This window comes from Pseudomonas sp. FIP_A4 (assembly GCF_036701605.1).
GTDB lineage: Bacteria > Pseudomonadota > Gammaproteobacteria > Pseudomonadales > Pseudomonadaceae > Stutzerimonas > Stutzerimonas phenolilytica.
This window is the reverse complement of sequence record NZ_JAYDXP010000127.1, coordinates 733,165-835,960: the sequence shown is the minus strand read 5'-3', so window position 1 is coordinate 835,960 and position 102,796 is coordinate 733,165. Positions and strand designations below refer to the sequence as shown.

Below are 102,796 nucleotides of genomic sequence, written 5' to 3'. Positions count from 1 at the left end.
GCTGAGGCCGGCGATGTCCTGCAGCAGGCTCAGCAGCTCCCGGGATTTCTCGCCGTCATCGAGGGACGCGACGATCTCGAAGGGCTGGGTGACCTTCTCCAGGTAGGCTTTCAACTGGGTCTTGAGATTGGTGTCCAACATTCGGTTTACCCCGCTACAGAATTCGCAAAAGGAAGGTGAATGAACTTGATGGCCTCACCTTACGGGGCGCGTGCATGGTTTAGAAATTGATTAAACATCTCTCATCGATAAATGTTGACTATATAAGGGGACAGAAAAAACCCGGCGTTGCGCCGGGTTCTTCTTGTTGCTGAGATACAGCAGCAGCGATCAGAAATCGAGATTAGATACGGCCAGCGCATTGGTCTCGATAAACTCGCGACGAGGCTCTACCGCATCGCCCATGAGCGTGTTGAATATCTGATCGGCAGCGATGGCATCTTCGATGGTCACCTTCAGCATGCGGCGCACGGCAGGGTCCATGGTGGTTTCCCAAAGCTGGTCGGGGTTCATCTCGCCCAGTCCCTTGTAGCGCTGCACGCTATGCCGACGGGTGCCTTCAGTCATCAGCCAGTCGAGAGCATCCTTGAACGAGGCCACAGCCTTCTTGCGCTCGCCACGCTGCACGTAGGCACCTTCCTCGAGCAGGCTGCTGAGCTTCTCGCCGAGTGCGGTGACGGTGCGATAGTCGTTACTGGCGAAGAAATCGCGATTGAAGGTGATGTAGCTGACCAGGCCGTGGGAGGTGATCGCCACTTCCGGCAACCATAGGTGACGTTCCTTGTCCTCGCGCAGGCTGGCGCTGTAGCTCAGCCCCGAGCGCTCGACGCCCTTGAGCTTGTCTGCGTACAGCTCCAGCCAGGCCTGCATAGCCGACTCGTCGGCGAGCTGTTCGGCAGTGATGCGCGGCAGGTAGATGAAGTGTTCGGTCAGCTCCTGCGGATACAGGCGCGACAGACGCTGCAGCGTCTTCATCACCGAGCGGTACTCGTTGACCAGCCGCTCGAGGGCCTCGCCGGAAAGGCCCGGCGCGCTCTCATTGACATGCAGGCTGGCGTCTTCCAGGGCGGACTGAGTCAGGTATTCCTCCATCGCCTCGTCGTCCTTGATGTACTGCTCCTGCTTGCCGCGCTTGACCTTGTACAGCGGCGGCTGGGCGATGTACACGTAGCCGCGCTCGATCAGTTCCGGCAGTTGGCGGAAGAAGAAGGTCAACAGCAGGGTGCGGATGTGCGAGCCGTCAACGTCAGCATCGGTCATGATGATGATGTTGTGGTAGCGCAGTTTGTCGATGTTGTATTCCTCGCGGCCAATACCGCAGCCCAGCGCGGTGATCAGCGTGCCGACTTCCTGCGAGGAAAGCATCTTGTCGAAGCGCGCTTTCTCGACGTTGAGGATCTTGCCCTTGAGCGGGAGGATCGCCTGGGTCTTGCGGTTACGGCCTTGTTTGGCCGAACCGCCCGCGGAATCACCCTCCACGATGTAGAGTTCGGAGAGGGCGGGGTCCTTCTCCTGGCAGTCGGCCAGCTTGCCCGGCAGGCCGGCAATATCCAGCGCGCCCTTGCGACGGGTCATTTCCCTGGCCTTGCGGGCTGCCTCGCGCGCGCGCGCGGCGTCGATCATCTTACCGACCACCGCCTTGGCTTCGTTGGGGTGCTCGAGCAGGAAGTCGCCGAAGTACTTGCCCATCTCCTGTTCCACCGCGGTTTTCACCTCGGAAGAAACCAGCTTGTCCTTGGTCTGCGAGCTGAATTTCGGGTCAGGCACCTTCACCGAAATTATCGCAGTGAGTCCTTCACGTGCATCGTCGCCCGTGGTTGAAATCTTGTGCTTCTTCGCCAGCCCTTCCTGCTCGATGTAGTTGTTCAGGTTACGGGTGAGCGCCGAACGGAAACCGGCGAGGTGGGTACCACCATCACGCTGCGGGATGTTGTTGGTGAAGCAAAGGATGTTCTCGTTGAAACTGTCGTTCCACTGCAGCGCCACTTCGACACCGACGCCATCGTCGCGCTGCACGTTGAAGTGGAATACCTGGTTGACCGGGGTCTTGTTAGTGTTCAGATAGGCGACGAATGCGCTCAGACCGCCTTCATACTTGAACAGCTCTTCCTTGGCGCTGCGTTCGTCACGCAGAACGATGCCGACGCCGGAGTTGAGGAACGACAGTTCGCGCAGGCGCTTGGCCAGGATGTCCCAGCTGAAATGGATGTTCTGGAAGGTCTCGGGTGAGGGACGGAAATGAATCTCCGTGCCGGAACCCTCGGTAACACCGACCGCGGTCAACGGCGCCTGCGGAACGCCGTGGCGATAGAGCTGCTCCCAGACCTTGCCTTCACGGCGAATCGTCAGCAGCAGCTCCTCGGACAGCGCATTGACCACCGATACGCCTACGCCATGCAGGCCGCCGGACACCTTGTAGGAGTTGTCGTCGAACTTACCGCCCGCGTGCAGCACGGTCATGATCACCTCTGCCGCGGAAACGCCTTCTTCCTTGTGGATATCCACCGGAATACCGCGGCCATTGTCGCGAACGGTGATCGATTCATCGGTATGGATGGTGATGGAAATATCGCTGCAGTGGCCGGCCAGCGCTTCGTCGATGGAGTTGTCGACGACCTCGAAGACCATGTGGTGCAAGCCAGTACCGTCATCGGTGTCGCCGATGTACATGCCTGGGCGCTTACGTACGGCGTCGAGCCCCTTCAGCACCTTGATGCTGGACGAATCGTACGCGTGATTTTCGCTCATACTTTCACTCCGAAAGGGCCGTGGTCTGGGTAATGCGCCCATGTTCCACGTGAAACATTGAGACTGGCGTTTCTGCGTTCCAGCCTGCTTGCAAAACAGTCGAGTCGACGCAGGTGATGAAAACCTGGCAGTCGAGTTGTTCCAACAATCCACACAACGCCTGGCGGTGCTGGTCGTCCAGCTCCGATGGCAGGTCGTCCACCAGATAGATGCACTGGCCGCGTTTCGTTTCGCTGACGAGGTGCCCTTGGGCGATCTTCAGCGCGCAAACCACCAGCTTCTGCTGACCGCGCGACAACACGTCGGCTGCGTTGTGACCACCGATACGTAACCGCAGATCGGCGCGTTGCGGCCCTGCCTGGGTATGGCCTAACGCACGATCACGATCGACGGCCGCATCGAGTACTTCTTCGAGCGAGCGCTCCTTGTCCCAACCGCGGTAGTAGCTGAGCTGCAGCTCTTCCAGCTGCAGCAGGGCCGCTAGCGTACGCTCGAAAACCGGTTTGAAAATCTGGATATACGTGCGCCGGTAGCTGTCGATCTCGTCGCTCGCCAGCACCAATTCGCGTGTCCAGGCGGCCTGTGAAACGGTGTCAAGTGTACCATGCCGCAGCCACGAGTTCCGTTGCCTCAGGGCCTGTTGGACGCGCTGCCAGGCACCGAGAAAGCGGTGTTCCACGTGGAACACACCCCAGTCGAGAAACTGCCGCCGCAGCTTCGGTGCACCTTCGAGCAGACGGAAACTATCCGGATTGATGAGCTGCAACGGCAACGTATCGGCAAGCTCCGACATGCTGCGCGCATTCTGCCCATTGATGCGGATGCGCAAGTCGCCGCCACGCTCGCGTGCCACACCCAGCGTGCAGAGCTGCCCACTGGCAAGCTGAGCTTCGCCGAAGACCGTGCAGCTGGGATGCTCATACGCGATGACCGGACCGAGTCGGGAGCTGCGAAACGACCTGGCCAGCCCGAGCAGGTGAATGGCTTCGAGCAAACTGGTCTTGCCGCTGCCGTTATCGCCATGAAGGATATTGATGCGAGGGGAGGGTGCGAGCGCCACCGGTTGCAGATTACGCACCCCGGTGACGCTCAGGCGGGTCAGGGACATCGAACTGAGGTTACAGACGCATCGGCATCACGACGTAAGCGGAATCGTCGTTATCGAACTCCTGCAACAGCGCGCTGCTATTGGCGTCGGACAGGATGAGACGAATCCGCTCGGTCGTCATCACGCCTAGCACATCGAGCAGATAGCTGACGTTGAAGCCGATCTCCAGCGAACCACCGCTATAGTCGACCGCAACCTCTTCCTCGGCCTCCTCCTGCTCCGGGTTGTTAGCCTGGATCTTCAGCAGGCCGCTCTCCAGCTGCAGACGGATGCCTCGATACTTCTCGTTAGACAGAATGGCCGTACGGCTGAAGGCCTCGCGCAGCTGTTGACGGTCACCGATGACCAGCTTGTCGCCGCCACGCGGCAGAACGCGCTCGTAATCCGGAAACTTGCCGTCAACCAGCTTCGAAGTGAACGTGAACTCGCCTGTCGTGGCACGCACATGATGCTGGCCGAGCATGATATTGACTTCCGCGTCCTGCTCAGTGAGCAGGCGCGCCAACTCGAGAATTCCCTTGCGCGGGACAATGACCTGGTGACGGTCAGCCTGCTCGATACCGGCCTGCATGGAACACATGGCCAGACGATGACCGTCGGTGGCGACCGTGCGCAGCATGCCGTTGGAAACCTCAAGCAACATACCGTTGAGGTAATAGCGCACATCCTGCTGCGCCATGGCAAAACTGCTGCGCTCGATGAGGCGACGCAGCTTGCCCTGCTCGACACTGAATCCGAGCGAGCCAGGGCCTTCTTCCACGGTGGGAAAATCGTTCGCCGGCAGGGTAGAGAGCGTGAAGCGACTGCGTCCCGACTTGATCAGCACCTTGTGCTCGTCGAGGCGGATATCAATCAGCGCATCGCTGGGCAAGCTCTTGCAGATGTCCATCAGCTTGCGCGCCGGAACGGTGATCTCTCCGGGTTCAGCCGCGTCGTCGAGGGTAACGCGACCGACCAGTTCGACTTCCAGATCGGTACCGGTCAGCGACAGTTGCTGCCCCTGTACGACCAGCAGAACGTTGGAAAGCACTGGCAAGGTCTGCCGCCGTTCGACAACGCCGGCAACCAGTTGCAGGGGTTTCAACAGGGCTTCGCGCTGAATGGTGAAATGCATGGTCTGGTCCCTTGCCTTATTGGGTGGATCGCATTCAGGTTGTCAGAGTTCGCAGCAAATTCTTGTAATCTTCACGAATATCGGCGTCTATTTCGCGCAATTCGGCGATCTTACGGCAAGCGTGAAGCACCGTGGTGTGATCGCGCCCACCGAACGCATCGCCGATCTCCGGCAGACTGTGATTGGTGAGCTCTTTGGACAACGCCATCGCCACCTGACGCGGACGGGCGACGGAACGCGACCGTCGCTTCGACAACAGATCGGCAACCTTGATCTTGTAGTACTCGGCCACGGTGCGCTGGATATTGTCCACGCTGACCAGTTTGTCCTGCAATGCCAGCAAATCCTTGAGCGACTCGCGGATCAACTCGATGGTGATCTCCCGCCCCATGAAATGCGCATGAGCGATTACCCGCTTGAGCGCGCCCTCGAGCTCGCGCACGTTGGAGCGGATGCGCTGGGCAATGAAGAATGCCGCATCATGCGGCAGATCGACCTTGGCCTGATCGGCCTTCTTCATCAGGATCGCCACCCGGGTTTCCAACTCCGGCGGTTCCACGGCAACGGTCAGGCCCCAGCCGAAGCGCGACTTAAGGCGCTCTTCAAGGCCGTCGATTTCCTTCGGGTAGCGGTCGCTGGTGAGGATGACCTGCTGGCCTCCTTCGAGCAGCGCATTGAAGGTATGAAAGAACTCCTCCTGCGAGCGTTCCTTCTTGGCGAAGAACTGAATATCGTCGATCAGCAGCGCATCGACGGAGCGGTAGAAACGCTTGAATTCATTGATCGCGTTGAGCTGCAGCGCCTTGACCATATCCGCGACGAAGCGCTCCGAATGCAGGTACACCACCTTGGCATTGGGATTCTTCTTCAGCAGGTGATTGCCCACCGCATGCATCAGGTGGGTCTTGCCGAGCCCGACACCGCCGTAGAGAAAGAGCGGGTTGTAGCCATGCTTGGGATTGTCTGCCACCTGCCAGGCCGCCGCGCGAGCGAGCTGGTTGGACTTGCCTTCGACGAAATTTTCGAAGGTAAAGGTACGATTCAGATAACTGGTGTGCTTGAGTCCGCCTTCGACCTGCACGTTGCGCGCAGGGCGAGCCGCTTCCGGCTCCGGCTCTGCGACAACTGTCGCTGCCTGCCCCATCGGAGTGACAGATGTAACGTCGGTGATGTTGACGGCAGCCACAGCCACCTGCTGCCGTGCCGCCGCCGCGGAAGGCAGCGCAGCAGGTGCCGTGCGCTTGCTGCCAATCAGCAGCGACAGCGCCGGTGCCATGCCATCGGCACGCTCGGTCAATAGCTCAAGCAGGCGCGAAAGGTACTTTTCGTTGACCCAATCGAGGACGAAACGGTTGGGAGCATAGACGCGCAGCTCGCCGCCTTCGCTCTCCACCTGCAGTGGACGAATCCATGTGTTGAATTGCTGAGTAGGCAGCTCGTCGCGCAACAGGTCTACGCATTGCTGCCAAAGTTCCACGGACACGGAAACTCCTATCAACCTTCGCCGAGTTCAGAAGGCCGCCATTGTAGCCGCCGCTACCCAGGTTATCCACAACTCCCTCCGCAACACCTCCTCTATCTAGAGGGACCCGGCTATCGGCAGCGGCAAAATCACACCTGTTGATAACCCCGCCTGAGATCAGTTGAAAAGACTGTGATCAAGCTGAGCTGGAGTAGGCTTGTGGATATCTTTCCATGTTATCCTCAGCTCGCTAACGCCATAACCACCGGAAATACATGCTCGCTCCACTGGGTTCCGTCTTGCCATACTCCTTCTACGGCGGCGCTTCCGCAATGTTATCCACAGATAAGGCAAGCAACATACATAAGCTTTATATCTGGAAAAGCTCTCTAATTCTTTTCTTTCTATTTCTTCTGGCACGTAGCTGGCTGGAAATTGACCTGACCCGGTTGCTTCTCTACAATCGCCGGTCTCTTGAAAGGGGGCCATTCCGGCCCACAATGGATCACCAGGTAAACGCACCATGAAACGCACTTTCCAACCCAGCACTATCAAGCGCGCTCGTACCCACGGTTTCCGTGCCCGCATGGCCACCAAGAACGGCCGCCAAGTCCTGTCGCGTCGTCGCGCCAAAGGCCGCAAGCGTCTAACCGTCTGACATCGGCGCAGGGGGTGAGTCGAGACTTCGGCCGGGAAAAGCGTCTGCTGACACCGCGCCAGTTCAAGTGTGTGTTCGACTCCCCGGCCGGCAAGGTGCCTGGCAGGAATGTCCTGCTACTGGCACGCGAGAACGGTCTGCAACATCCACGCCTCGGTCTGGTGATCGGCAAAAAGAGCGTCAAGCTCTCGGTCGAGCGCAATCGCATCAAGCGGCAGATACGTGAGACGTTTCGCCAGCACCAGCTCGAGCTGGCTGGATGGGATGTGGTGATCGTTGCGCGCAAGGGGTTGGCCGACCTGGACAATCCCGAGCTGGCCCGGCAGTTCACCAAACTGTGGAAACGCTTGTCCCGCCAGCAGCCCGCGCTATCGGGCGATCCTGGAGCAGCCAACCCTACCCATGCGTAACTTGGCCATTGCTTCCATCAAGCTGTACCGGTACGCCATCAGTCCAATGATGGCCAGCCATTGCCGTTTCTATCCCAGCTGCTCGTGCTATGCGCTAGAAGCCATCGAAACACATGGCTTGCTACATGGCGGCTGGCTGAGTCTGCGTCGACTCGGCCGATGCCATCCGTGGCATCCCGGCGGCTACGATCCCGTGCCTTCTCCTAAAACCTCCAATTCATCATCGATGGCCGAGTAACCATGGATATCAAACGCTCGATCCTGCTCGTGGCATTGGCAGTCGTTGCCTACCTGATGGTTCTGCAGTGGAACCAGGATTATGGCCAGGCCGCACTTCCGGCCGAGACCGCCCAAACCCAGCCGCCCGTGGCCGCATTGCCGGAGACAACCCCGGCGAATGCCGCAGCCAACGAAGATGTTCCCAGTCTGACAGGCCAGCCGCAGGCCAACGCCATTCCGGCCAGCGAGCCGAGCAAGCAGCTGATCCGCGTACGCACCGACGTGCTGGACGTAGCGATCGATCCGCATGGCGGCGATATCGTCGACCTGCGTCTGCCGCAGTATCCACGTCGGCAGGATCGTCCGGACGTGCCGTTCCAACTGTTCGAACGCAGCAGCGAGAGAACTTACGAGGCCCAGAGCGGCCTGATTGGCGACGGACCCGACAAGGCCAGCAGCCGTCCGCAATACAGCAGCGAGAAGAACGACTATCAGCTTGGCGAAGGCCAGGATCAGTTGGTGGTCGATCTGAAATACAGTGCCGACGGCGTCAACTACACCAAGCGCTTCGTCTTCGAACGCGGCCAGTACGATCTTGCTGTGCGCTACCTGATCGACAACCAGAGCGGCAAGCCCTGGACCGGTCATCTGTTCGGCCAGCTCAAGCGCGACGCCAGTGCCGATCCGTCCTCGAGCACCGCGACCGGAACCGCTACCTACCTGGGCGCCGCGCTGTGGACCAAGGACGAGCCCTACACCAAGGTGTCGATGGGCGACATGGATGACAAGAGCCTGCGCGAGACGGTGCAGGGCGGTTGGATCGCCTGGCTGCAGCACTACTTCGTCACCGCCTGGATTCCCCAAGCCGGCGACACCAACCTGGTGCAGACTCGCAAGGACAGCCAAGGCAACTACATCATCGGCTTCACCGGTCCGGCAGTCAGCGTCGCCGCGGGTGCGCAAGGCGAAACCGGCGCAACGCTGTACGCAGGGCCGAAGAGCCAGGAGCAGCTGGAGGAGCTGTCACCCGGCCTGCGCCTGACCGTCGACTACGGCATTCTCTGGTTCATCGCCCAACCGATCTTCTGGCTGCTGGAGAACATCCACGCGCTGCTGGGTAACTGGGGCTGGTCGATCATCGTCCTGACCATCATCATCAAGCTGGCGTTTTTCCCACTGTCGGCCGCCAGCTACAAGTCGATGGCGCGCATGCGTGCGGTGTCGCCTAAGATGCAGGCGCTCAAGGACCAGTACGGTGACGATCGCCAGAAGCTGTCGCAGGCGATGATGGAGCTGTACAAGAAGGAGAAGATCAATCCGCTCGGCGGCTGCCTGCCGATCATCGTGCAGATGCCGGTCTTCCTCGCTCTGTACTGGGTGCTGCTGGAAAGCGTGGAAATGCGCCAGGCGCCTTGGATGTTCTGGATCACCGACCTGTCGATCAAGGATCCGTTCTTCATCCTGCCGATCATCATGGGCGTCACCATGTTCATCCAGCAGCAGCTAAACCCGACGCCGCCGGACCCGATGCAGGCCAAGGTGATGAAGCTGTTGCCGATCATCTTCACCTTCTTCTTCCTCTGGTTCCCGGCTGGCCTGGTGCTGTACTGGGTGGTCAACAACGTCCTGTCGATCGCTCAGCAGTGGTACATTACCCGGCAGATCGAGCAGGCCAAGAGCGCCTGACCGCCTTCAGTCATCGACACCGAGAACGCCCCTTGAATGGGGCGTTCTGCTATTTGCCCGGCCAATATCGGAGAGCTGCCATGAGCACCGTTCGCGACACCATCGCCGCCGTCGCCACCGCGCCTGGTCGCGGTGGGGTGGGTATCGTTCGGGTTTCCGGGCCACGCGCACGCGCGCTGGCGATCACCCTCAGCGGTCGCGAACCCACGCCGCGCCACGCCCACTACGGGCCGTTCCATGCCAACGACGGCGAGGTGATCGACGAAGGCCTGCTGCTGTTCTTCCCAGGCCCCCACTCGTTCACCGGCGAGGACGTGCTGGAGCTGCAGGGGCACGGCGGCCCGGTGGTGCTCGATCAGCTGCTGCGGCGCTGCGTGGAGCTCGGTGCGCGGCTGGCGCGTCCCGGCGAGTTCAGCGAGCGGGCTTTTCTCAACGACAAGATCGATCTAGCCCAGGCTGAAGCGATCGCCGACCTTATCGAAGCAAGTTCGACGCAGGCGGCGCGCAATGCGGTGCGCTCCCTGCAGGGCGATTTTTCCCGGCGCGTGCACCAGCTCACCGAACGACTGATACAGCTGCGTATCTACGTCGAAGCGGCGATCGACTTTCCCGAGGAGGAAATCGACTTCCTCGCCGACGGCCATGTGCTCCAGCTGCTGGACGGCGTACGCAACGAGTTATCCGCAGTACTGCGCGAAGCCGGGCAGGGGGCCTTGCTACGGGATGGCATGACGGTGGTCATCGCCGGGCGGCCGAACGCTGGCAAGTCTAGCCTGCTCAATGCACTGGCCGGCCGTGAAGCAGCAATCGTCACCGATATCGCCGGTACCACCCGGGATGTGCTGCGCGAGCACATCCACATCGACGGCATGCCGCTGCACGTGCTCGACACCGCCGGTCTGCGCAACACCGACGATCAGGTCGAGCGCATCGGTGTGCAACGCGCGCTCGATGCCATCGGCAGCGCGGACCGCGTGCTGTTGGTGGTCGACGCCAGCTCACCCGAGGCAAGCGATCCAATGGCGTTGTGGCCCGAATTCCTTGCCAGCCGCCCGCAACCGGACAAGGTCACGCTGATTCGCAACAAGGCCGATCTTACCGGCGAGGCCGTCGTGCTGAACCAGTCCGTTGACGGTCACGTCACCCTCAGTCTTTCCGCCAAGGCAGGCGAGGGCATCGATTTGCTGCGCGAACATCTCAAGCAGTGCATGGGCTACGAACAAACCGCCGAAAGCAGTTTCAGCGCACGCCGCCGGCACCTCGATGCGTTGCGCCTGGCCGAGCAGTATCTGCAGCACGGCCATGCCCAGCTGACTCAGGCCGGCGCGGGCGAGCTGCTGGCCGAGGACCTGCGCCTGGCGCAACAGGCGCTTGGCGAAATCACCGGAGCGTTCAGCTCAGACGATCTGCTCGGACGCATTTTCTCGAGCTTCTGCATCGGCAAGTGAGCGCGTTGCGCAAACGCGCCATTGCGCTTTGAACCCCAACGAAGGCACGCCCAACGGCGTGCCTTTTTTGTTTCCGCAGCCCTGTGCACAACCTGCCCTGAGGTCCGTCGATAAGTGATCAGGGAAAGGGTGGATAATCCGACCTGTGCATAACCCTACGTTATATCCACAGGTTAGTGACCGGCGTCGCACCGGCACGCCCCAGCTAGCGCACAGACTTATTTTTTCCCGTAAGCCAGGTAGATCAGGGGTTACCAGAGGTTATCCACAGAAAAGCGGGGGCTACATACATAAACATATAAACAATCTCTTTATAAATTTCTTCTTTTTTTATTCTTTGACCGTCTGGCCCCTTTTGATCATTTTTTGTCCAGGGCCCTTCTTATGCGTGGGCTAACTGCCTATACTTCGCGGCTCCCCGAAATTTCCCCATCTGAACAGGCACGAGGTGCGTGGTGGACTTCCCTTCCCGTTTTGACGTGATCGTGATCGGCGGCGGTCATGCCGGCACCGAAGCTGCCCTGGCAGCAGCACGCATGGGCGTGAAGACTCTGTTGCTCAGCCACAACGTGGAAACCCTCGGCCAGATGAGCTGCAACCCAGCCATCGGCGGTATCGGGAAAAGCCACCTGGTCAAGGAAATCGATGCGCTGGGCGGAGCGATGGCGGTTGCCACCGACCTCGGCGGTATCCAGTTCCGTGTGCTCAACAGCCGCAAGGGACCGGCGGTTCGCGCCACCCGCGCGCAGGCCGACCGCGTGCTGTACAAGGCGGCGATCCGCGAAATACTCGAGAACCAGCCGAACCTGTGGATATTCCAGCAGGCAGCCGACGACCTGATCGTCGAACAGGATGTGGTCAAGGGTGTGGTCACCCAGATGGGGCTGCGCTTCTTCGCCACCTCGGTGGTGCTGACCACCGGTACCTTCCTCGGTGGGTTGATCCACATCGGGCTACAAAACTACTCCGGTGGCCGCGCTGGCGATCCGCCGTCGATTGCGCTTGCGCAACGCCTGCGTGAGCTGCCGCTGCGCGTCGGTCGACTGAAGACTGGCACACCGCCGCGCATCGACGGTCGTTCGGTCGACTTCAGCCAGATGACCGAGCAGCCGGGCGACACCCCGCTGCCGGTGATGTCGTTCCTCGGCAAGCGCGAGCAGCATCCGCGTCAGGTCAGCTGCTGGATCACGCATACCAATGCGCGCACCCACGAGATCATCGCCGCCAACCTCGACCGCTCGCCGATGTATTCGGGGGTGATCGAAGGCGTCGGGCCACGCTATTGCCCGTCCATCGAGGACAAAATCCACCGCTTCGCCGACAAGGACAGCCACCAGGTTTTCCTCGAACCCGAAGGTCTGACCACCCACGAGCTGTATCCCAACGGCATTTCCACCTCGCTGCCGTTCGACGTGCAACTGCAGATCGTGCAAAGCATCCGCGGCATGGAGCACGCGCACATCGTGCGTCCGGGCTACGCCATCGAGTACGACTACTTCGATCCGCGCGACCTCAAGTACAGCCTGGAGACCAAGGTCATCGGCGGGCTGTTCTTCGCCGGGCAGATCAACGGCACCACCGGCTACGAGGAGGCCGGTGCCCAGGGCCTGCTTGCCGGCGCTAACGCGGCACTGCGTGCCCAGGGACGCGAGAGCTGGTGTCCGCGCCGTGACGAGGCCTACCTTGGCGTGCTGGTCGACGACCTGATCACCCTCGGCACGCAGGAGCCGTATCGCATGTTCACCTCGCGCGCCGAGTACCGGCTGATCCTGCGCGAGGACAATGCCGACCTGCGCCTGACCGAGAAGGGCCGTGAGCTGGGCCTGGTGGACGATGTCCGCTGGGCCGCGTTCTGCGCCAAGCGAGAAGGCATCGAGCGCGAAGAACAGCGCTTGAAGAACAGCTGGGTGCATCCGGGCAGCGCCGAGAACGCGGCGATCAGCGCGCGCTTCGGCAGCCCGCTGGTGCGCGAATACAACCTGCTCAATCTGCTGGCGCGCCCGGAAATCGATTACCAGAGCCTGGTCGAGCTGACCGGCAACGGCGCAGCGGATCCGCAAGTCGCCGAACAGGTGGAGATTCGTACCAAGTACGCCGGCTACATCGAACGCCAGCAGGAAGAGATCGAGCGGCTGCGTGCCAGCGAGAATCTGCGGCTGCCGGCAGACATTGACTACGCGAGCATTTCCGGTCTGTCCAAGGAGATCCAGCACAAGCTGGCCCAGGCGCGTCCGGAAACCCTTGGTCAGGCCTCGCGCATCCCCGGCGTCACGCCGGCGGCGGTATCGCTGCTGATGATTCACCTGAAGAAGCGCAGCGCCGGCCAGCAGCTGGAGCATAGCGCCTGATGGTCAGTGATGCGCATGCCGCCGAGCTGCTGCGCGGTGCCCATGAGCTCGGCATCGAGCTGAGCGAGCGGCAACAGCAGCAGCTGCTCGCCTACCTGGCGCTGCTGATCAAGTGGAACAAGGCCTACAACCTGACCGCCGTGCGTGACCCTGATGAGATGGTCTCGCGCCACCTGCTCGACAGCTTGAGTGTGGTGCCTTTTGTCGCCGAAGGCGGCACGCGCTGGCTGGACGTGGGCAGCGGCGGCGGCATGCCGGGCATTCCGCTGGCGATCATGTTTCCCGAGCGCGCGTTCACCCTGCTGGACTCCAACGGCAAGAAGACCCGCTTCCTCACTCAGGTGAAGCTGGAACTCGGCCTGGCCAACCTCGAGGTTATCCACAGCCGTGTCGAGCAGTACCGCCCGGACGTACCATTCGATGGCATCAGTTCGCGTGCCTTCAGCGCGCTGCAGGATTTCGCTGCCTGGACCCGTCACCTCGGCTGTGCCGAGACGCGCTGGCTGGCGATGAAGGGCGTGCAGCCGGACGACGAGCTGCAGGCACTGCCCGCGGACTTCCAACTGGAGGCCTGTCATGTGCTCAAGGTTCCCGGTTGCCAAGGCCAGCGCCATCTGCTGATACTGCGCCGCACTTCGTGACCCACGATTCATGACCGGGGACAGAGACTGATCATGGCCAGAGTAATCGCCATCGCCAACCAGAAGGGCGGTGTCGCCAAGACCACCACCTGCATCAACCTGGCGGCATCGCTGGTGGCGACGCGGCGTCGGGTCCTGCTGATCGATCTGGATCCGCAGGGCAACGCCACCACCGGCAGCGGCGTGGACAAGCTCAATCTGGAGTACTCGATCTACGACGTGCTGATCGGCGAATGCAGCCTGGTCGATGCCATGCAGTTCTCCGAGCATGGCGGCTACCAGTTGCTGCCGGCCAATCGCGATCTCACCGCCGCCGAAGTGGCGTTGCTCAACCTGCCGGCCAAGGAAAACCGCCTGCGCGAGGCGCTGGCGCCGGTACGCGAGAATTACGACTACATCCTGATCGACTGTCCGCCGTCGCTGTCGATGTTGACCATCAACGCGCTGACCGCCGCCGACGGCGTGATCATCCCCATGCAGTGCGAGTATTACGCACTGGAGGGCCTGAGCGATCTGGTCAACTCGATCCAGCGCATCGCCCAGCTGCTCAATCCCAGCCTTACCATCGAAGGCCTGCTGCGCACTATGTACGACCCGCGCAGCAGCCTGACCAGCGATGTGTCCGCGCAGCTCAAGGCGCACTTCGGCGACAAGCTCTACGACACCGTCATTCCGCGCAACGTGCGCCTGGCCGAGGCGCCGAGCCACGGCATGCCGGCGCTGGCTTATGACAAGCAATCCAAGGGCGCGATCGCCTACCTGGCACTGGCGGGCGAGCTGTCGCGGCGCCAGCGCAAGGCCGCTCGCAGCGCTCTCGCATAAGGAATCTTCATGGCTACCAAGAAACGAGGCCTCGGACGCGGGCTGGATGCCCTGCTCGGCGGCACCACGGTCGCGGCGATGCAGGAAGAGGCCGTACGCATCGACGACCGAGAGTTGCAGCACCTGCCGCTGGATCTCGTGCAACGCGGCAAGTACCAGCCACGCCGGGACATGGATCCGACGGCACTCGAGGAGCTGGCGCAATCGATCCGCAGCCAGGGCGTGATGCAGCCGATCGTAGTACGTCCGATCACCGGCGGCCGCTATGAGATCATCGCCGGCGAACGCCGCTGGCGTGCCAGTCAGCAGGCCGGCAAGGACAGTATCCCGGCACTGGTACGCGATATTCCCGATGAAGCGGCCATCGCGATGGCGCTGATCGAGAACATTCAGCGCGAGGACCTCAATCCCATCGAGGAAGCGGTGGCCTTGCAGCGCCTGCAGCAGGAATTCCAACTGACCCAGCAGCAGCTTGCCGATGCGGTGGGCAAGTCGCGGGTCTCGATCAGCAATCTGCTGCGCCTGATCGCCTTGCCGGAAGAGATCAAGACGTTGCTGTCGCATGGTGACCTGGAGATGGGTCACGCCCGCGCCCTGCTCGGCCTGCCGGCCGAACAGCAGATCGACGGTGCGCGGCATGTTGTCGCACGCGGATTGACGGTACGACAGACCGAGGCGCTGGTTCGCCAGTGGCTGAGCGGCAAGCCGGCTGAGAAAAGCGCCGTCAAGGCGGACCCGGACATCAGCCGTCTGGAACAGCGCCTGGCCGAGCGGCTGGGCTCTCCGGTACAGATCAAGCATGGCCAGAAGGGCAAGGGGCAGCTGGTGATCCGCTACAACTCGCTGGATGAGCTGCAGGGCGTACTGGCGCACATCCGCTGATACAAAGAATTTGTAGTGCCGGTCGGAAATTACTACCCGATGGTTGAACGAGGTGGGTCCTCCTCCTATACTCGCCGCGCTTTTTTGGACTGCGCAAACGCGCCCGGCGCGGCCTCGCCGCCAGCGATGGTTTTTTGGTGAACATACGCAACAAGACGCCTTTGCACCGTTTGCCGGCCGTTCGCGTGTTGCAGATACAGGTATTGGCAGCCCTGGCGGCCGCGGTCCTTTGTGGAATGGTTTTCGGCATCGTCGCCGGTTATTCGGCGTTGCTCGGCGGGCTGATCGCCTGGTTGGCGAACCTGTACTTCGCCTACAAGGCGTTCCGTTATTTTGGCGCACGTTCGACCAGGGCGATCATCCAGTCCTTCTGGTCAGGCGAGATGGGTAAACAGATTCTGGCAGCAGCGCTTTTTGCGCTGGTGTTTGTGGGGGTGAGACCGCTCGAACCGGTTGCCCTGTTCACCGGCTACCTGCTGGTGTTGGGTGTCGGCGCGAGTGCACTCCTGCTGATGAAAAACAATCCGAAGCATTGAGCATTTGAGGCGTTTATGGCGAGCACACCGGCTGAATATATCCAGCATCACCTGCAAAACCTGACTTACGGCAAGCTGCCGGCCGGTTACGAGCGTGCTGATGGCAGCGTCCTCGATCAGGCGACCTGGACCATTGCCCAGACCGGCCTCGAAGCGCGCGACATGGGCTTCATGGCCGTGCACCTGGATACCCTGGGCTGGTCGCTGTTGATGGGGGCGCTGTTCATCCTGCTATTCCGCAGCGCCGCCAAGGCCGCTACCGCCGGCGTACCGGGCAAGCTGCAGAATTTCGTCGAGATGTGCGTGGAATTCGTCGAAGGCGTGGTCAAGGACACCTTTCACGGCCGCAATACGCTGATTGCTCCGCTGGCGCTGACCATTTTCGTCTGGGTGTTCCTGATGAACAGCCTGAAGTGGATTCCGGTCGACTACATCCCGGGCATCGCTGGTCTGCTCGGCCTGCCGGCGTTCAAGATCGTGCCGACCGCCGATCCTAACGGCACCTTCGGCCTGTCGCTCGGCGTGTTCATCCTGATTCTGTTCTACAGCGTCAAGGTCAAGGGGTTCGGTGGTTTCAGCAAGGAGCTGGCATTCACCCCGTTCAACCACTGGTCGCTGGTGCCGTTCAACCTGTTCCTCGAAATCCTCGGTCTGCTGACCAAGCCGCTCAGCCTCGCACTGCGTCTGTTCGGCAACATGTATGCCGGTGAGGTGGTGTTCATCCTCATCGCGCTGCTGCCGTTCTACGTGCAGTGGACCCTGAATGTGCCTTGGGCGATCTTCCACATCCTGGTGATCCCGCTTCAGGCCTTCATCTTCATGGTACTGACGGTGGTGTACCTGAGCTCTGCCCATGAAGAACATCACTGAAAACGCAACGCTTTAACCGAAAAACCTTAAACCCCCCTAGCTTCAGGAGCTTTACATGGAACTCGTCTACATCGCCGCCTCCATCATGATCGGTCTGGGTGCCCTGGGCACTGGCATCGGCTTCGCCCTGCTGGGCGGCAAGCTGCTGGAATCCACCGCGCGTCAGCCTGAGCTGGCCCCGCAGCTGCAGACCAAGACCTTCCTGATGGCCGGTCTGCTCGACGCCGTGCCGATGATCGGCGTTGGTATCGCGATGTACCTCATCTTCGTTGTCGCCGGTTAATCATTTTTCCGGTTTGAGATGGGGTTCGCCGGGCGAACCCCGTCGCCGTGGAATGACTCCCGCGTTGAACGAGATAGCACGAGGTATATCGCTGTGAACATTAACTTGACGCTGTTCGGTCAAACGCTCGCCTTCGCTATCTTCGTCTGGTTCTGCATGAAGTTCGTCTGGCCGCCGATCACGGCTGCCATGAGCGCACGCCAGAAGAAGATCGCCGAAGGGCTGGATGCGGCAGGCCGTGCGCAGCAAGACCTGAAGCTGGCTCAGGACAAGGTGTCCAACACCCTGCGTGAGACCAAGGAGCAGGCTGCCCAGATTCTCGAGCAGGCGAACAAGCACGCCAACTCGATCATCGAGGAAGCCAAGCAGCAGGCACGTGTCGAAGGCGAGCGTCTGGTCGCCGGTGCACGCGCCGAGATCGAACAGGAAGTGAACCGTGCCAGGGACCAACTGCGCAGTCAGGTAGCGGCTCTGGCCGTCGCCGGTGCGGAGAAGATCCTGGAGTCCCAGGTGGACGCCAAGGTGCACAACGAGCTGGTCGAAAAACTGGCCTCCCAACTCTAAGCGAGGCAAGCGATGATCAATACCCAGACGCTTGCTCGGCCTTACGCGAAAGCCGCTTTCGAGTTCGCCAGCGCGGCCGGACAGACCGATTCCTGGTCGAAGATGCTGAACCTGGCCGCCATCGCTGTTGAAGTCCCTGAAGTCGCGGCGTTGCTGAACGACCCCCGCCTGACCAGCGCAAGCAAGGTTCAGGAATTGGTGCGTCTGCTTGGCAACGATGCCGACGAAGCGTTCCGCAACTACGTCCAGACCCTCGGCGAAAATGATCGCCTGACGGTCCTGCCGACCGTGTGGGAACTGTACGAGGACATCAAGGCGCAAGCCGAGAAAACGCTCGAGGCAGAGGTTGAAACCGCCTTCGAGCTCAGCAATGCGCAACTCCAAACTTTGGCTGCCGCCCTGTCGAAGCGGCTAGATCGTACCGTCAACCTCCAGCAGGTCGTGAACCCTGCGCTGATCGGCGGCGTGTTGATTCGCGCCGGTGACGTGGTTGTCGACGGTTCGGTCCGCGGCAAACTGAGCCAGTTGGCCGAATCGTTGAAATCCTGATTTGAGGGTCATGGCATGCAGCAACTGAATCCTTCCGAGATTAGTGAAATCATCAAGCAGCGCATCGAGAAATCCGATGTCGCCGCCCAAGCCCGTAACGAGGGCACCGTCGTCAGCGTTTCTGACGGTATCGTACGCATCTACGGTCTGGCCGACGTCATGTACGGCGAGATGATCGAGTTCCCTGGCGGCATCTTCGGCATGGCACTGAACCTGGAGCAGGACTCCGTAGGTGCCGTGGTTCTGGGTAACTACCTGGGCCTGACCGAAGGCATGAGCGCCAAGTGCACCGGCCGCATCCTCGAAGTTCCGGTAGGTCCGGAGCTGCTGGGTCGCGTGGTCGATGCCCTGGGCAACCCGATCGACGGCAAGGGCCCGATCAATGCCCAGCTGACCGATGCGGTCGAGAAAGTGGCACCGGGCGTGATCTGGCGTAAGTCGGTCGACCAGCCGGTACAGACCGGCTACAAATCGGTCGACGCCATGATCCCGGTCGGCCGCGGCCAGCGCGAGCTGATCATCGGTGACCGCCAGATCGGCAAGACCGCGATGGCCATCGACGCCATCATCAACCAGCGCAACAGCGGCATCCGCTGCGTCTACGTGGCCATCGGTCAGAAGCAGTCGACCATCGCCAACGTGGTGCGCAAGCTGGAAGAGCACGGCGCGCTGCAGAACACCATCATTGTAGCCGCGTCGGCGTCCGAGTCCGCTGCCCTGCAGTACCTGGCTCCGTACTCCGGCTGCACCATGGGTGAATACTTCCGCGACCGCGGCGAAGACGCCCTGATCGTCTACGACGACCTGTCCAAGCAGGCCGTGGCCTACCGCCAGATCTCCCTGCTGCTGCGCCGTCCGCCAGGACGCGAAGCCTATCCGGGCGACGTGTTCTATCTCCACAGCCGTCTGCTGGAGCGTGCTTCGCGCGTTTCCGAGGAGTACGTGGAGCAGTTCACCAAGGGCGCCGTGACCGGCAAGACCGGTTCGCTGACCGCACTGCCGATCATCGAAACCCAGGCGGGCGACGTTTCCGCGTTCGTTCCGACCAACGTGATTTCGATCACCGACGGTCAGATCTTCCTGGAGTCGGCCATGTTCAACGCGGGTATCCGTCCGGCGGTCAACGCCGGTATCTCGGTATCGCGTGTGGGTGGTGCGGCGCAGACCAAGATCGTCAAGAAGCTGTCCGGCGGCATCCGTACCGCTCTGGCCCAGTATCGTGAACTGGCGGCATTCGCGCAGTTCGCTTCCGACCTCGACGAAGCGACCCGCAAGCAGCTGGAGCATGGTCAGCGCGTCACCGAGCTGATGAAGCAGAAGCAGTACGCGCCGATGTCCATCGCCGACATGTCCCTGTCCCTGTATGCCGCCGAGCGTGGCTACCTGGCGGACGTGGATGTGGCCAAGGTTGGCGCCTTCGAGCAGGCCCTGATCGCCTTCTTCAACCGCGAGTTCGCCGATCTGATGGCGAAGATCAACGTGAAGGGCGACTTCAACGACGAGATCGACGCCGGCCTGAAGGCGGGTATCGAGAAGTTCAAGGCCACGCAGAGCTGGTAAGCCGCAGCGGGAGCCGCAAGGCTCCCGCCTGCTAACCCGATAGGTGTCAAATGGCAGGCGCAAAAGAGATTCGCAGCAAGATTGCGAGCATCAAAAGCACGCAGAAGATCACCAGCGCCATGGAGAAGGTGGCGGTCAGCAAGATGCGCAAGGCTCAGCAGCGCATGGCGGCCAGCCGTCCCTACGCGGAGCGGATCCGGCAGGTGATTGGCCATCTGGCCAATGCCAACCCGGAATACCGTCATCCGTTCATGGTGGAGCGTCCGGTCAAGCGTGTCGGCTATATCGTCGTGTCGACCGATCGTGGTCTGTGCGGTGGCCTGAACATCAACCTGTTCAAGGCCCTGATCAAGAGCATGAAGGAATGGCACGACCAGCGGGTCGAGGTCGACCTGTGCGTGATCGGCAACAAGGGCGCAAGCTTCTTCCGCAGCTTCGGCGGTAACGTCGTCGCGGCGATCGGCAACCTCGGCGAAGCACCGTCGATCAACGATCTGATCGGTAGCGTCAAGGTCATGCTGGACGGCTTCAACGAAGGCCGTATCGATCGCTTGTACCTAGCATCCAACAAGTTCATCAACACCATGACCCAGAAGCCGACGGTCGACCAGCTGCTGCCCCTGGCGGCAGACGCGAGCGCCGAGCCAGTGAAGAAAGGTCAGTGGGACTACCTCTACGAGCCGGATGCCCAGCAGCTGCTGGATGCCCTGCTGGTGCGCTTCATCGAGTCCCAGGTCTACCAGGCGGTGGTTGAGAACGGCGCAGCCGAACAGGCGGCGCGGATGATTGCCATGAAGAACGCAACCGACAACGCCGGGGAGCTGATCGGCGACCTGCAACTGGTCTACAACAAGGCCCGTCAGGCTGCGATCACTCAGGAAATTTCGGAAATCGTCGGCGGCGCTGCCGCGGTTTAAGAACGGTTCAAATATTCAGAGGAACCAAACATGAGTAGCGGACGTATCGTTCAAATCATCGGCGCCGTCATCGACGTGGAATTCCCGCGCGATCAGGTGCCGAACGTCTATGACGCGCTGAAAGTACAAGGCGCCGAGACCACCCTGGAAGTCCAGCAGCAGCTGGGCGACGGCGTTGTGCGTACCATCGCGATGGGTTCGACCGAAGGCCTCAAGCGCGGCCTGGACGTTAACAACACCGGCAACGCGATCCAGGTTCCGGTCGGTGCCGGCACCCTGGGTCGCATCATGAACGTCCTTGGCGAGCCGATCGACGAGGCCGGTCCGGTTGCCTGCGACGAGCAGTGGGGCATCCACCGCGCTGCGCCGAGCTACGCCGATCAGGCGGGCGGCAACGACCTGCTGGAAACCGGCATCAAGGTCATCGACCTGGTTTGCCCGTTCGCTAAGGGCGGCAAGGTTGGTCTGTTCGGTGGTGCCGGTGTCGGCAAGACCGTGAACATGATGGAGCTGATCAATAACATCGCCAAGGCGCACAGCGGTCTGTCCGTGTTCGCCGGCGTGGGTGAGCGTACTCGTGAGGGTAACGACTTCTACCACGAGATGAAGGACTCCAACGTTCTCGACAAAGTGGCGATGGTGTACGGCCAGATGAACGAGCCGCCGGGAAACCGTCTGCGCGTTGCCCTGACCGGCCTGACCATGGCCGAGAAGTTCCGTGAGGAAGGTCGCGACGTTCTGCTGTTCATCGACAATATCTACCGCTACACCCTGGCCGGTACCGAAGTGTCGGCACTGCTGGGTCGTATGCCGTCGGCGGTGGGTTATCAGCCGACTCTGGCCGAGGAAATGGGCGTTCTGCAGGAGCGCATCACCTCCACCAAGACCGGTTCGATCACCTCGATCCAGGCCGTATACGTTCCCGCGGACGACCTGACCGACCCGAGCCCGGCGACCACCTTCGCCCACCTCGATGCTACCGTCGTTCTGTCGCGTGACATCGCTTCCCTGGGTATCTACCCGGCCGTGGACCCGCTGGACTCCACCAGTCGTTCGCTGGACCCGCTGGTGGTTGGCCAGGAGCACTACGAAGTGACTCGCGGCGTGCAGTACGTGCTGCAGCGTTACAAGGAACTGAAGGACATCATCGCCATCCTGGGCATGGACGAACTGTCCGAGCAGGACAAGCAACTCGTTGCTCGTGCGCGTAAGATCCAGCGCTTCCTGTCGCAGCCGTTCCACGTGGCCGAGGTCTTCACCGGCGCTCCGGGCAAGTACGTGTCGCTCAAGGAAACCATCCGAGGCTTCCAGGGCATTCTCAATGGTGACTACGACCACCTGCCGGAGCAGGCGTTCTACATGGTCGGCACCATCGACGAAGCCATCGAGAAGGCCAAGAAACTGTAACTGGCGCGCCCGTTCGCGGGCGCCGATCCAGCCTGACCGGCCTCGGCCGGGCAGGCCGATTACCGAGGCATATGTATGGCTATGACAGTCCACTGCGACATCGTCAGCGCGGAAGAAGAGCTGTTCTCGGGGCTGGTGGAAATGGTCGTCGCTCACGGTAACCTGGGTGACATCGGGATTCTGCCGGGCCACGCGCCGCTGCTGACCGATCTCAAGCCGGGTCCGGTGCGGGTGATCAAACAGGGTGGCGACGAAGAGATCTTCTACATCTCCGGCGGCTTCATCGAAGTGCAGCCGAACATGGTGAAGGTGCTTGCCGATACCGCCACGCGCGCCAAGGACCTCGACGAGGCCGCCGCGCAGGCTGCGGTCAAGGCCGCGGAAAAGGCGCTGAACGAGAAGGGCGCGGAATTCGATTACGGTTCCGCCGCCGCTCGTCTCGCCGAGGCCGCTGCCCAGCTGCGGACCATCGAGGCATTGCGCAAGAAGTACGGTCGGCACTGATCGATCCGCGACTTCATCGCATACGTGTAAAAGGGTAGCCTTGGCTACCCTTTTTCTTTTTCCGTCATTCTGTCCGTACCGGCGACCGACCTGTCCGGTCAGCGGACGGCGCCAAACCGTTCAGGATCACCGTCATGTCTCTTGATATCGTCATTCTCGCCGCTGGTCAGGGCACCCGCATGCGTTCCGCCCTGCCGAAGGTCCTGCATCCGGTGGCCGGGCAGTCCATGCTTGGCCACGTCATCGACACAGCCCGCGCGCTGCTGCCCAAGAGTATCCAGGTAGTGATCGGTCATGGCGCTGAACAGGTACGTCAGCGCCTGGCGGGTGACGATCTGAGCTACGTTGTGCAGGCCGAGCAGCTCGGTACCGGGCATGCGGTGGCGCAGGCGCTGCCGAACCTGACCGCCGAACGGGTGCTGATCCTCTATGGCGACGTGCCGCTGATCGAAACCGATACCCTGCAGCGACTGCTGCACAAGGTCGGCCCCGACCAGCTCGCCCTGCTTACCGTGGAGCTTGCCGATCCGACCGGTTACGGCCGCATCGTGCGCGACGCGCAGGGCGAGGTGCAGGCCATCGTCGAGCACAAGGATGCCAGCGCCGCGCAGCGGGCGATCCGCGAAGGCAATACCGGCATCCTCGCCGTACCGGGCGCGCGGATCGGCGAATGGTTGGGGCGCTTGTCCAACAGCAATGCACAGGGCGAGTACTACCTGACCGACGTGATCGCGATGGCCGTGGCGGACGGCCTGCGCGTCGCCACCGAGCAACCGCTGGATGCTATGGAGGTGCAGGGCGCCAACGACCGCATCCAGCTGGCGGAACTGGAACGTCATTACCAGCAGCGCGCCGCGCGGCGGCTGATGGCACAGGGCGTCACCCTGCGCGACCCGGCGCGGTTCGACCTGCGCGGTGAGGTGTCGGTCGGTCGCGACGTGCTGATCGACGTCAACGTGCTGCTCGAAGGCCGCGTGGTGATCGAGGACGATGTGCAGATCGGCCCCAATTGCGTGATCAAGGACAGCGTCCTGCGCAAAGGCGCGATCATCAAGGCCAATTCGCACCTGGAAGGCGCCGAGGTGGGCGAGGGTGCCGACTGCGGGCCGTTCGCGCGGCTGCGTCCCGGCGCGGTGCTCGGCCGCAAGGCGCACGTCGGCAATTTCGTCGAACTGAAGAACGCGGTGCTTGGCGAGGGCGCCAAGGCCGGCCATCTGAGCTACCTGGGCGACGCCGAGATCGGTGCGCGGACCAACATCGGCGCCGGCACCATCACCTGCAACTACGACGGCGCCAACAAGTTCCGTACGGTGATGGGTGAGGACGTGTTCATCGGCTCCAACAGCTCGCTGGTGGCGCCGCTCACGCTCGGTGACGGTGCTACCACCGGCGCCGGTTCGGTGATCACCGAGGACGTGCCCGCACATACCCTCGGCCTCGGCCGCGGTCGCCAGCGCAACATCGACGGCTGGCAGAGGCCGGTGAAGAAGAAGTCCTGAACACTCTGCTTGCAGCCTCCAAACGCTTTATGTTTTGATTCGCGCCTGTAACTTTCGGATCGAAACATAGCTGATGTCGAAGCGCAACACACCGCAACGCCGCCACGCCATCCTTGCACTGCTCGCCCAGCAGGGCGAGGTGAGCGTCGATCAGCTGTCGCAGCGCTTCGAAACCTCCGAAGTCACCATTCGCAAGGACCTCGCCGCGCTTGAGAAGAATGGTCTGCTGCTGCGCCGTTACGGCGGCGCGGTGTCGCTGCCGCAGGAGCTGATCGGCGACGGCGTGCAGCCGGTCTCGCCGGCCAAGCAGGCCATCGCCCGCGCCGCGGTTGGCTGCATCCGCGAGCATGCGCGGATCATCATCGACAGCGGTACCACCACCGCCGCGATGATTCCCCAGCTCGGCCACACGCACGGGCTGGTGGTGATGACCAACTCGCTGAACGTGGCCAACGCGCTGCGCGAGCTGGAGCACGAGCCGGTGCTGCTGATGACCGGAGGCACCTGGGACCCGCATTCCGAGTCCTTCCAGGGCCAGGTGGCCGAACAGGTGCTGCGCTCCTATGATTTCGACCAGCTGTTCATCGGTGCCGACGGCATCGATCTGGAGCGTGGCACCACCACCTTCAACGAACTGCTGGGGTTGTCGCGGGTGATGGCCGAGGTTGCCCGCGAAGTCATCGTGCTGGCCGAGTCCGACAAGATCGGCCGGCGCATCCCTAATCTGGAACTGCCCTGGGGCAGAATCCACACCCTGATCACCGACGAGCGCCTCTCAGACGCGGCGCGCGCATCCATTCAGGCCCGTGGCGTCAGACTGATCTGCGCGGCCATCGAACCCAATCTGGAGACCTGACCCATGTGTGGCATCGTTGGCGCCGTCGCCGAACGCAACATCACCGCGATCCTGCTCGAAGGCCTCAAGCGCCTGGAATACCGCGGCTACGACAGTGCCGGCGTCGCCGTGCTGGATGGCGCCGGAACGCTGCAGCGCCTGCGCCGCACCGGCAAGGTTGCCGAGCTGGAGCAGGCGCAGACCGAGGCCCAGCTGGCCGGCCGTCTGGGCATCGCGCACACCCGCTGGGCCACCCACGGCGCGCCCTGCGAGCGCAACGCCCACCCGCATTTCTCCGGCCACGACCTGGCCGTGGTGCACAACGGCATCATCGAGAACCACGAGGCGCTGCGCAGTCGCCTCAAGGCGCTGGGCTACGAATTCCAGTCCGACACCGATACCGAAGTCATCGTCCACTTGCTGCACCACAAGCTCGACGAGTTCGGCGATCTAACCGTGGCGCTCAAGGCGGCGGTCAAGGAGTTGCACGGCGCCTACGGCCTGGCGGTGATCTCGGCGCGCCAGCCGGATCGTCTGCTTGCCGCGCGCAGCGGCAGTCCGCTGGTGATCGGTCTCGGCCTGGGCGAGAACTTCCTCGCGTCCGACCAGCTGGCGCTGCGTCAGGTCACCGACCGCTTCATGTACCTGGAAGAGGGCGACATCGCCGAGATTCGCCGCGACAGCGTGCAAATATGGGATGCCGCCGGGCAGCCGGTACAGCGCGAAGCGGTGCAATACCACGAAGGCGCCGAGGCGGCGGACAAGGGTGAGTACCGGCACTTCATGCTCAAGGAAATCCACGAGCAGCCCAAGGTTGTGCAGCGCACCCTCGAAGGTCGCCTGGGTGACAACCAGGTGCTGGTGCAGGCCTTCGGCCCGCAGGCCGCCGAGCTGTTCGCCAAGGTGCGCAACGTGCAGATCGTCGCCTGCGGTACCAGCTACCACGCCGGCATGGTTGCGCGTTACTGGCTCGAAGAGCTGGCCGGGATTCCCTGCCAGGTCGAGGTCGCCAGCGAGTTCCGCTACCGCAAGGTGGTGGTGCAGCCTGACAGCCTGTTCGTCACCATCTCCCAGTCCGGCGAGACCGCCGACACCCTGGCCGCGCTGCGCAATGCCAAGGACGCCGGTTATCTGGCCAGCCTGGCGATCTGCAACGTCGGCATCAGCTCGCTGGTGCGCGAATCCGACCTCTGCCTGCTGACCCAGGCCGGGCCGGAAATCGGCGTCGCCTCGACCAAGGCCTTCACCACCCAGCTGACCGGGCTGATGCTGCTGACCCTGGCCCTCGGCCAGGTGCGCGGCAGCCTGACGGCGGCCAGGGAAGCCGAGCTGGTGGCCGAATTGCGCCGCCTGCCGACGCGCCTGGGCGAAGCGCTGGCGATGGACACCACGGTAGAGAAGGTCGCTGAACACTTCGCCGAGAAGCACCACACGCTCTTCCTCGGCCGTGGGGCGCAGTATCCGGTGGCGATGGAAGGGGCACTCAAGCTCAAGGAAATCTCCTACATCCACGCCGAAGCCTACCCGGCCGGCGAGCTCAAGCACGGCCCGCTGGCGCTGGTGGATGCCGATATGCCGGTGGTCACCGTGGCGCCGAACAACGAGCTGCTGGAGAAGCTCAAGTCCAACCTGCAGGAAGTGCGCGCACGCGGCGGCGAGCTGATCGTCTTCGCCGATGGTGCCGCCGGGCTGGAGAATGGCGAGGGCACCTTCGTGGTGAACATGCCGCACATCCACGACGCGCTGGCACCGATCCTCTACACCGTGCCGCTGCAGCTGTTGTCCTACTACGTCGCCGTGCTGCGCGGCACCGACGTCGACCAGCCGCGCAACCTGGCCAAGTCCGTCACGGTGGAATAACCGCTAGCCACCGCCGTTAGGTGGTGGTGGCCGACGGTACCGTCCAGCCGATGAAGGCCCAGCGCATCGGCGCGCCGCCCTGGCGGGCGCGCTCCGGGTCGGCGTGGTACCAGCCGGCCAGGCTTTCGCGCTGCACGTCGTCGAGCGGACCGAGCGACCAGGCGACGCGCTCGGCGAATTCCTCGAAGGTGGCGCAGCCGGCCAGGCGGCTGGGCAGCTCGATATAGTCCAGGCGTGGATGAATGCCGCGTTGGTGCAGCAGGTTGAGCGTGTAGATGTAGTCCGGCACGCCGGCCTGCTCGCGCCCGAGCAGGCGGGCGATGGCCGGATCGATGAAGTGTCCGCCGGCCAGCTGGGTCATGTAGGCCCGCAGCCGGGTATGCCGGTGGATCTTCTCCAGCGCGGCATCCAGATCCTCGACCAGACCCGAGCGCGAGGCGATCAGGATGTCGCACACCGGAACCGCGCTCCAGTCGTCCTCCCAGGCGCGTTGCAGCGGCTGCACGTTGTCCACGCCCGATTCGTCGAGGCGCGCCTGCAGGCAGGCCAGCATGCCGGGGCTGTAGTCCAGCGCGTAGATCCGTTCGAACTGCGCGGCCAGCGGCAGGCACAGGGTGCCGGGACCGCAGCCGATATCCAGCAGGCTGCGCGCGCCGCTGAGGTCCATGCGCCTTATGAAGGCGTCGGTATAGGCGCCGCCCAGCGGTTTGCCTGCCAGTTCGGCGGCGCGCTTGTCCCAGGCGCTGGGCGGCTTGGAGGGACGGGCGCTGCGGCGCAGGTGCTGGCGATAGCGTTCGGCGAAGTCGATGTCATCGAGGCTCATGCGGGTTCCCGGTCTTGCAGTTCGCGCAAGAGTACTCGCGACGTGTGCTGCGGCGCGATGCGGCGCTGCGCAGCAGACGCCTGTCCGGCAAACCGTTAACTCCTCGCCGGGCGCTCTGCGCTGCGGCGCTGACGATACGAGCGCACCACCTCGAGGAATGCGGCGAGGATCGGCGAGCGGTCGTCGGGGCGGTAGATGCACGACAGATCGATCCGCGTATTGCCCGGAATGCCGTCCAGCGGCCGGTAGGTCAGGCCCGGCAGCGACAGCGCCGCGGTGGACTGCGACACCAGGCAGGCGCCGAAGCCCTTGGAGACCAGCGAAACGGCGGTCACCGCGTCGCCGACTTCCTGAGCGATGGTCGGCACGAAGCCGGCCTGCTGGCAGAGGCCGAGCACCTTGTCGAGAAAACTCGGCCGCCCGCCGGTGGGGAACAGTACCAGCGGCTGGTCGGCCAGCGCGCGGAAATCCACCCGCTGCTGGCGCGCCAGCGGATCGTCCTCGTGCAGCGCCAGCAGCAGCGGCTCGGTATCCACCAGCTCGGCGGCGAAATCCGGCGAGGGCGTGAGGATCCGGTTGAAGCCGACGCTGATCCGTCGCTGGCGCAGCGCTTCGAGCTGCTCGTCCTTGTGCATGCTGTGCAGCACCACCTTGACGTCCGGATAGGCACTGCGGAAATCCGCCAGCAGCCGCGGGATGGTGTCGAGGATCGCCGAGCCGAAGATCGCCACGTCCAGCCGGCCGAACTTGCCCTGGCCGGCGCGTTGCGTGCGTTCGGTGGCCTGCTCGATCACCGCGTTGATGTTCTTCGCCTCGTCCAGCAGCAGCTCGCCGGCCGGCGTCAGCTCCATGCCGCGCGGCGTGCGGTTGAACAGCTGCACGCCAAGCTGCTCTTCGAGCTGCTGGATCTGCCGCGTCAACGGTGGCTGCGAGATGTGCAGGCGGGCGGCGGCGCGACCGATGTTGCGTTCCTCGGCGACGGCGATGAAGTAGCGCAGGTGGCGAAGTTCCATGAAGCATTCTCAGTCGGTGGATGGCGTCGGCGTTGCGACTTTTTCCATACCCTGAAGGTATCGGTCAGCGGTTTTTTTAGTATTGGACGGTAATTCCGACGGCGCTTAGCTTTGGCCTCGCGAACACCGCCGGTCAAGGGTGGGTTGCGCTACTTCTAACAACAATAATTCAGGAGTACGACATGGTGCCTAGTACCTGTCTGCCGACGGCTCGTTTGAAGACTCTGTTCATTGCTGTGACCGGTGCTCTCGCCGGCGCCGCGGCGACAGTGCCCGTACAGGCCATGCCGATCGATCTCGGCAATCCCGATCTGCGCATGTCGTGGGACAACACCATCAAGTACAGCGCCGCCTGGCGCGTGCGCGGTGCCGATTCCGAAGTCGCCGACAGCTCCGTCGGCGTGCAGGCCAACACCAACGACGGCGACCTCAACTTCGACAAGGGGCTGATCTCCAACCGCCTCGACCTGCTCTCCGAATTCGATCTGCGCTACAAGCGCAACTACGGCCTGCGCCTGAGCGGCGCGGCGTGGTACGACGACGTCTACAACAAAGACAACGACAACCCCGGTGCCCTGGGCGGCGCGCTGGTCAACTCGCGCAGCGCCGACTTCGACGAGTTCACCAACGACACCGAGAAGCTCCACGGGCGCAAGGCCGAGCTGCTCGACGCCTTCGTCTACGGCAGCTTCGCCCCGGCCGGCATGAGCCTCAACGCCAAGGCTGGCCGCTTCACCCAGCTGTACGGCGAGAGCCTGTTCTTCGGCTCCAACGGCATCGCCGCGGCGCAGACCTCGCTGGACCTGATCAAGGCGCTGTCGGTGCCCAACTCGCAGTTCAAGGAAATCCTGCGTCCCATCGGCCAGGTCTCCGGCCAGCTGCAGATCAACTCCAACGTGTCCATCGGCGCCTACTACCAGCTGGAATGGCGCAAGAGCCGTCTGCCGGGCGCCGGCAGCTACTTCAGCTTCGCCGACTTCGTCGACGAGGGCGGCGAGGCCATCTTCGCGCCGGTGCCCGGTGGTGTCGCCTACCGCGCCGGCGACATCGAGGCGCGCGATTCCGGGCAGGGCGGCGTGCAGCTGAAGATCAGCTCCGGCGACTACGAGTTCGGCATCTACGCCGCGCAGTTCCACGACAAGATGCCGCAGTTCTACCTGTACCCGGACACCAGCCGCTACGAGATGGTGTACGCCGAGGACATCCGCACCATCGGCTTCAGCGTCAGCACGCTGGTCGGCGAGACCAACGTCGCCGCCGAGCTGTCGTTCCGTGACGACATGCCGCTGGTGGCCAGCGGCAACACCGTGATCGTGCCGGCCTTCGTCGGTGCCGATGGCGGTGACGATGCGGCGTTTCCCAAGGGTCGCACCATGCACCTGAACCTCTCGGCGATCAGCGTGCTGTCCGCGTCGCCGCTGTGGGATGGCGCCTCGTTCATCGGCGAGTTCGCCTTCAACCGCCGCCTGAGCGTCACCGACAACAAGGACCAGCTCGACCCGCTGGCCACCCGCGATGCCGGCGCGCTGCAGTTCGTCTTCACCCCCGAGTACTTCCAGGTGGCCCCGGGCCTCGACCTGCAGCTGCCGATCGGCGTGAGCTACGGCCTGTTCGGCCGCTCCTCGGTCAACGGCGCGCTGTTCCCGGCCAACAACGGCGGCAACGTCAGCATCGGCCTCAAGGCCGAGTACCAGAAGACCTGGCAGGCCAGCGTCGGCTACACGCACTACTACGGCTCGGATGGCTCGATCATCCGCTACGACACCGCCGCGCCCGAGCTTTCCTACAACAACTTCCACGGCGACCGCGACTTCGTGTCGTTCTCCGTGCAACGCACCTTCTGAGCGAGCCGCCGCTGTCCAGGCGGTTGCGATCCCCGAGTCGAGGAGAACGACAATGCATAAGAAAACGGCTTTGTGGGCGGCACTGGCTGCCGTACTGATGGGCGCCCAGGGCGCGCAGGCCGCGGTGAGCGCCGATGAGGCCGCCGCGCTGGGCAAGACGCTCAACCCGCTGGGTGGCGAGATGGCCGGCAACGCCGACGGCAGCATCCCGGCCTGGACCGGCACACAGGGCGTCGACGGTAGCGGCGCCAAGGTCGGCGACATCCCGGCCAAACCCTTCGCCAACGAGAAACCGCTGGTGCAGATCACCGCGCAGAACATGGCGCAGTACGCCGACAAGCTCTCCGAGGGCACCCAGGCGCTGCTGAAGAAGTACCCCGACAGCTTCCGCGTGGACGTCTACCCGACCCACCGCACCGGCGTGGCGCCGCAGTACGTCTACGACAACACCGCGAAGAATGCCACCAGCTGCCAGACCAAGGATAACGGCATGTCGATGGTTGGCTGTTACGGCGGCATTCCGTTCCCGATCCCCAAGACCGGCGTCGAGGTGGCCTGGAACCATCTGCTGCGCGTCGAGAACGAGTCGACCGAACTGGCCAGCTTCAAGAACATCGTGCTCACCGCCGACGGCTCGCGCACCCTGGCCACCATGAACGACCAGTCCAACCAGTACCCGTACTATTACAAGGACGGTTCGGTGGACAACTGGAGCGGCGAGTACTGGCTGCAGCGTTTCTCCACCATCGCGCCGCCGTTCAAGGCCGGCGAGTCGCTGGTGTTTCGCGACAGCATCGACGTCAAGCAATCGCGTCAGGCCTGGCAGTACCTGGTCGGGCAGCGCCGCGTGCGCCGCGCTCCGACCGTCGCCTACGACACCCCGGACTTCGTCGCTTCCGGCGCCAACTACTTCGACGAAGTGCAGGGGCTGATCGGCCATATCGACCGCTTCGACTGGAAGCTGGTCGGCAAGAAGGAAATGTACGTGCCGTACAACGCCAACGAGGTGGTGACCGCCTCGCTGGACGAGGCCTACGGCAAGCATCACCTCAATCCGGACAAGGTGCGCTGGGAGCTGCACCGCGTCTGGGAAGTGGAAGCGACCGTCGCCAGCGGCAAGCGCCACGCCGTGGCCAAGCGTAAGTACTACTTCGACGAGGACTCCTGGATGATCCTGCTGCTGGACGGCTATGACAGCGAGGGCAAGCTGTGGCGCACCACCCAGGTCACCCCCTTCGTGCTGCCGTCCACCCCGATGCTGGGCTTGAAGCCGGCGCATATCTTCAACCTGCAGGCCAACACCATGAGCACCACGCAGTCGCTCAACGAGGCCACCTACCGGGTCGTCGAGCGCAAGCCGGAAATGCACTGGACGGGTGACGCGGTCGCCGCCGACGGCGTGCGCTGAACCGCGAAACCCAGGCTGTAGTCCCGGTTCCCCTGCCGCCGGCAGGGGCCGGAGTTCCCTCTCATGACTTTCCCGCCCGCAGGCGCCCCGCTTGGCGGCGCAGCGGAGGCGGGAGTCGGATGCGAGTACGTACCATGCACGCGCTGATTCCGCTCCACCGGCGCACGGCCCTGGCCGCTGCCCTGTTCTCCCTGACCTGCCTGGCAGGCCTCTCCCACGCGGCCGGCGGGCAGACCGTTCCCGACCTGCTCGACCTCCCGGCGCGGGAAAGCGCGCGTGCCCAGCACAGCCTGCAACTGGCGGTCAGCCGTGCCGGCGAACGCCTGGTGGCGGTGGGCGAACGCGGCATCGTGCTGCTCTCCGACGATGCCGGACGCAGCTGGCGCCAGGCGCGCAGCGTGCCGGTAAGCGTGGCGCTGACCGACGTGCATTTCGCCTCCGCCAGTCACGGCTGGGCGGTCGGCCACAGCGGCGTGGTGCTGCACAGCAGCGACGGCGGCGAAAGCTGGACGCGCCAGCTCGACGGCAAGCAGGCGGCGCTGATCATCCGCGACGACGCCAAGCGGCGTGCCGACGCCGGCGAGGAGGGCGCCGCGGCGGCGCTGCGCAGTGCGGAATTTCTCGTGACCGATGGCCCGGACAAACCCTTCCTCGGCGTGCGCTTTGCCGACGAACAGCGCGGCTACGCGGTCGGCGCCTACGGCATCGCGCTGTACACCACCGACGGCGGACAGCACTGGCAGTCGCTGGTCGGGCAGATTCCCAACCCGCGCGGTAAGCACCTGTATCAGGTGCAGATTGCCGGTGACGCGCTGCTGATCGCCGGCGAGCAGGGCGCACTGTTCCGCTCGGTGGATGCCGGCGCGCACTTTGCCGCGGTGCAGACGCCCTACGCCGGCACCTTCTTCGGCGCGCTCGAACTGGGCGGCGATGCCCTGCTGGCCTACGGCCTGCGCGGCAACGCCTGGCGCAGCGCCGACGGCGGCGCCAGCTGGCAACGCGTCGAGCTGGGCCAGGAGAACACCGTGAATGCCGCGCTGAGCCTGGGCGACGGTGCGCTGCTGCTGGCCGACGAAAGCGGCCGCCTGCTGCACAGCGTCGACGGCGGACAGAGCTTCACCACCCTGCCGGCCGCCGCCGCAACCAGCATCACCAGCCTGCTGCAGACCCACGATGGCGCGCTGGTGCTGGCCGGCACGCGCGGGCTGGTCCGCGTCGAACCCGCCGCGCTGGCCGAACCCACTGCACTTGCAGAGAGAGTCCAATGATGAGCCACATGCCGTCCGTACCCACCGACCTGGTCATCGGTGACATCAAGGACTTCGACCGCCAGTCCGGCACCCTCGCCGAGCGCGTGCTGTTCAACAACCGTCTGGTCATCGTCTGCCTGTGCCTGTTCGTCACCCTGGTGCTCGGCTATCAGGCGCTCGGCCTGTCGCTCAACGCGGCGTTCGAGAAGATGATTCCAACCAGCCATCCGTACATCGCCAACTTCCTGGAGAACCGCAAGCAGCTGGCCGGCATGGGCAACACGCTGCGCATCGCGGTGGAGGCGAAAGACGGCAGCATCTTCGATGACGAGTACCTGGACACCGTGCGCAAGCTCAGCGACGAAGTGTTTCTGCTGCCTGGCGTCGACCGCCCGTACATGAAATCGCTGTGGGCGCCGGCGGTGCGCTGGACCGGCGTCACCGAGGACGGCCTCGACGGCGGCCCGGTGATTCCCGACGATTACGACGGCTCGCCGGGAAGCCTCGAACAGGTGCGCATCAACGTTGAGCGTTCCGGCGAGATCGGCCAGCTGGTGGCGGCCAACTACCAGTCCAGCATCATCCTGGTGCCGCTGCAGGAGCGCATCGCCGAGACCGGCGAGCGCATCGATTACCACGCGCTGTCGCAGCGCATCGAGGAACTGCGCAACAAGTATCAGTCGGAGCAGATCGCCATCCACGTCACCGGCTTCGCCAAGGTGGTCGGCGACCTGATCGACGGCCTGCGCCAGGTGCTGGTGTTCTTCGCCGCCGCTATCGTCATCTGCACCGCGGTGCTCTACTGGTACACCCGTTGCCTGCGCAGCACCCTGCTGGTGGTGGCCTGCTCGCTGGTGGCGGTGGTCTGGCTGCTCGGCCTGTTGCCGACTCTCGGCTACGAGCTGGACCCGTACTCGGTGCTGGTGCCGTTCCTGGTGTTCGCCATCGGCATGAGCCACGGCGCGCAGAAGATGAACGGCATCATGCAGGACGTCGGCCGCGGCACCCACAAGCTGGTGGCGGCGCGCTACACCTTCCGCCGCCTGTTCCTCGCCGGCCTCACCGCGCTGCTGGCCGACGCGGTGGGTTTCGCCGTGCTGATGGTGATCGACATCCAGGTCATCCAGGATCTGGCCATCACCGCCAGCATCGGCGTCGCCGTGCTGATCTTCACCAACCTGGTGCTGCTGCCGATCCTGCTGTCCTACACCGGCGTCAGCCCGGTCGCCGCCCAGCGCAGCCTCAAGGCCGAGCTGACGGAGGCCAACGATCCGCAGCATCGCAAGCACCCGTTCTGGGCCTTCCTCGACCTGTTCACCCGCATGCCCTGGGCCGGTGCGGCGGTGGCGCTGGGTGTGGTGTTCGGTGCGGTCGGCCTGGCGTTCAGCTTCCAGCTGAAGATCGGCGACACCGATCCCGGCGCGCCGGAGCTACGTGCCGATTCGCGCTACAACCAGGACAACGCCTTCATGGTCGCCAACTACGCGGCGAGCAGCGACGTCTACATCGTCATGGTCAAGACCCCGCAATACGCCTGCGCCCACTACAGCACCCTGAGTGCGGTGGATGCGCTGGAGCGCGAGCTGCAGCAGCTGCCGGGCGTGGAGACCACCAGCTCGCTGGCCGGGCTGGCCAAGGTGGCCAACGCCGGGATGAACGAAGGCAGCATGAAATGGTTCGAGATGCCGCGCTCGCAGGACATGCTCAACGCCATCATCACCCGCGCCCCGCGTGAGATGTTCAACCAGAACTGCGACCTGCTGACGGTCTATGCCTACCTCAAGGACCACAAGGCCGACACCCTGACCAGCGTGGTCAACACCGTCGAAGCCTTTGCCGCCCGTTACGGCAGCGACGAGATCCGCTTCCTCAACGCCGCCGGCAACGCCGGCATCGAGGCGGCCACCAACATCGTGGTGAAGAAGGCCAACGTGCAGATGCTGTTCCTGGTCTACGCGGCGGTGATCGTGCTGGCCTTCATTACCTTCCGCTCGTGGCGTGCGGTGGTCTGCGCGGTGGTGCCGCTGATGATCACCTCGGTGCTCTGCGAGGCGCTGATGGTCTGGCTGAACATCGGCGTCAAGGTCGCCACCCTGCCGGTGATCGCCCTCGGCGTGGGTATTGGTGTGGACTATGCGCTGTACGTGATGACCGTGACCCTGGCGCAGCTGCGTGCCGGCCGCTCGCTGTCCGAGGCCTACTACAAGGCGCTGACCTTCACCGGCAAGGTGGTGGTGCTGACCGGCATCACCCTCGGCATCGCCGTGGCCACCTGGGTCTGGTCGCCGATCAAGTTCCAGGCCGACATGGGCATCCTGCTCGCCTTCATGTTCATCTGGAACATGCTCGGCGCGCTGATCCTGCTGCCGGCGCTGGCGCACTTCCTGTTCCGTCCAATGGCCGCACCGGTGCTGCGCAGCCAGCCCCAGCCAGCCGGCGTGACGCCCTGAACCGACCCGGCCAGGAGACCCGCATGAATCGATATCCCCAGGACTGGATCGCGATGCTGGCGCTGGCCGGCGTTGCCTGCCTCGGCGGGCTCGATGCCCTGCAGCTGCGCGGGTTGTGGCTGGCGCTGCTGGTGCCGTTCGGGCTGCTACTGCTGACTGGTGTGGCGCGTCGCGAACGGGCACTCACCGCGCGCATCGACGGCATCCGCGCGCTGCTCGACGATCCGCAGGATGCCGGCGGGGACGCCCGGCGTTCGCTCGATCTGCTGCAGCAGGTACTGCAGGGTAAGGTCGAGGCGGTCAAGCACATGAGCAAACTGGCCTGCGACCTGACCGTCGCCACCGGTACGCTGGTGTCCGGCTTCACCGAGGCGGTGGCCACTGCCGACAAGCAGTCGGCACTGGCGCGCGATTCGCGCGGGCGCGTCGAGGACATGGCCGACCAGGCGCGTGCCACCCTGCAGCAGGCGCTGGGTCTGGCCGAAGCCAGTACCAGCGCGCGCGAGCAGGTGTCCGGCGGCGGCGCGCAGGTGCGCCAGGTGGCCGGCGCCATGCTCGACCTGTCGGCCAACGTCACCGCCGTCGGCGAGGAATTCGACGGCGTGCGCAAGCAGGTCGGGCGCATCGGCGAGATCGTCGCGATCATCCAGGGCATCGCCGGGCAGACCAACCTGCTGGCGCTCAATGCCGCCATCGAGGCGGCGCGCGCCGGCGAGCAGGGCCGCGGCTTCAGCGTGGTTGCCGACGAAGTGCGCAAGCTGGCCGAAAGCACCGGCAATGCCACGCTCAGCGTCGGCGAGATCATCTCGTTGATCGTCCAGGGTATCGACAGCCTCGACCAGCGCCTGGCCGGCGCGCGACGCGGCACGGACGAGGGGGTGGCGCGCTCCACCGCCGCGGCCGAGGTGCTCGGCGGCATTGCCGCCACCGCGCAGGACACCGTCAGTGCGGTGCAGGTCATCGCCGACAACGCCGACAGCCAGGCACGTAGCGCCGGCCAGCTGCTTGACGATTCCAGCGAGGTGGCGCAGCTCGCCGGCACGCTGGACAGCAAGGTCAACGACTGCAACAAGGGGCTGCGCGAGCTGATGCTCGGGCTGGTGGAACTCAAGAGCCTGGCCAACCGTATCGACGTCAACCGTGACGCCTACGCCAGCCTGCTCGAAGCCGTCGAGGAAACCCGCGCGCACACCATCATGGTGATCAACGCGCGCAATCGTGAGCAGATGCTGCCGCACGTGCAGCGCATCCAGCGGCTCGACGCCGAGGTCGACGGACTGCTCGCCCAGCTGCCGGCCAGTGTGCGTCGCGAAGCGCTGGCGCAACTGCGCCAGGCGCTGCTCGACTACCGTGCGCAGCGCGATCCGTTGCTGGCGGCCGCGCAGAACGGTGCGCTGGAACAGCAGCGCGAACGCAGCGTGCCGCTGGTGCGCGCCGCCTATGCCAGTGTCAAGCAGGCCTGTACGGCGCTGGGCGCCTAGACTAAAGCCCATGTGACAATCCAGGGCGGTGCGCTTACAAACGAAGGATTGGCGGTACCAGAAGCAGCATCAAACAGGAATAACAATAATCATGGGCCGATACCCGGGATGCCTTGAAAAGACCATGGCCGAGCAACCCCTGATCGAGCGCTTCAACCTAAGGTCGCGATTGCGCTTCGACATCCAGAGCGGACAGATCTGGCTCGACGAGAACCGCATGCTGCTGCTGCACGCCAAGGCGTTCGGCGCGCTGCGCCAGGAGCTGTTTGAGTCGCTCGGTCCCAAGCGCGCCCAGGGTCTGCTGTTTCGCATGGGGTTTGCCGCCGGGCAGAACGACGCCGACCTGGCGCACAAGCTCTACGGCCAGGGCGACGCCTACGACGTGTTCAAAATCGGCCCGGAGCTGCACGCCTTCGAGGGGCTGGTGCGCTCGACCATCACCGACGCCAGGATCGACTGGGAAGAAGGCACCTTCTTCGGCGATGTCAGCTGCGCCAACTCGTGGGAAGCCGAATCGCACCTGCAACTGTTCGGCGTCGGCGAGCACATGGCCTGCTGGACCATGGCCGGCTATGCGTCGGGCTACGTGTCGCGCTTCTTCAAGCGGCTGATCGTGTTCCGTGAGACCCATTGCACCTGCTGTGGCGACCCCATCTGCACCATGGTCGGCAAGCCGGCCGAAGCCTGGGGCGACGACGTCGACCTGGACTACTGTCAGGTCGACACACCCACGGCCTTCGAGGATCTCCAGCAGAACCTCTGGCAGCTGCGCAGCCGGCAGGTCGAATTGCGCGCGCCGGGCAATCTGGTCGGCAGTTCGCCGGCCTTCAGTCGCGCCTTCGAGCTGCTCAGCAAGGCCGCCAACAGCCCGATCACCGTGCTGCTGTTGGGCGAGACCGGGGTCGGCAAGGAAGTCTTCGCCCAGTGGCTGCACGAGAACAGCGCGCGCGCGGACAAACCCTTCGTCGCGGTCAACTGCGCGGCGATTCCCAACGACCTGATCGAGGCCGAACTTTTCGGCGTGCAGAAGGGCGCCTATACCGGCGCGCAGGCCTCGCGCGCCGGGCGTTTCGAGCGCGCCGACGGCGGCACGCTGTTCCTCGACGAACTCGGCGAGCTGTCACCCTCGGCGCAGGTCAAGCTGCTGCGCGTGCTGCAGACCGGCGAAGTCGAGCGGCTGGGCGACGACAAGCCGCGCAAGGTCAACGTGCGGCTGGTGGCGGCGACCAACGTCGATCTGCAGCAGGCCATCGCCGAAGGACGTTTTCGCGCCGACCTGTATTACCGCCTGGCCACCTATCCGCTGGTGATCCCGCCGCTGCGCGAGCGCAAGGCGGACATCCCGGTGCTGGTCTCGGTGCTGCTGGAAAAATACTCGCCGACCTATCACAAGACCCTGCAGGGCGTCAGCGACCTGGCCATGCAGGCGCTGATGGACTACGACTGGCCGGGCAACGTGCGCGAGCTGGAGAACATCATCGAGCGCGCCGTGCTGCTGACCCCGGCGGGCGAGCAGGTCGAGGTCAAGTACCTGTTCCCGGGCATGGCGCCTGCGCCCGCGCCGGGCGCGGCGGTCGATCCCCAGGGGCATGTCGGCAACGCCCGCCAGGCCCGGCTCGACAGCCTCTACGACGACTTGCTGCAGGACGGCTTCGACCTGCAGGCGCACGAGGCGCAACTGCTGCAACTGGCGGTGCGCCGCGCCAACGGCAACCTCACCCACGCTGCGCGCCTGCTCGGCATCACCCGTCGGCAGCTGGCCTACCGAGTCAAGCAGACGCTGGGCTGAGGCCCGCGTACCTGACCAAAACGAACACCTCCCGCGGTTCTCCCTGCCGATGCGGCCAGCCAGCGGACATTTTCGTCCGCCGGCTGGCCTGCGGCATTTCAGCGCAGGCTTTTTCCTCACGCAAACCGCCGTGCGACGGCCTATTGCCGGTGATTTCCGGCGCATTGCCGCGCGCCGTCGACCATGAACGGCCAGCAGGCTTTACGTTTTTGTAAGGCGGCGAGGGCGGTTGGACATAAACGTAAGTCCAGCGCCGCTTCGAGATGCACCTTGTTTAGCTTAAAAGTCATGTAAATCAATGAATTAAACGAGTTGGCACCGTCCCTGCACTACCTCTGCTGCAACAACAGAAAGGTCTACGGTGTGCCGCCAGGCAGACCGCAACCAAGCCTCATTAGCCAATAACGGAGACAAGAAATGGCGATGACAGGTGTGTTGAGGCCGGGCCATGCCCAGGTCCGTGTGCTCAATCTGGAAGAAGCGGTACGGTTCTACCGCGACGTCCTCGGTCTGGTGGAAACCGGCCGCGACGCGCAGGGTCGCGTCTACTTCAAATGCTGGGATGAACGCGACCACAACTCCTACGTGATCCGCGAGGCCGACAGCGCCGGTCTCGACTTCTTCGGCTTCAAGGTGCTCGACCGCGCCACCCTGGAAAAACTCGACGCCGACCTGCGCGCCTATGGCCTGCAAACCACCCGCATCCCCGCCGGCGAGATGCTGGAAACCGGCGAGCGCGTGCGCTTCGAACTGCCTTCCGGGCACCTGATGGAGCTGTATGCCGAGAAGACCATCGTCGGCAACGGCGCCGGCCTGGTGAACCCGGCACCCTGGACCCAGGCCCGCGAGCACGGCATCGGTCCGGTACGTCTTGACCACGCGCTGATGTACGGGCCGAACGTCGCCGACGTGAAGAAGATCTTCACCGAAGTGCTGGGCTTCTATCTGGTCGAACGCGTGCTCGCCCCGGATGGCGAAGGCGAAGCGGCGATCTGGCTGTCCTGCTCGCACAAGGTCCACGACATCGCCTTCGCCGAATACCCCGAGCCGGGCAAGCTGCACCACTGCTCGTTCCTGATGGAGAGCTGGGAGCAGGTGTTGCGCGCCGGCGACATCATGTCGATGAACGCCGTCGAGGTGGACATCGGCCCGACCCGCCACGGCGTCACCCGCGGCTGCACCATCTATGCCTGGGACCCGTCCGGCAACCGCTTCGAGACCTTCATGGGCGGCTATCAGCCGTACCCCGACTACGAGCCGATCACCTGGACGTTCGACAACTTCGGCCAGGGGCTGGACTACCCGCAACGCAAGCTGCACGAAACCTTCCTGACCGTCGTGACGTGAGGAGCCGGCCATGAGCACGCCCGAACACGCGCTGGACATGACGCCGGCCGAGCTGGATACGCGCAAGCGCTACGTGCGCATCACCGGCAGCCGGGGCGGTGAATTCGTCGAGTTCGACTTCGCCATCGGCGAGCCGGACCTGTTCGTCGAAATGATCCTGACCTACGAGGCCTTCATCGAGTTCTGCACCGCCAACGCGGTGGAAGTCCTGCCGCCGGAAGCCGGCGTGCTCGACGACGGCTCCGATGCCGCGCAGTGGAACTGGCGGCTCGCCGATGCCACCCGGATTCGTTTCAAGCACTAAGACACCAGCGTCTCGCCAGCGGCGGGGCGCGGAGGGAGACAACACATGCAAATCGATCTTCGTACGGTCAGCATCCAGCCCCTGCGGCAGACCTTCGACCATCTGGCCCGGCGCTTCGGCGACAAGCCCGCCTCGCGCTACCAGGAAGGCAGCTACGACATCCAGGCCGCGGAAAACCTGCATTACCGGCCGACCTGGGACCCGGACCAGGAACTCTACGACCCGGCCATCAGCAAGATCGTCATGCGCGACTGGTACGCGCTGAAAGACCCGCGTCAGTTCTACTACAGCACCTACACCCTGACGCGCGCGCGCCAGCAGGAAACCACCGAGGCCAACTTCACCTTCGTCGAGTCGCGCGGGCTGGTCGAGCTGCTGCCCGAGGCGGTGCGCACCGCCGCGCTGGAGCTGCTGGTGCCGCTGCGCCACGCCGCCTGGGGCGCCAACCTGAACAACACCTTCATCTGCGGCTACGGCTACAGCGCGATCTTCACCCAGCCGTGCATCTACCACGCGATGGACAACCTGGGCACCGCCCAGTACCTGTCGCGCATCGGTCTGCTGCTGGGCGGCACCGAGGCGCTGGACGCCGGCAAAGCGGCCTGGATGCAAGGTGCGGCCTGGCAGGAACTGCGCCGCTATGTCGAAGACACTCTGGTGCTGCGCGACCCGTTCGAGTCGTTCGTGGCGCAGAACCTGGTGCTCGACGGCCTGCTTTATCCGCTGGTCTACGCGCGCATCGTCGATGAGCACTTCGCCGCCAACGGCGGTTCGGCAGTGGCCATGCTCACCCAGTTCATGAGCGACTGGTTCGAGGAGACCCGCAAGTGGGTCGATGCGGTGATCAAGACCGCTGCCGGCGAATCCGAGGCCAACCGCGAGCAGCTGCAGGCCTGGGTCGGCGTCTGGCGCGAACGCGCGGTGCCGGCGCTGCTGCCGCTGGTGCGCCAGATCTTCGCCGAACGAGCCGAGGACATCGTCAGCGAACAACTGGACGCCTTCAAGGCGCGTCTCGACAAGACCGGCGTGGTCATCTGAGGAGCTACGACATGTCCACCGTATTCATCGCATTGCAAGCCAACGAAGAAACCCGCCCGATCATCGAGGCCATCGAACTCGACAACCCCGAGGCGGTGGTCAACCGCGAACCGTCGATGGTCAAGATCGACGCTCCCGGCCAGCTGGTGATCAACCGCGAAACCATCGAGGAGCAGATCGGCCGCAGCTTCGACATGCAGGAGCTGAACGTCAACCTGATCACCCTGTCGGGCAACGTCTGCGAAGACGAAGACTCGCTGACCCTGACCTGGCGCTCCTGAGCGAGGACTTTCCCATGGATATGAAGACCCAGAACAAGAAACTGACCCAGAAGGAAAAATACCGTCTGCTGACCCGCGACCTGGCCTGGGAGCCGAGCTATCGCAGCAGCGCCGAAATCTTTCCGTACATCGACTACGAAGGCATCAAGATCACCGACTGGGACAAGTGGGAAGACCCGTTCCGCCTGACCATGGACGCCTACTGGAAGTACCAGGCGGAGAAGGAGCGCAAGTTCTACGCGATCATCGACGCCCATGCGCAGAACAACGGCCACCTGAACATCACCGACGCGCGCTACCTGTCGGCACTGAAGATTTTCCTGCAGGCCATCAGCCCCGCCGAATATTCGGCGCACAAGGGCTTCGCCCGTGTCGGCCGCGAGTTCCGTGGCGTTGGCACCCAGGTCGCCTGCCAGATGCAGGCCATCGACGAGATCCGCCACGCGCAGACGCAGATCCACGCGCTGTCGAACTACAACAAGTTCTACAACGGCTTCCATGCCTTCGCCGAACAGCGCGACCGCATCTGGTACACCTCGGTGGCGCGCTCGTTCTTCGACGACGCCATGTCCGCCGGGCCGTTCGAATTCATGATGGCGATCGGCTTCAGCTTCGAATATGTGCTGACCAACCTGCTGTTCGTACCGTTCATGTCCGGCGCCGCCTACAACGGCGACATGGCCACCGTCACCTTCGGCTTCTCGGCGCAGTCCGACGAGGCGCGGCACATGACGCTGGGGCTGGAGTGCATCAAGTTCATGCTCGAACAGCACCCGGACAACCTGCCGATCGTCCAGGCCTGGATCGACAAGTGGTTCTGGCGCGGCGTGCGCGTGCTGAGCCTGGTCAGCACGATGATGGACTACATGCTGCCCAAGCGCGTGATGAGCTGGCGCGAGGCGTGGAACATCTACGGCGTGGAGAACGGCGGCGCGCTGTTCAAGGACCTGGCGCGCTACGGCATCCGTCCGCCCAAGCACTGGGACCAGGCCGAGGAGGCCATCGACCACATGTCGCACCAGCTGATGCTGGCGCTGTACCAGTGGAAGTTCGGCACCGCGTTCCACGTCTGGGTGCCGTCCGAGGAGGACATGGACTGGCTGTCGAAGAAGTACCCGACCACCTTCGACAAGTACTACCGCCCGCGCTGGGAGCACATCAAGAAGCACGAAGCCGCGACCGGCGCGCCGTTCAACAACTTCGGCCTGCCCAAGCTGTGTCAGTGCTGCCAGCTGCCGACCCTGTTCACCGAGCCGGGCGACCCGACGCTGACCTGCCACCGCGAGACGGTCTACAAGGGCGACACCTACCACTTCTGCTCCGACGGCTGTAAGGACATCTTCGACAACGAGCCGGAGAAGTACATCCAGGCCTGGCTGCCGATGCCGGGGCTGATGCAGGCGCCGCTGCATGGCGATCTGGGTGCCTGGATGGACTGGGCGTTCCTCACCGACGGCCAGGACAACGGCGACTTCGCCACCTCGCAGGATCGTGAGAATTTCGAGCGCTGGCGCGCGCAGTCCACCTCCAACCAGTGACCGACGATCCCTGCGCCTGCGGGCGCAGGAGTCAGGCGAGGCCGGTCACGCCGGCTTCGTGAACAGAACAACAAGAAGGAACATCACCATGTCCGTAGTTGCCCGCAAAGAGTATGTCGGCGTCGCCCGCGACCGAATCGAGAATTTCAACGGCAAGCAGCTGGTCTTCATCAGCTGGGACCATCACCTGCTGTTCGCCGCGCCGATGATGTTCTGCGTGACGCCGCAGACCCGCCTCGGCGAACTGCTCGACCGCCACCTGCAGCCGCTGCTGCAGGCCGACCCGGACAGCGCCGCCATCGACTGGAGCAAGGCCGAATGGCTCAAGGGCAACCAGCCCTGGGTGCCGGACTTCGAGGGCAGCCTGGCCGACAACGGTATTGGCCACAAACAGCAGCTGCGCCTGCGTACACCGGGCCTGAACAGCGTCTGCGCCGTGCAGTGAACGAGGAGGGTTGAGCATGAGCTACGAACTGACCATCGAGCCGCTGGGCCAGACCATCGAGATCGAGGAAGGCCAGACCATCCTCGACGCCGCGCTGCGTGCCGGTATCTACCTGCCGCATGCCTGCGGCCACGGGCTGTGCGCCACCTGCAAGGTGCAGGTGGTGGACGGCGAGATCGACCACGGCGAGGCCTCCACCTTCGCCTTGATGGACTTCGAGCGCGAGGAGCAGAAGTGCCTGGCCTGCTGCGCCACCGTCGAGAGCGACGTGGTCATCGAGGCGGAAGTCGAGGAAGACCCGGATTCGCTGAACCTGCCGGTGCGCGACTACTACGGCACCGTCAGCCGCATCGAGTCGCTGACGCCGACCATCAAGGGCGTCTGGATCAAGCTCGACGATGCCGAGGGCGTGCAGTTCCAGGCCGGTCAGTACATCAACCTGATGCTGCCGGACGAGATCGGCAGCCGCGCCTTCTCCATCGCCAGCGTGCCGGGCGCCGACGAGCTGGAGCTGAATATCCGCATCGTCCCCGGCGGGCGCGGCACGATGTACGTGCACGAGCAGCTGCAGGTCGGCGAGCGCGTGCACCTGACCGGGCCGTACGGGCGCTTCTTCGTGAAGAAGTCCGCCGACCTGCCGGTGATCTTCATGGCCGGCGGCTCGGGGCTGTCCAGCCCGCGTTCGATGATCCTCGACCTGCTGGCCGAAGGCTTCACCAAGCCGATCACGCTGATCTACGGCCAGCGCAACCGCGAGGAGCTGTACTACCACGAGGAATTCCTCGCTCTGGCCATCCGTCACCCCAACTTCCACTACGTCCCGGCGCTCTCCCACGAGCCCGAAGGCAGCGCCTGGCAGGGGTTCCGCGGTTTCGTACATGACGCGGCGAAGGCGCATTTCGACAACGACTTCCGCGACCACAAGGCCTACCTCTGCGGCCCGCCGCTGATGATCGAGTCGTGCATCAGCACGCTGATGCAGGGCCGGCTGTTCGAGCGTGACATCTACACCGAGAAGTTCATTTCGGCGGCCGACGCCCAGCAGGTGCGCAGCCCGCTGTTCAAGGCGATCTGAGCGAGGAGAGGCACATGAATGAGATCAGACTCGCCGGAGGTTGCGCTTGCGGCGCGGTGCGCTACGACTGTGCGGCCGCGCCGGTCATCGTCGCCCACTGCCATTGCCGCGATTGCCAGCGCGCCAGCGGCGCCGCCATGTCCACGGTGTTCGCCGTGCCGCGCGCGGCGCTGCACAGCCGCGGGCAGACGCGCAGCTACGCCACCCGCGGCGACAGCGGCAACCCGGTGCTGCGGCACTTCTGCGGCGAGTGCGGCTCGCCGCTGTATTCCGAGGTGACGGTGCTGCCGGACCTGCAGTTCGTCCGTGCCGCCAGCCTGGATAACCCGGCGTCGGTCAGCCCGACCATGCACATCTACTGCGACAGCGCGCAGCCGTGGGGCCGCCCGCTGGACGACCTGCCGCACTTCGCCAAGATGCCCGGCTGAGGACGCCCGGTCGCTCGCCAGACGTCCTGGCGAGCGGTCGCCGGCTGACCATTGCCATACCTGCCAGGTATCAATTAGCAAGTAACAAAGTATTAGCCGGTATAGAAAGCCGTCCCTAGACTCAATCGCAAAGGCCAGCCCGATCGCACCGGCTGGCCGGTCCAAGAACAACGATGCGGAGTGATCATGCGCCAGATTGAAAACTTCATTGCCGGTGAATACCGCGCGGCGGCCAGTGGCCGACGCTTCGACAAGCGCTCGCCGCTGGACAACCGCGTCATCGCCTCGATCAGCGAGGCTGGCCGCGACGAGGTCGACGCCGCCGTGCAGGCCGCGCGTGCCGCGTTGCACGGCGAATGGGGCGCGATGAGCACCGAGCGCCGCGTCGAGCTGCTGTACGCGGTGGCCAACGAGATCACCCGCCGTTTCGATGACTTCGTCGCCGCGGAAATGGCCGACACCGGCCAGCCCGAGCACGTCATGAAGCACGTGTTCATCCCGCGCGGCGCGGCCAACTTCAAGGTCTTCGCCGACACCATCAAGAACGTCGCCAGCGAATCCTTCCGCATGGACACGCCGGATGGCCGTGGCGCGCTGAACTACTCGATCCGCAAGCCCAAGGGCGTGATCGGTGTGGTCTGCCCGTGGAACGCGCCGTTCATGCTGATGACCTGGAAGGTCGGCCCGGCGCTGGCCTGCGGCAACACCGTGGTGGTCAAGCCCTCCGAGGAGTCGCCGCAGACCGCCGCACTGCTCGGCGAGGTGATGAACGCCGTGGGTATTCCCAAGGGCGTGTACAACGTGGTGCACGGTTTCGGCCCGGATTCGGCCGGCGAGTTCGTCACCCGCCATCCGGGCGTGGATGCCATCACCTTCACCGGCGAGACGCGCACCGGCACGGCGATCATGAAAGCCGCCGCCGAGGGCATGCGCGACGTGTCCTTCGAGCTGGGCGGCAAGAACGCCGGCATCGTCTTCGCCGATGCCGATTTCGATGCCGCGGTGGAAGGCTTCTCGCGTTCGGTGTTCCTCAACACCGGGCAGGTCTGCCTGGGTACCGAGCGCGTCTACGTCGAGCGGCCGATCTTCGAGCGCTTCGTGCAGGCACTCAAGGCCAAGGCCGAGGCGGTCAGGTACGGCCGTCCCGAGGTGCACGGCAGCAACTTCGGCCCGCTGATCAGCCTGGAGCACCAGCACAAGGTGTTGTCCTACTACCGCAAGGCCCTCGAGGAGGGCGCGACCCTGGTCACCGGCGGCGGCGTGCCGGACATGCCCGGCGAGCTGGCCGAGGGTGCCTGGGTGCAGCCGACCATCTGGACCGGGCTGCCGGAGACCGCCGCCGTGGTGCGCGAGGAAATCTTCGGGCCGTGCTGCCACATCGCGCCGTTCGACAGCGAGGACGAGGTGGTGGCCAAGGCCAATGCCACCGAGTACGGCCTGTCGACCACCATCTGGACCAGCAACCTGGCGCGCGCGCATCGCGTCGCCGAGCGCGTCGATGTCGGCATCACCTGGATCAACAGCTGGTTCCTGCGCGACCTGCGCACGCCCTTCGGTGGCTCCAAGCAGTCCGGCATCGGCCGCGAGGGTGGCGTGCATTCGCTCGAGTTCTACACCGAGACCCGCAATATCTGCGTGAAGCTCTGAGAACGGCTGCGCCTTGCCCTGCGCCTGGGGGAAGGCTGTGCCTATCCGCCGCAAACCTGTGAGAACGACATGGATAACAACAAGATCGAACAATACGGCGACGAGCTTTACCAAGCCTTCGTCGCGCGCCGCCCGGTGCCACCGCTGCTGGCGCGCGAGCCGGACATCAGCATCGAAGATGCCTACCGCATCCAGCAGCGCTTCGTCGCCCGCCGCCTCGCCGCCGGTGAGCGGGTGGTCGGCAAGAAGATCGGCGCCACCAGCAAGCCGGTGCAGGAATTCCTCGGCGTCTACCAGCCGGACTTCGGCATCCTCACCAGCGGCATGGTGTTTCAGGAGGGCGACACCATCGACCTCGGTCAGATGATCCAGCCCAAGGCCGAGGCCGAACTGGCCTTCGTCCTCAAGCACGACCTGCAGGGCCCCGGCATCACCGCGATGGACGTGATCCGCGCCACCGACTACGTGCTGCCGTGCTTCGAGATCGTCGATTCACGCATCGAGAACTGGCAGATCAAGATCCAGGACACCGTGGCGGACAACGCCTCCTGCGGCGTGTACGTGCTGGGCAAGACTCAGGGCGACCCGCGCAAGCTCGACATCACCCTGGCCGGCATGGTGCTGGAGAAGAACGGCGAGCTGTTCTCCACCGGCGTCGGCGCCGCCGTGCAGGGTTCGCCGGCCAACGCCGTGGCCTGGCTGGCCAACACCCTCGGCGAGCTGGGCATTCCGTTCAAGGCCGGCGAGGTGATCCTCTCCGGTTCGCAGTCGGCGCTGGTGCCGGTGGTCGATGGCGACGAGCTGGTATGCACCGTGGGTGGCCTGGGCAGTTGCCGGGTGAAGTTTTCCGGGAGGAGCGCGGCATGAGCATGAACCTGACACTTTCGCGGGAAGACGTGGTGCGCCTGTGCGAGCGCGTCGAGGGCGCGCAGACCCGCGCCTATGCGATCCCCAAGCTGACCAACGAATACCCGGACATGACCATCGCCGATGGTTACGCCGTGCAGAACGAGCTGCGCAAGCGCTTCATCGCCCAGGGTCACAAGCTGATCGGCTGGAAGGCCGGGCTGACGTCCAAGGCCAAGATGCAGCAGATGGGCGTCGACGTGCCGTCGGTCGGCTTTCTCACCGACCGCATGGCGCGCCCGGAGAACTCCGCCATCTCCACCGCCGACCTGGTGCATCCGCGCGTCGAGTGCGAAGTCGCCTTCGTTATGAAGGACGAGCTGCGTGGCCCGGGCTGCACCGCCAGTGACGTGCTGGCCGCCACCGACTACGTGCTGCCGGCGGTGGAGATCATCGATTCGCGCTTCTCCGGCTTCAAGTTCGACCTCGCCAGCGTGGTCGCCGACAACGCTTCGTCGGCGCGCTTCGTCGGCGGCGGCCGCCCGCGTTACGTCGAGGATCTGGACCTGCGCACCCTCGGCGTGGTGATCGAGATCAACGGCGAAATCGTCGCCACCGGCGCGTCGGCGGCGGTCATGGGGCATCCGGCCGAGGCCATCGCGATGGTCGTCAACATCCTCGCCGAACTGGACGAGAGCCTGCCGGCCGGCAGCTTCGTGATGAGCGGCGGAATCACCGAAGCCGTGGCGGTGAAGCCCGGCGACAACGTGGTCGCGCGCTTCCAGGACCTGGGCAGCGTCTCGATGCGCTTCGTCGACTAACCGGAGAACCACTCATGCCAATCATCGAAATGCACATGGTCGAAGGGCGCACCCACGAGCAGAAGAGCCGCGTCGCCGCCGCCGTCACCGCGGCGGTCGCCGAGAGTCTCGACTGCGCGCCGGAAACGGTACGGATCCTCATCACCGAACACAGCAGCGGGGAGTTCTATGTCGGCGGTATGACGCTCGCCCAGCGCGCCGCGAAACGGGAGCAGGCACAATGAAGAAGATCAAATGCGCACTCATCGGCTCGGGCAACATCGGCACCGACCTGATCTACAAGATCATGCGCAGCCCGGTGCTCGAACCGGTGTGGATGGTGGGGATCGACGCCGAATCCGAAGGCCTCAAGCGTGCCCGCGAAATGGGCCTGAAAACCACCCATGAGGGCGTCGACGGCCTGCTGCCGCACGTGCTCGAAGATGGCATCCAGATCGCCTTCGACGCCACCAGCGCCTACGTGCACGCCGAGAACAGCCGCAAGCTCAACGCGCTCGGCGTGCTGATGGTCGACCTCACCCCGGCGGCCATCGGCCCGCTGTGCGTGCCGCCGGTGAACCTCAAGGCGCACGCCGAGAAACTGGAGATGAACGTCAACATGATCTCCTGCGCCGGCCAGGCGACCATCCCGGTGGTCTATGCGGTGTCGCGCATCCAGAGCGTGGATTACGCGGAAATCATCGGCAGCCTGGCGTCGAAATCCATCGGCCCGGGCACCCGCGCCAACCTCGACGAATTCACCACCACCACCTCCGGCGCAATCTGCAAGGTCGGCGGTTCGCGGCGTGGCAAGGCGCTGTGCATCATCAACCCGGCCGAACCGCCGATGATGATGCGCAACACCGTCTACTGCCTGACCGACGAGGAGCCGGACCGCGACCGCATCACCGCCTCGATCCTCGAGATGATCGGCGAGGTGCAGAAGTACGTGCCGGGCTATCGCCTGGTCAACGGGCCGATCTTCGACGGCAACAAGGTTTCGGTATTCCTCGAAGTGGCCGGGTTGGGCGACTACCTGCCGACCTACGCCGGCAACCTCGACATCATGACCGCCGCCGCCACCCGTACCGCCGAGATGTTCGCCGAGGAAATCCTGGCCGGAAAAATCCAGCTGCCTGCCGTGGAGGTTGCGTGATGAGTCAGTCCAACAGTCTGAAAGGCCGCAAGGTCATCCTGCATGACATGTGCCTGCGCGACGGCATGCACGCCAAGCGCGAACAGATCAGCGTTGCGCAGATGGTCAAGGTCGCCACCGCGCTGGACGATGCCGGCGTGCCCTATATCCAGGTCACCCACGGCGCCGGCCTGGGCGGCAACTCGCTGCAGCACGGCTTCGCGCCGCACAGCAACGAGGAATACATCAGCGCCGTCGCGGCACAGATGAAGCAGGCCAAGGTCTCGGTGCTGCTGATCCCCGGCCTCGGCACCATGAAGGAGCTGCAGTCGGCCTACGACTGCGGTGCGCGCAGCGTGCACGTCGCCACCCATTGCACCGAGGCCGACACCTCGCCGCAGCACATCGCCTATGCGCGCAAGCTGGGCATGGACACCTCGGGCTTTCTGATGATGGCGCACCTCAACGACGCCGAAGGCATCGCCCAGCAGGGCAAGCTGATGGAGTCCTACGGCGCGCAGACCGTCTACGTTACCGATTCGGCCGGCTACATGCTGCCCGAGGACGTCAAGGCGCGGGTCGGTGCGCTGCGTGCGGTGCTCAAGCCCGAGACCGAGATCGGCTTCCACGGCCACCACAACCTGGGTATGGGCATCGCCAACTCCATCGCCGCCATCGAGGCCGGTGCCACGCGCATTGACGGCTCTGTGGCCGGCCTCGGCGCCGGTGCCGGCAACACGCCGCTGGAAGTCTTCGCCGCCGTGTGCGAGCGCATGGGCATGGAAACCGGTGCCGATCTGTTCAAGCTGATGGACGTCGCCGAAGAGATCATCGTGCCGATGATGGAGCACGTGGTGCGCGTCGACCGCGAGTCGCTGACCCTCGGCTATGCCGGCGTCTACTCGACCTTCCTGCTGCACGCCAAGCGGGCCGCCGAGCGCTTCGGCGTGCCGGCGCGGGACATCCTCGTCGAGCTGGGCCGCAAGAAGATGATCGGCGGCCAGGAAGACATGATCCCGGACACCGCGATGACCATGGCCAAGGCGCGCGGCATCGCCGTCCGGGCCTGATGGCACGCAGCGCAGGAGGGCAGACAGTGGCCAACGAACTGGCGGTGGTGGTCGGCGCCTCGGGCGCTTTCGGTTGCCGGATCGTCGCGCGGCTGATCGACAGCGGTCTCGACGTGCTCGCGGTGGCGCGCAGCGCAGCGCCGTTGCAGGCGTTGCGCGCGGAGTGTCCGCGGGTGATTCCCTGCGTCGCCGATCTCGCGGCCGATGCATCGGTCGCGGCCATTGGCGCGGCGCTCGACCGGCCGGTGCGCATGGTGGTGCACGGGCCGGGCGTGGCGGTCGCCGGTGGCGTGCTGGATGCGCCGGTCGCCGCGCTAGTGGATGCGGTGAATATCAAAGTCGGTGGTTTGCTGCGGCTGGTGCGTGCGGTCGATCCGCACCTGCGCGCCGGCTCACGGCTGGTCGCCATCGGCGGGCACTACGGCTTCGAGCCGACCGCCTATGCCGCATCGGCCGGCATCGCCAACGCGGCACTGGTCAACGCGGTGCGTCAGCTGAGCCTGGCCTATGGCGCGCGCGGCATCACCGCACATCTGGTCGCCCCGGGCCCGGCCGACACCGAACGGCTGCACAGGGTCGCCGCCGATCGCGCCGGCCAGCGTGGCATCGATACCGAGGCGGTGTTGGCCGAGATGCGTGCGGAATCTTCGCTCGGTGCCTTCACCACGCCGGAGCAGGTCGCCTGGGCGGTGGCGCTGCTGCTGGCGCCGGAAGCCGACGCGATGACCGGCTCGACGCTGATGCTCGACTCGGGGCGACGACGCGGATTGCCCTGAGCCGACCTGACGAAACGAAGCGGACGAACTATTACAACTACGCCGTGGAGACAACCCGATGCCCATCGTGAACTTTCATCTGGTGCAAGGCTGCGCCAGCGCCGAGCAGCAGATCGAGTTGCTTGGCGAAGCCTCGCGGCTGTACAGCCAGGTGCTTGCCTCGCCGATCGACCGCGTGCGGGCGATGATCAGCCTGTACCCGCGCGAGTGTTTCGCCGTCGCCGGCGAAGTCGGGCGGCAGGCGCCGTACTTTGAATTCCGTGTGCTCGACGGCCGTCCGCTGGAGGAGCGGCGGCGGCTGATGGCTGGCTTCACCGAACTGCTGGTGCGCATTCTCGATGTGCAGCCGCAGCTGGTGCGCGGGCTGTGCATTCGTGTGCAACCCGAGGACTGGTCGATCGGCGGCATACCGGCCGACCTGCTGCGCGCGGCGGAGATCGCGGCGCGCGATCAGGCAGGGGAGGCCGCATCATGACCCATCGCGATTTCCTCCGATCCCAGGGGCCGCGCCTCGACTGGCGCGGCGCCGCGGTCGCCGCGCAGGCAGCGCTGGACTGCGCCGAGCGCCTGGGCATCCGCGTGCATGTCGCGCTGGTCGACCGCAGCGGCAACACGCTGGCCTACCTGCGCATGGCCGAGGCGTTCCTGCACTCGGAAAGCATCGCCGTCGACAAGGCCTACACCGCCGCCAGCTTCGGCTTCCCCACCGGCCGGTGGCTGGAGGTGATCGGCGACAACCCGCGCCTGTACACCGGACTGACCACGCGACCGCGGCTGGTGGTACTCGGCGGCGGTTTGCCGATTCTGGTCGAGGGGCGCTGCATCGGTGGCGTCGGCGTCTCTGGCGGCAGTGAGGAGCAGGACGAAGCCTGCGCCCGTGCCGCGCTCGCAGCGCTTGGGCTCAATTCGGCAGAGTGAGGGCGATGATGAAGCATCAGATCACCATCGAAGACACCGCCGAGCACTATCCCTGCGACGAGCACGAATCGGTGCTGCACGGCATGGCCCGCCTAGGCCGGCGCGGCATTCCGCTGGGCTGCCGCGGCGGCGGCTGCGGCGTGTGCAAGGTGCAGGTCACCCAAGGCAGCTATGAGGCGAAGGTCATGAGCCAGGCCCACGTCAGCGCCGAGGAACAGGCGCAGGGCACGGTGCTGGCCTGCAGGATCATGCCGCACAGCGACCTCTGCCTGCAGGTGGTCGGCAAGATGAAGAAGAGCGTCTGCGGCCGCGCGACCCCGTCTACCGAGGAGGGCGACAGCGAGGCCGCGCCGGCGCGTCACTGACTGCGCGCGGCGCGGCTGCCGATTAGCCGGCCAGCACCGAGTCCACCAGCGCCTTGGCTTCGGTCTGGATGCGTGCCAGGTGTGCCTCGCCGTCGAAGCTCTCGGCGTAGATCTTGTAGACGTCCTCGGTGCCGGACGGCCGCGCGGCGAACCAGCCGTTTTCCGTCTCCACCTTCAGCCCGCCGATGGCCGCGCCGTTGCCCGGTGCCTCGGTGAGGATGCGGGTGATCGGCTGGCCGGCCAGCTCCTTCGCCGTGACCTGCGAGGCCGACAGCTTGCCCAGGCGCGCCTTCTGCTCGCGGTTGGCGGCCGCGTCGATGCGCTGGTACACCGGCGCGCCGAAGCGCTCGGTCAGCGCCTGGTAGCGCTGGCTCGGGTCCTTGCCGGTCACCGCGGTGATCTCCGCGGCGAGCAGGCCGAGGATCAGCCCGTCCTTGTCGGTGGACCAGGCGTTGCCGTTCAAATCGAGGAACGACGCACCGGCCGATTCCTCGCCACCGAAGCCCAGGCTGCCGTCCATCAGGCCGTCGACGAACCACTTGAAGCCCACCGGCACTTCCACCAGCCGCCGACCGATGCCGGCGGCGACGCGGTCGATCATCGACGAGGACACCAGCGTCTTGCCGATGCCGGCCTCGGCGCTCCAGCCCGGGCGGTGGGTGAACAGGTATTCGATGGCCACCGCCAGGTAATGGTTGGGGTTCATCAGGCCGCCGGAGCGGGTGACGATGCCGTGGCGGTCGTGGTCGGTGTCGCAGGCGAAGGCGACGTCGAAGCGGTCCTTGTTCTCGATCAGCCCGGCCATGGCGTGCGGCGAGCTGCAGTCCATGCGGATCTTGCCGTCCCAGTCCAGGCGCATGAAGCGGAAGGTCGGATCGACCACCGTGGACAGCACCTCCAGCGGCAGGCCGAAGCGCTCGGCGATACGCGGCCAGTAGTGCACGCCGGCGCCGCCCAGCGGGTCGACCGCGAACGTCAGGCCCGAATCGCGGATCGCCGCGAGGTCGATCACCCGCTCCAGCCCGCCGACATAGGCGTCGATGAAATCGAAGCGCTGGGTGGTGGCGGCCTTGAGCGCCTGGCGGTAATCCATGCGCTTGACGCCGTCGAGCCCGGCGACCAGCAGCGCATTGGCGCGCTCCTGAATCCACTTGGTCACGCCGGTGTCGGCCGGGCCGCCATTGGTGGGGTTGTACTTGAAGCCGCCATCGCCCGGCGGGTTGTGCGACGGCGTGATGACGATGCCATCGGCCAGCCCGCTGGTGCGGCCGCGGTTGTAAGTGAGGATCGCGTTGGAAATCGCCGGCGTCGGCGTATAGCCCGGCTCGCCGTTGGTCTCCGTACACCCGGCGTCGATGCGCGTCTCGATGCCGTTGGCTGCCAGCACTTCCAGCGCCGAGACGAACGCCGGCTCGGACAGCGCATGGGTATCCATGCCCATGAACAGCGGGCCGTCGATGCCTTCCTGGCGGCGGTAATCGCAGATCGCCTGGGTGGTGGCGAGGATGTGCCACTCGTTGAAGCTGCCCTTGAGTGAGGAACCGCGATGCCCGGAGGTGCCGAACGCCACCTGCTGCGCCGGGTCGGACGGGTCCGGGCGGTCGCTGTAGTAGCGCGCCACCAGGCGCGGCAGGTGGGTGAGGGTATGCGGGTCGGGCAGGCGTCCAGCGTTGGGGGCGAGGCTCATCGGTCGGTCCTGTGGCGAAGTAAGGCGATGCGCCGGCCCACCCGGGCGCGGCGCGAAGCGAATGAAACGCCACTATGCGGCGTTTATCCAGAGCTAAGACCGCTGAAGCGGTGGCGGTTCCCCTGGCCCCGAATCGGCGCTCGCGGAACCACGTGATGGGTGCTGGCTCAGCCGTGCCCTTGATGGGCGCCCAGGCGCTCGCTGAGGTAATCGAGAAAACAGGTGATGCGCGAGGCCAGCGCGCTGTTGCGGTAGTACACCGCGTTGATCGGCTGGCGCACGTCGACCCGCTGCGCCGCCAGCACCTCCACCAGCTCGCCACGCTGGCGATCCTTGTCGGTCATGAAATCGGACAGGCACGCCAGCCCCTCGCCGGCCAGCGCCAGCTCGCGCACCGTGTCGCCGCTGGAGGCCCGCAATGCCGGGGTGATCCGCCAGCTTTCCCCCAGCGCATGGCGCAGTGGCCAGTCGTTGAGGCGATCCGGCTCGGTAAAGCCGATCAGGCTGTGCTCCGCCAGATCCTCGACCTGCTGCGGCACGCCATGCCGCGCCAGATAGGCCGGGCTCGCCAGCACCCGGCGCAGGGTGTGGCACAGCGGCCGCGCATGCAGGCTGGAATCGGGCAGCGGGCCGATGCGGATGGCCAGATCGATGCGCCGCTCCAGCAAATCGACGATGCGGTCGTCACTGTGCAGCTCCAGCTCGATCAGCGGATAGCGCGCGCGGAAATCGCCGATCAGCGGCACGATTACATGCAGCATGAACGGCGACGCGGTATTGACCCGCAAGCGCCCGGCCGGCGCCTGCCGCCGCAGCGCCATCTGCTCCTCGGCCTCCTCCACGCTGGCCAGAATCCGCCGCGCCTGCGCCAGGAACGCCTCGCCTTCCTCGGTCAGCTCGAGGCGCCGCGTGGTGCGGCGCAACAGCGTCACCGCCAGCTTGTCCTCCAGCCGACTCAACGCCCGGCTGACACCCGAGGCGGTCTGTTCCAGCTGCTCGGCCGCGGCGCTGATCGAGCCACTGTCGACCACGCTGACAAAGGCGAGCATTTCGTCGAGATTGGTTTTCATGGGGATCGTCTGAGAGGACGGAGAGGTGAGTCTGGCGCCAGTGCTGAGTGGCTTCAACCGGCGCGATTTCCGGCTGGCTATGGTCGAGGCCGCCGACTGGTTGACCGCGATCAGAAAACCGCACCAAAAGCGGGCATTAATCCATCGTCTGCTTTACCCCATGCGTAAGCAGTGACTAATGTGCCATCACGCGCAGCAATTGCGTACTTGATCACGGTTCCGCTGCGACGTACATAACGTCGCATCTGCCGGTCATCAAGGAAGGTAAGTCCTCGGGGGAGCCGAACACATGAAAGACGTGATTGATGCAGTTAGCTCCAGAATAAAAACACCGTATTTCGGTTACGCAATACTCGCCTTCTTTGCATTGAATTGGCGTGGAATATTTCTGCTGGCTGTAACGCCTGGCTCACCTCAGGAACGACTAGAAGCTTTTGACAGTGTAACCAATCAATACACACTATTAGCCCTGCCGTTACTCGTGGGAGCAGTAGTGGCTGCTTCAACAACTTGGGTTCAGTATGTTTTTGGGCTCATTTCTAGAAAACCGGCTGGATTAATCGACAATCTTTACCTAGAAGCAGAGCACAAAAAGACAATTCGACAAGCTGAACTTGAGCAATCACGCTCACACCTATTTGCCGTCAAAGAGAAGGAGCTCATTGACAGAGCAAAGCGTGATGAGGAGGTGGCAGGTATTGAAGATGATGCTGCTAAAGAGAAGCTGGTCGTTCAACTTGAAAAACTGCGACGGGAACGCGATCAGCTTTCTGCACAACTTAAAGATCAATCAACTGCAGGAAAGTCTTCCGCGTACAATCTCTCAAAAGAGGCGATAGAGATTATTAAAGCGGCCGCAAAATCTAAGAACGGAACAATCATCAAACCTAGGTCTATTGGAGAGCGGTCCATTCAAGCAGGAGAGAAATCGTTTGGATCAGAAAACTCCCGAGAATTTGCCAGGTATGATGCTGCACTTGATGATTTAATCAAGCAAAGCTTGGTTAAATCACTTGGTGCGAAAGGCGAGGTATTCGTATTGACGAGTAACGGATGGCAGGTGGCAGATGCCCTCTCATAACTGGCTAGTCGCTCAGCTTCGATGCAAGGGGCAAGCTACAGCCTGCCCCGGCCGGAAAGGGGGCAGATTTATCAGGTTTGTGCAGATTTCAAAATAGATCGGTCTCCTGTTTCTTTCTAGTTAAGTTAACTGCTGGGAATCTATGAAAGATATCTTGATCTTAATTGGCGGATGGATACTCGGCACCATTTCATCCTGGGTATTCGCAAGAAAAAGTTCTAGAGATATCGCTGACGCAAAAGATCAGATCAACACTCACACTCAAGATCAGTTGCGCGAGCTGGCCGTTCAGGTATCAGCTCTTGGAAAGCTAACGCAGTATTCCTTGGCTCAGATAAAAGAAGCAGACTTGGGTACAGCTGCAGAGCTCGAAAAATGGACTTTGGAGGAGTTTGGCAGAACCAAAAAAGTTCTCGATGCCTTACCAGAAAATGCCAAGCATGGTATCGATATATCTATGTTTGATCAGGCGAGGCCGTGCCGTGTTTGCGGGAAGCCAAGCCTCCCTTCAGGTTTTGGTCCGGATCAAGCGGGAAGTATGGTTTGGTATTTTCAGTGCCCAGAACACGGGCGTTTTCCAAGCAGCCACATGGCCGACATGCTGGACTGAGGGTTTAACGGGGGTGTTCAGCGGGACACCAACTACGCTGCACTCCATTGGTGCCCATTAGCATAGCGTTAGGGAATTTCTGGAAAATGGATAAAACATGATTGATCTAGGGGGTACAGACTTATATATCAACGTACCGAGCTTGCCCCGGGAAGAATTCGAGCGCTACTCAACAAATCTATTCGATGAGTGGGAATCCTATATCGGGAAAATTCTAAAAATTCCTGATTATGCATTAGCGCTTGAAATTGAAGAAGGTTCAATTAAGGTCAATGCGAACATTGCCGCATACCTTGCTGCGCTTTATATAGGAATTGGTCAGTATGGCTCATTCATGTCTGGCGCCCAAACGCTTCTTGGTCAAATTAGTTCTGCAAGTGACTATCTAGCAGCTCATGCAGTCGCACCATTTTCAAGCATTAAAGATAAGCCAAGAATAACGAAATACAGCGGCTCGCTGGGCCAACTAAATAGACTGTTTGTAAAAGTTCAGCAAGGAAAAATAACTGCCGAGCAAGCCATGATAGAAGCTGAATTATTATTTGGGGAGGATGTAGGGTCCGAACCAGATTTTATGAAAGAACTAAAAGCATCATTTGTAAATACACCCACACTTGCAAAGCAGCTAAAATTACCGCTAAGCGAAATAAAAAACAAAAACGAGATATTTCAACAAGTTAAGAATAAGAAGCCGAGAGTGCCCTCGCCTAAACCAGAGAAACCTATTGGTCAACAGTTTCGTGTAATGGTATGGCGGGAGTCAAAAGACCAAAAACGCAAGGTGCGTGTAATTGAGCTATGAAATCCCCTAGCAACTGGTTCAAGCCATTCGCTTGGCTCACTGGGACGGGCTAAGGAAAAGGGACAGTTTTTTTATTTTTCAGGCATTCTTCGTTCAGGCCGCAATCCTTATACCCATGAGGTAAAAAACTGTGCAGCTAACAACCCTCCTCGCCCCAACATACACCCAAATGCTCAAGACCCTCTCCGGCTGGCTAAAGAAAGCGCAGGCCCAGCTACCCGATGCCGAGGCGCAGGCGTTGTTATCCGCGCGGCTGGCGCCGGATATGTTTCCGCTGTCGACGCAGGTTCGCTTTGCCTGTGTGCAGGCACGCGAGGCCGTTTGCCGGCTGCGGGGAGAGGCCTTTCCGGCTGTGATCAACGAACTCCTGGACGAGGGGCGGCAGGCGGGTGAGCGGCCGGGCACGCTGGCTGATGCCTATGCCCGGATCGATGAGACGGTGGGGTTGCTCGACGACCTCGCCGCCGATGCGCTGGATATGGAGGCGGACAAGCCAATCGCCCATGAGCTGGCAAACGGGATGATCTTCGACCTGACTGCGGACCAGTACGCCCGTGACTGGACGCTGGCGCAGTTCTATTTCCACGTGATGACCGCGTATTCGATCCTGCGTAAGGAAGGGATCGAGCTGGGCAAGGCGGACTACGTGGCGCATATGCTGCCCTATCTGCGGCCGGAATCGGTTCCGAAGGGGTAGCCGAGTAGGGTGGGCCTTAGTCCACCGGGGCGGTTCGGTTATGGGGTTGGTGGGCGAAGCCTACCCTACGGTGCTGCGCTCGGAGGCAGGCAGCGAGGCGGGCTGAACGTAACGCGTGGAAAAGGCTTCGCCGTTTTCCACCCTACGCGTGCGTGGTGTCGGCAGAGGAGGCGGAGTGGCGTAGGGTGGACAACGCTCTGCTTGTCCGCCGATGCGAATCGACGGGCCGGTTGTATGGTTGGCGAAACGCTCCGGGGCTCGGCGCGTCCAACCGGGATGCCGCGCCCGTGCGGTCGTATTTGCGAATGACGTTCGCCCACCTCGCCACAAAGCAGACTTCCCCATGCTGTTCCGCCGTTTCGAAAACCTGATCGATGTCTTCAAGCCCAGCCCGGACGTCGCGCCGCCGGCCGGGATGCTGCGCTTCTATGCCCATTACCTGAAGCAGGTCTGGCCGTTGATGACCGCCGTGCTGGTGGTGGGCTTCTTTGCGGCGCTGATCGAGGTGGCGCTGTTCAGCTTTCTCGGCCAGTTGATCGATATGGCTCAGGCGACCGATGACGCGCGGACCTTCTTTGCCGAGCACCGCAACGAGTTGCTATGGATGGCGACGGTGGCGTTGGTCATCCGGCCGTTGGTGTTCGGCCTGCACAATCTGCTGACGCATCAGGCGATCAACCCGGGGCTGACCAATCTGATCCGCTGGCAGAACCATCGCTACGTGCTCAAGCAGAGCCTGAACTTCTTCCAGAACGATTTCGCTGGGCGCATCGCCCAGCGGGTGATGCAGACCGGGCCGTCGCTGCGCGATTCGGCCATGCAGGTGATCGACGCGCTCTGGCATGTGGTGGTCTATGCCGGCAGCGCGCTGTATCTGTTCGCCGCGGCCGACCTGCGCCTGATCGTGCCGCTGGCCTTGTGGATCGTCGGCTACAGCGCCGCGCTCTGGTACTTCGTGCCGCGTATCCGCGCGCGTTCGGCGGCGGCGTCCGCGGCGCGTTCGAAGGTGATGGGGCGGGTGGTGGATGGCTACAGCAATGTCGCCACGCTCAAGCTGTTCGCCCATTCGCGCGAGGAGGAGAGCTACGCCCGCGAAGCGATGCAGGAGCTGCTCGGCAAGTTCCGCCTGCAGTCGCGGGTGATCACCAGCCTGGATTTCCTCATCACCTGCATGAACGGCCTGCTGATCGTCGGCACCGGCGCGCTGGCGCTGTGGCTGTGGAGCGAGGCGCTGATCACCACAGGCGCCATCGCCCTGGCGCTGGGCCTGGTGATCCGCATCAACAACATGGCCGAGTGGATCATGTGGGTGGTCAACGGCATCTTCGAGAACGTCGGCACCGTGCAGGACGGCATGAAGAGCATCGTCCGGCCGCGCGATGTGCTCGACCGCGAGGACGCCAGGCCGCTGCAGGTGGAGCAGGGCGGCGTGCGCTTCGAGGATGTGCATTTCCACTACGGCAAAAGCGGCGGGGTGATCAGCGGGCTGACCATCGACATTCGCCCGGGCGAGAAGATCGGCCTGGTCGGGCCGTCCGGCGCGGGCAAGTCGACGCTGGTCAACCTGCTGCTGCGCCTCTATGACCTGGAAAGCGGGCGCATCCTGATCGACGGGCAGAACGTCGCCGAGGTCAGCCAGGAAAGCCTGCGCGCCAATATCGGCGTGGTCACCCAGGACACCGCGCTGCTGCACCGTTCCATCCGCGACAACCTGCGCTACGGCAAGCCCGATGCCAGCGAGGAAGAACTCTGGGCTGCGGCACGCAAGGCCCGCGCGGACGCGTTCATAGAGACCCTGGACGACAGCCAGGGCGGCAAGGGCTTCGAGGCGATGGTGGGCGAGCGCGGCGTGAAGCTCTCCGGCGGGCAACGGCAGCGCATCGCCATCGCCCGGGTGCTGCTCAAGGACGCGCCGATCCTGGTGCTCGACGAAGCCACCTCGGCGCTGGATTCGGAGGTCGAGGCGGCGATTCAGGAGAGCCTGGATACCCTGATGGAAGGCAAGACGGTGATTGCCATCGCCCACCGGCTGTCGACCATCGCGCGCATGGATCGGCTGGTGGTGATCGACAAGGGCCAGGTGATCGAGACCGGCACCCACGCCGAGCTGATCGCCCGCGGCGGCCTCTATGCGCGGCTGTGGCAGCACCAGACCGGTGGTTTTGTCGGGGTGGATTGAGGGCCGCTACGTGAAGCCCTGCCTTATGCTGAACCCTTGTCCGCCGTGGCCACTCGTACCTCTTGCCGCCGTCATTCAACTGAGAGGGAGTCTGCCATGACCGATAAACCAGCCAGCGTCCGCCACGATGCCGCGCAGCAGCGCTATGAGTTGCTGGTCGAGGGCCAGCCACTCGGCTTCGCCGCGTATAGCGAGCAGGGCGACAGGATGGTGTTCACCCATACCGAGGTCGACCCCAGCCTGTCCGGGCAGGGCTTGGGCAGCGTGCTGGCCAAGGGCGCGCTGGACGATGCACGGCGTCGCGGCAAGCGCGTGGTGCCGCAGTGCGAGTTCATCGCCAGGTACGTCGAGCGCCACGAGGAATGGCAGGATCTGGTAGACCCTGCCTGACCATTCGTGGACCGGCGCCGCGTGCCGCCGCGCTTGTTTGCTGAACGGCTACGGCAGCGCTTATTGGATGTTGCGCTCAGTCGAGATCGGCGGCGCTGTGGCGTTCGGGGGCCTGTTCGGCTTCCTCGCCCCAGGTGCGGTTGACCTTGCGCCCGCGGATCACGGCGGGGCGTTTGGCGATCTCGGCGGCCCAGCGTTGCACGTGCTGATAGTCCTGCACCGAGAGGAATTCGCCCGCGCCGTACAGCTCACCCAGCGCCAGCACGCCGTACCAGGGCCAGATCGCCATGTCGGCGATGCTGTAGTCGTTACCGGCGACGTAGCGGTGCTCGGCCAGCTGGCGGTCGAGCACGTCGAGCTGGCGCTTGGCTTCCATCGCGTAGCGGTTGATCGGGTATTCGTATTTCTCCGGCGCATAGGCGTAGAAGTGGCCGAAGCCGCCGCCGAGAAAGGGCGCCGAGCCCATCTGCCAGAACAGCCAATTCAGCGTCTCGGTGCGTGCGCGCAGTTCCCTGGGCAGGAAGGCGCCGAACTTCTCCGCGAGGTACAGCAGGATCGAGCCCGACTCGAACACCCGCAGCGGCCCGCCTTCGGCGCTGTGATCGACCAGCGCGGGGATCTTGGAGTTCGGGTTGACCTCGACGAAGCCGCTGCCGAACTGGTCGCCATCGCCGATGCGGATCGGCCAGGCATCGTACTCCGCGCCGACGTGGCCGCTGGCGAGCAGCTCCTCGAGCATGATGTTGACCTTCACGCCGTTGGGCGTGGCCAGCGAATAGAGCTGCAGCGGGTGCTTGCCCACCGGCAGCGCCCGCTCGACCCGCGCGCCGGCGGTGGGGGCGTTGATGTTGGCGAACTGGCCGCCGGAGGGGGCGTCGTGGGTCCAGACCTTCGGTGGGACGTAAGGGGTATCAGGCATGGCGATCTCCTCGAGAGGGGACTGGGAATGTGCAGAGCATCCTACGCGCCCGGACGGCGCGCTCGAAATCGAGCCGGTCGATATTGGTCATCGATGGACGAGGGTTTGTTCGATGCCGGATGAGGGCGCATGTGGTGGGCTGAAGCCCACCTTACGGCTACGAATGGCGGGTGGTGGAGCGCGTAGGGTGGATGGCTCGCCTGGGCGATCATCCACCGGCGCTGGGCCGTTGCGGCGTTCCGGCCGGTGGAAAAGGCTGCGCCGTTTTCCACCCTACGTGGAGCGGGGGGGGCTTAGCCGCGCGCGTTGCGCACGCCGGCGCTGAGTTCGCGACACAGGCCGAGCACGCCTTCCAACGCCTGTTCCGGACTCTTGGCACTGGCGATCTGGTCGATCAGCGCCGAGCCGACTACCACTCCCTCGGTCAGCCGGGCGATGGCCGCGGCCTGTTCCGGCGTACGGATGCCGAAGCCGACGCACACAGGCAGGGCGGTATGCCGCTTGAGACGCGCCACCGCTTCCTCGACGTGTTCCAGTGTGGCGGAACCGGCGCCGGTCACGCCGGCCACCGAGACGTAGTAGACGAAGCCCGAGCTGCCGTTGAGCACGGTGGGCAGGCGCTGGTCGTCGGTGGTCGGGGTGGTCAGGCGGATGAAGTCGATTCCCGCGGCCTGGGCCGGGTCGCAAAGTTCGTCGTTATGCTCCGGCGGCAGGTCGACGACGATCAGGCCATCGACGCCGGCTTCCTTCGCGTCTGCCACGAAGCGCTCCACGCCATAGGCGAAGATCGGGTTGTAGTAGCCCATCAGCACCAGCGGGGTGCTGGCGTTGGTTTCGCGGAATTCGCGGACCATCTGCAGCGTCTTCGGCAGGTTCTGCTTGGCCGCCAGGGCGCGAATGTTGGCCAGCTGGATCGCCGGGCCGTCGGCCATCGGGTCGGTGAACGGCATGCCCAGCTCGATGACGTCGGCGCCGGCGTCCGGCAGGCCCTTGAGGATCGCCAGCGAGGTGGCGTAGTCCGGGTCGCCGGCGGTGACGAAGGTCACCAGCGCCGCGCGGTTCTGTTCTTTCAGCTCGGCAAAGCGGCTCTGCAGGCGGCTCATGCGTGCTTCTCCTGTTCGCTCATGTGGTGCATGACGGTTTGCATGTCCTTGTCGCCGCGGCCGGAGAGGTTGACCACCATCAGGTGCTCCTTGGGCAGCGTCGCCGCGCGCTTGAAGGCTTCGGCCAGGGCGTGGGCACTTTCCAGCGCGGGGATGATGCCTTCCAGGCGGCAGCAGTCGTGGAAGGCGGCGAGCGCCTCGTGGTCGGTGATCGGCACGTACTCGACGCGCTTGATCTCGTGCAACCAGGCGTGTTCGGGGCCGACGCCGGGGTAGTCGAGGCCGGCGGAGATCGAGTGCGCATCGGTGATCTGGCCGTCGGCGTCCTGCAGCAGGAACGTGCGGTTGCCGTGCAGCACGCCCGGCGCGCCGCCGGCCATGCTCGCGGCGTGCTTGCCGGTGTCGATGCCGTGGCCGGCTGCTTCGACGCCGACGATCTGCACGCTTTCATCGTCGAGGAATGGGTGGAACAGGCCGATGGCGTTGGAGCCGCCGCCGATGCAGGCGACCAGCGAGTCGGGCAGGCGGCCTTCCTTCTGCATGATCTGCTCGCGCACTTCGTTGCCGATCACCGACTGGAAGTCGCGCACCATGGCCGGGTAGGGGTGCGGGCCGGCGGCGGTGCCGATCAGGTAGAAGGTGTTGTGGACGTTGGTCACCCAGTCGCGCAGGGCCTCGTTCATTGCGTCCTTCAGCGTGCCGGTGCCGGCGGTGACCGGGATCACCTCGGCGCCCAGTAGCTTCATGCGGAAGACGTTGGCCTGCTGGCGGTCGATGTCGGTGGTGCCCATGTACACCACGCACTGCATGCCGAAGCGCGCGGCCACGGTGGCCGTGGCCACGCCGTGCATGCCGGCACCGGTCTCGGCGATGATGCGTTTCTTGCCCATGCGTTTGGCCAGCAGGATCTGGCCGATGCAGTTGTTGATCTTGTGCGCGCCGGTGTGGTTGAGGTCTTCGCGCTTGAGGTAGATCTTCGCGCCGCCGAAGTGCTCGCTCAGGCGCTCGGCGTAGTACAGCGGGCTGGCACGGCCGATGTAGTCGCGCTGGAAGTAGGCCAGCTCCTCGAGAAAGGCCGGATCGCCCTTGGCCTTCTCGTATTCGGCGGCCAGCTCGTTGATCAGCGGCATCAGGGTTTCGGCGACGAACTGGCCGCCGAAGCGGCCGAACAGCCCGCGGTTGTCCGGGCCGGTGCGGTATGAGGTCATGGAAAGCTCCTTGGAGGGTGCCGATACGCAGTCGGGGTGACCGTAGGGTGGACAACGGCGCAGCCTTGTCCACCATCGTGATCGACGGTGGAAAATCGCTTCGCGAGTTTTCCACCCTACGGCAGGTATGAGGGCGAGCTTACGGCTGCAGGCCCTCGCGGAAAAGCGATAAGATCGCCGCAATACGTCAGGAAAACTCACCTATGGCAATCGAGCTTCCTCCCCTCAACGCGCTGCGTGCCTTCGAGGCTGTTGCCCGCCTGGGCAGCCTGAGGCGCGCAGCGGACGAGCTGCACGTCACGCATGGGGCCATCAGCCGGCAGCTGCGGGCGCTCGAGGAAACCCTCGGGGTGGCGCTGCTGCAAAAGGAAGGGCGCGGCGTAAAACTCACTGATGCCGGGCGTCGGCTGGGCGAGGCGAGTGGCGAGGCCTTCGCCCGGCTGCGCGGCGCCTGCGATGAGCTTCGACGCGATACCGCCGAGGCACCGTTCGTGCTCGGCTGTCCGGGCAGCCTGCTGGCGCGCTGGTTCATTCCGCGGCTTGACCGGCTCAACCGCGACCTGCCGGAACTGCGCCTGCAACTGTCGGCCAGCGAGGGCGAGCTGGACCCGCGCCGTCCCGGCCTGGATGCCACGCTGTGGTACGCCGAGCCGCCGTGGCCGGCCGACATGCAGGTGTTCGAGCTGGACGCCGAGCGCATCGGCCCAGTGCTCAGCCCGCATCATCCGCGGTGCGCCGCGCTGCGAGCCCTGCCGGCGGCGGCGCTGCTCGATGAGCCGTTGCTGCACCCGGCCTCGCGACCGCAGGCCTGGCCGAGCTGGGCACAGCAGCAGGGGCTGGAGCCGGCACGGCTGCGGCTGGGGCAGAGCTTCGAGCACCTGTATTTCCTGCTGGAAGCCGCGCTGGCCGGGCTTGGCGTAGCCATCGCCCCGCAGCAGCTGGTCGCCGACGACCTGGCCAGCGGCCGCCTGCTGGCGCCCTGGGGTTTCGTCGAGACCTCGGCGCGGCTGGCGCTGTGGGTGCCGACGCGGCGTGTCGGCCGGCGCGCCGAGCGGCTGGCCGAGTGGTTGCGTGCGGAGCTTCACGCGGCGCGCCCGTCGCCGGGCTGACCCGGCGCCGCGGCAGAACTCCGGCGTGGCCGTCGAGTCCTATGCGCATCGCCGCGTGGCGTGTTCGACGGCCCCTGCGGCGAGCCCCTTCGCGCAAAAAAAGGATGTTCCAGATGCACCCGATCTTTTTCGCCCCGGCCCTGCTCGCCGGCCTGCTGGCATCCGCCGCGGTGCAGGCCGCCGTCATCGAACTGGACGGCATCGGCCTGTCGCGGGACGTGCCGTGCAACGGCCAGGCAGTGAACATCTCCGGTAACGGCAACCGCATCCAGCTGACCGGCGACTGCGGCGCGGTCGAGGTCTACGGCTCGGATCATCAGGTGAGCCTGCAGCGTGCCGCCGCGCTGACCGTTTCCGGCGCCGAGAACAGCGTGCAGGCCGACACCGTTGGCCGCCTGAGTGTGGACACCAACCGCAACCGTGTGCGCACGGCCATCGTGGCCGGCGCCGAGCCGGCGGTCGTCGAGGTGAGCGGCGCCGAGCACGAGCTGGAGCTGCGCTTCGATGCGCCGGCGCAGGTGTCGGTCGAAGGCGCCGATAACCGGCTGCTCTGGCAGGGCCAGGAGCCGCAGTTCGCCGTCGGCGGCGTCGATCAGCGGATAGAGCGCAAACCGTGAACCGGACCAGCCGGCGATGAAGCGCGCGCCGGTGGCCTCCAGCAGCCTGCGTTCGCTGGGTTACGACGCCGCGCAGCAGGTGCTGGAGGTGGAGTTCGCCAGCGGCGCGCTGTACCGCTACGAGCAGGTGCCGGCGGCGGAAGTGCAGGCGCTGCTGGAGGCCGATTCGCTGGGCCGGCATTTCAATCAGGTCTTCAAGGCGCAGCACTATGCCTACCGGCGCATTGCCTGAATGGCTGCAGCGGCGGCTGAACTTCGCGTGGCTCTGCTAGCCTCAATTCAGGCAGGGACGGCCTCAATCGAGCGGAGGCTCATCGAACGCAAGGGGGCATGCATGTCGGACCATCACACCTACAAGAAGATCGAGATCGTCGGCTCGTCGCGCAACAGCGTCGACGAGGCGATCCGCAACGCTGTGGCCGAGGCGGGCAAGACGCTGCAGAACCTGGAATGGTTCGAGGTGGGCGAGATTCGCGGGCACATCCGCGACGGCCAGGTGGCGCACTTCCAGGTCGCGGTGAAGATCGGCTTCCGTCTCAACGACAGCTGATGCGGCAGCCGCGCTGAGGCATGCCGGGCTCACTTCAGCCCGGCAAGGATCTCGAAGGCGCGGTGGCGGTCGGCGGTTTCGTACAGATCGCAGGTGAAGATCAGCTCGTCGGCCTGGGTCTGCTCCAGCAGCACGTCCAGTCGCGCGCGCACCTTCTCCGGCCCGCCGATCAGCGCCAGACCGAGGAAATCGCCCACCGCCTGCTGCTCATGCGGCAGCCACAGGCCGTGCATGCTCGGCACCGGCGGGCGCAGCACCAGGCTCTGGCCGCGGATCAGCGCGAGGATGCGCTGGTAGACGCTGGTCGCCAGGTATTCGGCCTGCTCGTCGCTGTCAGCGGCGATCAGCGGCACGCCGAGCATCACGTAGGGTTTGTCGAGGACCGCCGAGGGCTGGAAGTTGTCGCGGTAGAGCTTGATCGCCTGATGCATGAAGCGCGGCGCGAAATGCGAGGCGAAGGCATACGGCAGGCCCTTGGCCGCGGCCAGCTGGGCGCTGAACAGGCTGGAGCCGAGCAGCCAGATCGGCACGTTGCTGTTCATGCCGGGCATGGCGATGACGCGCTGGTTCGGCTGGCGCGGGCCGAGCAACCGTTCCAGCTCCTCGACGTCCTGCGGGAAGTCGTCGGCGCTGCCCATGCGGTCGCGGCGCAGCGCATGGGCGGTGAACTGGTCGGCGCCCGGTGCGCGGCCGAGGCCGAGGTCGATGCGGCCGGGATACAGCGCCTCCAGCGTGCCGAACTGTTCGGCGATCACCAGCGGCGCGTGGTTGGGTAGCATCACCCCGCCGGCGCCGAGGCGGATGCGCGTGGTGTTGGCGGCCAGGTAGCCGATCAGCACGGCGGTGGCGGCACTGGCGATGCCGTCCATGTTGTGGTGCTCGGCGACCCAGAAACGCTGGAAGCCGAGCCCTTCGACGTGCCGCGCCAGCGCCAGGGCATTGTGAAGCGCCTGGGCTGGCGTGCCGTCATCGCGGATCGGTGCCAGGTCGAGGGCGGAAAAGCGGGTCTGGGCAATACGGGACATCGTCTACCTCTTCCTCAATAGCAGTGCTCGGCCTGTGCCTCGACCAGCACGTTGCGCTGTTCGTCGAGCAGCCAGCCCTGTGGCGTGAAGCCGAGCGAGCGCGCCTGGAACAGATAGCGCTTGCCGGCCTCGAAGTGGTCGTACTGCACCACCATCGTGCAGCGCATGGTCTGGGTCTCGCCGAACATGCCGAGGCCGCCGCCACTGACTTCGAATTCGTAGTTGGCTTCGAGTTCATGACGGCCCGGCGGCACCTGGAAGAAGCGCCCGTCGTAGGTGCGCTTGCCGTCCAGCCGGTCGGACATGAAGATGTCGATGGTCTGCGCGCGCATGTCCACCCAGGCCATCTGCGGATCGTGCGGCGGCAACGGGCTGGCGCAGCCGGTGACGGCGAGAGCGAGCAACAGGGCGAGCGGCAGGCGCATGATGAGTTCCTCGACGGACATGCACGAGGCCAGTGCCTCGTCACGATCCTGCGAGCCTGCGCCAGATGCCGGGGCTTTTCAACCGCGCCAGGCGGGCGCCGGCCTCAGCGTTCGGCGAGGTTGCCGCAGCCCTTTTCCTCGGCGCGCGCCAGCACGTACTGGTGTTCGTCGTAGAGCTTGGCCCAGGGGCGGAAGCCGTAGCCGCCGGCGACCAGCCGATAGCGGGCGCCGGCATTGAAACGGTCGTAAGCCAGGGTCAGCTTGCAGTCGCGCGGCAGCGGCGCGCTGGTCGGGCCGATGTTGCTGCCCTCGACCTGGAAGCGATAGCGCATCTCCAGCGTGCGGCTGCCCGGCTCGACCTGGAAGTAGCGGCCGTCGTCGAGTGCCTTGCCGTCCACCGCCAGCGCCTGCAACTGCGTTTCGCCATGCGGCCGGAGGTCGACCCAGGCCTGGCTGGGGTCGGGCTTGGGCATCCACAGCGAACAACCGGCGAGGGGCGAAAGCAGCAAGGCAACGATGAGAACGCGCATCGGGAAGGCTCCGACCGGGAAGCAGGCGCCCGGCTAGCGAATCGAAAGCGAATGCCGGCGTGGGATTGCCATCCGCCGCGCGGCCTTTGTAGGGTGCCGGCTGACCCGGCACGACGCCGGTTGCGACTCACCGGTTGATTCCCGATGCCGAAGCCCAACGCCGCCACCATCGACCACCGCGCCCTGCGCTGGGTTCCCCTGCTGCTTGCCGTTGGTCTGAATGGTTGCAGCTATTACAGCCAGCTGGCGGTCGGTCAGCTCGAACTGCTGCGCCAGCGCGAGCCGGTCGCGCGGGTGATCGCCGACCAAACCCGCGCCCCGGCGTTGCGTCAGCGCCTGACGCATGCGCTGGAGGCGCGCCGCTTCGCCAGCAGCGCGCTGGGGCTGCCGGACAACGACAGCTACCGGTTGTACGCGGACATCCAGCGGCCCTACGTGGTGTGGAACCTGTTCGCCACCGAAGCGTTCTCGGTGAAGCCCGTCGAGCATTGCTTCCCGATTGCCGGCTGTGTGGCCTATCGCGGCTATTACCGCCAGGGTGCCGCGCGCGGCGAGGCGGCGCGTCTGCAGGCGCAGGGGCTGGATACCCACGTGGCGGGCGTCGAGGCCTATTCGACGCTCGGCTGGTTCGCCGACCCGCTGCTCAGCTCGATGCTGCGCCGTGACGACGAGCAGCTTGCCGCGCTGCTGTTCCACGAGCTGGCGCACCAGCGTCTCTACGTGCCCGGTGACACCGCGTTCAACGAGTCCTACGCCACCTTCGTCGAGCGCGAGGGACTGCGCCAGTGGCGCCGCGCGCGCGGCCTGCCGCCGCTGGACGGCCAGGCGCAGCGGCAGTATCGCCAGTTGGTCGAACTGCTGCTGGCTACGCGCGAGCGGCTGGCCGCGCTGTATGCCTCGGACAGGCCGCAGGCCGAGCTGCGGGCACTCAAACAGGCCGAATTCACGCGGCTGCGGCGTGACTACCGGCACCTGCGCGACGGTGCCTGGGGCGGCTCGCGGCGTTTCGATGGCTGGTTCGCGCGGCCGCTGAACAACGCCAGCCTGGTGCCGTTCGGCCTGTACGACCGTTGGGTGCCGGCGTTTGCCGCACTGTTCGAACAGAGCGAACGCGATTGGGCGCGCTTTCACGCGGCGGTCGCGGCGCTCGCCGAGCATCCCGCCGACGAGCGGGAGGCCGCGCTCAGGCAGCTGTCCGACTGAGCAGGCGCAACGGCGCCGCGCGCTACCGCGGCGCTTTGCGCCGAACGCGGTTCATGTGTCTAAAAGTTGCGATATACCGTTCATCGGCGGCGATTCCCTCGACCGCTGAACGGTGCGAATCGTTTGCCGAAGCCTCCGGTCCTCTTTACTAGGTCGCCGATTCATACGGCGGCGATCCCTCATGCCTGATACCCACGCATAACCACGGAGGCTCCATGGAGACCCTATCCGGAATTTTCGACAACAAAGGCACGCCGCTGGAGAAGCAAAAGTTCACCTGGAAGGAAATGGCCGGCAAGCCGATCAGCAAGCTCGATGACGATGCCTTTACCCGTGTGCGCATCATCCTCATGAACGGCGTCGAGACCGATGCCCTGCGCCTTTCCCACGGCATCGCCCGCTTCAACAAGGAACTGCGCCTGCCGCTGGCGCAGATCCGGCGTACCGAGCAGCACCAGGCGACCATGATCAACTGGCTGATCGGCGCCGACCACTCGCCGCTGGAAACCACCGTCGCCTACGAGCAGGTCGCCATCGAGGTGACCGCCGCCGTGGCGCAGAACGAGCCCGATCCCTACCAGGCGCAGACCTATCGCTTCGGCCTGCTGGAAGACTTCGACCACCTGTACCGCTACTCGGCGATGCTTGATCGCCTCGAGGGCAAGGATGCCAACAACATCCTGCAGGGCTACACCGACATCGTGCCGGGACGGAAAACCTCCGAGCACCATCGCCATCCGGAAAACGACATCCGCGACAACTACGAGAAGAACAGCGCCGCGCTGATCACCAAGATCCACGCGGCGCTGATCACCGGCGCGGAATACCAGACCCACGACTACTACATGAACATCGGCCCGCTGTTCGCCGATCCGCTGGCACGCCAGCTGTACGCCGAGATCGCTTCGGTGGAGGAGCAGCACGTGACCCAGTACGGCGCGCTGTCCGATCCCAGCGAGAGCCATATCGAGAAGTGGCTGGTGCACGAGGCGATGGAGGTCTACATGTACGCCAGCTGCGCCGAGCAGGAGACCAACCCGCGGATCAAGGCCATGTGGGAGCGCTTCCTCGACTATGAGCTGGGTCACCTCAATGTCGCCTGCGAATGGTTCAAGAAGCTCGAAGGCCGCGACCCGGCCGAGATTCTCGCCGGTCCGCTGCCGAAGATGGTCGAGTTCAAGAGCCAGCGTGATTTCGTGCGCCAGGTGCTGGCCGCCGAGGTCAACCTGCGTACCGCCGGCCCGGCCTATGTGGACAAGGCCAAGGAGCCGCAGTCCTCGCTCGATTACCGCAACCACCTCGCCTCGGAAGGGCTCGCCTCGGACATCGTCTCGGCGGGTTACCAGTGGGCGCCGGGTGGCGAACTGATGCGCAAGGCTTCCTGAGGAGACGAACATGGCTACGGCAGCGAAAGTAGGTACCAATTACACCGGCGTGCAGATGTCCCCGAAGGACACCAAGCGCCTGCTCGAGGCGGTCAACGAGATCCACCCGGACGTGCCGGGTGACGAGCACGGCATGCTGGTCGAGCGCGCCGAACGCAATGAAGAGGCCGACCGCATCGGCTCGGTACCGGTGCCAGGCTCGGCCAAGGGCATGCTCAAGACCGGCTTCGACATGATGAAGGGCAAGAGCCCCGAGGTGTTCATCGACAAGCTCGGCGAGCGCCTGGCGTTCGAGCGCAACGGCGTGCGTCTGTACGAGGCGATGATCGCCAAGGCGCGCAACCTCGATTCCGGCAGCGCACTGGTGGACGAGTTGCAGCACATCCGTGACGAAGAGTTCGAGCACATGATGCTGGTGCACGCGGCGATGGAAAAACTCGGCGCCGATCCCACCGCGCAGACGCCCTGTGCCGATGTGGCCGGGGTCATGGCGATGGGCATCATGCAGGTGCTGACCGATCCGCGGACCAATATCCCGCAGTGTCTGAATGCCCTGCTGACGGCCGAACTGGCGGACAACGCCGCCTGGGAACTGCTGATCGAGCTGGCGCAGGCGGCGGGCCATCCGAACATCGCCGACAGTTTCGTCAAGGCGAAGACGCAGGAAGACGACCATCTGGTGAAGATCAAGACGCTGATGCGCCGCGATCTGATCCTGCAGACCAAGTAAGCGGGGCCCCGAATACAAAGCGCGGCTTTCGCCGCGCTTTGTCGTTTCTACGGATTGTGGAGGGCGCTCAGCGCTGTTGCTGCACCAGCGCGGGCAGTTGCTCGGCGAGCTTCTGCACCCGCAGCGGCGCGCGGATGAAGCCGTGCTGGCGACCGTCCGGGCCGATGATCACCAGATTGCCGCTGTGGTCGACGGTGTAGTTTTCCTTGCTGGTGTCCGGCGGAATGAACGGGATGCCGACGCCGTTGGCCAGCGTCTGGATGGCCTCCGGCGTGCCGGTCCAGCCGTGGAAACCGGCCTTGAAATAGCCCAGGTACTCCTTGAGCTTGGCCGGCGTGTCGCGGTTCGGATCGACGCTGACCAGGATCGGCTGGAGCTGCCCGCGCACCGTTTCGGGGAGCAGGCCGTTGAGCTGGCGCAGCTCGGCAAGGGTGGTCGGGCAGATGTCGGGACAGAACGTGTAGCCGAAGAACAGCAGCGTCCAGCCGCCCTTGAGCTGGTCGACCTGCACCGCCTGGCCATTCTCGTCGGTCAGGCTCAGCGCCGGCAGCGGGCGGCTCTGCGGCAGCAGCACGATACCGGCATCCAGCAGTTGAGTCGGGTCGAGCTGGCGTTCGCCATTGAGTACCTTGGAAACCGTCAGCCCGACGACCAGCGCGATCAGCGCAACGAGGATGAAGACGGTTTTCTGGATGCGGGTCATGGGCGTCCTGTGGGCGGCTGGGTGGCCTGTTTGGTGAGCTCAGTTGGTCGATTTCGGCGCCCCTGGCATCGACACTGCGTTGCTGCTCCTTGCCATAGCTCGCCATGACTCGTCGCAGCGCCTTGTCTCGGAGCCATGTTCATCCGAACTTGCCTCAACCCACTCACCGCACAGGCCACTAGAAATCGAGCAGCAGATAATGATCAACCAGTAGCGCGATGAACAGCGCGAACAGGTACCAGATGCTGAATTTGAAGGTCTTGATTGCCGCATGTGGCCGGCTGTCGCGGTACAGCGCGATGGCCCAGTAGAGAAAGCGCGCGTCCAGCAACGCCGCGGCGACCAGATACAGCAGGCCGCTCATGTGGATGGCGAACGGCATGAAGCTGACCGCCAGCAGGATCGCGGTGTAGAGCAGGATATGCACCTTGGTGTAGTGCACGCCGTGGGTCACCGGCAGCATCGGAATATTCACCTTGGCGTACTCGGCGCGGCGGTGGATCGCCAGCGCCCAGAAATGTGGTGGCGTCCAGGCGAAGATGATCAGCACCAGCAGCAGGGGTTCGGCGCTGATCTGGCCGGTCACCGCGACCCAGCCGAGCAGCGGCGGCGCGGCGCCGGCCAGGCCGCCGATGACGATGTTCTGCGGCGTGGCGCGCTTGAGAAAGCCGGTGTAGATCACCGCGTAGCCGATCAGCGAGGCGAGCGTCAGCCAGGCCGCCAGCGCATTGGTGAAGGCCAGCAGCAGCGCGAGCCCGGCGACGCCCAATGCCAGCGCAAAGGTCAGCGCGGCGGCAGGTGACACCCGGCCCTCGGCCAGCGGGCGCTTGTGGGTGCGCGCCATCACTGCGTCGATGCGGCGGTCCACCACGTGATTGACCGCCGCCGCGCCGCCGGCGCACAGCGCGATGCCGAGGTTGCCGAACAGCAGCACCGTCCACGGCACGCCGGCACGGGTGGCGAGGAACATGCCGACCAGCGAGGTGATGAGCATCAGCAGCACCACCTTCGGCTTGGTCAACTCCAGGTAGTCGCGCCAGCTGGCCTGGACGCGGCGTTCGCTGAGTACGGTGGCCATGGTGTTCTCCTTATGGTCGGGCGCCTGGCAGGTCGAAGCGACCGGCCGTGGACGTCATCGATGCGGGATGTCGGGCGCGTGCAGGCTGGCGCAGGCGGTAGTTGACCAGCACCAGCACCAGCAGCAGCGCGGTGCCGCCGCCGTTGTGTGCCACCGCGACCGGCAGCGGCAGGTGCAGCACGACGTTGGCGATACCCAGCCCGACCTGCAGCGTCAGCGCGCCGAGCACCAGCGCCGCGAGGCGGCCGAGGCCGTTGCGCCGCAGCAGCGCGGCGAGCGCCAGCAGCACCAGTGTCACGCTCAGTGCGCCGAGCCGGTGGCTGACGTGGATTGCCGTGCGCGCCTCGCCGTAGAGCAGGCCGCCGAGGTAGTTGGGGCCGATGTCGTGATGGGTGAGGTTGAAGGCGTTGGCGAAATCCATCCGTGGCCACCATTCACCGTGGCAGGTGGGAAAATCGGTGCAGGCCACCGCTGCATAGTTGCTGCTGACCCAGCCGCCGAGGGTGATCTGGCCGACCACCAGCAGCAGGGCGAGCGCCGCGAAGGCGCGCAGCCGGCCGTCGACCGCGCCCAGCGGCGGTAGCGCCCCGGACAGGCGCAGGCACAGCAGGAACAACAGGCTCAGGGTGGTGAAGCCGCCCAGCAGGTGCGCGGTGACCACCTGCGGCCACAACTGCAGCGTCACCGTCCACATGCCGAACAGCGCCTGGGCGATCACCACGGCGAGCAGCAGCAACGGCAGCTTCACCGGCTGCCCTGGCTCGTTGCGACGGCGCAGCGCCTGCAGCGCCAGCGCGAGAATCACCAGCCCTAGGCTGCCAGCGAAATAGCGGTGGACCATCTCGTTCCAGCCCTTGTGCACTTCCACCGGCGCATCGGGGAAGCGTTCGGCGGCCAGGCTCTGCGCCTGTTCGCTCATCGGCACGCCGAGAAAACCGTAGCAGCCCGGCCAGTCCGGGCAGCCGAGGCCGGCGTGGGTCAGCCGCGTGTAGGCGCCGAGCAGCACCACCACCACGGCCAGTGCGGTGGCGAACAGGGCAAGGCGGTAACCGGGGCGGGTCATCGGGCGCTCCTTTAAGCCGGCTTCAGCCGATCTGCGAAATCTTCAGCAGGTACTTGAGGTCGTCGAGGATCGCCTTGCCGTCGGCCTTGGCGTCGTAGCGCAGCACCAGATTGCCGTGCGGATCGACGATCCACAGCTGCGGCGCGGCATCGCCGGTCGGCGTCAGCCCGTAGCGCTGCAGCTGCGGGTACTCGCGTGCCAGCCGCTGCTCGGCTTCGGCCGCCAGCGGCTCGCTGCTGGCCAGCGCATGGCCGGCGCGCGCCGCCTCGCGGGCCAGGCCGATGTTGATCTGCCGCGCCAGGTAGACCAGCCGCAGGCAGTCCGCCGCGCAGCCTTGCGGCGCGGTGACCAGCAGCTCCCAGCGTGCCGCGTCCGCCGGCGCCTGCACGCCGATGGCCGCGCGGTTCTGCCCGTCGGCGACCAGCACCCCGTGGTAGCTGCGGCTCTGCGGTACCCAGAAACCGTAGCGGTACATCGCCGAGGCCAGCAGCATCGGTCCCAGCACCACGGCGATGATGAGCAGAAGTTGCAGGCGCCCACGCCCGCGGCGCGGCTCAGTGGCGGTCATGGTCGGATTCATCGGGTTCATGCCGTGCTCCTCGTGCCTGATGCACGCCGAAATAGACGAACAGCGCCAGCAGCGCCGCGGCCAGGGCGAACCACTGCACCGCATAGCCGACGTGCTGCTGCGGACTCATGCTGGTTACCGGCCAGTCCGCGCGGTAGGCGCTCGGGCCGGGCTCCAGGCGCAGTTCTTGGGCCACGCCGTCGCGGCCGAGCAGCGCCCACAGCGCCGGAACATCGACGTGGCTGATCAGCCGCGGCCAGCCCTCGGCCATGCGCTCGCTGAAGACGAACGGTTTGCCCGGCGGCACGTACAGCCAGGCGGCGAGCTTGAGGGGCTGCTGCGGTGTGTCGAACTGCGGGGCGATGCGCCGGTCCGGCCAGGGCAGCCAGCCGCGGTTGATCAGCAGCCAGCGACCGCTGGGTTCGTCGTAGAAGGGCTGCAGCAGCTCCACGCCGACCTGGCCGTCGCGCGTGCGGCTGTCGAGCAGAAAGCTGTGCGCGGCATCGAAGCGCCCCTGCAAGTACACGCGCGCGTAGGCCTGCCCGGCGCTGCCGTCGAGCTGCTCCGGTGTTAGCGGCGCGGCCTCCTGGCGGGCCTGCTGGCGCTCCAGCAGCTCGCGCTTCTGCTCGCTGCGTTCCAGCTGCCAGAAGCCCAGCCAGACCAGCAGCGGCAGCAGCGCCAACACCAGCAGGGTCGGCAGCAGCCCCGGGCGGAAGCGGCTCATGGCCGGCACCCTGGAATGTCGATATGGCTGGCTATACTCCACCCCCACTCCCCCCCATCTAGGGCAGCTCTAAAAACTACCTGCGTTGCCATCGCAGCGTTGGAAACAGGCTCAAAATGCTCATTTACAACTCGTAAACTGCGCTTTTTCGCCTGTTTCCGCCTTGCGCTGGCTGCCTCGTCTACGTTTTTAGAGGTGCCCTCTGGAATCGCTCATGCTCAAGACGGCGATCGTCCTGTCGTTAGTGGCCACGCTGGTCAGTCTGTTCAGTGGCCTGTTCTTCCTGGTGCGCGACGAGGGGCGCCGCTCTCGCGTGATCGCGGCGCTGTTCGTGCGCGTCTGCCTGGCTGCGCTGACCGTTGCGCTGATCGCCTGGGGCTTCTGGTCCGGCGAACTGCGCCCGGGGCTGGCTTCCTAGATCACGTAGACGAAGACGAACAGGCCGATCCACACCACGTCGACGAAGTGCCAGTACCAGCTCGCCGCCTCGAAGCCGAAGTGGTGTTCGGCACTGAAATGCCCGCGCAGGATGCGGATCAGCATCACCGTGAGGATGATCGCGCCCATGGTCACGTGCGCGCCGTGGAAGCCGGTGAGCATGAAGAACGTCGCACCGTAGATGCCCGAGCCGAGCGTCAGCCCCAGCTCGTTGTAGGCGTGGATGTATTCCTCGGCCTGCAGGATCAGGAAGGCCACGCCGAGCAGCACCGTAACCGCCAGACCGATCTTCAGCTGCTGGCGATTGTTCTTGCGCAGCGCGTGGTGCGCCCAGGTCAGGGTGAAGCTGGAGGACACCAGCAGGATGGTGTTGACCAGCGGCAGACCCCAGGCGCTGATGGTGCCTTCCGGCGCCGGATAGAGCTTGGGATCGGGATTGTTCAGCAGCGGCCAGCTGTACTCGAAGCCCGGCCACAGCATGTTGCTGACGCCCTTGTCACCTTCACCGCCGAGCCAGGGGCCGACCCAGTAGCGCACGTAGAACAGCGCGCCGAAGAAGGCCAGGAAGAACATCACCTCGGAGAAGATGAACCAGCTCATGCCCCAGCGGAACGAGCGGTCCATCTGCGCGCTGTACAGCCCGGCGCGGCTCTCCTTCACCACCGCGCCGAACCAGCCGAACATCATGTAGGCGATCAGCAGCGCGCCGATGAAGAAGATCAGCGGGCCGCTGGATTCGGCGCGCTCGGCCTTCAGGTCGTTGAACCAGGTGCCCAGGCCGAAGAAGGTGACCAGCAGGGCGATGGTGGCGACGATCGGCCATTTGCTCTGCGCCGGGACGTAGTACTGCTCGTGGGTCTGGGTGCTCATTGCAGACTCTCCTTGGCCGCGGCCGTCGCCAGGGCGGCGACCGGTGGCTGGCGGGACGTGATGTCGAACAGCGTGTAGGCGAGGGTCAGGTGGCGCACATCGGCCGGCAGGTCGCGATCGACGATGAAGCGCACCGGCATCTCGATGCGCTCGCCCGGCTGCAGCACCTGCTGGGTGAAGCAGAAGCATTCGGTCTTGTGGAAGAACGCCGCGGCCTTCGACGGCGAGACGCTCGGCACCGCCTGGGCGGTCATCGGCTTGTCCGTCGGGTTGAAGGCGACGAAGCGGATTTCCTGGCTGGCGCCCGGATGCACCTCCACCTGCGCGGCCAGCGGCTGGAACTCCCAGGCCATGCCTGCGGCGTTGGTGGCGAGGAACTGCACGCGCACCTGGCGCGCCGCATCCACCGTCTGCGTGCCGTCATAGGCGCCGGCGGTCTTGCCGTTGATGCCGAACGCCTGGCACATCACGTCGTAGATCGGCACCAGGGCGAAGCCGAAGGCGAACATCGCCGCCACCACCAGCAACAGGCGGCGAACCAGACGCGCAGTGGGCAGTGACTCGCTCATCGGCGGCTCCTCGGCAGGCGCCGCCCGCGTGGGCGGCCGGCGGCTGCGCTAGTCATGCTTGGGTCCCGTGCGGTGCTCGTGCAGGGTGTCCATGTCCGGCGGCGTGGTGAAGGTGTGGTAGGGCGCCGGCGACGGCACGCTCCATTCCAGCCCTTCGGCGCCGTCCCACGGCTTGGCCGGGGCCGGCACGCCGCCGCGGATGCACTTGATGACGATGAACAGGAACAACAGCTGGGTGGCGCCGAACATGAAGGCACCGATGCTCGACACCATGTTGAAGTTGGCGAACATCATGTTGTAGTCGGGAATGCGCCGCGGCATGCCGGCCAGGCCGACGAAATGCATGGGGAAGAACGCCAGGTTCATGCCGACGAAGCTCATCCAGAAGTGCAGCTTGGCCAGCGTCTCGTCGTACATGTGGCCGGTCCACTTCGGCAGCCAGTAGTAGGCCGAGGCGAAGATGCCGAAGATCGCGCCGGGCACCAGCACGTAATGGAAGTGCGCCACCACGAAGTAGGTGTCGTGGTACTGGAAGTCCGCCGGGGCGATGGCCAGCATCAGCCCGGAGAAGCCGCCGATGCTGAACAGGATGACGAACGCCACGGCGAACAGCATCGGCGCCTCGAATGTCAGCGAGCCGCGCCACATCGTCGACACCCAGTTGAACACCTTCACGCCGGTGGGCACGGCGATCAGCATGGTGGCGTACATGAAGAACAGCTCGCCGGTCAGCGGGATGCCGACGGTGAACATGTGGTGCGCCCAGACGATGAACGAGAGGAAGGCGATGGCGCCGGTGGCGTAGACCATCGAGGTGTAGCCGAACAGCGGCTTGCGGCTGAATGCCGGGATGATCGAGCTGATCGCGCCGAACGCCGGCAGGATCATGATGTACACCTCGGGGTGGCCGAAGAACCAGAACACGTGCTGGAACAGCACCGGATCGCCACCGCCGGCGGCGCTGAAGAAGCTGGTGCCGAAGTGGATGTCCATCAGCATCATGGTCACCACGCCGGCCAGTACCGGCATCACCGCGATCAGCAGGAAGGCGGTGATCAGCCAGGTCCAGACGAACAGCGGCATCTTCATCAGCGTCATGCCGGGTGCGCGCAGGTTGAGCACGGTGGCGATGACGTTGATCGCCCCCATGATCGAGCTGATGCCCATCAGGTGGATGGCGAAGATGAAGAAGGTCACCGATTCCGGCGCGTAGGTGGTGGACAGGGGCGCGTAAAAGGTCCAGCCGAAGTTCGGCCCGCCGCCCTCCATGAACAGCGTCGACACCAGCAGGCCGAAGGCCGCCGGCAGCAGCCAGAAGCTGAAGTTGTTCATCCGCGGCAGGGCCATGTCCGGCGCGCCGATCATCAGCGGGATCATCCAGTTGGCCAGGCCGACGAAGGCCGGCATCACCGCGCCGAACACCATCACCAGGCCGTGCATGGTGGTCATCTGGTTGAAGAACTCCGGCTGCACGATCTGCAGGCCCGGCTGGAACAGCTCGGCGCGGATCACCATGGCGAAGGTGCCGCCGAGCAGGAAGGCGCAGAAGCTGAACCACAGGTACATCGAGCCGATGTCCTTGTGGTTGGTGGTCAGCAGCCAGCGCGAGAGGCCCTTGGCCGGGCCGTGGTGGTGGTCATGCCCGGCATGCCCATGATCGTCGATCACTGCACTCATCAGCCTGTCCTCTTACTGGGTGGCTTCTTCGGCCTGTTTGAAATCCAGCACGTCTTTCGGCGTGACCATGTCGCCCTTGGCGTTGCCCCAGGCGTTGCGCTCGTAGGTGATGACCGCGGCCAGATCGACTTCCGAAAGCTGCTTGCCGAACGCCGCCATGGCGGTGCCCGGCTTGCCGTTGACGACGATGTTGATGTGGCCACCGGCCTCGCCGGTGGCGATGGCCGAGCCCTTGAGCGCCGGAAACATCGGCGGCAGGCCCTCGCCGGTCGGCTGGTGGCAGGAGGCGCAGTTGGTCTGGTAGACCTTCTCGCCGCGCGCGGAGAGTTCTTCGAGCGTCCACTCCTTGCCGGTCAGTTCCTTGAGCTTGGCGGCCTCGGCCTTGCGCTCGGCCATCCAGGCGGCGTAGTCCTCCTGCGATTTGACCTCCACCACCACCGGCATGAAACCGTGGTCCTTGCCGCACAGCTCGGTGCACTGCCCACGGTAGATGCCGGGCTGCTCGACTCGGGTCCAGGATTCGTTGACGAAGCCGGGAATGGCGTCCTTCTTCACCGCCAGGTCCGGCACCCACCAGGAATGGATCACGTCCGCCGCGGTGACCAGGAAGCGCACCTTGGCACCGGCCGGGATGACCAGCGGCTGGTCGACTTCCAGCAGGTAGTGCTCGCCCTTGGGCGCCTGGTTGTTGATCTGCTCGCGCGGCGTGGTGAGGTTGCTGAAGAACTCCACGTCCTCGCCCAGGTACTTGTAGTGCCACTTCCACTGGTAGCCGGTGATCTGCACATCGACGTCCGATTCGCTGGAGTCGTAGATGTGGATCAGCGTGCGCGTGGCCGGGACCGCCATGCCGATCAGGATCAGCAGCGGAATGATCGTCCAGAGCGCCTCGACCTTGGTGTTTTCGTGGAAGTTGGCCGACTCCTGCCGGCGTGAGCGACGATGCGCGATCATCGAATAGATCATCACGCCGAACACCAGCGCGCCGATGACCACGCAGATCCAGAAGATCGCCATATGCAGGTCGAATACCGAGCGACTGACCTCCGTCGCCCCCGAGCGCATGTTCACGTCCCAGGCCGCTTGCGCCTGGCTGACGAGCGTCGATAGTCCAAGCCCCATCCAGATGCATGGATGTCGAGACATTGCGGGTTCCCCTTATGATTCTTGTTATCCCGCCGACTGCCATCGCCACCGCCGAAAATCGTCTGGCCGGAATCGTTCCGGGATGCCAGCTACGTTTTCGATCAGCCCGATTTTGCCGCCGCACCACCGCTATGAAGCGGTGGCTACGCCGGCGCCTGCACGCGCAGTCGGAACTTCAATCAGGTACGCCTACGAACGGAGTATAGACAGCCATTCCTGACTGGCAATTCAGACATCGGAAGCGTCTGCCACGCGGGTTGTGGGCGCATCGTTCTTCTTCACTCCACGCAAGTTCATCAGTGCCAGACAGACCTGCAGCACGATCAGCGCCCACGCCTGGGCGTGCCAGCCCCAGATCACCCAGAGCAGATTGCTCAGCAGAAAACAGCAGAAACCGATGAAGCGCCGCCCCGGGCGCAGCGAGCCGATCAGCCAGGCAGCGATCACCGTGACGAGCATGGCCGGCCATTGCAGCAGATCGATCCAGTCCACAGCCCACTCCGATACGGGGATACAGGAATTGGTGCGGCAGCAGCGCCAGTTAGTTCCTCGCCGCCTGGCCCGCGGACGCTGCGTAGGGTGGAAAACCGCGCAGCGTTTTCCACGCGTCCGTCGGCATCTGCGCGCTGCCGGGGCACGCCGTCAAAGCAGATTCATCTGCCGGCCGGGCGGGGCGAAACGGCTGCAATCCAGACCATGGTTCTGCTCGCGGCGGTTGAAGCCCAGGCGCCGGCAGGCCAGGCGGAAGCGCTGCGCCAGCAGCTCGGCGAACTGGCCTTCGCCGCGCATGCGGCTGCCGAAACGGCTGTCGTTGCTGCGGCCGCCACGCGACTGGCGCACCAGGCTCATCACATGCGCGGCGCGCTGCGGGAAGTGCTCGGCCAGCCAGGCCTCGAACAGCTCTGCCAGCTCGTGCGGCAGACGCAGCAGGACGTAGCCGGCCGACGCCGCGCCGGCGCCGCGGGCGGCTTCGAGCAGGTGTTCCAGCTCCATATCGTTGATCATCGGGATCATCGGCGCGCACATCACGCTGACCGGCACGCCGGCCTCGTGCAGCGTGCGCAGCACCCGCAGGCGCGCCGCCGGCGAGGCCGCGCGCGGCTCCATGATGCGTTTGAGTTCGTCGTCCAGCGTGGTGAGGCTGACCGACACGCTGACCAGCCGCTGCTCGGCCAGTGGCACCAGCAGGTCGAGGTCGCGCAGCACCAGCGAACCCTTGGTGATGATGTGCACCGGATGGCGGTAGCGCAGCAGGATCTCCAGCGCCTGGCGCGTCAGCCGCTGCTCGCGCTCCAGCGGCTGATAGGCGTCGGTGTTCACCCCCAGGGCGATCGGCTGCGGCACATAACCCGGCTTGCTCAGCTCCGCCTCCAGGCGCTCGGCAAGGTTGGTCTTGGCAATCAGCTTCGTCTCGAAATCGATACCCGGCGACAGGTCCCAGTAGGCATGGCTGGGCCGCGCGAAACAGTAGATGCAGCCGTGCTCGCAGCCGCGATAGGGGTTCACCGAGCGGTCGAAGCCGACATCCGGCGACTGATTGCGTGTCAGCACCGACTTGGCGATCTCCCGGCGCACCTCGGTGGCGCGTGTCGGCGGCACGTCCTGCTGCCAGCCGTCATCGTAGGCCTCGCTGCGTGTCGGCGCGAAACGGTTGTCGGGATTGATCGCGGTTCCGCGACCGCGGGGTGTCTGAGGCAAGCCGGGCATGAGGATCGAGCCTGTTACTGTTTATTCGTACAGTATTTTACTCGAGCAGCAGCCTGCTAGCGCGATCCGATCGACGGTGCGATGACCACCGGTCATCCGCTCCGGGAACATTTGCGCCGCGCCCGGGACAAACCAGTCTGGTCGGATTCCACAGGGATGCCGGTACGCGTACCGGCCCGGCAGTACCGGCCAGGCCTCTTCAATTCCATCGGCTGCCGACACCTCAGGAGCAGACCATGCAGACCTCCTTCCACACGCGGGAGAACAACTTCGACTTCCTGCGCTTCTTCGCCGCGGCGCTGGTGCTGTTCGCCCACAGTTATCCGCTGGTCGGGCGGCGCGGTGACGAGCCGCTGACCGTGCTGACCGGCTACGAGAAGGGCGGCTCGATCGCGGTCGGCATCTTCTTCGTCATGAGCGGCTACCTGATCGCCTCGTCCTGGCTGGCCAGCAGCAGTCCGCAGAGCTTCCTGCTCAAGCGCGCACTGCGCATCTTCCCGGCGCTGATCGTCGCGGTGCTGCTGACCACCTTCGTTCTCGGCCCGCTGGTCACGCAGTTCGACCTTGCTCGCTACCTCGCCGCGGACGGCACCTGGACCTACCTGCAGAACATCCTGCTGGTGACCCGTTTCGAGTTGCCCGGGGTATTCGACGGCAACATCTACCCGGACGTGGTCAACGGTTCGCTGTGGACGTTGCCGCTGGAAGTGTTGATGTACATCGGCGTGATGATCCTCGGGCTGACCGGCTTCCTCACGCGCCGGCGGATCTTCCTGCCGATCGCCGTGCTCGCCGTCGGGCATTTCTGGCTGCTGGGCAAGCTGGGCATCGATTCGTACTTCATCAAGAACATCTTCAAGCTCGGGCTGCTCTACTACACGGGCTCGGCGCTGTTCCTCTACCGCGACGACGTGCCCTGGCGCGGCTGGATCGCGGCGCTGCTGTTCGCCGCGCTGGTGGCGACTTTCCGGACCGACATCGGACAGCTGGTGTACTTCGTCGCGCTGCCGTATCTGGTGCTCTACCTGGCGTACGCGCCGCTGCCGTGGGTGTCGCGCTTCGGCAAGTACGGCGACTTTTCCTATGGGCTGTACATCTACGCGTTTCCGTTCCAGCAGCTGGCGGTCTACCTGTTCGGTCCGCAGATCGGTGTCGTCGGTCTGTCGCTGATTGCGTTGGTGCCGACGCTGATCTGCGCGGCGCTGTCCTGGCACCTGGTCGAGGCGCCGGCGATGAAGCTCAAGCGCCTGTTTGCCCGCGCGCCGCAGCCGGGGCGGGCGGCACGGGGCAGCGAGGGCTGATCCGGCGGCCCCAAGGGTCATCGCGCTTTCCCTGAAAAAGCAAAGATTGGCGGTATTGGGCTGGCAGAACTGGGTGGTCTGCCTGCTCGTTTAGGTTTGTGGTCTGGAGATCAGGGCCATTACCGCGTGAGATGGTGGTTCTGGTTTCGGCCACCCGGCCGAGTCACTTTCTCTTTGCTCGCGCGAAAGAGAAAGTGACCAAAGAGAAAGCGCGCCCGACATCCGGGTCTGGCCTGCGACCAGACTTCCCTCGCTCCGGCGCCGCTCCGGGGGCACGTCACGAAGGGACGTCCCTGTCCCTTCGTGACTCGCTCGGCGTCCTGCCTCGCGTCCCCCTGCGCGACACCTCTACTCGGCCTCCTGACGGGATCGGAGCCCGAGTCGCCTGAAGGTTTTTCGTTGTTGCTTTGGCTTTTAGCTGCACGGGCTTTCAGGCGGCACCAACCGCCCCTTTCAGGAGGGTAAGTGGAATCGTTGCGTAAGGGAGCGAGCCGCATGGATGCGGCGAGAGGCTTAAAGGGCCAAGGATGGCCCTTGTAAGCCGGCCCCCTTGAAGCGGCGATGGAACGAACGGACCCTGCGCGAAGCGCAGGGCCGGATGCAGGGGCAAGCGGTTTTGGTTACTTTTGTCGGGGCCGGCCGTCCGGCGACTGGCAAAAGTGACTCGCCCAGCAGGGCGAAACCAAGCTTTCAAGCGACTCTGCCGACCGGCGTGACTGCAACGTGCCCAGCAATGCCCGAAAACTGGCAGTTCGCCCCAAACATGAATGAGAAGAAAACAAAAGCCCGCCATTTGGCGGGCTTTTTTTGGTTTAACCGAGCCGCATCACTCGGGCTTCTTCAACTTCGGATTCGGGAAGAACTGCACCGACTGCACCTGCGGATTGGCCGCCTTGGGTTGCACGCGGTTGACCCGCGTACCCAGCTCCAGCGGCACCGACTGGCCCTGGGCGTTGAGGATATCGGCATAGCCGCAGACCACGCATTCGCGGTGCGGCACGCCGTCGACATCCCACATCTTGATGCAGTCGCTGGCGCTGCACGCCGGGCACACGGCTCCGGCGATGAAGCGCTTGGTGGTGATTCGGGATACGTCGTTGCTCATGCCGCGGCCTCCGCTACCAGCCCGAGGTGGCGCAGCAGGGCGTCTATAGACGGCTCGCGGCCTCGGAAATCGACGAACAGTACCATCGGCTCCTGCGAGCCGCCACGGGCGAGGATCGCTTCGCGGAAGGCGCGGCCGGTCTCGGCGTTGAACACGCCTTCTTCCTCGAAGCGCGAGAAGGCGTCAGACGACAGCACCTCGGCCCACTTGTAGCTGTAGTAACCGGCCGCGTAACCGCCAGCGAAGATGTGCGCGAAGCTGTTGGGGAAGCGGTTGTAGGCCGGCGGCTGCATCACCGAGACCTCGTCGCGGATGTGTTCGAGCACCTCCAGCACGCTGCGGCCGTCGCCGTGGGTGGCGTGCAGCTCGAAGTCGAACAGGGAAAACTCCAGCTGGCGCGCCATCATCATGCCGGACTGGAAGTTCTTCGCCGCCAGCATGCGGTCCAGCTTGTCCTGCGGCAGGCGTTCGCCGGTCTGGTAGTGGCCGGAGATGTGCGCCAGGCCTTCGGGGTCCCAGCACCAGTTCTCCATGAACTGGCTCGGCAGCTCCACCGCATCCCAGGCCACGCCGTTGATGCCCGAGGCGCCGGCGTGCTCGACCTGGGTGAGCAGGTGATGCAGGCCGTGGCCGAATTCGTGGAACAGCGTGGTGACCTCATCATGGGTCAGCAGCGCCGGGCGCTCGCCCACCGGCGGAGTGAAGTTGCAGACCAGGTTGGCCACTGGCGTCTGCAGCGTGCCGGCGGCGGTGCGGCGCTTGTCGCGGGCACCATCCATCCAGGCGCCGCCGCGCTTGTTCGGCCGCGCGTAGAGGTCGAAGAAGAAACGCCCGATGTGCTCGCCGTGCTCGCTGATCTCGAACAGGCGCACGTCCGGGTGCCAGCGCTCGAAGCCCTCCAGCTCGCGGATCTCGATGCCGTACAGGCGCTGGACGATGGCGAACAGGCCGGAGAGCACCTTGTCGATCGGGAAGTACTCGCGCAGCTCCTCCTGGTTCAGGCTGTAGCGGCTCTGGCGCAGCTTCTCGGCGTAGTAGCCCAGATCCCAGCTCTGCAGGTCGTCCAGCCCCTGCTCGGCGGCGAAGGCGCGCAGTTCGGCCAGGTCGCGCGCGGCGAACGGCTTGCTGCGCACCGCCAGGTCGCGCAGGAAGCTCAGCACCTGCTCGGTGGATTCGGCCATCTTGGTCGCCAGCGACAGCTCGGCGAAGTTGCCGTAGCCCAGCAGCTGCGCGAGTTCGTGGCGCAGCGTGAGGATTTCTTCCATCACCGGGCCGTTGTCGAACTGCCCGGCGTTCGGCCCCTGATCGGAGGCGCGGGTGGAGTAGGCGGCGTAAACCTCCTCGCGCAGGCCACGATCGTCGGCGTAGGTCATCACCGCGTAGTAGCTGGGGAATTCCAGACTGATCAACCAGCCGTCGAGGTTCCTGGCCTTGGCTGCCTCGGCCATCTGCGCCTTGGCCGAGTCGGGGATGCCGGCCAGCAGGCTTTCGTCGGTGATGTGGCGGGTCCAGGCCTGGGTGGCGTCCAGCAGCTGGTTGGAGAAGCGGCTGCCCAGCTCGGCGAGCTTCATCTGGATTTCACCGAAGCGCTGCTGCTCGACCGGCGGCAGATCGATGCCGGACAGGCGGAAGTCGCGCAGCGCGTGGTCGAGAATGGTCTTCTGCGCCACCTCGTAGCCGGCCGCTTCCGGGCGCTGGGCCAGCGCCTGGTACGCCTCGAACAGCGCGCGGTTCTGCCCGAGTTCCGTCCAGTAGGCCGACAGCTTGGGCAGGCAGGCCTCGTAGGCGGCGCGCAGTTCCGGGCTGTTACACACTGCGTTGAGATGGCCGACGGGCCCCCAGGCGCGGCCGAGGCGGTCGTTCAGCTCGTCGAGGCCGACCACCAGGGTTTGCCAGTCGAGGCTTTCGGCCGGACGGCTGAGCAGCTCCAGGATCGCCACGCGGTTGTCGCCGAGGATGCTGTCGATGGCCGGTTCGACGTGCTCCGGGCGGATGGCGGAATAGGGCGGCAGGTCGAAGTCTTGCAGCAGGGGATTGTTCGCGCTCACGGGACACCTTGGATCGAAGAGGGTAGAACTCAGACCACACCGGCCGGGCGATGCTCCGGGCGTGCGGCGGCGGCAATGCCGGCCATCTTAATTACAATCGACTCTTCCCGCAGCCAGAGAGGTTTCCATCGTGGCGATACGCAGCTACCAAAACCGCACGCCGCAACTGGGCGAGCGCGTGTTCGTGGACGACTCCGCGGTGGTCATCGGCGATGTGGAAATCGGCGCCGACAGCTCGGTCTGGCCGCTGACGGTGATCCGCGGCGACATGCACCGCATCCGCATCGGCGCGCGCTCGAGCATTCAGGACGGCAGCGTGCTGCACATCACCCATGCCGGGCCGTACAACCCGGACGGCTTTCCGCTGACCATCGGCGACGAGGTCACGGTCGGGCACAAGGTCACGCTGCACGGCTGCACCCTGGGCAACCGCATTCTGGTGGGCATGGGCTCGATCGTGATGGACGGCGTGGTGGTCGAGGACGAGGTGATCATCGGCGCCGGCAGCCTGGTGCCGCCGGGCAAGACGCTCGAGTCCGGCTACCTCTATGTCGGCAGCCCGGTGAAGCAGGCGCGCCCGCTGACCGACAAGGAGCGCAGCTTCTTCAGCTATACCGCCGGCAACTACGTCAAGCTCAAGGACCAGCACCTCGCCGAGCGCGGCTGATCCCGCTCACTTGGCGAACAGCTGGCCGATGTCCTTGAACGCCTTGAACTCCAGGGCGTTGCCGCAGGGGTCGAGCAGGAACATGGTCGCCTGCTCGCCGACCTGGCCCTGGAAGCGCACGTAGGGCTCGATCACGAAGCGCGTGCCGCGCGCCTTCAGCCGCTCGGCCAGCGCCTCCCATTGCTCCCAGCCGAGCACCACGCCGAAGTGCGGCACCGGCACGTCGTGGCCATCCACCGGGTTGCTGTGCGCCGCCTCCTGATGCGGCATCTTCGGCGCCTCGTGGATCACCAGCTGGTGGCCGAAGAAATCGAAATCCACCCAGTGCTCGCTGCTGCGGCCCTCGGCACAGCCGAACGCCTCGCCGTAGAAGGCACGGGCGGCGGCCAGATCGTAGACGGGAATGGCGAGATGGAAGGGCGAAAGCGTCATCGGGTCGTACTCCGGAAATGGCAAGACGTGTCGAGTGTAGAGACTTTTCTCGCAGTGCCGAGTGCCGTGGGCGGGCTGAAGCTCACCCTACAAAGTCACGCCGAACCCGTAGGGTGGGCTTCAGCCCACCAGGCGTGCCTCGAATGGGCGGTACCTAGAGCCTTTTTCCGCTGATCGGCCTACCCTGCAGCAGAACAGGAGACGAAAGGAGAGCCGTCGATGCGCGCCATGCTGCTGGAAAGAACCGGCGAACCGTTGCACCTGCGTGACATTCCCGAGCCGCAGCCTGGCCCCGGTGAGCTGCGCGTCAGGGTGCTGGCCTGCGGCGTATGCCGCACCGACCTGCACGTGGTTGATGGCGAATTGCCGGCGGCGCCGCTGCCGATCATTCCGGGCCACGAGATCGTCGGCCGGGTCGATGCGCTGGGCGAGGGCGTGACGGGTTTCGAGCTGGGCCAGCGTGTCGGCATTCCGTGGCTGGGGCATACCTGCGGCATCTGCAGCTATTGCCAGCACGCCGAGGAAAACCTCTGCGACGCGCCGCAGTTCACCGGTTACACGCGGCCCGGCGGCTACGCCGAATACGTGGTGGCCGATGCGCGCTTCGCCTTCGCGCTCGGTGAAGCGGGCGACCCCGTGGCGCTGGCGCCGCTGCTCTGCGCCGGGCTGATCGGCTGGCGTTCGCTGGTCAAGGCCGGCGACGGCAAGCGTCTCGGCCTGTACGGTTTCGGCGCGGCGGCGCATATCGTCATGCAGGTGGCGCGCTGGCAGGGGCGCGATGTCTATGCCTTCAGCCGCCCGGGCGATGTGGCCGCGCAGGACTTCGCCCGTTCGCTGGGCGCGGTCTGGGCCGGTGATTCGGGCGAGCTGCCGCCGGTGCCGCTGGATGCGGCGATCATCTATGCGCCGGCGGGCGAGCTGGTGCCGGCCGCCTTGTGCGCGCTGCGCAAGGGCGGCCGGGTGGTCTGCGCCGGCATCCACATGAGCGATATCCCGAGCTTCCCCTACGATATCCTCTGGCAGGAGCGCGAGGTGGTTTCGGTGGCCAACCTGACCCGACAGGATGGCCTGGACTTCTTCCCGGTCGCCGCGCAGGTCGGCATCCATACCGAAATCCATGCCTACCCGTTGGAAAAGGCCAACCAGGCGCTGGACGATCTGCGCCACGGGCGCTTTCAGGGCGCGGCGGTACTGGTGCCCTGAACCGCCGGGCACGGCTGCCGCGCCACCGGCGCCGCGCGGCTGGTTCGGCGCACCGCGGGGCTGTATAACGGCGCCTTGCCCCGCGGTGCATGAACAGGAGGAGCGATGGAAGAAGTCATCGAAGAGCTGCGCGAACGCAACGAGCCGGTGCCGGTGCCGCTCGAGCTGCCGGACGACGAACAACTGGTCGAGGTCGAGGAGCAGCTGTTCATCAACCTGCCGTTCGGCCTGCGCGAGTTCCTGCTGCTGGTCAGCGACGTGGTCTACGGCCGGCTGGAGCCGGTCACCGCCAGCGATCCGCAGTCGCACACCTACCTGCCGGAAGTGGCCGCCAACGCCTGGGACGCTGGCGTGCCGCGCGATCTGCTGCCGATCTGCCAGGACGGCCCCGACTACTACGTGGTCGATCTGGAGGGTGAGGTCACGCTGTTCGACGGCGAAAGCCACGAGCTCACCGAGCAGACCTGGGAAACGGTCTGGCACTGGGTGCGCGACGTGTGGCTGGAAAGCGGCGCATGAGCATCGCGATGAGCGGCGGGAACGCGCCATGCTGACGCTCGGTAACCTGTTCGTCTTCCTTGTCCTGGCCAGCGTGGTGGCGTGGCTCTGGCACGGCCACGGCATTCGCGAGCGCGCGCTGGTCGCGGCGCGCCGGCATTGTCAGAAGCTGGACGTCGAGCTGCTCGACGGCAACGTCGCCTTCAAGCGTCTGGCGCTGCTGCGCGATGGCGCCGGACATCGTCGCCTGGCGCGCGTCTATGGCTTCGAGTTCACCGTGACCGGCGAGCAGCGGCACGTCGGGCAGATCGTCATGTTCGGCGCGCACGTCGGGCGGATCGAGCTTGAGGCGCATCCGTTCCGTGCCCCCGCCGAGCCGCCGGGCGGGCAGGTCATCCAGCTCGATGACTGGCGGCGCCACTAGCCGGCGTTGAAAGCAACCTGCTGACTAGCCGATCCGGCACTCATCGAGCGACTGTTGCAGCGCCGCCTGCGCTTGCGGTGCGACGAAGATCAGCTCCAGTCGCGAATCCTTGCGCCACTCGCTCGGTTGCAGATGCATCGGCGCGCCATCCAGCGCGTTGCCGGACAACCAGCCGCTTTCGCCATGCAGCACCAGCTTGGCGCGCCGCCATGGCCAGCGGCGCAGCCAGTGTTGCAGCCGTGCCATGTCGAAGCGCTGGCTCGCATGCCAGCGCCAGCCGATGCTCCAGCCGTCCGCGCCGGCCTGAACCTGGCAGATCGGCTGACGCGGATCGAGCCAGATGCCGGGCAGTGGCGCCGCAGCGGCCGGCAGTGCATCGCGACCATTGTCCGCGCACGCCTGCTGGGCGCTGCCCGGCAGCTGCGCCAGCGGTAGCGCGCCCTGTTCGGTCCAGTGCAGCGGCCGCGCCGGCAGGCGCGCGGCGAGTGCCGTCCGCGTCGCGGCATCCAGCGCTGCGCTCTTGTTCAGCACCAGCAGGCCGGCACTGTCCAGCGCCTGCTGCTGGCTGTCCGGGAGTGCCGCGCCGTGCGCCAGCGCGGCGGCATCCAGTACCAGCACGCTGGGCTGCACGGCCAGCACCTCGGTCCACGGCGGCTGGCGGAGCTGGCGCAGCAGCTCGGCCGGATGGCCAAGCCCGGAGGGTTCGATCAGCAGGCGCTGCGGCCGGGCCTGGCGCAGCAGGCGCGTCAGGCCGACCTGAAACGGCAGGCCGTTGACGCAGCACAGGCAGCCGCCGGCAACCTCGGCGATGCCGATGCCAGCGGCATCGGTGCTCAGCAGGGCGGCATCCAGGCCGATCTGGCCGAATTCGTTGACCAGCACCGCCCAGCGCTCGCCCGCCGGCTTCTGCCTCAGCAGGTTGCGGATCAGGCTGGTCTTGCCGGCGCCCAGCGGGCCGCCGATCAGGTGGGTAGGAATCTGTGTGAGCATGCCGGCATGGTCCGCATTTTGGCGTGCGCGGGGAAGCCGTTTTTCCGCGCCGCCATGCTAGAGTCGCCGCCGTTCGAGGGAGAGGGTCACGCGATGCGTCCGATGTTGCTGCTACCGCTGCTGCTGAGTCTGGCCGGTGAGGTGCTGGCCGAGGCCTGCATCGTCCATAGCCGGGATGCGCGCATCGAAGTGCGGCTCTGCCAGCAGAATCGCAACATCCCCGCCGAACTGTTCCGCAGCGGCTTCTGCCAGCCGCAGCTCAAGGACCAGCAGGTGGACGTGGAGTTCGTCGAGAGCTGCCCAAGCGGTGCGTTCGGCATCTGCCGCGACGCCCAGGTGTCCAACCTGCCGTACCGCCAGGACATCCACTATTACGGCGTCGCCAGCGACGGCCGCTTCCTCCGGCCGGCCTGCGAACAGAACAGCGGCGGGCGCTGGGAAAGCGGCGACTGACCCGCGCAGCCCAGTGCGGCCGGGGGTTTCACGTGGAACGACCGGCTAGCGTGCGGGTTTCAGCGCGCCGCAATCCTCCCCGAGCCAGCGCGCCTGCGACTCCATGCGACTGCTGCCGCGCTCGCCGCCGGCGCTGTACTGGCTTTCCACCACGCTGACGAATTCACGCTCGCTGATGAAGCGGGTTTCGCCCTGGCCGCTGGCGTCCGGGCACTGGAAGCGGAATTTCCACAGGCGATCCGTGCGTTCGGTGATCTCCTGGGTGCAGTCGGGCTGATCGCTGAACGGCAGTTCCTCGGCATTCACCTGCGCCTCACTGAGGCAGATGCGCACGCCCTGGCCACCGAGCTGTACGCCCTGCGCGGCGAGCATGTCCTCCATCTGCTGGCGCTGCGCGGCCGGCAGGTTCTGCATCTGTTCGAGCATCTCGCTGACGCCAGGCATCTGCTGGCCGTCGACCTGGATGTCGCGGCTGGTGAATTCCCACAGGCCAGGCAGGATCGGCGCGGCCTGTACCGGCAGGCTGCATGAGAGCAGGAAGGCGAAGGCGATCAGGGTGCGGTTCATGGCGTGGCTCCGTTGGAATAGGGGTTTACCCAGCGTAGCCAAACCCTGGGAGCACGCGCGCAAGGCGAATGCCGTGGCGTGGGTTGTTGAGAAGCGTTAGCATTCAGCGCTCAGCATTCGGGAGGTCCTCATGGCCGCCGACGGTTTCATCCGGCAGCAATTCGTCCAGCGGCTCTATGTCGAGCATCACGGCTGGCTGAACGGCTGGCTGCGCCGCCACCTGAAGTGCAGCCAGCGTGCCGCCGACCTGGCGCAGGACACCTTCGTCCGCGTGCTGACCAGGGAGCCGCAGGACCTGTCCGCCATCCGCGAGCCGCGCGCCTACTTGCACACCATCGCCAAGGGACTGCTGATCAACCACTGGCGGCGTCGGCAGATCGAGCAGGCCTATCTCGACGCGCTGGCGCTGCAGCCCGAACCGCTGGCGGCGTCGCCGGAAGAGCAGGCGCTGATCGTCGAGACGCTGCTGCAGATCGATGCGATGCTCGACCGCCTGCCGCACAAGATGCGCCGCGCCTTCCTCATGTCGCAGCTGCAGGGCATGACCTACGCCGCCATCGCCGCCGAGCTGGAAGTGTCCGAACGGATGGTCAAGAAGTACATGGCGCAGGCCATGCTGCATTGCCTGATGCTGCTGGACGACGACGCATGAGCCTCGATTATCGCGTGCTGCAGGAGGCTGCCGAATGGTTCGCGCGGCTCGAATCGGATACGGACGACGCCGCCGAGCGCGAGGCCTGGGCCGCCTGGGTGCGCCAGCCGGAACACGCGCGCGCCTGGCAGAAGGTGCAGCGCATCAGCGGTCGATTCGCGCCGCTGAGCGCGCATCCGGCCGGGCGCGCGGCGGGTGGCATGCTGCAGCAGCGCACGCCGAGCCGCCGGCAGGCGCTCAAGCTGCTGTCGCTGGTGTGTGGCGGTGCGGCGCTGGGGCTGGCGGGCGGCAGGCTGCCCTGGCAGGACTGGAGCGCCGATCTGCGCACCGGCGTCGGCGAGGTGCGCGAGACGTGGCTCGCCGATGGATCGCGGCTCTGGCTGAACACCGACAGCGCGGCGGATGCCGGCTTCGACGGCGCGCTCCGGCGGCTGGCGCTGTATCGCGGCGAAGTGTTGGTCGAAGCCGTGGACGAAGCGCGACCGCTGCTGCTGCGAAGCCGCGAGGGCCAGTTGCGCGTCACGCAGGCGGCGCGCTTCTCGGTGCGCCAGCGTGACGGCAGCACCCAGCTCAGCGTGTTCAGCGGTATGGTGGACATCCAGCCGGATGACAGCGGACTCGGCCGTGGCATCGGCGCCGGGCAGCAGGTCGGCTTCAGTGCCAACCGGATCGGTCCGCCCGCGCCGGTACAGGCCGGGCAGCAGGCCTGGTCGCGCGGCATCCTGCTGGCGGACAACCTGCGCCTGGTGGATTTCCTCGCCGAGCTGGCGCGCTACCGCCACGGCTATCTCGGCTGCGATCCGCGCATCGCCGAACTGCGCGTGGTCGGTGCCTTCCCGCTGGCCGACAGTGACCGTGTGCTCGATGCGCTGGCGGCGACGCTGCCGGTACGCGTGCAGCGGCGCATGTCCTGGTGGGTCAGCCTGGAGCCTTCCGGCGCGGCGTGATGCGATTGCATCGCCAATGAAAAATAATCGCATATGAGGTTCCCTTTTATCGGTGGTGACGGGCTTCAGCTGCAAAGGCCATGTGCCGGTCCTCACCACTAGGGATTTTTTCATGCGTTCAGCCCCCCATCGTCCGCGCGTGCTTGCGCGCGCCATCCGCGCCACCCTGTTCTGCCTGCCGCTGACGGCCACGCTGTCCGGCCTGGCGAGCGCCACCGAACCGGCTTCGAGCCAGCAGGCGCAGAGCCGCTACGACATTCCCGCCGGCGCGCTGTCCAGCGTGCTGAGCCGTTTCGCCGGCGAGGCCGGCGTGCTGCTGTCGGTGGATGGCAGCCTGCTGCAGGGCCTGCAGTCGGACGGTCTGCGCGGCCAGTACGGTGTCGACGATGGCTTTGCCGCACTGCTTGCCGGCAGCGGCCTGCAGGCGGTGCGCGACAGCCAGGGCACTTACTCGCTGGTCCGCCGCGCCAGCGAAACCGGTGCGGTCGAGTTGCAGCCGATGACCGTGCAGGGCTTCGCCCTGGGCAACGCGCTGGGCGAGATGGACGGCTACAGCGCCACCCACAGCAGCGTGGCGACCAAGACCAGCATGCCGCTGGTGGAAACCTCGCAGACCGTCTCGGTGGTCACCCGCCAGCAGATCGAGGATCAGGGCTCGCGCTCCATCGCCCAGGCGGTGCGCTACACGCCGGGCCTGATGAGCACGCCCTACGGCGCGACGACCCGCTACGACTATGTCGCCATGCGCGGCATCACCGATGGTTCGGTGGACAACCTCTACCTCGACGGGCAGAAGCTGCTCGGTGACAGCGGCACCTACAGCAGCCTGCAGGTCGATCCATACTTCATCGAGCGCATCGACATCCTCAAGGGGCCGTCCTCGGTGCTCTACGGCCGCAGCCTGCCCGGCGGGCTGGTGGCGATGACTACCAAGAAGCCGCAGCACGAAACCCGTCGCCAGCTGCAGTTCTCCTACGGCAGCCACGACTACAAGCAGACCGCGTTCGATTTCACCGGGCCGCTGGAGGACGAGCGCATCGCCTATCGCCTCGCGGGTGTGGTCAAGGATGCCGACAACCAGGTCGATGGCATCGAAGAACAGCGCTACGCGGTGATGCCGTCGGTGAGCATCGACTTCACCGACGACACCCGCCTGACCCTGCTGGCGATGCTGCAGAAGGACCCCGAGAGCGGCTATCACGGTGGCCTGCCGGCGGACGGCACGGTGACCTCGCACAACGGCCAGCGCATTTCGCGCAGCTTCTTCGAGGGCGACGAGGATTACGAGCAGTTCGAGCGCGACCAGCAGATGATCGGCTATCAGCTGGAGCATCGCTTCAACGACGTGGTTTCGGCGCGGCAGAACTTCCAGTACCTCGACTCGACCGTGGAATCCGGCCAGGTCTACCAGTACGGCTACGCGACGGCCGACGAGCTGGTGCGCTACTACACCGGTGCCGACGAGGCGCTGCACGCCTGGACGATCGACAACCAGCTGCAGTTTCTCTTCGATACCGGCGCGCTCAGCCACACCCTGGTGACCGGCCTCGACTATCAGCGGCGCAAGGCGAAGGTCGCCTACGACGCCGGCTACGGCCTGGCGCCGATCAACCCTTACAGCGGCGCAGTCGGCGTCGGCAGCCCGGTGTTCTACCACCAGTACGACGAGACCCGCGAGCTGGAGCAGACCGGCCTGTATGTGCAGGACCTGATCAGCCTGGGCAACTGGCGCTTCTCGCTGGGCATGCGTCAGGACTGGGTGGATGTGTCGTTCGACCATACCGAGGATGCGAGCTACGGCGATCAGGCCGATAACGCCAAGCTCGAGCAGTTCACCGGCCGCGTCGGCGTGCTCTACGCCTTCGACAACGGCCTGTCGCCGTATGCCAGCTACTCCGAGTCGTTCAACCCCAACGCCACCGCGGCGTACAACGAGGTTGCACCGGGCGTCTACGACATCGCGTTGCTCGATCCCACCGAGGGCGAGCAGGTCGAGGTCGGCCTGAAGTACCAGCCGCTGGGCACCGATGATCTGTACACCATCTCCTGGTTCGACCTGAAACAGTCCAACCTGGCGAACAAGGATTCCAACGAGAACTTCTACCGCGCGGTCGGCGAGCTGACCTCCACGGGCGTGGAAGTCGAGGCGCGTCTGAAACCGGTGGAGCAGGTCAACCTGATCGCCAGCTACACCTACATGGACGTCGAGTATTCCAAGGACTTCACCGGCGCCGCCGGGGTGAACAACCGCGGTAACCGGCCCAACGCCGTGGCGCGCAACATGGCTTCGCTGTGGGCCGACTACAGGTTCGATCAGGGACCGCTGGCCGGCCTGCAGATCGGCGGTGGCGCGCGCTACTTCGGCAAGAGCTGGGCCGATGCGGAGAACACCCTGCACATCCCGTCCTACACGCTGTACGACGCCATGCTCGGCTATGACCTGTCGCGCGTCGGGCTGCAGGGGGTCGGCGTGCGCCTGAACCTGAACAACCTCACCGACGAGAAGTACGTCGCCGCGTGCAACAGCCTCAGCCAGTGCTACTACGGCGAGGCGCGCAACGTCATGGCCACCGTGACCTACGACTTCTGAACGCCCCCAGCGGCCGCCGGCTCCCAAGGGGCGGCGGCCTTGTGCTTTCTGCAAACGGAGACCGCCGATGCGCCCGATCCTCGTGCTGCTGCACCGCTACGTCGGCCTTGCGACCGCGCTGTTCCTGTTTCTCGCCGGCCTCACCGGCAGCGTGCTGGCCTTTCATCACGAGCTGGACGAGTGGTTGAACCCGGAGTTCTACCACACCGCCAGTGACGGTCCGCTGCTGACGCCGGGCACGCTGGTCGAGCGCGTCGAGGCGGCCAACCCGCGCCTGCAGGTCTGGTACATGGAGTTCGCGGACGAACCGGGCCACGCCGCGCTGCTGGCCCTGGTGCCGCGCAACGATCCGGCCACCGGCAAGCCCTTTGCCGAGCGCCCGGTGGTGCATTACCTCGACACCGTGACCGGCGAGACGGTGGGCACGCGCTACTGGGGCGAGTGCTGCTTCTCGCGCAAGAATCTGGTGCCGTTCCTGCTCGAGTTCCACTACAACCTTGCGCTGCCCGGCAACTGGGGGCTGTGGCTGATGGGCCTGGTGGCGATCGCCTGGGTGATCGACTGCCTGGTCTCGCTGCTGCTGACCTTGCCGCGCGGCCGGCCGTTCTTCGGCAAGTGGTGGACGGCCTGGAAGATCAAGCGCCAGCGCCTGAACCACGACGTGCACCGCGCCGGCGGCCTGTGGCTGTGGCTGCTGCTGACGCCAGTGGCGGTCAGCAGCGTGGCGATGAACCTGCCGGAGCAGGTGTTCAAGCCGGTGGTCTCGCTGTTCTCCGCGGTGGAGCCGAGCGTCTACGAGGCGCGCGGGCGGCTGCCGGCCGAGCAGCTGGGCAGCACCGCCTACGACTTCCATCAGGCCTACGACTACGCCATGCAGCACGCGGCGACGCTGGGCCTGCGCGAGCCGATCACCGAGCTGTACTACAGCTTCGAGTACAACTTCTACGGCGCCGGTTTCGGTGCGCACGACAGCAACCAGGGCAACGCCTGGCTGTTCTTCCACGGCACCGACGGCACGCGGCTGCTCGGTCAGGAAATCCCCGGCCAGGGCACGCTGGGCCAGCAGTTTCACCTGCTGCAACCGGCGATCCACGGCGGACGCATCCTCGGCCTGCCGGGGCGCATCCTGATCGCCGTGCTCGGCGTGGCGATTGCCGTGCTGTCGGTGACCGGCGTGGTGATCTGGTGGCGCAAGCGCCGTGCGCGGCAGCACGCGGCGTTGCGGCGGGAAGTGGAGCTGGCGGTCTGAGCAGGAGCGTAGGGTAGGCAACGCTTTAACGATCCACCGCCGAGGCTCAGGATCGCCGCGCCACCTCGCAGCTCCACAGCTCCAGCCCCGGTCGGTCGGCGCGCGGCGGGCCGAGCCATTCGCTCAGCGCGTGGCACTGCCCGTCGAAGCACAGCTGGTAGTCACCGGCCTCGGGCGTGCGGCCGACGCGCAGCGGCTGCAGCGCCGGCAGTTGGCGCCGGTAGTGCCAGGCGCCGTTGCGCAGTTCGGCACCTTCCGGCGCTTCCATGCCGGCCCCCGAACCCTTGATCCGCGCTTCGCCGAGCAGCAGGCCGTCCGCCGTGACGCGGTAGTCCTCTTCCCAGCGGATCTTCTCGATGGTGTGGTTCCACGCCAGGGTGAAGGCGGGTGTGGGCAGTTGCGCCCACACCACACCGGCCAGGCCCAGGCAGAGGCCGATCACGCCGTTGCCAGCCGCTCGGTGCGACGGGCGCGCCAGACATGCTGCGCCAGCAGCGCAATGCCCAGCACGAAGCCGATCTCATCACTGACCGGCATGGCCAGAATCAGCGCGACGCCAGCGGCGAACGCCCACAGGCGCTCCCAGATCGGCATGCGTAGGCTCAGGTGGCCGGTAACCGCCATGCCCCACAGGCACACCGCGAAGACCGTCTTGACCACCATGTACGCCGTGGCCAGCCAGCTGTCGCCCTGCATCATCAGCGCCGGGTCGTAGACGGCCATGAACGGCACCACGAAGCCGGCGGCGGCGATGCGGATCGCCCACAGGCTGATCTTGAAGCCGTTCTCGCGCGCGATCGGTGCCGCGGCGAAGCAGGCCAGCGCGACCGGCGGCGTCAGGTCGGCCATCAGCCCGAAGTAGAAGACGAACATGTGCGAGACGATCAGCGGCACGCCCAGCTGCTCCAGCGCCGGCGCGGCGATGGCGCTGGTGATGATGTAGTTGGGAATCGTCGGAATGCCCATGCCCAGCACCAGGCAGGTCAGCATCGTCAGTAGCAGCGAGAGGAACAGGTTGTTCTCGCCGATGGCCAGGATGTAGCCGGCGAAGGTACTGGCGATGCCGGTCAGCGAAACGATGCCGATGATCACCCCCACCAGCACACAGGCGATACCCACCGGGATCGCGTGGCGTGCGCCCTCGACCAGGGCGTACAGGCAGGCGCGCAGGGTGTCGTGACCGCCCTTGATGAACCAGCAGGCCACCACCAGCGCACCGATGACGCCGAAGATCACCCCGATGCCGAGCTGGAAGAAGCCGGCGCAGAGCACGCCCAGGGCGATCCAGAACACCGCGCGCAGCCAGAAGCTGTTGGCCTTGAGGATGATCGCCGAGCCGAGGATGACGATGGCCGTCAGCGCCAGGCCCACCGTGCCGGAGAACATCGGCGTGCGGCCGGAAAACAGCAGGAACACCAGCACCGCCAGCGGCACCAGCAGGAACCAGCGCTCCTTGACCGATGCCCAGGCGCTCGGGCACTGGTCTTTCGGCAGGCCCTTGAGGCCCTTGCTGCGTGCCTCCAGGTGCACGATCCAAAACACCGCGAAGAAGTACAGCATCGCCGGAATCAGTGCTGCCTTGGCGACTTCCACGTAAGGCACATTGATGGTTTCGGCCATGATGAAGGCGACCGCGCCCATCACCGGCGGCATGATCTGCCCGCCCATGCTCGCGGTGGCCTCCACCGCGCCGGCGAAGGCTGGCTTGTAGCCGAAGCGCTTCATCAGCGGGATGGTGAACTGGCCGGTGGTGACCACGTTGGCCACGCCCGAGCCGGTGATGGTGCCCATCAGCGCCGAGGACACCACCGAGACCTTGGCCGGACCGCCGGTCTTGTGCCCGAACAGGCCCATCGCGAAGTCGGTGAACAGCTTGATCATCCCGGCCTGCTCGAGGAACGAGCCGAACAGGATGAACAGGAAAATGTAGGTCGCCGAGACGTAGGTCGGCGTGCCGTAGAAACCCTCGGTACCGAACGACAGCTGGTTGATGATCTGGTCGAAACCATAGCCACGGTGGGCGAAGTCGCCCGGCAGGTATTCGCCCAGCAGCCCGTAGGCCAGGAACAGCGCGCAGATCAGCGGCAGCGCGATGCCCATCACCCGGCGCCCGGCCTCGAACACCAGCACCGTGAGGGTGATGCCGACGATCAGGTCGGTCTGCGTCAGGTCACCGGAGCGCTGCACCAGATCGGCCTCGAAGTACCACTGGTAGAACGCCGTGGCCATGCCGGCCAGGCCCAGCAGCCAGGCCATCGGCTGCCACGGGCGGTCGTTGCCGCGCGCCGGGTAGCAGAGGAACACCATCAGCAGCAGGAAACCGACGTGGCCGGCGCGCAGTACCTGGCTGGACACCGGGTGGAAGGCCGCGGTGATGATCTGGTAGGTGGAAAACAGCAGGGCCGTGTAGAACAGCGCCTTCGGCCATTCGCTGGGGCTGGCGTGCAGGCCTTTGGATTCGCTCATGGAGAACTCTCCGGAACAGCGGCTTCAAGCGTCGGGGCTTCAAGCGGACGATGCGGGGGACGCTGCCCGTGGCGCGGGCAGCGTGTCATTGCGGGTTCCGCAAGGGCCGCCGGCCACCGGCTGCATCGCGCGGTGGCTGGCGGCGGACGTGCTTACTTGAGCACGCCGGCTTCCTTGTAGAAACGCTCGGCGCCCGGATGCAGCGGGATCGGCAGGCCTTCGGTGGCGGTCTCCAGCTTGATGTCCTTGGCCGCGGAGTGCGAACTGACCAGGCGATCGAGGTTGTCGAACATCAGCTTGGTCATCTGATAGGCCACCTCGTCGGACACCTTGTCGTGGCTGACCAGGATGTTGGTGATCGCCGCGGTCGGCACGTCGGCGTCCTGGCCGTCGTAGGTACCGGCCGGGATCACCTTGGCCTGATAGGCGCTGCTGCCGATCTTCTCCACCACCTCGGCCGGGATCGCCACGAAGGTGATCGGCACCATCGACGCTAGGTCGCGGATCGCCGCCATGCCCAGGCCCGAGGACTGCAGCGTGGCATCCAGCTGGCGGTTCTTGATCAGCTCGACCGACTCGGCGTAGGGCATGAATTCCACCCGGCCCATGTCCTCGTAGCTCAGCCCGGCGGCCTTGAAGATGGCGCGGGCGTTCAGCTCGGTGCCGGACTTCGGCGCGCCGACGGAGATGCGCTTGCCCTTGAGGTCTTCCAGCGTCTTGATGCCCGATTCCTGGCTGGCGACGATCTGAATGTAGTTCGGGTAGGTCGCGGCGATGGCACGTAGGCGCTTGAGCGGCGCCTTGAAGCCGGCATCCTCGACGCCGTTCCAGGCATCGTCCACCGAATCACCGAGGGCGAACGCCAGTTCGCCGCGCCCGGCCTGCAGCAGGTTGAGGTTTTCCACCGAGGCCTTGGTCGCCTGCACCGACGTCTTGGCGCCGTCGATCTTGTTGTACTGCTGCGACAGCGCCACGCCGATGGGGTAGTACACCCCGCTGGTGCCGCCGGTGAGGATGTTGATGAAGGTCGGCGCGGCGACGGCCGCGGTGCTGGCCGTGAAGGCTGCGGCGGCAGCCAGCAGGCTGATGCGCTTGGTCAGTCTCATGGTGTTTCTCCGTGTTGTTATTGGATTCGGGCGCTGTAGACCATAGGCGATCGGCGGCAACCCTGCAGGTTGCCGGCGGACAGGAAAAGACGAGGCGGCGAGCGGAGGCTTCCCGGGGAAGCGGAGCGCGGCGTGCGGCTTTTCTTGTTCGTGTGATCGCAACGGGCATGGTGGCTTTGCACGTGCTGTGCCAGCTGGCGAAACTGCGCTAGCTCGGGCGTGCGGCGCCGCGACGGGGTTCCGATAAGCGGAGAATCGCTCATGCTGCGTCGGTGATCGGCGGATTCTTGCCGATACCCGGCGCGCCCGGCGGTGCTTGCGTGGCGCCGACGATGGATTAGAGTGGCGCCATCGTCCCTCCCGAGCCTGTCATGCGCCTGCTTCCGTTGCTCCTCTGCCTGTCGTTGCCGCTGCTGGCCGACGCCGCGCCAGCGCCGTACTACCAGTGGCAGAGCAAGCTCGACGGCACCGTCATCTGCCGCCAGACCTCCCCGGGCGAGGGCTGGCAGCGGCTCAACGAGCGCGCCTTCCGCGATCTCAACTGCTCGCTGCCCGCCGCGCGGGTCGAACGGCCCAGTACAGTTCCGGGTTTCCGGCCGCAGCCGGGGCGCTAGCCGGCGTCAGCCCGGAATCCGCTCCATGCTTCATGGCCGTAGGGTGGAAAACCGCGAAGCGTTTTCCACGCGTCGGAGGCCCTGCCCGACGTTTCGCCATGCAACGGACCCAGGGTGGATAAGCTTCGCGTTATCCACCCTACGACCGCCATCGCCATCGCCATCGCCATCGCCATCGCCATCGGATTGGCACTCGTAGGGTGGAAAATCGCGCAGCGTTTTCCACGCGTTGCGAGCAGGCGGCTCGGTGTTTCTCCAACCTCGGGTCCATGGAAACGCCTATCTGCGAAGCGCTAGAGCATCATGCCGTCGTACGCCAGCCGCACGTTGCCCGGCAGTTCCCGTGGCTGTTCCATCAGCCAGGCATCCAGCGCATGACCGACGTGGGTCAGCACGGCCTGTGCCGGCTGCAGTGCTTCGACGCTCTGCAACGCGCGGGTCAGGTCGTTGTGATTGCGCGGCGGTGGTTCCTGCGGCGGCTGCGAGCAATCGAGCACCAGCACGTCGAGCGCGATGCCCTGCAGGTAGGCGCGGGTGTCGTCCGGCAGGCCGAGGGTGTCGGTGAGATAGGCGATCTTGCGCCCGACGCCTTCGAGCAGGTAGCCGAATGTCGGCTTCGA

Annotated in this window: 105 protein-coding genes (1 of these 105 cut by a window edge); 70 read left to right on the top strand and 35 right to left on the bottom strand. The window is 65.1% G+C overall.

Features of this window, described 5'->3' with window-relative positions; genetic code table 11:
* From U8L64_RS19290 to dnaA, 5 genes are all read right to left on the bottom strand, one after another.
* The coding region (locus tag U8L64_RS19290) for a hypothetical protein (RefSeq protein WP_333393442.1) at positions 1-141 on the bottom strand (141 nt) is incomplete at its 3' end.
* A 189-nt stretch (positions 142-330) separates the two neighbouring features.
* A complete protein-coding gene (gyrB, locus tag U8L64_RS19285) occupies positions 331-2,748 on the bottom strand; it encodes a DNA topoisomerase (ATP-hydrolyzing) subunit B (RefSeq protein ID WP_333398611.1) in 2,418 nt (805 codons plus the stop codon).
* A gap of 4 nt (positions 2,749-2,752) precedes the next feature.
* A complete protein-coding gene (gene recF / locus U8L64_RS19280; protein ID WP_043294916.1) occupies positions 2,753-3,856 on the bottom strand; it encodes a DNA replication/repair protein RecF in 1,104 nt (367 codons plus the stop codon).
* Positions 3,857-3,866: 10 nt separating this feature from the next.
* Complete coding sequence (gene dnaN / locus U8L64_RS19275) at positions 3,867-4,970, bottom strand: DNA polymerase III subunit beta (RefSeq protein WP_043294917.1); 1,104 nt, start codon at positions 4,968-4,970, stop codon at positions 3,867-3,869.
* 34 nt (positions 4,971-5,004) lie between these two features.
* Complete coding sequence (gene dnaA, locus U8L64_RS19270; RefSeq protein WP_054094233.1) at positions 5,005-6,453, bottom strand: chromosomal replication initiator protein DnaA; 1,449 nt, start codon at positions 6,451-6,453, stop codon at positions 5,005-5,007.
* 502 nt (positions 6,454-6,955) lie between these two features.
* On the opposite strand from dnaA, the gene rpmH reads away from it, so the two are divergent.
* The 21 genes from rpmH (at position 6,956) to glmS (ending at position 26,930) form a co-directional block, all read left to right on the top strand.
* Positions 6,956-7,090, top strand: coding sequence for a 50S ribosomal protein L34 (gene rpmH, locus U8L64_RS19265; RefSeq protein WP_003290924.1), 135 nt, complete (start codon positions 6,956-6,958; stop codon positions 7,088-7,090).
* A gap of 14 nt (positions 7,091-7,104) precedes the next feature.
* Positions 7,105-7,500: a ribonuclease P protein component gene (gene rnpA, locus U8L64_RS19260; RefSeq protein ID WP_043294919.1), complete on the top strand. Its 396-nt coding sequence runs from the start codon at positions 7,105-7,107 to the stop codon at positions 7,498-7,500.
* On the top strand, positions 7,493-7,738 hold the full coding sequence (yidD, locus tag U8L64_RS19255; protein ID WP_333398600.1) for a membrane protein insertion efficiency factor YidD: 246 nt from the start codon (positions 7,493-7,495) through the stop codon (positions 7,736-7,738). Before rnpA ends, yidD begins: the two co-directional genes overlap by 8 nt.
* Positions 7,739-7,740: 2 nt before the next feature.
* Positions 7,741-9,405: a membrane protein insertase YidC gene (yidC, locus tag U8L64_RS19250; RefSeq protein ID WP_333398598.1), complete on the top strand. Its 1,665-nt coding sequence runs from the start codon at positions 7,741-7,743 to the stop codon at positions 9,403-9,405.
* An 80-nt stretch (positions 9,406-9,485) separates the two neighbouring features.
* Positions 9,486-10,853 carry a tRNA uridine-5-carboxymethylaminomethyl(34) synthesis GTPase MnmE gene (mnmE, locus tag U8L64_RS19245; protein ID WP_054094235.1) on the top strand — a complete coding sequence of 456 codons (1,368 nt, stop codon included), beginning with the start codon at positions 9,486-9,488 and terminating at the stop codon, positions 10,851-10,853.
* Between the two features lie 455 nt (positions 10,854-11,308).
* Entirely contained in the window at positions 11,309-13,201 is a 1,893-nt protein-coding gene (gene mnmG / locus U8L64_RS19240) for a tRNA uridine-5-carboxymethylaminomethyl(34) synthesis enzyme MnmG (protein WP_234303051.1), read from the top strand.
* A complete protein-coding gene (rsmG, locus tag U8L64_RS19235; RefSeq protein ID WP_156715828.1) occupies positions 13,201-13,842 on the top strand; it encodes a 16S rRNA (guanine(527)-N(7))-methyltransferase RsmG in 642 nt (213 codons plus the stop codon). Before mnmG ends, rsmG begins: the two co-directional genes overlap by 1 nt.
* A gap of 33 nt (positions 13,843-13,875) precedes the next feature.
* Positions 13,876-14,664, top strand: coding sequence for a ParA family protein (locus tag U8L64_RS19230; RefSeq protein ID WP_043294924.1), 789 nt, complete (start codon positions 13,876-13,878; stop codon positions 14,662-14,664).
* 9 nt (positions 14,665-14,673) lie between these two features.
* Entirely contained in the window at positions 14,674-15,546 is an 873-nt protein-coding gene (locus U8L64_RS19225) for a ParB/RepB/Spo0J family partition protein (protein WP_043294925.1), read from the top strand.
* Between the two features lie 137 nt (positions 15,547-15,683).
* Positions 15,684-16,082, top strand: a complete 399-nt coding sequence (locus U8L64_RS19220; RefSeq protein ID WP_077682426.1) for a F0F1 ATP synthase subunit I — start codon at positions 15,684-15,686, stop codon at positions 16,080-16,082.
* A gap of 15 nt (positions 16,083-16,097) precedes the next feature.
* Positions 16,098-16,952 carry a F0F1 ATP synthase subunit A gene (atpB, locus tag U8L64_RS19215; protein ID WP_043294926.1) on the top strand — a complete coding sequence of 285 codons (855 nt, stop codon included), beginning with the start codon at positions 16,098-16,100 and terminating at the stop codon, positions 16,950-16,952.
* A gap of 55 nt (positions 16,953-17,007) precedes the next feature.
* Entirely contained in the window at positions 17,008-17,235 is a 228-nt protein-coding gene (gene atpE, locus U8L64_RS19210; protein ID WP_003290909.1) for a F0F1 ATP synthase subunit C, read from the top strand.
* A 93-nt stretch (positions 17,236-17,328) separates the two neighbouring features.
* Positions 17,329-17,799: a F0F1 ATP synthase subunit B gene (locus U8L64_RS19205; protein WP_008569110.1), complete on the top strand. Its 471-nt coding sequence runs from the start codon at positions 17,329-17,331 to the stop codon at positions 17,797-17,799.
* Positions 17,800-17,811: 12 nt separating this feature from the next.
* Positions 17,812-18,348 carry a F0F1 ATP synthase subunit delta gene (locus tag U8L64_RS19200; RefSeq protein WP_008569111.1) on the top strand — a complete coding sequence of 179 codons (537 nt, stop codon included), beginning with the start codon at positions 17,812-17,814 and terminating at the stop codon, positions 18,346-18,348.
* Between the two features lie 15 nt (positions 18,349-18,363).
* Positions 18,364-19,908 (top strand): F0F1 ATP synthase subunit alpha, encoded by a 1,545-nt coding sequence (gene atpA, locus U8L64_RS19195; RefSeq protein WP_138300734.1) that lies wholly within the window; start codon positions 18,364-18,366, stop codon positions 19,906-19,908.
* 50 nt (positions 19,909-19,958) lie between these two features.
* Positions 19,959-20,825 (top strand): F0F1 ATP synthase subunit gamma, encoded by an 867-nt coding sequence (gene atpG, locus U8L64_RS19190; RefSeq protein WP_043294928.1) that lies wholly within the window; start codon positions 19,959-19,961, stop codon positions 20,823-20,825.
* A 30-nt stretch (positions 20,826-20,855) separates the two neighbouring features.
* Positions 20,856-22,232: a F0F1 ATP synthase subunit beta gene (gene atpD / locus U8L64_RS19185; RefSeq protein ID WP_043294929.1), complete on the top strand. Its 1,377-nt coding sequence runs from the start codon at positions 20,856-20,858 to the stop codon at positions 22,230-22,232.
* A 75-nt stretch (positions 22,233-22,307) separates the two neighbouring features.
* Positions 22,308-22,736: a F0F1 ATP synthase subunit epsilon gene (locus tag U8L64_RS19180; protein WP_003290900.1), complete on the top strand. Its 429-nt coding sequence runs from the start codon at positions 22,308-22,310 to the stop codon at positions 22,734-22,736.
* A 134-nt stretch (positions 22,737-22,870) separates the two neighbouring features.
* Entirely contained in the window at positions 22,871-24,235 is a 1,365-nt protein-coding gene (gene glmU, locus U8L64_RS19175) for a bifunctional UDP-N-acetylglucosamine diphosphorylase/glucosamine-1-phosphate N-acetyltransferase GlmU (protein WP_333398584.1), read from the top strand.
* A 70-nt stretch (positions 24,236-24,305) separates the two neighbouring features.
* Positions 24,306-25,091 (top strand): DeoR/GlpR family DNA-binding transcription regulator, encoded by a 786-nt coding sequence (locus tag U8L64_RS19170; protein WP_333398645.1) that lies wholly within the window; start codon positions 24,306-24,308, stop codon positions 25,089-25,091.
* A 3-nt stretch (positions 25,092-25,094) separates the two neighbouring features.
* Positions 25,095-26,930: a glutamine--fructose-6-phosphate transaminase (isomerizing) gene (gene glmS / locus U8L64_RS19165; RefSeq protein WP_043294932.1), complete on the top strand. Its 1,836-nt coding sequence runs from the start codon at positions 25,095-25,097 to the stop codon at positions 26,928-26,930.
* Between the two features lie 16 nt (positions 26,931-26,946).
* Here the strand turns inward: glmS and U8L64_RS19160 are convergent, their stop codons facing one another.
* Positions 26,947-27,753, bottom strand: coding sequence for a class I SAM-dependent methyltransferase (locus U8L64_RS19160; RefSeq protein WP_314018483.1), 807 nt, complete (start codon positions 27,751-27,753; stop codon positions 26,947-26,949).
* Positions 27,754-27,848: 95 nt separating this feature from the next.
* On the bottom strand, positions 27,849-28,766 hold the full coding sequence (locus U8L64_RS19155) for a LysR substrate-binding domain-containing protein (protein WP_333398579.1): 918 nt from the start codon (positions 28,764-28,766) through the stop codon (positions 27,849-27,851).
* Positions 28,767-28,948: 182 nt separating this feature from the next.
* Between U8L64_RS19155 and U8L64_RS19150 the strand changes: the two genes are divergently transcribed.
* The 24 genes from U8L64_RS19150 to U8L64_RS19035 all read left to right on the top strand — a co-directional run bounded on the left by U8L64_RS19150 (position 28,949) and on the right by U8L64_RS19035 (position 53,001).
* A complete protein-coding gene (locus U8L64_RS19150; RefSeq protein WP_333398577.1) occupies positions 28,949-30,610 on the top strand; it encodes a DUF1302 domain-containing protein in 1,662 nt (553 codons plus the stop codon).
* A gap of 52 nt (positions 30,611-30,662) precedes the next feature.
* Entirely contained in the window at positions 30,663-32,018 is a 1,356-nt protein-coding gene (locus U8L64_RS19145) for a DUF1329 domain-containing protein (RefSeq protein WP_333398575.1), read from the top strand.
* 119 nt (positions 32,019-32,137) lie between these two features.
* On the top strand, positions 32,138-33,286 hold the full coding sequence (locus tag U8L64_RS19140; protein ID WP_234303045.1) for a WD40/YVTN/BNR-like repeat-containing protein: 1,149 nt from the start codon (positions 32,138-32,140) through the stop codon (positions 33,284-33,286).
* The gene (locus U8L64_RS19135; RefSeq protein ID WP_333398572.1) at positions 33,286-35,718 is read left to right on the top strand and encodes an efflux RND transporter permease subunit; all 2,433 of its coding nucleotides are present in this window, start codon (positions 33,286-33,288) and stop codon (positions 35,716-35,718) included. Before U8L64_RS19140 ends, U8L64_RS19135 begins: the two co-directional genes overlap by 1 nt.
* A gap of 23 nt (positions 35,719-35,741) precedes the next feature.
* Positions 35,742-37,199, top strand: coding sequence for a methyl-accepting chemotaxis protein (locus tag U8L64_RS19130; protein WP_237263006.1), 1,458 nt, complete (start codon positions 35,742-35,744; stop codon positions 37,197-37,199).
* A gap of 124 nt (positions 37,200-37,323) precedes the next feature.
* Positions 37,324-38,988 carry a sigma-54-dependent Fis family transcriptional regulator gene (locus U8L64_RS19125; RefSeq protein WP_043294940.1) on the top strand — a complete coding sequence of 555 codons (1,665 nt, stop codon included), beginning with the start codon at positions 37,324-37,326 and terminating at the stop codon, positions 38,986-38,988.
* Between the two features lie 417 nt (positions 38,989-39,405).
* Positions 39,406-40,335 carry a catechol 2,3-dioxygenase gene (locus U8L64_RS19120; protein ID WP_043294941.1) on the top strand — a complete coding sequence of 310 codons (930 nt, stop codon included), beginning with the start codon at positions 39,406-39,408 and terminating at the stop codon, positions 40,333-40,335.
* Positions 40,336-40,345: 10 nt separating this feature from the next.
* Positions 40,346-40,639 (top strand): phenol hydroxylase subunit, encoded by a 294-nt coding sequence (locus tag U8L64_RS19115; RefSeq protein WP_333398567.1) that lies wholly within the window; start codon positions 40,346-40,348, stop codon positions 40,637-40,639.
* A 45-nt stretch (positions 40,640-40,684) separates the two neighbouring features.
* Complete coding sequence (locus tag U8L64_RS19110; protein WP_333398565.1) at positions 40,685-41,677, top strand: aromatic/alkene monooxygenase hydroxylase subunit beta; 993 nt, start codon at positions 40,685-40,687, stop codon at positions 41,675-41,677.
* An 11-nt stretch (positions 41,678-41,688) separates the two neighbouring features.
* A complete protein-coding gene (locus U8L64_RS19105; protein ID WP_333398563.1) occupies positions 41,689-41,958 on the top strand; it encodes an MmoB/DmpM family protein in 270 nt (89 codons plus the stop codon).
* A gap of 14 nt (positions 41,959-41,972) precedes the next feature.
* Positions 41,973-43,496: a YHS domain-containing protein gene (locus U8L64_RS19100; RefSeq protein ID WP_043294944.1), complete on the top strand. Its 1,524-nt coding sequence runs from the start codon at positions 41,973-41,975 to the stop codon at positions 43,494-43,496.
* 88 nt (positions 43,497-43,584) lie between these two features.
* Positions 43,585-43,941: a phenol hydroxylase subunit P4 gene (locus U8L64_RS19095; RefSeq protein WP_043294946.1), complete on the top strand. Its 357-nt coding sequence runs from the start codon at positions 43,585-43,587 to the stop codon at positions 43,939-43,941.
* 16 nt (positions 43,942-43,957) lie between these two features.
* Entirely contained in the window at positions 43,958-45,016 is a 1,059-nt protein-coding gene (locus U8L64_RS19090) for an NADH:ubiquinone reductase (Na(+)-transporting) subunit F (RefSeq protein ID WP_234303041.1), read from the top strand.
* A 14-nt stretch (positions 45,017-45,030) separates the two neighbouring features.
* A complete protein-coding gene (locus U8L64_RS19085; RefSeq protein WP_043294948.1) occupies positions 45,031-45,444 on the top strand; it encodes a GFA family protein in 414 nt (137 codons plus the stop codon).
* A gap of 186 nt (positions 45,445-45,630) precedes the next feature.
* Positions 45,631-47,091 carry a 2-hydroxymuconic semialdehyde dehydrogenase gene (locus U8L64_RS19080; RefSeq protein WP_333398558.1) on the top strand — a complete coding sequence of 487 codons (1,461 nt, stop codon included), beginning with the start codon at positions 45,631-45,633 and terminating at the stop codon, positions 47,089-47,091.
* A 69-nt stretch (positions 47,092-47,160) separates the two neighbouring features.
* Entirely contained in the window at positions 47,161-47,958 is a 798-nt protein-coding gene (gene dmpE / locus U8L64_RS19075; protein ID WP_054094255.1) for a 2-oxopent-4-enoate hydratase, read from the top strand.
* Positions 47,955-48,758, top strand: coding sequence for a 2-oxo-3-hexenedioate decarboxylase (dmpH, locus tag U8L64_RS19070; RefSeq protein ID WP_333398555.1), 804 nt, complete (start codon positions 47,955-47,957; stop codon positions 48,756-48,758). Before dmpE ends, dmpH begins: the two co-directional genes overlap by 4 nt.
* Before the next feature lie 14 nt (positions 48,759-48,772).
* Positions 48,773-48,982: a tautomerase family protein gene (locus tag U8L64_RS19065; protein WP_043294952.1), complete on the top strand. Its 210-nt coding sequence runs from the start codon at positions 48,773-48,775 to the stop codon at positions 48,980-48,982.
* Positions 48,979-49,893: an acetaldehyde dehydrogenase (acetylating) gene (locus U8L64_RS19060; RefSeq protein ID WP_043294953.1), complete on the top strand. Its 915-nt coding sequence runs from the start codon at positions 48,979-48,981 to the stop codon at positions 49,891-49,893. The genes U8L64_RS19065 and U8L64_RS19060 overlap by 4 nt, the downstream gene beginning before the upstream one ends.
* Positions 49,890-50,942, top strand: coding sequence for a 4-hydroxy-2-oxovalerate aldolase (gene dmpG / locus U8L64_RS19055; RefSeq protein WP_333398553.1), 1,053 nt, complete (start codon positions 49,890-49,892; stop codon positions 50,940-50,942). The genes U8L64_RS19060 and dmpG overlap by 4 nt, the downstream gene beginning before the upstream one ends.
* Positions 50,943-50,968: 26 nt before the next feature.
* Entirely contained in the window at positions 50,969-51,718 is a 750-nt protein-coding gene (locus tag U8L64_RS19050) for an SDR family NAD(P)-dependent oxidoreductase (RefSeq protein WP_273525656.1), read from the top strand.
* 58 nt (positions 51,719-51,776) lie between these two features.
* Positions 51,777-52,193 carry a 4-oxalocrotonate tautomerase gene (locus tag U8L64_RS19045; protein WP_054094259.1) on the top strand — a complete coding sequence of 139 codons (417 nt, stop codon included), beginning with the start codon at positions 51,777-51,779 and terminating at the stop codon, positions 52,191-52,193.
* On the top strand, positions 52,190-52,636 hold the full coding sequence (locus tag U8L64_RS19040) for a GlcG/HbpS family heme-binding protein (RefSeq protein WP_234303036.1): 447 nt from the start codon (positions 52,190-52,192) through the stop codon (positions 52,634-52,636). Before U8L64_RS19045 ends, U8L64_RS19040 begins: the two co-directional genes overlap by 4 nt.
* An 8-nt stretch (positions 52,637-52,644) precedes the next feature.
* Positions 52,645-53,001 (top strand): 2Fe-2S iron-sulfur cluster-binding protein, encoded by a 357-nt coding sequence (locus U8L64_RS19035; RefSeq protein WP_333398550.1) that lies wholly within the window; start codon positions 52,645-52,647, stop codon positions 52,999-53,001.
* 22 nt (positions 53,002-53,023) lie between these two features.
* Here U8L64_RS19035 and pgm read toward each other — a convergent pair whose 3' ends face one another.
* Together pgm and U8L64_RS19025 are read right to left on the bottom strand one after the other, a co-directional pair.
* A complete protein-coding gene (gene pgm, locus U8L64_RS19030; protein WP_333398548.1) occupies positions 53,024-54,688 on the bottom strand; it encodes a phosphoglucomutase (alpha-D-glucose-1,6-bisphosphate-dependent) in 1,665 nt (554 codons plus the stop codon).
* 167 nt (positions 54,689-54,855) lie between these two features.
* A complete protein-coding gene (locus U8L64_RS19025) occupies positions 54,856-55,758 on the bottom strand; it encodes a LysR substrate-binding domain-containing protein (RefSeq protein WP_333398546.1) in 903 nt (300 codons plus the stop codon).
* 289 nt (positions 55,759-56,047) lie between these two features.
* Between U8L64_RS19025 and U8L64_RS19020 the strand changes: the two genes are divergently transcribed.
* From U8L64_RS19020 to U8L64_RS18995, 6 genes are all read left to right on the top strand, one after another.
* Complete coding sequence (locus tag U8L64_RS19020; RefSeq protein WP_333398544.1) at positions 56,048-56,839, top strand: hypothetical protein; 792 nt, start codon at positions 56,048-56,050, stop codon at positions 56,837-56,839.
* Between the two features lie 142 nt (positions 56,840-56,981).
* Positions 56,982-57,449, top strand: a complete 468-nt coding sequence (locus U8L64_RS19015) for a hypothetical protein (RefSeq protein ID WP_333398542.1) — start codon at positions 56,982-56,984, stop codon at positions 57,447-57,449.
* A 97-nt stretch (positions 57,450-57,546) separates the two neighbouring features.
* Positions 57,547-58,251, top strand: coding sequence for a hypothetical protein (locus U8L64_RS19010; protein WP_333398540.1), 705 nt, complete (start codon positions 57,547-57,549; stop codon positions 58,249-58,251).
* Positions 58,252-58,381: 130 nt separating this feature from the next.
* Positions 58,382-58,948 carry a DUF1993 domain-containing protein gene (locus U8L64_RS19005; protein ID WP_333398538.1) on the top strand — a complete coding sequence of 189 codons (567 nt, stop codon included), beginning with the start codon at positions 58,382-58,384 and terminating at the stop codon, positions 58,946-58,948.
* A 343-nt stretch (positions 58,949-59,291) separates the two neighbouring features.
* Positions 59,292-61,127, top strand: a complete 1,836-nt coding sequence (locus U8L64_RS19000) for an ABC transporter ATP-binding protein (protein ID WP_333398536.1) — start codon at positions 59,292-59,294, stop codon at positions 61,125-61,127.
* Positions 61,128-61,223: 96 nt separating this feature from the next.
* Entirely contained in the window at positions 61,224-61,517 is a 294-nt protein-coding gene (locus U8L64_RS18995; RefSeq protein WP_333398534.1) for a GNAT family N-acetyltransferase, read from the top strand.
* 76 nt (positions 61,518-61,593) lie between these two features.
* Here U8L64_RS18995 and yghU read toward each other — a convergent pair whose 3' ends face one another.
* From yghU to trpB, 3 genes are all read right to left on the bottom strand, one after another.
* Complete coding sequence (gene yghU, locus U8L64_RS18990) at positions 61,594-62,436, bottom strand: glutathione-dependent disulfide-bond oxidoreductase (protein ID WP_333398533.1); 843 nt, start codon at positions 62,434-62,436, stop codon at positions 61,594-61,596.
* Between the two features lie 293 nt (positions 62,437-62,729).
* Positions 62,730-63,539: a tryptophan synthase subunit alpha gene (trpA, locus tag U8L64_RS18985; RefSeq protein WP_333398531.1), complete on the bottom strand. Its 810-nt coding sequence runs from the start codon at positions 63,537-63,539 to the stop codon at positions 62,730-62,732.
* Positions 63,536-64,747: a tryptophan synthase subunit beta gene (trpB, locus tag U8L64_RS18980; protein WP_054094267.1), complete on the bottom strand. Its 1,212-nt coding sequence runs from the start codon at positions 64,745-64,747 to the stop codon at positions 63,536-63,538. Before trpB ends, trpA begins: the two co-directional genes overlap by 4 nt.
* A 203-nt stretch (positions 64,748-64,950) precedes the next feature.
* On the opposite strand from trpB, the gene U8L64_RS18975 reads away from it, so the two are divergent.
* The 4 genes from U8L64_RS18975 (at position 64,951) to U8L64_RS18960 (ending at position 67,023) form a co-directional block, all read left to right on the top strand.
* Positions 64,951-65,856 carry a LysR family transcriptional regulator gene (locus tag U8L64_RS18975; RefSeq protein WP_333398528.1) on the top strand — a complete coding sequence of 302 codons (906 nt, stop codon included), beginning with the start codon at positions 64,951-64,953 and terminating at the stop codon, positions 65,854-65,856.
* Between the two features lie 113 nt (positions 65,857-65,969).
* A complete protein-coding gene (locus U8L64_RS18970) occupies positions 65,970-66,473 on the top strand; it encodes a DUF3060 domain-containing protein (protein WP_043294977.1) in 504 nt (167 codons plus the stop codon).
* Between the two features lie 16 nt (positions 66,474-66,489).
* A complete protein-coding gene (locus U8L64_RS18965; protein ID WP_054094270.1) occupies positions 66,490-66,705 on the top strand; it encodes a KTSC domain-containing protein in 216 nt (71 codons plus the stop codon).
* 102 nt (positions 66,706-66,807) lie between these two features.
* A complete protein-coding gene (locus U8L64_RS18960; RefSeq protein WP_043294980.1) occupies positions 66,808-67,023 on the top strand; it encodes a dodecin in 216 nt (71 codons plus the stop codon).
* Between the two features lie 29 nt (positions 67,024-67,052).
* Here the strand turns inward: U8L64_RS18960 and U8L64_RS18955 are convergent, their stop codons facing one another.
* The 3 genes from U8L64_RS18955 to U8L64_RS18945 all read right to left on the bottom strand — a co-directional run bounded on the left by U8L64_RS18955 (position 67,053) and on the right by U8L64_RS18945 (position 69,003).
* Positions 67,053-68,048 carry an LLM class flavin-dependent oxidoreductase gene (locus U8L64_RS18955; RefSeq protein WP_043294982.1) on the bottom strand — a complete coding sequence of 332 codons (996 nt, stop codon included), beginning with the start codon at positions 68,046-68,048 and terminating at the stop codon, positions 67,053-67,055.
* Positions 68,049-68,062: 14 nt separating this feature from the next.
* Positions 68,063-68,473, bottom strand: coding sequence for a PA0061/PA0062 family lipoprotein (locus U8L64_RS18950; protein ID WP_043295112.1), 411 nt, complete (start codon positions 68,471-68,473; stop codon positions 68,063-68,065).
* 104 nt (positions 68,474-68,577) lie between these two features.
* Positions 68,578-69,003: an SRPBCC family protein gene (locus tag U8L64_RS18945; RefSeq protein ID WP_077682360.1), complete on the bottom strand. Its 426-nt coding sequence runs from the start codon at positions 69,001-69,003 to the stop codon at positions 68,578-68,580.
* A gap of 144 nt (positions 69,004-69,147) precedes the next feature.
* Here U8L64_RS18945 and U8L64_RS18940 point away from each other — a divergent pair, with 144 nt between their 5' ends.
* The 3 genes from U8L64_RS18940 (at position 69,148) to U8L64_RS18930 (ending at position 72,321) form a co-directional block, all read left to right on the top strand.
* Positions 69,148-70,206 (top strand): aminopeptidase, encoded by a 1,059-nt coding sequence (locus U8L64_RS18940; protein WP_333398522.1) that lies wholly within the window; start codon positions 69,148-69,150, stop codon positions 70,204-70,206.
* 215 nt (positions 70,207-70,421) lie between these two features.
* Positions 70,422-71,591 (top strand): hypothetical protein, encoded by a 1,170-nt coding sequence (locus U8L64_RS18935; RefSeq protein WP_008569165.1) that lies wholly within the window; start codon positions 70,422-70,424, stop codon positions 71,589-71,591.
* A gap of 10 nt (positions 71,592-71,601) precedes the next feature.
* On the top strand, positions 71,602-72,321 hold the full coding sequence (locus U8L64_RS18930) for a ferritin-like domain-containing protein (RefSeq protein WP_333398519.1): 720 nt from the start codon (positions 71,602-71,604) through the stop codon (positions 72,319-72,321).
* 67 nt (positions 72,322-72,388) lie between these two features.
* On the opposite strand, the gene U8L64_RS18925 is transcribed toward U8L64_RS18930, so the two are convergent.
* From U8L64_RS18925 to U8L64_RS18905, 5 genes are all read right to left on the bottom strand, one after another.
* Positions 72,389-73,024 carry an SCO family protein gene (locus U8L64_RS18925; protein ID WP_333398517.1) on the bottom strand — a complete coding sequence of 212 codons (636 nt, stop codon included), beginning with the start codon at positions 73,022-73,024 and terminating at the stop codon, positions 72,389-72,391.
* A 178-nt stretch (positions 73,025-73,202) separates the two neighbouring features.
* Entirely contained in the window at positions 73,203-74,102 is a 900-nt protein-coding gene (cyoE, locus tag U8L64_RS18920) for a heme o synthase (RefSeq protein ID WP_333398516.1), read from the bottom strand.
* A gap of 10 nt (positions 74,103-74,112) precedes the next feature.
* A complete protein-coding gene (locus tag U8L64_RS18915) occupies positions 74,113-75,165 on the bottom strand; it encodes a COX15/CtaA family protein (RefSeq protein ID WP_333398514.1) in 1,053 nt (350 codons plus the stop codon).
* A gap of 22 nt (positions 75,166-75,187) precedes the next feature.
* Positions 75,188-75,745 carry a hypothetical protein gene (locus U8L64_RS18910; RefSeq protein ID WP_043294994.1) on the bottom strand — a complete coding sequence of 186 codons (558 nt, stop codon included), beginning with the start codon at positions 75,743-75,745 and terminating at the stop codon, positions 75,188-75,190.
* On the bottom strand, positions 75,720-76,457 hold the full coding sequence (locus U8L64_RS18905; RefSeq protein WP_234303016.1) for an SURF1 family protein: 738 nt from the start codon (positions 76,455-76,457) through the stop codon (positions 75,720-75,722). The genes U8L64_RS18910 and U8L64_RS18905 overlap by 26 nt, the downstream gene beginning before the upstream one ends.
* Before the next feature lie 214 nt (positions 76,458-76,671).
* Here U8L64_RS18905 and U8L64_RS18900 point away from each other — a divergent pair, with 214 nt between their 5' ends.
* Positions 76,672-76,875 (top strand): twin transmembrane helix small protein, encoded by a 204-nt coding sequence (locus tag U8L64_RS18900; RefSeq protein ID WP_043294998.1) that lies wholly within the window; start codon positions 76,672-76,674, stop codon positions 76,873-76,875.
* Here U8L64_RS18900 and U8L64_RS18895 read toward each other — a convergent pair.
* The 6 genes from U8L64_RS18895 to U8L64_RS18870 form a co-directional block, all read right to left on the bottom strand.
* Complete coding sequence (locus U8L64_RS18895) at positions 76,872-77,765, bottom strand: cytochrome c oxidase subunit 3 (protein ID WP_043294999.1); 894 nt, start codon at positions 77,763-77,765, stop codon at positions 76,872-76,874. The genes U8L64_RS18900 and U8L64_RS18895 overlap by 4 nt on opposite strands.
* Positions 77,762-78,334: a cytochrome c oxidase assembly protein gene (locus U8L64_RS18890; protein ID WP_077682355.1), complete on the bottom strand. Its 573-nt coding sequence runs from the start codon at positions 78,332-78,334 to the stop codon at positions 77,762-77,764. The genes U8L64_RS18895 and U8L64_RS18890 overlap by 4 nt, the downstream gene beginning before the upstream one ends.
* Before the next feature lie 48 nt (positions 78,335-78,382).
* Positions 78,383-80,011 carry a cytochrome c oxidase subunit I gene (gene ctaD, locus U8L64_RS18885; protein WP_043295003.1) on the bottom strand — a complete coding sequence of 543 codons (1,629 nt, stop codon included), beginning with the start codon at positions 80,009-80,011 and terminating at the stop codon, positions 78,383-78,385.
* 12 nt (positions 80,012-80,023) lie between these two features.
* Positions 80,024-81,157: a cytochrome c oxidase subunit II gene (gene coxB, locus U8L64_RS18880; protein ID WP_054094278.1), complete on the bottom strand. Its 1,134-nt coding sequence runs from the start codon at positions 81,155-81,157 to the stop codon at positions 80,024-80,026.
* Positions 81,158-81,385: 228 nt separating this feature from the next.
* Positions 81,386-81,649 carry a hypothetical protein gene (locus tag U8L64_RS18875; RefSeq protein WP_043295005.1) on the bottom strand — a complete coding sequence of 88 codons (264 nt, stop codon included), beginning with the start codon at positions 81,647-81,649 and terminating at the stop codon, positions 81,386-81,388.
* A 150-nt stretch (positions 81,650-81,799) separates the two neighbouring features.
* The gene (locus U8L64_RS18870) at positions 81,800-82,864 is read right to left on the bottom strand and encodes a PA0069 family radical SAM protein (RefSeq protein ID WP_054094279.1); all 1,065 of its coding nucleotides are present in this window, start codon (positions 82,862-82,864) and stop codon (positions 81,800-81,802) included.
* Positions 82,865-83,100: 236 nt separating this feature from the next.
* Here U8L64_RS18870 and U8L64_RS18865 point away from each other — a divergent pair, with 236 nt between their 5' ends.
* Positions 83,101-84,165, top strand: a complete 1,065-nt coding sequence (locus U8L64_RS18865; protein ID WP_043295009.1) for an acyltransferase family protein — start codon at positions 83,101-83,103, stop codon at positions 84,163-84,165.
* 826 nt (positions 84,166-84,991) lie between these two features.
* On the opposite strand, the gene U8L64_RS18860 is transcribed toward U8L64_RS18865, so the two are convergent.
* Positions 84,992-85,270 (bottom strand): YheV family putative zinc ribbon protein, encoded by a 279-nt coding sequence (locus U8L64_RS18860; RefSeq protein ID WP_043295011.1) that lies wholly within the window; start codon positions 85,268-85,270, stop codon positions 84,992-84,994.
* Positions 85,267-87,318, bottom strand: coding sequence for an oligopeptidase A (gene prlC / locus U8L64_RS18855; RefSeq protein WP_333398509.1), 2,052 nt, complete (start codon positions 87,316-87,318; stop codon positions 85,267-85,269). The genes U8L64_RS18860 and prlC overlap by 4 nt, the downstream gene beginning before the upstream one ends.
* Before the next feature lie 130 nt (positions 87,319-87,448).
* Here prlC and U8L64_RS18850 point away from each other — a divergent pair, with 130 nt between their 5' ends.
* Positions 87,449-87,985: a gamma carbonic anhydrase family protein gene (locus tag U8L64_RS18850; protein WP_054094281.1), complete on the top strand. Its 537-nt coding sequence runs from the start codon at positions 87,449-87,451 to the stop codon at positions 87,983-87,985.
* Positions 87,986-87,991: 6 nt separating this feature from the next.
* Here the strand turns inward: U8L64_RS18850 and U8L64_RS18845 are convergent, their stop codons facing one another.
* Positions 87,992-88,417: a VOC family protein gene (locus tag U8L64_RS18845; protein WP_045159503.1), complete on the bottom strand. Its 426-nt coding sequence runs from the start codon at positions 88,415-88,417 to the stop codon at positions 87,992-87,994.
* Positions 88,418-88,636: 219 nt separating this feature from the next.
* On the opposite strand from U8L64_RS18845, the gene U8L64_RS18840 reads away from it, so the two are divergent.
* The 3 genes from U8L64_RS18840 (at position 88,637) to U8L64_RS18830 (ending at position 90,542) form a co-directional block, all read left to right on the top strand.
* Positions 88,637-89,620 (top strand): zinc-dependent alcohol dehydrogenase family protein, encoded by a 984-nt coding sequence (locus tag U8L64_RS18840; protein ID WP_333398505.1) that lies wholly within the window; start codon positions 88,637-88,639, stop codon positions 89,618-89,620.
* 105 nt (positions 89,621-89,725) lie between these two features.
* Positions 89,726-90,139 carry an SMI1/KNR4 family protein gene (locus U8L64_RS18835; protein WP_043295020.1) on the top strand — a complete coding sequence of 138 codons (414 nt, stop codon included), beginning with the start codon at positions 89,726-89,728 and terminating at the stop codon, positions 90,137-90,139.
* 28 nt (positions 90,140-90,167) lie between these two features.
* Positions 90,168-90,542: a DUF3301 domain-containing protein gene (locus tag U8L64_RS18830; RefSeq protein WP_333398502.1), complete on the top strand. Its 375-nt coding sequence runs from the start codon at positions 90,168-90,170 to the stop codon at positions 90,540-90,542.
* Between the two features lie 24 nt (positions 90,543-90,566).
* Here U8L64_RS18830 and U8L64_RS18825 read toward each other — a convergent pair whose 3' ends face one another.
* Positions 90,567-91,532: a CobW family GTP-binding protein gene (locus tag U8L64_RS18825; protein WP_333398500.1), complete on the bottom strand. Its 966-nt coding sequence runs from the start codon at positions 91,530-91,532 to the stop codon at positions 90,567-90,569.
* A gap of 93 nt (positions 91,533-91,625) precedes the next feature.
* Between U8L64_RS18825 and U8L64_RS18820 the strand changes: the two genes are divergently transcribed.
* Positions 91,626-91,985, top strand: coding sequence for a hypothetical protein (locus tag U8L64_RS18820; RefSeq protein WP_043295025.1), 360 nt, complete (start codon positions 91,626-91,628; stop codon positions 91,983-91,985).
* A gap of 45 nt (positions 91,986-92,030) precedes the next feature.
* On the opposite strand, the gene U8L64_RS18815 is transcribed toward U8L64_RS18820, so the two are convergent.
* Positions 92,031-92,552, bottom strand: a complete 522-nt coding sequence (locus tag U8L64_RS18815) for a DUF3617 domain-containing protein (protein ID WP_102828130.1) — start codon at positions 92,550-92,552, stop codon at positions 92,031-92,033.
* A gap of 130 nt (positions 92,553-92,682) precedes the next feature.
* On the opposite strand from U8L64_RS18815, the gene U8L64_RS18810 reads away from it, so the two are divergent.
* The 4 genes from U8L64_RS18810 (at position 92,683) to U8L64_RS18795 (ending at position 97,990) form a co-directional block, all read left to right on the top strand.
* Positions 92,683-93,204, top strand: coding sequence for a sigma-70 family RNA polymerase sigma factor (locus tag U8L64_RS18810; protein ID WP_333398485.1), 522 nt, complete (start codon positions 92,683-92,685; stop codon positions 93,202-93,204).
* On the top strand, positions 93,201-94,151 hold the full coding sequence (locus U8L64_RS18805) for a FecR domain-containing protein (protein WP_333398484.1): 951 nt from the start codon (positions 93,201-93,203) through the stop codon (positions 94,149-94,151). Before U8L64_RS18810 ends, U8L64_RS18805 begins: the two co-directional genes overlap by 4 nt.
* A gap of 112 nt (positions 94,152-94,263) precedes the next feature.
* Positions 94,264-96,741: a TonB-dependent siderophore receptor gene (locus U8L64_RS18800; RefSeq protein WP_333398483.1), complete on the top strand. Its 2,478-nt coding sequence runs from the start codon at positions 94,264-94,266 to the stop codon at positions 96,739-96,741.
* 67 nt (positions 96,742-96,808) lie between these two features.
* Positions 96,809-97,990 (top strand): PepSY-associated TM helix domain-containing protein, encoded by a 1,182-nt coding sequence (locus tag U8L64_RS18795; RefSeq protein ID WP_333398482.1) that lies wholly within the window; start codon positions 96,809-96,811, stop codon positions 97,988-97,990.
* Positions 97,991-98,036: 46 nt separating this feature from the next.
* Here the strand turns inward: U8L64_RS18795 and U8L64_RS18790 are convergent, their stop codons facing one another.
* The 3 genes from U8L64_RS18790 to U8L64_RS18780 all read right to left on the bottom strand — a co-directional run bounded on the left by U8L64_RS18790 (position 98,037) and on the right by U8L64_RS18780 (position 101,562).
* Positions 98,037-98,432: a DUF1850 domain-containing protein gene (locus tag U8L64_RS18790; protein WP_043295035.1), complete on the bottom strand. Its 396-nt coding sequence runs from the start codon at positions 98,430-98,432 to the stop codon at positions 98,037-98,039.
* Complete coding sequence (locus U8L64_RS18785) at positions 98,429-100,456, bottom strand: TRAP transporter permease (RefSeq protein WP_043295037.1); 2,028 nt, start codon at positions 100,454-100,456, stop codon at positions 98,429-98,431. Before U8L64_RS18785 ends, U8L64_RS18790 begins: the two co-directional genes overlap by 4 nt.
* A gap of 152 nt (positions 100,457-100,608) precedes the next feature.
* A complete protein-coding gene (locus U8L64_RS18780; RefSeq protein ID WP_043295040.1) occupies positions 100,609-101,562 on the bottom strand; it encodes a TAXI family TRAP transporter solute-binding subunit in 954 nt (317 codons plus the stop codon).
* Positions 101,563-101,933: 371 nt separating this feature from the next.
* Between U8L64_RS18780 and U8L64_RS18775 the strand changes: the two genes are divergently transcribed.
* On the top strand, positions 101,934-102,176 hold the full coding sequence (locus U8L64_RS18775; RefSeq protein WP_043295042.1) for a hypothetical protein: 243 nt from the start codon (positions 101,934-101,936) through the stop codon (positions 102,174-102,176).
* 293 nt (positions 102,177-102,469) lie between these two features.
* On the opposite strand, the gene phnP is transcribed toward U8L64_RS18775, so the two are convergent.
* A protein-coding gene (gene phnP, locus U8L64_RS18770; protein ID WP_054094291.1) for a phosphonate metabolism protein PhnP crosses the window boundary here: on the bottom strand, positions 102,470-102,796 show its 3' end. 423 nt of this gene lie beyond the right edge of the window; only the last 327 of its 750 coding nucleotides appear in the window; its start codon lies beyond the right edge, outside the window; it ends in the stop codon at positions 102,470-102,472.

Excerpts from the sequence above, each read along its gene's own strand:
- gyrB (WP_333398611.1), bottom strand. The coding sequence starts at position 2,748 with ATGAGCGAAAATCACGCGTACGATTCGTCCAGCATCAAGGTGCTGAAG.
- recF (WP_043294916.1), bottom strand. The coding sequence starts at position 3,856 with ATGTCCCTGACCCGCCTGAGCGTCACCGGGGTGCGTAATCTGCAACCG.
- dnaN (WP_043294917.1), bottom strand. The coding sequence starts at position 4,970 with ATGCATTTCACCATTCAGCGCGAAGCCCTGTTGAAACCCCTGCAACTG.
- rpmH (WP_003290924.1), top strand. The coding sequence starts at position 6,956 with ATGAAACGCACTTTCCAACCCAGCACTATCAAGCGCGCTCGTACCCAC.
- yidD (WP_333398600.1), top strand. The coding sequence starts at position 7,493 with ATGCGTAACTTGGCCATTGCTTCCATCAAGCTGTACCGGTACGCCATC.
- yidC (WP_333398598.1), top strand. The coding sequence starts at position 7,741 with ATGGATATCAAACGCTCGATCCTGCTCGTGGCATTGGCAGTCGTTGCC.
- mnmE (WP_054094235.1), top strand. The coding sequence starts at position 9,486 with ATGAGCACCGTTCGCGACACCATCGCCGCCGTCGCCACCGCGCCTGGT.
- rsmG (WP_156715828.1), top strand. The coding sequence starts at position 13,201 with ATGGTCAGTGATGCGCATGCCGCCGAGCTGCTGCGCGGTGCCCATGAG.
- U8L64_RS19230 (WP_043294924.1), top strand. The coding sequence starts at position 13,876 with ATGGCCAGAGTAATCGCCATCGCCAACCAGAAGGGCGGTGTCGCCAAG.
- U8L64_RS19225 (WP_043294925.1), top strand. The coding sequence starts at position 14,674 with ATGGCTACCAAGAAACGAGGCCTCGGACGCGGGCTGGATGCCCTGCTC.
- atpB (WP_043294926.1), top strand. The coding sequence starts at position 16,098 with ATGGCGAGCACACCGGCTGAATATATCCAGCATCACCTGCAAAACCTG.
- atpE (WP_003290909.1), top strand. The coding sequence starts at position 17,008 with ATGGAACTCGTCTACATCGCCGCCTCCATCATGATCGGTCTGGGTGCC.
- U8L64_RS19200 (WP_008569111.1), top strand. The coding sequence starts at position 17,812 with ATGATCAATACCCAGACGCTTGCTCGGCCTTACGCGAAAGCCGCTTTC.
- atpA (WP_138300734.1), top strand. The coding sequence starts at position 18,364 with ATGCAGCAACTGAATCCTTCCGAGATTAGTGAAATCATCAAGCAGCGC.
- atpG (WP_043294928.1), top strand. The coding sequence starts at position 19,959 with ATGGCAGGCGCAAAAGAGATTCGCAGCAAGATTGCGAGCATCAAAAGC.
- atpD (WP_043294929.1), top strand. The coding sequence starts at position 20,856 with ATGAGTAGCGGACGTATCGTTCAAATCATCGGCGCCGTCATCGACGTG.
- U8L64_RS19180 (WP_003290900.1), top strand. The coding sequence starts at position 22,308 with ATGGCTATGACAGTCCACTGCGACATCGTCAGCGCGGAAGAAGAGCTG.
- glmU (WP_333398584.1), top strand. The coding sequence starts at position 22,871 with ATGTCTCTTGATATCGTCATTCTCGCCGCTGGTCAGGGCACCCGCATG.
- glmS (WP_043294932.1), top strand. The coding sequence starts at position 25,095 with ATGTGTGGCATCGTTGGCGCCGTCGCCGAACGCAACATCACCGCGATC.
- U8L64_RS19160 (WP_314018483.1), bottom strand. The coding sequence starts at position 27,753 with ATGAGCCTCGATGACATCGACTTCGCCGAACGCTATCGCCAGCACCTG.
- U8L64_RS19155 (WP_333398579.1), bottom strand. The coding sequence starts at position 28,766 with ATGGAACTTCGCCACCTGCGCTACTTCATCGCCGTCGCCGAGGAACGC.
- U8L64_RS19150 (WP_333398577.1), top strand. The coding sequence starts at position 28,949 with ATGGTGCCTAGTACCTGTCTGCCGACGGCTCGTTTGAAGACTCTGTTC.
- U8L64_RS19145 (WP_333398575.1), top strand. The coding sequence starts at position 30,663 with ATGCATAAGAAAACGGCTTTGTGGGCGGCACTGGCTGCCGTACTGATG.
- U8L64_RS19140 (WP_234303045.1), top strand. The coding sequence starts at position 32,138 with ATGCGAGTACGTACCATGCACGCGCTGATTCCGCTCCACCGGCGCACG.
- U8L64_RS19135 (WP_333398572.1), top strand. The coding sequence starts at position 33,286 with ATGAGCCACATGCCGTCCGTACCCACCGACCTGGTCATCGGTGACATC.
- U8L64_RS19130 (WP_237263006.1), top strand. The coding sequence starts at position 35,742 with ATGAATCGATATCCCCAGGACTGGATCGCGATGCTGGCGCTGGCCGGC.
- U8L64_RS19125 (WP_043294940.1), top strand. The coding sequence starts at position 37,324 with ATGGCCGAGCAACCCCTGATCGAGCGCTTCAACCTAAGGTCGCGATTG.
- U8L64_RS19120 (WP_043294941.1), top strand. The coding sequence starts at position 39,406 with ATGGCGATGACAGGTGTGTTGAGGCCGGGCCATGCCCAGGTCCGTGTG.
- U8L64_RS19115 (WP_333398567.1), top strand. The coding sequence starts at position 40,346 with ATGAGCACGCCCGAACACGCGCTGGACATGACGCCGGCCGAGCTGGAT.
- U8L64_RS19110 (WP_333398565.1), top strand. The coding sequence starts at position 40,685 with ATGCAAATCGATCTTCGTACGGTCAGCATCCAGCCCCTGCGGCAGACC.
- U8L64_RS19105 (WP_333398563.1), top strand. The coding sequence starts at position 41,689 with ATGTCCACCGTATTCATCGCATTGCAAGCCAACGAAGAAACCCGCCCG.
- U8L64_RS19100 (WP_043294944.1), top strand. The coding sequence starts at position 41,973 with ATGGATATGAAGACCCAGAACAAGAAACTGACCCAGAAGGAAAAATAC.
- U8L64_RS19095 (WP_043294946.1), top strand. The coding sequence starts at position 43,585 with ATGTCCGTAGTTGCCCGCAAAGAGTATGTCGGCGTCGCCCGCGACCGA.
- U8L64_RS19090 (WP_234303041.1), top strand. The coding sequence starts at position 43,958 with ATGAGCTACGAACTGACCATCGAGCCGCTGGGCCAGACCATCGAGATC.
- U8L64_RS19085 (WP_043294948.1), top strand. The coding sequence starts at position 45,031 with ATGAATGAGATCAGACTCGCCGGAGGTTGCGCTTGCGGCGCGGTGCGC.
- U8L64_RS19080 (WP_333398558.1), top strand. The coding sequence starts at position 45,631 with ATGCGCCAGATTGAAAACTTCATTGCCGGTGAATACCGCGCGGCGGCC.
- dmpE (WP_054094255.1), top strand. The coding sequence starts at position 47,161 with ATGGATAACAACAAGATCGAACAATACGGCGACGAGCTTTACCAAGCC.
- dmpH (WP_333398555.1), top strand. The coding sequence starts at position 47,955 with ATGAGCATGAACCTGACACTTTCGCGGGAAGACGTGGTGCGCCTGTGC.
- U8L64_RS19065 (WP_043294952.1), top strand. The coding sequence starts at position 48,773 with ATGCCAATCATCGAAATGCACATGGTCGAAGGGCGCACCCACGAGCAG.
- U8L64_RS19060 (WP_043294953.1), top strand. The coding sequence starts at position 48,979 with ATGAAGAAGATCAAATGCGCACTCATCGGCTCGGGCAACATCGGCACC.
- U8L64_RS19045 (WP_054094259.1), top strand. The coding sequence starts at position 51,777 with ATGCCCATCGTGAACTTTCATCTGGTGCAAGGCTGCGCCAGCGCCGAG.
- U8L64_RS19040 (WP_234303036.1), top strand. The coding sequence starts at position 52,190 with ATGACCCATCGCGATTTCCTCCGATCCCAGGGGCCGCGCCTCGACTGG.
- U8L64_RS19035 (WP_333398550.1), top strand. The coding sequence starts at position 52,645 with ATGAAGCATCAGATCACCATCGAAGACACCGCCGAGCACTATCCCTGC.
- pgm (WP_333398548.1), bottom strand. The coding sequence starts at position 54,688 with ATGAGCCTCGCCCCCAACGCTGGACGCCTGCCCGACCCGCATACCCTC.
- U8L64_RS19025 (WP_333398546.1), bottom strand. The coding sequence starts at position 55,758 with ATGAAAACCAATCTCGACGAAATGCTCGCCTTTGTCAGCGTGGTCGAC.
- U8L64_RS19020 (WP_333398544.1), top strand. The coding sequence starts at position 56,048 with ATGAAAGACGTGATTGATGCAGTTAGCTCCAGAATAAAAACACCGTAT.
- U8L64_RS19015 (WP_333398542.1), top strand. The coding sequence starts at position 56,982 with ATGAAAGATATCTTGATCTTAATTGGCGGATGGATACTCGGCACCATT.
- U8L64_RS19010 (WP_333398540.1), top strand. The coding sequence starts at position 57,547 with ATGATTGATCTAGGGGGTACAGACTTATATATCAACGTACCGAGCTTG.
- U8L64_RS19000 (WP_333398536.1), top strand. The coding sequence starts at position 59,292 with ATGCTGTTCCGCCGTTTCGAAAACCTGATCGATGTCTTCAAGCCCAGC.
- U8L64_RS18995 (WP_333398534.1), top strand. The coding sequence starts at position 61,224 with ATGACCGATAAACCAGCCAGCGTCCGCCACGATGCCGCGCAGCAGCGC.
- yghU (WP_333398533.1), bottom strand. The coding sequence starts at position 62,436 with ATGCCTGATACCCCTTACGTCCCACCGAAGGTCTGGACCCACGACGCC.
- trpA (WP_333398531.1), bottom strand. The coding sequence starts at position 63,539 with ATGAGCCGCCTGCAGAGCCGCTTTGCCGAGCTGAAAGAACAGAACCGC.
- trpB (WP_054094267.1), bottom strand. The coding sequence starts at position 64,747 with ATGACCTCATACCGCACCGGCCCGGACAACCGCGGGCTGTTCGGCCGC.
- U8L64_RS18975 (WP_333398528.1), top strand. The coding sequence starts at position 64,951 with ATGGCAATCGAGCTTCCTCCCCTCAACGCGCTGCGTGCCTTCGAGGCT.
- U8L64_RS18970 (WP_043294977.1), top strand. The coding sequence starts at position 65,970 with ATGCACCCGATCTTTTTCGCCCCGGCCCTGCTCGCCGGCCTGCTGGCA.
- U8L64_RS18965 (WP_054094270.1), top strand. The coding sequence starts at position 66,490 with ATGAAGCGCGCGCCGGTGGCCTCCAGCAGCCTGCGTTCGCTGGGTTAC.
- U8L64_RS18960 (WP_043294980.1), top strand. The coding sequence starts at position 66,808 with ATGTCGGACCATCACACCTACAAGAAGATCGAGATCGTCGGCTCGTCG.
- U8L64_RS18955 (WP_043294982.1), bottom strand. The coding sequence starts at position 68,048 with ATGTCCCGTATTGCCCAGACCCGCTTTTCCGCCCTCGACCTGGCACCG.
- U8L64_RS18950 (WP_043295112.1), bottom strand. The coding sequence starts at position 68,473 with ATGCGCCTGCCGCTCGCCCTGTTGCTCGCTCTCGCCGTCACCGGCTGC.
- U8L64_RS18945 (WP_077682360.1), bottom strand. The coding sequence starts at position 69,003 with ATGCGCGTTCTCATCGTTGCCTTGCTGCTTTCGCCCCTCGCCGGTTGT.
- U8L64_RS18940 (WP_333398522.1), top strand. The coding sequence starts at position 69,148 with ATGCCGAAGCCCAACGCCGCCACCATCGACCACCGCGCCCTGCGCTGG.
- U8L64_RS18935 (WP_008569165.1), top strand. The coding sequence starts at position 70,422 with ATGGAGACCCTATCCGGAATTTTCGACAACAAAGGCACGCCGCTGGAG.
- U8L64_RS18930 (WP_333398519.1), top strand. The coding sequence starts at position 71,602 with ATGGCTACGGCAGCGAAAGTAGGTACCAATTACACCGGCGTGCAGATG.
- U8L64_RS18925 (WP_333398517.1), bottom strand. The coding sequence starts at position 73,024 with ATGACCCGCATCCAGAAAACCGTCTTCATCCTCGTTGCGCTGATCGCG.
- cyoE (WP_333398516.1), bottom strand. The coding sequence starts at position 74,102 with ATGGCCACCGTACTCAGCGAACGCCGCGTCCAGGCCAGCTGGCGCGAC.
- U8L64_RS18915 (WP_333398514.1), bottom strand. The coding sequence starts at position 75,165 with ATGACCCGCCCCGGTTACCGCCTTGCCCTGTTCGCCACCGCACTGGCC.
- U8L64_RS18910 (WP_043294994.1), bottom strand. The coding sequence starts at position 75,745 with ATGAATCCGACCATGACCGCCACTGAGCCGCGCCGCGGGCGTGGGCGC.
- U8L64_RS18905 (WP_234303016.1), bottom strand. The coding sequence starts at position 76,457 with ATGAGCCGCTTCCGCCCGGGGCTGCTGCCGACCCTGCTGGTGTTGGCG.
- U8L64_RS18900 (WP_043294998.1), top strand. The coding sequence starts at position 76,672 with ATGCTCAAGACGGCGATCGTCCTGTCGTTAGTGGCCACGCTGGTCAGT.
- U8L64_RS18895 (WP_043294999.1), bottom strand. The coding sequence starts at position 77,765 with ATGAGCACCCAGACCCACGAGCAGTACTACGTCCCGGCGCAGAGCAAA.
- U8L64_RS18890 (WP_077682355.1), bottom strand. The coding sequence starts at position 78,334 with ATGAGCGAGTCACTGCCCACTGCGCGTCTGGTTCGCCGCCTGTTGCTG.
- ctaD (WP_043295003.1), bottom strand. The coding sequence starts at position 80,011 with ATGAGTGCAGTGATCGACGATCATGGGCATGCCGGGCATGACCACCAC.
- coxB (WP_054094278.1), bottom strand. The coding sequence starts at position 81,157 with ATGTCTCGACATCCATGCATCTGGATGGGGCTTGGACTATCGACGCTC.
- U8L64_RS18870 (WP_054094279.1), bottom strand. The coding sequence starts at position 82,864 with ATGCCCGGCTTGCCTCAGACACCCCGCGGTCGCGGAACCGCGATCAAT.
- U8L64_RS18865 (WP_043295009.1), top strand. The coding sequence starts at position 83,101 with ATGCAGACCTCCTTCCACACGCGGGAGAACAACTTCGACTTCCTGCGC.
- U8L64_RS18860 (WP_043295011.1), bottom strand. The coding sequence starts at position 85,270 with ATGAGCAACGACGTATCCCGAATCACCACCAAGCGCTTCATCGCCGGA.
- U8L64_RS18845 (WP_045159503.1), bottom strand. The coding sequence starts at position 88,417 with ATGACGCTTTCGCCCTTCCATCTCGCCATTCCCGTCTACGATCTGGCC.
- U8L64_RS18840 (WP_333398505.1), top strand. The coding sequence starts at position 88,637 with ATGCGCGCCATGCTGCTGGAAAGAACCGGCGAACCGTTGCACCTGCGT.
- U8L64_RS18835 (WP_043295020.1), top strand. The coding sequence starts at position 89,726 with ATGGAAGAAGTCATCGAAGAGCTGCGCGAACGCAACGAGCCGGTGCCG.
- U8L64_RS18830 (WP_333398502.1), top strand. The coding sequence starts at position 90,168 with ATGCTGACGCTCGGTAACCTGTTCGTCTTCCTTGTCCTGGCCAGCGTG.
- U8L64_RS18825 (WP_333398500.1), bottom strand. The coding sequence starts at position 91,532 with ATGCTCACACAGATTCCTACCCACCTGATCGGCGGCCCGCTGGGCGCC.
- U8L64_RS18820 (WP_043295025.1), top strand. The coding sequence starts at position 91,626 with ATGCGTCCGATGTTGCTGCTACCGCTGCTGCTGAGTCTGGCCGGTGAG.
- U8L64_RS18815 (WP_102828130.1), bottom strand. The coding sequence starts at position 92,552 with ATGAACCGCACCCTGATCGCCTTCGCCTTCCTGCTCTCATGCAGCCTG.
- U8L64_RS18810 (WP_333398485.1), top strand. The coding sequence starts at position 92,683 with ATGGCCGCCGACGGTTTCATCCGGCAGCAATTCGTCCAGCGGCTCTAT.
- U8L64_RS18805 (WP_333398484.1), top strand. The coding sequence starts at position 93,201 with ATGAGCCTCGATTATCGCGTGCTGCAGGAGGCTGCCGAATGGTTCGCG.
- U8L64_RS18800 (WP_333398483.1), top strand. The coding sequence starts at position 94,264 with ATGCGTTCAGCCCCCCATCGTCCGCGCGTGCTTGCGCGCGCCATCCGC.
- U8L64_RS18795 (WP_333398482.1), top strand. The coding sequence starts at position 96,809 with ATGCGCCCGATCCTCGTGCTGCTGCACCGCTACGTCGGCCTTGCGACC.
- U8L64_RS18785 (WP_043295037.1), bottom strand. The coding sequence starts at position 100,456 with ATGAGCGAATCCAAAGGCCTGCACGCCAGCCCCAGCGAATGGCCGAAG.
- U8L64_RS18780 (WP_043295040.1), bottom strand. The coding sequence starts at position 101,562 with ATGAGACTGACCAAGCGCATCAGCCTGCTGGCTGCCGCCGCAGCCTTC.
- U8L64_RS18775 (WP_043295042.1), top strand. The coding sequence starts at position 101,934 with ATGCGCCTGCTTCCGTTGCTCCTCTGCCTGTCGTTGCCGCTGCTGGCC.